Raw genomic sequence first — 114,337 nt, 5'->3', positions numbered from 1 at the left:
TAAAAGAGATGGTGATAAAATGGGATTCCCTGTATTTCCGCTTGAATGGACTAATGCAGACGGAAGTAAATCGTCAGGTTACAGAGAAGAAGGATTTTTACCGGAAGCTGTTGTTAACTTCTTATCACTGTTAGGGTGGAACCCTGGTAACGATCAGGAATTGTTTACACTTGAAGAACTGGTACAATCATTCGATTTAGAAAGAGTACACAAGGCAGGTGCAAAATTTGACCCTGAGAAAAACAAATGGTTTAATCACCAGTATTTCATAAGGCAGGATAACAATATACTTGCTTCACAGTTTAACCATACCTTACTTGAAAAAGGTATAAACAAACCTGCTGAGTTTGTAGAACAGGTTGTTGGACTGGTTAAGGAACGTGCTACTTTTGCTAGTGAGTTATGGGATTTAAGTGATTTTTTCTTTACGGCACCAACAGAATATGATGAGAAAGCTAAGAAGAACTGGAAAGAAGATACAGGGGCGCTTTTAAGCGAATTAAGCGAGGTTATTAACAATACTATGGATTTCTCTTCACAAAACTTAGAAACGGTTGTAAAAGCCTGGATAAGCGAAAAAGAAGTGGGAATGGGTAAAGTTATGCAACCGCTGCGTTTAAGCCTTGTAGGCTCATTAAAAGGTCCTCATTTATTTGATATAATGGCATTAATAGGTAAAGAAGATACCATAAACAGGATTAAAAAAGCTGTTGAAACATTATAAAATTTGAAAGCCTCTGTAACAAGAGGCTTTTTTATTATACTAATAGTCGTATCTTAACAAAAATAAATCAACTAATCATGGGAAACGTTTTTTTATATGTATTACTGTTTATAGTATTCATATTATTTCTATCATCATTTTTTACCGTTAAACAGCAAACAGCTGCTATTATAGAGCGATTTGGTAAATTCGGGAGTATTCGTCATGCCGGACTTCACTGGAAAGTGCCTCTAATAGACAAGATTTCAGGAAGAATAAATCTTAAAATTCAACAGCTTGACGTAATTATTGAAACCAAAACCAAAGAGAATGTATTCGTAAAAATGAAAGTTTCGGTACAGTTCAAAGTTATTCAGGAAAAAGTATATGAAGCTTTTTATAAGCTGGAATATCCACACGATCAAATCACATCATACGTATTTGATGTTGTTCGTGCAGAGGTACCTAAACTAAAACTTGACGATGTTTTTGAACGTAAGGATGATATTGCAATTGCAGTTAAAAGAGAACTTAACGATGCAATGACCACTTATGGTTACGACATTATCAATACACTTATTACAGATATTGACCCGGATATCCAAGTTAAAAATGCGATGAACCGTATTAATGCTGCCGACAGGGAAAAATCGGCTGCTGAATATGAAGCTGAAGCACAAAGAATTCGTATAGTAGCTAAAGCTAAAGCAGAGGCTGAAAGTAAAAGATTACAGGGTCAGGGTATTGCCGACCAAAGACGTGAAATTGCCAGAGGTCTTGTAGAAAGTGTTGACGTACTTAATAAAGTAGGTATCAATTCTCAGGAAGCATCGGCGCTTATTGTAGTAACTCAACACTATGACACACTACAGTCTATAGGTAGCGATACTAACTCTAACCTTATTCTTTTACCTAACTCACCACAGGCTGGTAGCGATATGCTAAACAATATGGTAGCATCATTTACTGCATCTAATCAGGTGGGTGAAGCTATGAAAAATGCTTCAAAAAAGAAGAAAGATGATGATTCTAACAGATATATAGAACCGGAAACTGACTTTGATAACGACGAAGATATTTAAATAAAAAGAGCGGCTAATTAAGCCGCTCTTTTTATTTAAATATCTTTTTAAACAACATGGTAAGTGCCAAACTTTTTAATGGTCCGGCAAACAAACCAAGAATGCTTAATATCCGTTTTGGTGTATCCCCTATTATATTTTTAAGCTGAAGACTTTCTTTAGTTTCTTCAACTTCCTTAACTAACTTATGATACGCAAGATCTTTTTCGACCTTTAATATTCTAAGGTCTTTATTAATCTCTTCGTAACTATTGTATATTTTTGATTTCATGGCTAATCGTAATCTTTAAAAAATATTCGTGAAAAATTAGCCAGTAAAGGTCCCTCGGTAATCTTATCCTGATAATAGTATACTATAATGGCCAGTATTAAATAAATACCGCCTACTATAAGGAATCCGTAGGCCATATTATCAAGGGCATAACCAATACCGATTGCCGCGCCTATAGAGAAAAATAAAACAACAAGTAACAACATTATTCCTAAAAGTATCACCTTTAGCATCATAGATGTTGATTTCATAAAGATTTTAAAACCCCATAGCTTGTAGTACTGTACATTAGCATCAAGTAACTCCTTAGCTTGGTTTTTTAAATCTTCAGCATTTTCTTTTATTTCCTCAAACGCCATATAACTAATTATTTGTTTACAGCTGCTTTTGCCGTTCCTTTAAGTTCTTCTAATTTTTTCTCAAGTGTAGCAATGATATCTTCTTTCTTTTGCTCAACGGTTTCAACCAAATGGTCAAGCCCTGATTGAATGTCTGCCTGAGAATGTCCGAACTTACTTTTTACCTGCTCAGAAATTTCATGAAGCTTATCTTTAATTTCATCTCTTTTATGATCATAACCATCTTTTATTTTTTTTCTGGTTTTTGATCCTTCATCCGGAGCAAATAAAATTCCTACACAGGCACCTATTGCAGCTCCTACTAGTACAGCTACAGCTGTTTCTGTTTTACCAGCCATAATTTATTGAATTTTTAGGTTAATAATTATAAAGGTAAAGACTTTAACATTTGTAGGATGTTAATGTGTAGTTAATTGAAGGCTAAATAAAACAAAAAAATAAATTAACGAGATATAAAGCAGTTTTACAGCCGTTACCTTACAATCACCTTTCCTACAAAAAATAATGTGTTACAATTAATTTATGTAGGTCAGTTTTAATAGTAGTCATTTATAATAATTACCATAATAATAGTAATTATATATAATAAAAAACTCCGAATGTTATTCGGAGTTTTAATAGATAATATTTATATCCTTTATTCTTTACTTTCTAATTTTGCCCAGGTGTCTCTTAAGCCAACTGTTTTGTTGAAAACAATTTTTTCGGCTGTAGAATCTCTGTCAACACAAAAATATCCTAAACGTTGAAACTGAAATCGGTCACCATCTTTAGCTTCACTTAAACTTGGTTCCAAATATCCTTTTATAACCTCAAGCGAATTAGGGTTAAGATAACTCTTAAAGTCAATTTCTTTATCACCGTCAGGATTTTCGTGGGTAAATAACCTGTCATAAATCCTTATTTCAGCTTCAAGAGCATGCTGTATAGATACCCAGTGAATAGTTCCTTTTATCTTTCTAAGGCTGGCTTCAGTTCCACTTCCGCTCCTACTGTCTGTATCATAAGTACAGTGAATTTCGGTAATATTACCATCAGCATCTTTTACAACACTTTCACCCTTAATGATATAAGCATTTTTAAGACGTACTTCTTTACCAAGAGTTAAACGGAAATACTTTCTGTTTGCCTCTTCCATAAAGTCTTCTCTTTCAATATATAATTCTCTTGAAAAAGGAACTTTTCTGAAACCTGCACTCTCATCCTCAGGATTGTTTTCGGCATCAAGCCATTCTTCCTGTCCTTCAGGATAATTAGTAATAACAAGCTTAACCGGATCTAAAACACCCATAACTCTTGGTGCAGTTTTGTTAAGGTCTTCCCTTACACAAAACTCCAATACAGAAACATCTACAAGATTAGTACGCTTAGCAATACCAATAGTATCGGCAAAGTTCCTGATAGCCATAGGAGTATAACCTCTTCTTCTCATACCTGATATGGTAGACATCCTTGGATCATCCCATCCTGTAACATGACCTTCCTGTACAAGTTGTAATAACTTACGCTTACTAACTACAGTATGGCTAAGGTTTCTACGGGCAAATTCACGCTGTTTAGGACGTATGGAATTGTTATCATGAATCTGATCCAGGAACCAATCGTATAACTCCCTGTGCATTAAGAATTCAAGCGTACAAAGCGAATGAGAAATAGATTCTACATAATCACTTTCCCCGTGAGCCCAGTCGTACATTGGGTATATTTTCCAGTCATTTCCTGTACGGTGGTGCTGCTTGTGCAGTATCCTGTACATAATAGGGTCACGCATAAGCATGTTAGAAGAAGCCATGTTTATTTTAGCTCTCAAAACATGGGTACCTTCCGGGAATTCACCATTCTTCATTTGTTCAAAAAGCTCCAGGTTTTCCTCTACAGAACGGTTTCTGTATGGACTTTCACTACCCGGTTGAGATGGTGTTCCCTTTTGTTTTGCCATCTCTTCAGACGACTGACTGTCAACATAAGCCAAACCTTTTTTAATAAGTTCAACGGCCCAATCATATAGTTGCTGGAAATAATCAGATGCATAACGCTCTTCGGCCCACTGGTACCCAAGCCATTCTACATCTTTCTTAATTGCATCTACATACTCCTGCTCTTCCTTGGCAGGGTTAGTATCGTCAAAACGAAGGTTAACCGGCGCATTATAGCGTAATCCCAATCCGAAATTTAAGCATATAGAGCTGGCATGCCCTACGTGCAAATATCCGTTTGGTTCCGGCGGAAAACGAAAACGCAGGGATTCCCTGTTCATTCCGTTTGCCAAATCTTCCTCAATTATCTCCTCAATAAAATTTAATGATCTTTCTCTGGTCGACATATCCTGTTAATAATAAGATTGCAAAGGTATTAAAAAAGACGGTTTTTTTAGAATATTTAAAACACTATAAAAGTCTAAGAAATTGTATTTTTACAGCAATATTTTATACTAGCAATGGGAATTATCAAACTTACCAATATACGTACCTTTTCTTACCACGGTTGCCTTGTGGAAGAAAGCAAAATAGGTTCTGACTACAGTGTTGATCTTGAAATTAAAGCCGACCTTAGGAAATCAATGGAAACTGATGAATTAGCTGATACGGTTGATTATGTTCATCTTAACAAAATAGTTATTGAAGAAATGGCTATTCGATCTAAACTTTTAGAACATGTAGCCAAAAGAATTGTGAAACGTGTTTTTGATGAAATACCTTCGGTTTCAAGAATTGTTGTAGGAGTTTCCAAAATCAATCCTCCTATTGGCGGGGATGTACAGGCAGTAACTGTACAAATTGAAGAGTACCGTACCTAAACTTTTCAGTAATAATTACTTAAAGTAAAACAAAACATTATATATTGCGATAACTTTGTATAAAGTTTAATTTTACTGATAAATTTTCTTGCGTTACTGCAAAATATATGTAAATTTGCCAACCATAACCAAAAGGGCATCGTGGCCGAGGGGCTTAGGCACAGGTCTGCAAAACCTGCTACAGCGGTTCGAATCCGCTCGATGCCTCCACAAAAAAAAGCTATCATTTTCATGATAGCTTTTTTTATTTTATATCGTTTTTAATTAGTTATTTTTTATTCTCCAGCTTATCAAAAGCCTCATCCATTAGTTTCTTTTCAGCAGGAAACCAGCCCTGTATTAATAAAGCAAGTCCGAATATCATAAGGATAATACTAATAGCTTTTTTTATTTTAGAAATGTTACTTATGGTAAGTTTACTTCTTAGCTGTTTGGCCAGCATAATTTTACCAATATCAATTATTAGGTAGGTACATATAATTGCAGTAAAGAATATAAATATTCTTGTTGGATCTAAATCCAATTGCGGTCCCCAGGTAATGATAATTGCAAGCCAGAAGCCTAATACCCCTATATTGATAAAATTAAGCAGGAAACCCTTAGCAAACAGGCTGAAATAGTTTTTCTTAATAATATCTCGGGAGGCATCATCTATAATCTCATTTTTAGCTGATTTATTGATCTTAATAAATGAAATGATACCGTATGTCATCATAATAAGCCCGCCAAAAGTGAATAAGGCAGGTTCATCTTTAATATTTTGAAGTAATTTATAACTACTGAAATAAGCTATAAGGATAAAAATAATGTCGGAAAATATAGCACCAAGATCAAATGCCAAAGCAGCCCTAAACCCTTTAATGACACTTGTTTCAAGCAGTACAAAAAAAACTGCTCCCGGCATAATACTTAAAATGAAACCTATAGATACGGCGCTTAAAATATCCTGTAACATCAACTAAAATTATAGTGATGCAAGTTAGTATTTTAAATTTTTAAATAAAAAGATAAATGTAAATCAACAGGATACTAGCTACCTTACAATAGTAATCTCGGCATTACTCGCTTTAGTTTCATTTATCTTTTCAGGGTTACCGTGAATAGCAAGTTCGGCACCCGATGCTACAACAGCATTTACCGCACCGGTAGCATAAACAGAAACTTCTGCACCAGATGCAAGATAAACTGTACTATTTTCTGTTTTCAATTTACTGGCATTAAGTTCACAGCCACTTGCTGCATGAATATCCAGTTGTTTGGCATCACCTCTTAATATGATTTCAGATCCTGAAGAAGCTGCCACACTAATATTTTCGGCATAAACAGAACAATTAAGTTCGGTACCACCATCAACACTTAACTGTAAGTTTTTTGATGTAATAGTACCTTTTACCAACATTTCTATAGGTCCCGAAAGAGCAATCTGATCTATAGGGCCATTAAAATAAATAATAACCTCGGCTGTAGAAGACGAATTACTTAAAGCAAGATTACCTTCTTCAGAACTTACCTGTAATGTGTTTTCTCCCTCTTCAATAACTAATTTATATTCTGAAGATTCTATCATTCTCACCTCTACATTTCCATTTATGGCAAGCTCCCTGAAACTTTTAATCTCTACAGTTTTTTGTGCAGCTGCAAATTGAAATACTGCAACAGCTGCAATTACGAATAACTTTTTCATGTCCTTTAAAATTAGTTGATTATTAATATAAAGACAGTATAGTAGATGAAACTGTTACAGTTAAGTAAAAAAAATCCCGATAAACTAATGTGGTTTATCGGGATATATTATTTTTAATCAGGTAATTAGTTACATAACATTGATGTTGCCACCTACATTATTGGTTTTGTTTACCTGTTTAGGTTCACCATAAATATCAATATCACCTCCTGCAGTAGTTTTAGCATCTACAAAATCAGTAGCAAAAATATCGGCCTCACCTCCTGCTGTTATACTTACAGAAGTTTGTGCAGTAGTAAGATCTCTGGAATTTAGAATCCCTCCCGAATTAATAGTAACATCATGGTTAGATGCCTTACCGTTAATGGTTAATATACCACCTGATTTGATTTTACTTTTAAGCTTATCAACATCCAGATTCAGTTTAATTTCAGCTCCCTCTTTTGCATTAAGCTCAAAGGCAACAGCCTTAAAAGTATCTTCAGATGAAACATAAGAACCTTCACTGGCTTCCACTTGGTCTACATATTTGTAATATAATGTAACCGATATATCATCACCCTGAAGGAGTTTGGAAAACTTCATCCTTATTTTTACTTGGTCATTCTTATTGACAACTTCCACATCCTGAGAATCATGACCTGAAATAACAATCTTGTTCTCGTTTGATTTTACCATTAAAACTTGAATCTGATCAAATACCTTTACGGTAGAAAAATCACCCAGATTTCTGGTTTCCTGAGCTAACAGGCTACCCGAAAAAAGCAATAAAGCCGCAATTAGTTTTTTCATGATATATTAATTTTTGATTGATTACTCTTTCTTACCGAGGTACTGAAAATCAAGTTGCTTTTTAACCAGGTCAGCATTTTTTACCTTAACGTAAACCTCGTCACCCAGCTGTAATAAATTCTGGGTAACCTGCCCTACTAAAGCATATTGTTTTTCATCAAAAGTGTAATAATCATCGTTTATTTCCCTTATGCGGCACATGCCTTCACATTTGTTTGAAACGATTTCAACATAAATACCCCATTCGGTAACACCCGATATCACACCTAAGAACTCCTCGTCCTTATGATCCAGCATGTACTTAACCTGCATATACTTAATACTGTCACGTTCGGCATTAGCTGCAAGATTTTCCATATCTGACGAATGTTTACATTTCTCCTCATACTCCTGCTCATCTACAGATTTGCCCCCATCCAGATAATGTTGTAACAATCTGTGTGCCATAACATCAGGATAACGACGAATTGGTGAGGTAAAATGCGAATAATAATCAAACGCCAGTCCGTAATGTCCTATGTTATCAGTAGAATATCTTGCCTTACTCATACTACGAATAGCCAGTGTATCTACAAGGTTCTGTTCTTTTTTACCCTGAACTTCAGCTAAAAGATTATTAAGCGATTTAGATATTAAATCTTTTGACTTGAAGTTGATACTATAACCAAACTTAGATATAACCGACTGTAAGTTAAACAGCTTATCTTCATCCGGTTCATCGTGAATACGGTATACAAAAGTCTTTTTAGGCTGTTGCTTACCAATAAATTCTGCCACTTTCCTATTGGCCAATAGCATGAATTCCTCAATAAGATGATTAGCATCTTTAGCCACTTTAAAGTACACACCTGTAGGTTCGGAAGCTTCATTAAGATGGAACTTCACCTCTACCTTATCAAACGAAATCGCACCATGCTGCATACGCTTTCTGCGTAATATTTTAGCCAGCTCATCAAGCTTAATAACAGCCTGTTGTATATCATTTCCTACCTGGTACTCCTCCCCTGTTAACGATATTTCCTGAGGGATGGTATTTCCTTTGGTTTCAATAATATGCTGAGCTTCCTCATAAGCAAAACGCTGATCGGAATAAATAGCTGTACGTCCAAACGATTGGTTAACAATCTCTGCTTTCTCATTAATTTCAAACACTGCAGAAAAAGTATATTTCTCCTCATGCGGTCGTAATGAACACGCAAAGTTAGACAGTACCTCGGGTAACATAGGTACTACCCTATCTACCAGATATACCGATGTTGCCCTATTAAAGGCTTCTTCGTCCAGTAATGTACCTTCTTCAAGATAGTACGATACATCGGCAATATGGATACCTACTTCATAGTTACCGTTTTCAAGTACCTGGAATGATAATGCATCATCAAAATCCTTAGCATCCTTAGGATCAATGGTAAAAGTTAATACTTTTCTCATATCCCTCCTGTTGGCAATTTCCTCTTCCTTGATGGAAGTATCAATCTTTTGGGCATACGCCTCAACATCTACAGGAAAATCATAAGGAAGCCCGTATTCGGCCAAAATAGCGTGTATCTCGGTATTGTGTTCACCCGGACGTCCAAGTACTCTTAAAACCTCTCCAAACGGGCTGTCTGCCTTCGCAGGCCAGTCATCTATCTTTACCAATACCACATCACCGTCCTGAGCATTACCCAGTTTGTTTTTAGGGATAAAAATATCAGTATACATTTTTGGGTTCGCCGTACTCACAAAAGCAAAGTTCTTCTGGATGTCAATAACTCCCACAAATTCAACTCTTGCTCTTTCAATAATCTCAACTACCTCACCTTCAGGTCTTCGTCCTCTCCTACGGTTATAAATATATACCTTAACCTTATCGCCGTCAAGGGCTTTATTAAGGTTTCCGGTAGGTATAAATACGTCATCTTCAAGTTCGTCGCTCACAAAGTAGGCAGTTTTTCTGCTGGTCATATCTATCACGCCTTCAATATAATCGGCTTTAGATACAACCCTGTATTTGCCTCTCTCTACTTCTTCAATCGTTTCTTTAGAGGCAAGAAATTTCAACTCTTTAATAATCTCGTTTCTGCTTTTGGTATCGTTTAGTTCCAGTGCAGCAGCTATCTGCTTGTAGTTAAATAGTTTATTTGGATCTTTAGAGAGTATTTTAAAAATTTTCCTGGAAAAGTCTTTTTCCCTTTTCACAGACGGTTTTCCGTTTCTTTTTTTACTCATATATAGTTTAAATATTGCTGAAAATTACGAATTACTTATAGAATAGTTAGTACAATTAATGAAATAATAACTATTTACTTACTAAATTTATACGGAGAATACTGAATCTCATTTACGTATGAAGGACTTTATCACAGCCGCCGTGTTTAGCTATCCGCACGAAATAGCCATCCTGAAGCACTTATTAACAGAAGCCGGAATAAACTTCTATTTCGAGAACGAAACCATTACAGCCATAGCTCCGCTTTACTCCCATGCCCTGGGCGGAATCAAACTCAAAGTTCATACTAACGACTTAGATACCGTAAAAGAGATACTCAAAAACTTAGAAGACTCAAATAATCTCAAAATTGTATAGCGTAAAAGTTATTAAGGTTTTCAACATACATTAAAAACAATAAAGCCTTTTTTAAAATTTTAAAAATTAAATGATGGTTATTATTGCTTGTTAATAGTAGGGATAACTTTTGGCTAATTTGTTTTTTCAGCGAGTTATACAATTTTATACAAAGGTATCAACAAAGTTAAGAAATCGTAAATAATTCAAAATAAAGGTTTTCATAAAAATAGGGTATAGGTTATTAACAATGGTTAATTACTGTTTTTTAATTGTTTTGTTTGAAAACTTACCCTGTTAATTGCTGTTAATAACCCTTCTTAACCTTTTCATAACTTTCAAAGAAATTCTAAGAAATAAATTTGGTTTTAAAAGTTAGGTTTTTGATTACAAAATTTATCGTTACGGTTTTAAAAAACTTTCTTTTTTATGTTGTGAACTTATTAACAATAACTGTTAAAATTTAACTACTTAGTTTTCAGTACAATTACATATTCTATTAACAATTCAATATTTTAACATATTTATAAAACGTAAGGGTACTGAAAATCAGGCATAAAACATAAAAACCCTTTTAATAATATTACAGATGCCTAAATCTTGGTAACTTTGCAGCAATAAAGTTTATTTATAAATACATTTTAAAGTATGAAAATTTCAATAGGTAACGACCACGCGGGTCCTGATTACAAAAAAGCTATTGTAAAGTACCTGGAAGAGAAGGGTATAGAAGTTATTAACCATGGTACAGACACTTTTGACAGTGTAGACTATCCTGATTTTGTACACCCGGTTGCCAATGATGTTGAAAACGGTACTGCCGATTTTGGTATTATTATATGTGGTAGCGGTAACGGTGTTGCTATGAGTGTTAACAAACACCAGAAAATTAGAGCTGCACTTTGCTGGATTAAAGAAATTGCGGCGCTGGCGCGCCAACATAACGATGCTAACATTATTAGTATACCGGCACGTTATACTTCTATACAGCAGGCTGTTGAAATGGTAGATACTTTTTTAAATACCGAATTTGAAGGCGGCAGACACCAAAACAGAGTAAACAAAATACCTTGTTAATAACATAAAATTGTAGTGAGCGGACACCATCATAATCATAGAATACACAAGCATGAAATTGAAGGGAAAAATCTGCTTTTTTCCATACTGCTCAATACACTAATAACAATAGCCCAGGTTGTGGGAGGGATTATTTCCGGCAGCCTGGCTTTACTTTCAGATGCGCTGCATAACTTTAGTGATGTCCTTTCGCTGGTTATTAGTTATGTGGCACACAAACTTTCCCGTAAAAAAGCCACCATATCCCAAACCTTTGGGCTAAAACGATCAGAACTGGTTGCGGCTTTTGTCAATTCGCTTACTCTTGTTATTGTTGCCTTTTATCTTATTTATGAGGCTATTACACGTTTTTTTGATCCGGTAATTATTAAGCCGGGACTTGTAATTTGGTTCTCCATACTGGGTATTGTGGCAAACGGACTTTCGGTACTGCTGTTAAAAAAGGATGCCAACCATAACCTGAACATGAAATCGGCTTACCTGCACTTATTAACAGATATGATGGCATCTATAGCTGTGCTCGCGGGCGGACTCATGATGCATTATTTCGAAATGTATTGGGTAGATGCCGTGCTTACACTTATTATTGCCATTTACCTGGTGGTGGTAGGGGTTGACCTGTTAATAAAGGCTACCAAAATGCTGATGCTGTTCACGCCAGAGTTTATAGATATTAAAGCAATAGTTAGGGAAGTCCACAAAATTGATGGTGTTAATAAACTGCACCATATCCATGTATGGCACTTAAACGAAGAGGAGTTGCACCTGGAGGCACATTTAGACTGTACGCACGATATTACATTATCGCAGTTTAACCTGCTGTTACAGGACATTGAAGATATGTTGTATGATAAATTTGGCATTAACCACGTTAACATACAACCCGAATTTAAAAAGGAAGATCCAAAGGATTTTATTGTGCAGGATTAGATTAAAATTAAATAGAATTTCTGGTCATAAAATCTAAAACCCCGGACATCATAATTTCAACTTGTTCTTTTGAATATTCGCTATATAATCCATGTGCAGCCTTATTTCTTAAATCTAACCAAGATGTTACATTTTTAAGATCAAGTTTATTATATACTTCTGCTTTTGACAATTCTGAATTCAATAAATCAGCATTTTTAGGATAGTATTTTCCCTCTTCATTTTTATTAATATGGATATTATTATTTCTGCAGAGTTGACGTAAATGTTCTTCAAGTGTACTACCTATTATTACTGCTGCTGCATCTTTATAGTTTTGTTTTAATAAATATTCTGCGGTTTCAATATAATCGGTAAATATTTCCGCACTGATTAAACCTTTTAAAGATACTAACCAATCATTTTCGATTTCAATTTTTATAGAATTTAATATTCCTCTTCCGTTTTGAACAGATGAAGGGTGAGGTCCATTTACTTTTGATTTGAAATTTACGTAATAGGGATGATTTTCTTTATAGAGATATACAATAAATGATAAAGAAGAAGCTTCAAATTCATTAAATAATTCAGAATCTACCCAACTTGTTCTAATATTTCCCCCACTTACGTATTTAGTTTCTAAAGTTTTATTGGCTATGTTAATTAAATACTTTATACGTTCTAAAAGTTTTTTATTAGAATTCATTATTTGTGATATAAGTTTTTTTATTTATAAAGTAAGGAACGATATCTTTTTTAACAGAATGATACATGTCATTTCCATATTGACTTAATAAAGATAAAGATGTTTTATCTGAGAAATCAATTTGAATTGATTTTGAATGAATAGGATTTTTAATATCTCCTTTTATTCTGTAATAATCTAAATTAGAAGTAGTTTGAGATAAAGACTCTAAAAAAATATTACAAAATTCACTTTGTCCGGTTAAACATGAATCAAAAAGTTGTTGTCTCCAGCCTATAAAAGATCTTTTTCTACGAGAAAAAGGTAAGAAAGTTTGTTTACTATTTAAGCTGGATATTGAAAGAAGTTGAATATTATCATATGCTTTATTTTCTCCTACAAAATAGCGTAAAGCTTCAGTATAACCAATTAATGAAGGATTGTTTGCCCAAAGGCCTCCATCTGCATATAGTTTGTTATCATGCTGTTTCATTTCAGCAATAGGAAAATAAGTTGGAGCAGCTGAAGTAGCTAAAGCTACATCGACCATTAATAGTTCATTATCTCTACTTAAATTACCCTCAGGATGATCATATTTAAATATTTCATATGTTCCATGAGTAATATCAAATGTAGGAATACATAACAAACACTTACTATTTTTAATTTTATTATTTTTTAAGACCTCATATAATGCTTTTTTTAATTTTTTATCTGAGTATTTGCCATAAAGTAGTGCTTGTCTGATAAGAGGAATTTTTCCTTTTGACCAACGAAATATTTTAGGTCCATGCTGCGTATAAAATTTACATATTTCTTCAGTAGAGATCCCTAAAGAAAGAGCCAATGCTATAAGACCACCAGTTGATGTGCCGCAAATAAGGTCAAAATAATCCACAATTCTTAAAGAGTTATCTCCTGAATCTTTGATTAATTGTTTTTCTATTTTATTAAGTATTGTTGCTGAATAAAGCCCTTTAATTCCACCCCCATCAATAGATAAAACTTTAAATGTTTTCATATTGTTACTTTTTGTCGCGTTCATTTATTACTTGTCTAATATTTTCAGGAATGTTGGTGTCATAATATTCTTGTATTTTTTTTGGTTGACTAATCAATACTTCACATATAACATTTATGAATCCAAATAATGCATATGCTATTTCTACTTTATCATTCAAATCAATAACTCCAGGGTGAACTGCATTATTTCCAATAACTCTTACACTATCAAGAGCTTGTTGCATACTTTTTGGAAGTCCTTTTTTTACTAAATTTTCTATATCATCATTAATATTTTTACCTTTTTCTCCTAAATGAATACAAAGTTTTTGAAGTGCTAATCTCAATAGAGCGGCAGAACCTCTAGGAGAGATGTTAAATATATTTTTAGCTTCATTGTAATCATATTTAATATTCTCCGGTAAATCAGGGTTAGCAGCCTCAATATTACCGGTTAAAGGGTATGTCATTTTTTGATTTATCCAAATAGAAACTTCTTGACAATGAGCACATTTTGCAATAAAAGTATTTTTTAATTGATAAGCTGTTGTAACTAGTCTGCCATCTGCTTGATTAAATTGATATCTACAACTAATATCATAAGACCATGTTTGAACTGCCATGACTTCGCAATGTGGACAGTGAAATGAAGATAATTTTAAAGTAGGAGTAATATGTTTCATATAAATGAATTTATTATAAACTTACAAAAAATATCCTACCAAATTATTGTTAATATATAAACAACCCCTTATTTTTCAACCCTTTGACACAAATGCCGTAAAAATGCCGTAGTAAAACCGCTATCAAATGCCTACCTTGGTCAATAAATTTGTCCCATAACTTTAAATCAAAAAATTATGGAAACTATTGGAAAAAGAATTGCCGAAATAAGAAAGCAAAAAGGCTTAACTCAGGAGGAGGTAGCCGAGAGCGCTAAGATAAATTTACGCACACTACAGCGTATTGAAAAAGACGAAACCGAACCCCGTGGTAACAGCCTTAAAGGGATATGCGAAGCACTGGAAATTAATATTGAGGACCTCGTAGATTATGGTAAAACCGAAGACAGAACCTATTTGGTATACATGCATCTTTCGGTAATGAGTTCGGTATTCATACCGCTGGGTAATATTATCTTGCCGCTTATTTTATGGCTCAATAAAAAGGACAGGATTGTTTCGGTATCGGCTCAGGGTAAAAACATAATTAACTTCCAGATTGTATGGACGGTTTGTTTCTATATACTGTTATTCACATTTGTATTTTTCAAAATAATGCACCTGCCGTTTAATTCATTTCTTTTTGTAGGGCTTATGGTAGTTGTTGGTATTTTTAATTTCCTGTATCCGGTATATGCTGCCATTAGGGTAAGTAAGGGAGAGGTTAAAAACTTCTGGCCGGCACCAATTAAATTTATGAAATAAGAATACTATGTTTGTAGTTCATATTTTTGAATAATGACAAACATCCAATTCATTTCGGGGCAGGTTACTGCTCCAGTAAAAAGCATAGAAAATACATTACAACTGCTAAATGAAGACTGTACTATTCCCTTTATTGCGCGTTACCGAAAGGACAGGACGGGCAACCTTGATGAGGTGGTAATAGAACAGATAGCCAAGCTAAACCAAGCCTTTCAGGCTATTGTAAAGCGAAAAGAAGCGATTTTAAAGAGTATTGAGGAGCAAAACGGGCTAACGCCCGATTTAAAACAAAAAATCGATGCCAGCTTTGATATGACCGAACTGGAGGATTTTTACCTTCCGTTCAAAAAACGCAAAAAGACCAAAGCCGACACCGCCCGTGAAAACGGACTGGAACCGCTGGCTAAAATCATCATGGCGCAAAACAGCGATGATATTGATTATATAGCATCAAAATACCTTAACGATAAAGTGGCAAATGAAGATGATGCACTACAGGGTGCCCGCGACATTATTGCCGAATGGGTAAACGAAAACCTGTATATCCGTAAAAATCTAAGGAGGATGTACAACCGCAAGGCAGAGATAACCACCAAAAAGGTTAAGGGCGCCGATGAGGAAAAGGCTAAAAAATTTGAGCAGTACCTGGACTGGAGTGAAAACCTGGCTAAAGCGCCGTCACACAGGATACTAGCCATATTACGTGCCGAAAACGAGGGTATCATTAAGTTTAAAGTAGATATAGACAGTGATGAGGCTATCGATTTTATGGAGCAGTCGGTTATCAAAAACAACCGCGAAACCGCCGGCCAGCTAAAGCTGGCAATTAAGGATAGTTACAAGCGCCTGCTGGCACCAGCCATTTCAAACGAGGTATTGCAGGAATCCAAAGCAAAGGCCGATGCTACCGCTATTGGCGTTTTTGCCGGAAATTTGGGTCAGCTGCTGTTAGCCCCGCCACTTGGGGAAAAGCGTATACTGGCAATAGACCCCGGGTTTCGCACAGGCTGTAAGGTAGTTTGCCTTGACGAGAAGGGCGACCTGTTGTATAACGAAACGATATTTCCGCATGCGCCGCAAAAGGAGACTGCCATTGCCATGAAAAAAATACGTTCTATGGTAAATGCTTATAAGGTAGATGCTATTTCTATAGGTAACGGAACGGCATCGCGTGAAACCGAACATTTCATTAAAAAAATAGCTTTTGATAAGCCGGTACAGGTATTTGTAGTGAGCGAAGCAGGGGCATCGGTATATTCGGCATCAAAAATAGCAAGGGACGAGTTCCCTAATTATGACGTAACCGTGAGAGGAGCCGTATCAATAGGGCGCAGGCTGAGTGACCCGCTTGCCGAACTGGTTAAAATAGAGCCTAAAGCCATTGGTGTGGGTCAGTACCAGCACGATGTAGATCAGGGTAAACTTAAAGACGAACTGGACACGGTGGTTATGCGCTGTGTGAACTCGGTAGGTGTAAATATCAATACGGCGAGTAAATCACTGTTAGGATATGTATCGGGTATAGGAGAGAAGCTTGCCGAAAATATAGTAAATTACCGTAGTGAGAACGGTCCGTTTGAAGATAGGAAGCAACTTAAAAAAGTACCAAGGCTGGGGGATAAGGCCTATCAGCAGGCGGCGGCTTTCGTAAGGATTCCAAACGCTAAAAACCCGTTGGATAATTCGGCTGTACACCCTGAGGCTTACAGTATAGTGGAAAAAATGGCAAAGGACATGAAGTTAAAAACTGCCGATTTGGTTTCCAATAAGGAGGCGATAGCTAAAATTCCGGTAAACAATTATGTAACCGGAGATGTTGGTGTATTGGGACTTAAAGATATTTTAAAGGAGCTTGAAAAACCGGGACTGGATCCAAGGAAGTCGGCCAAGGTGTTTGAATTTGATCCTAACGTAAGGTCTATTAACGACCTGCGCACTGGGATGATATTACCGGGTATTGTGAATAACATTACCAATTTTGGCTGCTTTGTAGATATAGGTATTAAGGAAAGCGGACTGGTACATATTTCCCAGTTAAAGGATGGTTTTGTGAGCGATGTAAATGAGGTTGTAAAACTACATCAGCATGTTGAGGTTAAGGTGCTTGAGGTGGATGAGACCAGAAAAAGAATACAGCTTACTATGGTATTGTAAAAAAATAAAAAACCCTCTAAGTACTACTTAGAGGGTTTTTTATTTATAGAAATAAATATTATAATTTATTTTCTTCTTTTTGAGATTGTTCATTTTTTGAGTTTGCCGGCTGGTCATCCTTCGCTGCATCTTTAAATTCCTTAATACCAGATCCAAGGCCTCTCATTAATTCAGGAATTTTCTTTCCGCCAAACAATAGCACGATTAATACCACAACAATTGCTATTTGCCACGGACCAACTGCTCCTAAAAAAATTGCTAACATGTTCATAATTACAATAAATAAAATGATTATTTCGACAAAGTTAAATATAAAATAATTTACAATAACTATTTACGGCAAATATTTAGTATTGGTTTGCGTTAAAGTATAGAATTTTAAAGATTTTTAGCTAATATACCGTATTGCAGGAGGCTATGGTATTAGTATATTTGTGAATTAAACAGTAAATATGTCGGGCAAAAAGCGTAAAAGGCAGGTAATCAGGAAGAAATTGTTTACAAAAAACCGCCTTGTAATATTAAATGAAGATTCCTTTGAGGAAATATTTTCCTTAAAGCTTAACTTAATGAATGTTTTTGTGGGGTTAACGCTAATTAGTATCGTGATGATAGCCCTTACAACTTATATAATTGCATTTACTCCTTTAAGGGAATATATACCGGGTTACTCCTCTTCAAAACTGAAGAAAGATGCTATTGATAATGCCATAAAGTCGGATTCGCTTCAAAAGGCTTTAGATGAGAATAACATTTACCTGGCTTCCATAAGGAAAGTACTAACCGGAGATATTGAACATGCTTCCCTTAACAGGGACTCCATAATAGCTGCCGAGCATAATGACGTAAATGTAGACCTGACTCCAAAAGAGGCCGAGCTTAAATTAAGGGAACAGGTAGCACTTGAAGATAAGTACAACCTGTTTGAAAAGGCACAGCCAAAAGTAAACCTGGTATTATTTGCTCCGGCAAAAGGTCATATTACCGAAAATTATAATGCTAAAGACAAGCATTTCTCTGTAGATATTATGCTTGCTGCCAATACCCCGGTAAAATCGGTAGCGGCAGGAACAGTATTATTTTCAGACTGGACCCCTACGCAGGGTAATGTGATTATAATTCGCCATAACGACGGTATTATCTCTGCATATAAAAAAGCCTCATCCCTAACAAAAGTACAGGGCGACGTGGTAAAATCGGGTGAGGTAATAGCCATGGCAGGAACATCGGAAGATGCTGATAAGGGAGCGCACCTGCAGTTTGAATTATGGAAGGACGGTTATCCTATTAACCCAACCCAATTTATTGATTTTGAATAACAACTTATGTCTATAAAATCGTTTGCAGCAAAACTGTTTGCCAAAAAAATATACAGCGATACCCAAAAATGGGTTCAAAACCCTGTGGAAACCCAACAAAAGGTTCTGGAAATGCTTATTGCAAAAGCGGCACAAACTAATTTTGGGAAAGATCATCATTTTGAGGGGATACGCTCGCATGTTGATTTTGCAAAACATGTACCTGTAAGGGATTATGAAGACTTAAAACCTTATGTGGAAAAGGTGGTTAAAGGAGAGGAAAATGTACTTTGGCCCGGTAAACCACTTTATTTTGCCAAAACATCGGGTACCACATCGGGGGCAAAATATATTCCGTTAACAAAAGAATCCATGCCTTATCATATTGAGGCAGCCCGAAATGCGATACTACATTATATTCATGAAACAGGTAAATCTGAATTTGTAGACGGTAAAATGATATTCCTGCAGGGAAGTCCTGAACTGGAGGAGAAAAACGGGATTAAGTTTGGCCGACTTTCCGGTATAGTAGCACACTTTGTACCGGCTTACCTGCAGCGCAACCGTATGCCGAGCTGGGAAACCAATTGTATTGAAGACTGGGAACAAAAGGTAGATGCCATAGTGGAGGAAACCTATAACGAGAATATGTCGGTTATTTCGGGAATACCTTCATGGGTACAAATGTATTTTGAAAGGCTGGAGAAAAAAGGACACAAAAAGGTAGGCGAGATATTTAAAAATTTCAGCCTGTTCATATATGGCGGGGTAAATTATGAGCCTTACAGGGCCAAGTTTGAAAACCTTATTGGAAGAAAGGTAGACAGTATTGAACTGTTCCCGGCTTCGGAAGGATTTTTTGCCTATCAGGATAAGCAAAATGAAAAAGGGATGCTCCTGTTGCTTAACTCGGGTATATTTTATGAGTTTATAAAAGCAGATGATTTTTTTAGCGAACATCCTAAACGTTATACCATCGGTGAGGTAGAACTGGGTATTAATTATGTGTTGATTATTTCTACCAATGCCGGTTTATGGGGTTATAATATTGGAGATACAATACAGTTTACATCAACAAAACCATATAGGGTTATTGTAAGCGGAAGGATAAAGCATTATATATCGGCTTTTGGGGAACATGTTATTGGTAACGAAGTAGAGAGCGCCCTTAAAGAAGCGATGGAAGGGACAAATATACGTGTAAATGAATTTACCGTAGCCCCACAAATTAATCCGGAAAAAGGCTTGCCTTACCATGAATGGTTTATTGAATTTGAAAAAGAGCCTGCTAATATGGATGCCTTTTCTCTGGCTATTGATAAGGCTATGAGAAAGCAAAATGTGTATTATGACGATTTGATATCGGGTAATATACTGCGTACTGTGGTGATTACCAAAGTGGGCAAAAACGGTTTCCGTGAGTATATGAAATCAATAGGTAAGCTGGGAGGACAGAATAAATTGCCAAGACTGTCTAACGACAGAAAAATAGCAGATGCGCTTTAAACCCGTTTGTTAATTAACAGGATATACAGGCTTTAACATAAGTAAAAAATAAAATCCTACATTTGCCTTAAAACACTAAAAGAATATGCAGGGCATTAAGAATACATCCCGATCCAAGGCGCAGGAATCTTCTGCGGCAATAGAGCGTTTGTATATTACAATGCGCCATCTTTTAAACCGTGGTTTTTATAAACCTATGGGAGTATCGGGCGATACGCTCAGGGAAGCACTTTTGCTTTTAAGACCGGAAATTTACGGGTCGATAGCAGAGGAGAAGGCTGAGCTTAACGGGCTGTTATATGTTATAGAGCGATTGCCTATAGGTATAGAACAATGCCGTTTTATAAGCCTTACATCAGACGAAGGATATTCCAAATCACATTTTAAGGCCATAGTGCCTCCTAAAAGGAGAAGAAACTGCTACCGTATTGATGACGAGCAGATGAACGTGGAAATTACCCGTGGCAGGTCGGATATATATGATATACTTACCCATCTTACTTTTATTTTTATCGAATCGCATAAAATAAAAGACAGGGTACTTATAGACGATAACGGCGAAATTACCCACGACTGGTTTAGGCTGGAACAAATAGTACTTCAGAAAAAAAAGAAGCTTGCACTTGAAGAAAGGGAAAAAGCAATTTCACATGTAGCTTCAGTATTGGGAAGAACATTTTCGGAAGTATTGGATATTTATGATGCTTTCGGTTCGGCAGAAATGCCCGACAGATTTTTGCATATAATATACTGGCTGGGTAAACTGGCTATAGATGAGGCTATGGGTGGTGCAAAAAGAACGATAACCTTTAGTCCTATTTTAAGGGAGCGGTTAGGGCATCATATTCATGGTGAGATTTGGGCAAACAATATCAAAACCATCCTTAAACAAAACGGGCTTTTGGAAAGGCCTATTCACATTATAAGTGCTAATATGCACAGTGTGATGAATTCTATTTTTGCCAAAAAGGTATTAAGTAAAGAATTTAAGGGTAAACCTGATTACTTTATTTATGAAGAGTTAAGCAAATCCGGAAACGGGGAACAGAGAGCAAGGATTGAAGAAGAGGCTCTTAAAAACGGAATGATATTTATACCCGATACATCGGGTACTAATATAGATGTACAAATATTTGATACATCAGCCATTGATTTTAATGGGACACCATTTAAAAATGGTATAATGGGAGAAGTAAAACCGGTATTAATAGTTATGGATTATGCTTTTGGAGAGCAGGCCTATGAAACTATTGACGAGTTGCTAAAACCGTTTAAGGAACATAAATTGAAAACATTCCTTGATGTAGAATCGGTTTCTATAATGGGTAAAGCCGGCATACTTGAAGGTAATAAGGGAGATATTATGATACCTTCGGCTCATATAAACGAAGGTACGGGAGATAATTATCCGTTTGAAAACGAATTAAAGACAGAGCTTTTGGAAGGACAGGGTATTCCTGTTTATACCGGGGCTATGGTAACCGTTTTAGGCACATCACTTCAAAACAGGGATTTACTCAAGTTCTTTAACGAATCTACCTGGGGGGTTATAGGCCTGGAAATGGAAGGAGCCTATTATCAAAAAGCAATACAGTCGGCCTCAAAAATACGCAGGAGTATTAATCCGGATGTAAAGGTAAGGTATGCCTATTATGCATCAGATAATCCGTTGGAAACAGGTAGTACACTTGCTTCGGGAGGCTTAGGAACATCGGGAGTGAAACCCACTTATTTAATTACAATTAAAATTTTAGAACAAATATTTAATGTCACATAAAAAACTATGGCAAACCAGTTAGACAAAAGTCCTAATAACAGGGATATTGATTTTGATTATGTTTCGGGTAAGGTAAAGGGTTACTTTACAGCTGCAGGCGACCGCTTTTTTGACGCGATACAGTTTGCTAAAAAATATTTTATAATTCTGCTGGTAATTATAATAGGTAGTGGTGTTTGGGGATATTTTAAAGATGAAAACAGTAAACCATATTATGAAAATAATCTGTTTGTAATACCTAACTTTAAGAGTATGGATTACCTGTATTCTAAAATAGATTATTTAAGTTCTAAAGTGGGGGATGACGGATTTTTCCAAAGTATAGGTTTGGAACCTAAATCGATAACTAAAATAGAGGTAAAGCCTGTCGTTGATGTTTTTTCTTTTGTAAAGAGAGACGACCGTATTAAGTATGAGGTTTTAAAATTAATGTCTGATAGCGGAGAAATTTCTAAAATACTGGAAGAAACGGTTGTTGGTAAGAATTATAAATACCATGTAATTACATTTAATTCGGGCATTCCGGTAGATGATAAGACTATTGAGGCTCTTATGAACTTTTTGAATGATGATGAATTTTATCAAACCGTACAGGCTGAATGGATTAAAAATCTTGAAATAAAAATTGAGGCAACCGATACGCTTTTGAAGCAAATAGACGGTATGTTAAACAGCTATACCCGTAAGGGAGGAGAAACAGCCGTTTTCTTTAATCAGGATATGGCATTAGATGAGGTAATCCTTCAAAAACAGGAAATAGTAGATGAGCAGGCCATGAACCGCCTTGACAGGATAAACTACACTAAAATAATTAAAGACAGCAGTAAGGTACTTAATATAGAAAAGTCTTCTTTTACAAGAGGCAGAATGACTATTTTAATGCCCTTGTTTTTTGTAGCGATATTTGCTGTTTTAATGTGGTTTATAGGATTTTACAAAAGACAGGTTAAAAAAAGACAGAGTACAGTAACAGGAGAAAATGAATAAAGCGATACTAGTAACAGGAGGTGCCGGATTTATAGGTGCTAATTTTGTTGAATATTTTTTACAGACCAATAATGATGTTTTATTGGTTAATTTAGATAAACTTACCTATGCCGGAGATTTAGCTAATCTTACTGAGGCAGAAAACAATCCAAATTACAAATTTGTACAGGGAGATATTTGTGACAGGGAGCTTATAGAGCAATTGTTCAAGGAGTATGATTTTAGGGGAGTAATACATTTTGCTGCCGAATCGCACGTAGATAATTCCATATCGGGTCCAGAGGCATTTATACAAACCAATGTTATGGGAACCTTTGTTTTGATTGATGTTGCCAGGAAACACTGGATGGAAGCCCCAAATCAGTACAAGGAAGCCTATAAAGGCTGCCGTTTCCATCATATCTCTACTGATGAGGTGTATGGTACACTGGGCAAGGAAGGTTTGTTTACCGAAGAAACTCCGTATGCACCAAATAGTCCGTATAGTGCCTCAAAGGCATCAAGTGATATGGTGGTGAGAAGTTATTTCCACACCTATGGGATGAATGTTGTTACTACTAACTGTTCTAATAATTACGGACCAAAACAACATCAGGAAAAGCTTATACCAACTATAATCAGAAAAGCAATTTCTGGCGAAAATATTCCTATTTACGGAACCGGAGAAAATGTAAGGGACTGGCTTTATGTACTGGATCACTGTAAAGGGATAGAACTGGTTTACAAAAAAGGCGCAGCAGGGGAAACTTACAATATTGGCGGAAGAAATGAAAGGAATAACCTGTATATAGCCAATAAGATATGTGATTTACTGGATGAAATGTATCCGCGTGAATCGGGTAAATATAACGAGCTTATAACTTTTGTAAAAGACAGGCCGGGGCATGATATGCGCTATGCTATTGATGCAACAAAAATTGAGAACGAACTGGGCTGGAAAGCCGATGAGAATTTTGAAACAGGTATTGTAAAGACAATAGAATGGTATTTGCATAAACTCACAAAATCAAAGTAATAACAATTAATTAAATTTGGGCAATCCCTTTTAAAAAGGGATTACGATATACATATATTAAACAAAATATATTAAATAAATGACTGCAATACCTACAAAACTTGAAGGATGTTTTATAATAGAACCTAATGTTTTTTATGACGACAGGGGCTATTTTATGGAAAGTTATAATGAAGCGCGTTTTGAGGAACAAACCGGGCAAAAGGTACACTTTGTACAAGATAATCAGTCGCACTCTACAAAAGGAGTGCTAAGGGGACTGCATTACCAAACAGGCGAGCATGCTCAGGCTAAACTGGTAAGGGTACTTGAAGGTGAGGTGCTGGATGTTGCCGTAGACGTGAGACCGGGATCGGCTACCTATGGAGAGCATGTTGCGGTATTACTAACAGCAGAAAATAAAAAACAGCTTTTTGTTCCCAGAGGTTTTGCTCACGGTTTTATAGTATTGAGTGAAACGGCATCGTTTTTTTACAAATGCGATAATTTTTACAATAAGGAATCTGAAGGGGGAATATTGTTCAATGACCCTGAACTGAATATTGACTGGCAATTGCCAACAGAAAAACTGATTATATCAGACAAGGATAAGATTCTTCCTAACCTTAAAAATGCAAGGTCAATATGGTAGTATTAGTTACAGGAGCATCGGGCCAGTTAGGGCAAAGTATTAAGCATATAGCGGCTAGTCACAGTTCGCTTTCTTTTTATTATGCCGATAGTAAAGAGGGTGATATTACGAATAAGGCTGCGCTTGAAAAGCTGTTTAAAGAAGTAAAGCCTGATTATTGTATTAATGCTGCGGCTTATACTGCTGTCGATAAGGCTGAAACCGATAAGGAACAGGCTTATGCAGTTAATGTTAACGGAGCTAAAAATCTTGCTGAGGTTTGCAGTTCAGAAGGCGCTAAGTTGATACATATCTCTACCGATTTTGTTTTTGACGGAACAAAATCAACACCCTATACTGAAGAGGATAATACAAATCCGCAGGGAGTGTACGGGCTTACCAAAAGGCAGGGTGAACAGGAAATTGAAAAGGCACTCAAGGAATATTATATTGTAAGAACTTCATGGTTGTACTCCCAGTTTGCCAATAACTTTATGAAAACCATGTTGAGACTGGCTGCCGAAAGGGATTCGCTAGGGGTTATTGATGATCAGAAAGGAACTCCTACTAATGCAGTTGATTTGGCAGAAGCGGTGCTAAAAATTATAGAAAGCGGTAAAGCAGCTTATGGTATTTACCATTACAGTAATGAAGGAGAAACTACTTGGTATGGTTTTGCCAAACAGATTTTTGAAACCAATAATGTGGCTATAGATTTAAAACCTATACCAACATCGGCATATCCTACTCCGGCAAAACGCCCGCAGTATAGTGTTTTGGATAAAAGTAAAATAAAATATACATTTGATATACAAATAAATAGCTGGGAAAAATCTTTACAACCATATAAGTAACAGGCATGCAAAAAATTTACTGTGTTACGCCTCTATATAACGACTGGCAAAGTTGTTCTGTTTTAGTTAATAAAATAAAACAACTTGAAAACACGCACAGTGAATTTATATTTAATATTGTTATTGTAAATGATGGATCGGTAACCTTTCCCGAAGATGCTGTCTTTTTTTCAGAAAAGGTAAAAATCATTAACCTTAAGGTGAACGTTGGTCATCAAAGGGCTATTGCTGTAGGGCTACAATATGTTTATAATGAGGTTAACGATTATGACATGGTTATTGTACTGGATAGTGACGGAGAAGATCGCCCCGAAGACATCCCTTTACTTTTAAAAAAATGCACTGAAAGTAATACAATAGTTTTTGCAGAAAGGAAAAAAAGGGAAGAATCACAATTGTTTAAAGCCGGATATTTTCTTTACAAGAAACTATTTAAATTATTAACAGGGCAACGAATAAGTTTTGGTAATTACAGTGCAATTCCTTCTGCATACCTAAAAAAAACAGTTGCATTAAATAATATATGGAACCACTATTCGGGCGCTATAATGCACTCAAAGCTACCGTATGATAAGATTCTTATTGACAGGGGGAAAAGGTATTCGGGTACATCAAAAATGAATTTTAATAGCCTTGTTTTGCACGGTTTAAGCTCTATAGCGGTTTATTTTGATTCTATTTCAGTAAGAATACTCAAGTTTTCCATATATGGTATGCTGATATGTTTTGTAGGGGTTATTTATATACTTTTCCAAAAACTATTTACAGATAATGCTATTCCGGGGTGGGCATCAAGTTTGATATTAATAATATCGGGAATTATAGTTCAGCTGTTTTCGGTAACATTAATCGTGTTGCTTTTGCAGTTAAGCTCCAGGAAAAACACCGACAGCCCAAACATTAAAAAGTACCTCGATTATATAGATGATATCCAATAAATCAATGAAACATCTTCGGTTTATAAAACAGTCTCCTTTGTTACTATTAGCTTTAGTTACAGCGATAGTTCTGGGCTTTTATAAACTTGATTTACAAAGTGTATGGCTGGATGAAATTCATTCTATGAATGAGGCTTCTCCAATGCAAAGTTTCAGAAACGTTTACCTTTCTGTAACCACAAGCGAGCAAATACCCCCTTTATACTATTACCTTCTTTATTTTGTTTTTAAAGTATTTGGATACACAACTTTAGTAGCAAGAGCTTTTTCGGCAATGGGAGGGGCACTGTGTATTTATGCCATTTATCTTTTAGGGCAAAAGCTTTTTAATAAACGTACGGGTGAAATAGCTGCTCTTTTATTAAGTGTAACTTATTTTCATTTGTATTACTCTCAGGAAGTAAGGCCTTATATTTTTTTTGAACTGTTTACCATACTCTCCTTTTACAGGCTTATGTTTCTTACAGAGACCCCAAATCTTAAAAATGCCTTTTATTATGCCCTGTTTACGGCATTAATGATACACTTTCATTTTTTTGGACTATTTGCAGTCATGGCTCAGTGTTTCATTTTTTTATTGCTCTTATTTTTGGCAGGCAGGGAGCAAAGAGGCAGGTTGTTTAGAAACCAACTTATAGCAGGCTTTTTAATATTGTTGTTTTTATTACCATTACTACCTATATTCCTTAAGGTTATAAGTATTAAAGAATTTTGGATACCAGATCCTCAAAATGATACGGTATATCTCATTTTTTTTGAAATTTTCGGATATTCAAAACGTATATTATTTACCGTAATTTTACTGGTAATAATTAGTATAGCTTTTTTATTTAAAAAAAGAAAGTCTCTAAAGGGTAGTATGGGGTTAAGTACGTCTTTTAGTATAATAGTACTTATATCCTGGCTGTTAATAACAGTTTTACTGCCTTTAATAAAATCATATCTCTCACCATCGGTAATGATAAGCAGGTATTTTATACTTAGCTTGCCGGCAATTATACTTTTAGCGGCTTTACCACTTTCAAAAGTAAAGAACACTTATTTTTGCTATGGTATTGTACTGGCTATTTCTGCTTTTTCAGTTATAAATACGGTTACATTCAACAACTATTATACAAGAATAAATAAAACCCAGTTTAGGGAAATAACCAGTTACATTGCAAACAACAGTAACCAAAACCAAAAGGTTATAACCAGCCTTAAATGGTATTATAATTATTTTTTAAACAACAATAAATTACATTACCCTATTGCGGGAGCTTCATTGGAAGAGTATGTAGGTAAACTGCAAAAGGATTCATTACATCTTGAATCTTTTTGGTATACCGATGCCCATGGCAGGCAGTATAATCTTTCGCCGGACAAAGAGGCATTTTTAAAGAGGCATTTTATATTGCAGGATGATGTGAAGCTTTTTGATTGCTGGGCAAATAATTATCAGTTAAAACATAAAGAGGACAATCAGGAAACTACTGTAACCAATTTAAAAGCGAAAGAAAATGGAAAACTGAAGTGTAATGTTGAGAATATTGACATATTCGGTAATAATATCAGGATATCCGGTTGGGCATTTTTAGAAAATACCGCTTCTTTGAATACAAAAGTCAGGGTTGTTTTAATAAAAAAAGATACGGCTATATTTACGGCAGGAAAACGTTTAAGACCTGATGTGGGTCAGTTTTTCGATAAAAGGGATCTTAATTATTCAGGGTTTGAGTTTTCTACAGATAAAAATAACCTTGAACAGGGAGAGTATGCCATAGGTTTATATCTAACAGATAAGATACAGAATACAGAAAGCTATATGCTTACCGATAAGAAAATAAATATAAGTTATTAATAGGCGTTGTATAAATGGAGTCTGTAAATTTTAAAAAAATGATCTCTACTTCCGGCATCGGGTTTATTTTCCGATTGTTCGGGTTGGGAACTTCATTTTTGGCAACAATGCTTATCTCAAGGCTTTTCAGCGTTGGTGTTTTTGGTAATTATTCCTTAGCGTTTACTATAGCGCAGGCAACAGCACTCGTGTTTGCATTAGGCATACCATCGGCATTGGTAAAAATTGTAGGGAATAACAGTTATACGTACTTACAGGCAAAAAAACTGCTTATAAAAGGACTTAAAATTACTTTAGTATTCTCGATAGTACCGGTAATGTTCTTTTTCTTCGGAGCTGGGTTTTTATCTGAGACCATATTTAAAAGCGATGTGCTTTCCAATTACTTTGTAGTGATTTGCCTTGTACTGCCATTGTTTATTTTCCACGAACTGTTTTTGTTTTTCTTTATATCGGTCAAAAAATTTAAACTATATAATGTTTTCATGTTTGGGTTGCCTAATTTACTGTTGCTGGCATTCCTCTACCTGTTTTATATCTTAAAAATGCCCGAACACTATACCTTTATTGCTTTTGCGATAAGTATGTTAATTGTAGTTATTACAGAGGCTTTTATGGTTTTTGAAATAAAACCGAAAACAGTAGATACACCATTGTCATCGGGGGCGCTTGTTAAAACGGCATGGCCGTTACTCTTTAGCGGACTTATGCTGTACCTGTTAAACTGGACCGATTTGATAATGCTTGGTATGATGGTAGATGAGGATGAGGTAGGTATTTATAATATTGCTTATAAAATAGGTACATTGGGCTTCCTTGTCATTGTTACGGTTAATATTATTATGATGCCTAAAATGGCCGAACTTTATGGAAAGGGAGACCTATCGGGATTAAAAAAATTTATCCATAAATCTACAAGGCTTATTATTTTCACGACTGTACCTATTGTTGCCGGTATTGTAGGGTTAAGCAGTTATATTTTGTCTTTTTTTGGAGAAGAGGCAATTGCTGGAAAAAGCACCCTTATTATAATTTCTGCCGGTATTTTATTTAGTGCCATGTGTGGTAATACCGATCAGATTTTAAACATGACGGGTAATGAAAAAGTGTTTAGAAACATAACTGTAGTTTGTTTTTTGGCAAATATTTCCCTTAATTACCTGCTTATACCTGTTTACGGAATAAACGGTGCAGCAATAGCAAGTGTGGCTACTAATGCGCTGTTAAATGTGATAAGCCTTTTTTATATGAAAAAGATGCTTGGCTTTTATACATTTGCTTAAATATTAAAATAACCCGATGAACCCTGAACTTTCTGTCATAATTGTAAATTACAACGGACTAAAATATATTAAAGACTGTTTTGATTCTTTATACGACAGAATTAAAGGAATCTCTTTTGAGATTGTTGTACTGGATAATAATTCTGCCGATGAAAGTTGTGCATACATAGAGCAGCATTATCCGGAAGTTGTGCTTATAAAAAGTAAGGTAAATCACGGTTTTGGAAAAGGAAATAATGAGGCAGTTAAGCATGCAAAAGGAGAATACCTTTTATTGTTTAATAACGATACCATTTTACAGGATGATATCACTCCTGTAATTACCTATTTAAAAAATAACAAGGATGTTGGTGCAGCAGGGATTAAAATGCTGAATGGGAATAAGGATTACCTGCCATCTGTAGGTAAATTTCCTGATATTGAGAGTACTTTTCTCTTTAAGAGAATGTTTAATATGGGGGAAGAGTTCAGGACAGGAAACTTTACAAGGCAGGTTTATGAAATAGACTGGTTAAGCGGGTCGTTTATAATTATGCCTAAAGAGTTATATATAGCCATAAACGGTTTTGATGAAGATTACTTTATGTATGTGGAGGATGTTGATTTCTGCAAAAAAATAGAACAAAAAGGTTATAAAAGGGTTTTTATGCCTCAGTGTGGATTTGTTCATTTTGTAGGGTTTGACAAATCCCGAAATCCGTTGCTGGTAAAAGGGCACAGGCTATTTATAAAAAAGCATTTTACCGGGCTTAAAAAAGCAGGTTTACTGGCTGTGCTACAATTAAACGCTATAGTAAAACAACTTAAACTAAAGCTAAATATAGGTTAGGCAAATGAAAATAAACGCGGCAAAATTTTATAGCTCATTGTTTACGGTATTGCTGTTACTACAGTTATACCTGCCTTCATTTAAGCTTAATCTGGTAATACAAATTGTTGTTATTGCTATTTTCATGTTTATGGAAAAAACGGCATTTTCTGTTTTCTTTCTTAAACAGATAAAGCCTCTTTTTCTTCTTTTTGTTTTAGGCTTTGTGGGAGCTATTATTTACAGGCCGCAGTTCTTTGATGTAATAAGGGATATATCACACTACATTAAACCTATAACAGGTTTGCTGATAGGGTATTTGTTTTACCGCCGGATTGACAATGCGCACCTGTTTTTTAAAACAATAGTTATCGCAGGAGTAATTTCGGCAATAATACATTTGGGGATTATTAAAGTACTTGCCGGTACAGGATCAATTAGTGAGATTAGGGAATTTACCAAGGACAACTTCCTTGAGCTATTCTCCATTTTTGTTTTGCTGTTTTACCGCAGGTATACAAACGAAAAGTTATTCAATAATATCATTTATGTGGCAGGGGCATTATTGGTTTTAGCAATTTCCAGTATGCTGTATTTTTCAAGAACCATGATAGTACTCGCTATAGTTATGGCGCTCTCTGTTTTTGGATATACTATTATAACTAAAAAAACTTTACGTATTATAGTTGGACTTTTTGTTTTTATAGGGCTCTTTTATGCTTATCTGCATACAGCAAACATAAGAAGGAACGGAAAAGGTTTTGAGCAGTTTTTATATAAGGTTAAAATAGCGCCCGAAGAGATTTATAAAACCAATATAAACCTGGATGATCACAGGAAATTATGGGATCACTGGAGGGCTTATGAGGCAGGAAGAGCAGTGCATTTAATGACAGAACATCCGGGGAGTTTTGTTTATGGTACAGGATTCGGGTCATTAGTGAATCTTAGATTTTTTGCACCGCTTACAGGAGAAAGAAAAGGAATAAGGTATATATCAGAACTGCATAACGGATATATTTACATATTTTATAAAGTAGGGACTGTAGGACTGTTAATCTATCTTTTTATGCTTGGCAGATGGTATAGGTTTCTTTACAGGGATAAAACATTTGTTTCGGTAATGGTATCGGCTACAGGTTTAATATTTTTTGTAACCACTATTACCATTACAGGTATTTATAACAATAGGGACATTATTGTATTTCTTTTGGGGGGACTACTGTATTTTTCTGAAAGGGAAAGAAAGGAAATTACTTCATGAAAAATATTTTGGTAATACATCAGTCGGCCGAATTATATGGCTCAGATAAAATGCTTTTCCTGCTACTTAAAAGTATGGATAAGGTAAAGTTTTATCCGGTTGTTGTACTTCCCGGCGAAGGCCCTTTAAAACAGGAACTTGAAAAGGAAAACATTAAGGTCGTAACAGCTCCGGTATTAAAAGTATACCGTAAAATGTTCACCCCAAAAAACCTGTACCGTTTTTTTAAGGACATAAAAAAAGGGGTTAGCCTTTTAGATAAATTAAATACCGAGTATCGGTTTGATTTGGTTTATTCTAATACATTGGCCGTTTTATTAGGGATGTTCTATGCCCGTAAAAGAAAAATAAAACATGTATGGCATGTACATGAGATTATAGCCCATCCTAAAATTTTTGCAGAAGCCTATCCAAGGCTTTTAAACAAAACTGCACATAAGGTAATATGCAATTCTTTAGCCACCAAAGATAATTTACTGCAAAGGGTACCAACACTTCAATCTAAAATGGTTGTTGTATACAACGGTCTGGATGAGTCACAAAGGGTTGGTGCCGTGGCTACAAAAGCCGATTTCGGTTTCACTCAGGAAGATATGGTGATTACCCTTGTAGGCAGGATAAGCCGTTTAAAGGGTCATAAATGGACGGTATCGGCATTTGCCAAATATTTAAAAACAAGTAATGCTAAGTTGTTTTTTGTGGGGTCTCCTGTACCGGGGCAGGAATATTATGAAACGGAGCTAAGGGAAATTATCAAAGAGGAAAGACTGGAAAACAAAGTAACAATACTACCGTTTACAAAGAACCTGAAACAAATTTGGGATGTTACAGATATTGCAATGATGCCTTCTACAGAAGCAGAGTCTTTTGGTTTGGTAGGGCTCGAGGCCATGCTGGCAAAAAAACCGCTTGTAGCCTCAAACCTTGGAGGGTTAAAGGAAATAATATTGAATAACCAAACGGGTTATCTGGTAGATTCGTTGGACGACAAAGCCCTTGCAGATGCGCTTATTAAACTTATGGATAATCCGCAACTGCGAAATGAGTTTGGAGAAAACGGTTATAACAGGGCTAAAGAGCTGTTCTCGCTTCAAAATTATCTTAACGGTATCAATAGCGTATTGGAAGCTGAAAGCTAAACAATTAGAAAAGCGTAACGGAAAGGCTTATATTTGCCAACCTTAAAAAGTGATAATGAAAGTAGCTATACTAGGTACAAGAGGTGTTCCCAATTATTATGGGGGATTTGAACAGTTTGCAGAATACTTTTCGGTTTATCTGGCCGATAAAGGGCATGAAGTATATGTATATAACTCTCACAATCACCCGTATCAGGAAAAAATGTTTAAGGGGGCACACATTATCCATAAACATGACCCGGAGTATAAAATGGGTACTTTTGGGCAGTTTATATATGATTATAACTGTATAATGGACTCCCGAAAAAGAGATTTTGACATTATCCTTCAACTGGGGTATACCAGTAGTTCCATATGGTTTTTCCTGTTACCTAAAAAATCGGTTATAATTAGCAATATGGATGGTTTGGAATGGAAACGTTCTAAATATTCGGCACCGGTAAGGCAGTTCCTTAAGTTTGCCGAAAGACTGGCAGCTATAAGCAGCGATTATTTGGTAGCCGACTCACTGGGTATACAGAAGTCTTTAAAAAACCGTTACAACAAAGAATCAGAATATATTGCCTATGGGGCATACCCTTTTGAAAAACCCGACGAAACGGTAATTAAGGAATATAATGTAGAGAAAGGCAATTATAACATGGTAATGGCCCGTTTTGAACCCGAAAACAACATAGACATGGTGCTTGAAGGGGTTGTACAAAGCGGAAACAAAACTCCAATACTAGTTATTGGTAAGCATGAAACAAAATACGGAGCCTATTTAAAAAACAAGTTTGGAGCTCACAGCCATATCCGTTTTATGGGAGGTATATACAATATAAACCACTTGGATAATTTAAGGTATTACTCTAACCTTTACTTTCACGGGCACTCTGTAGGCGGTACTAATCCGTCGCTTTTAGAGGCCATGGCATCTAAGGCTTTTATAATAGCAAACAATAACGATTTTAATAAAGGAGTTCTTAAAAACAATGCTTTTTATTTTTCAAATCCACAAGAAGTCGCAAATATTGTTAATACGTTAAAAAAAAGTGATAATTTGCAGGCCATCGAAAACAACTATAAAGCAATAATAGACGACTTTAATTGGGAAAAAATTAATGGGGACTATCTTCACTTCTTCAAAAAATGCCTTACCAAAAAATAAGAGGCCTTCAGCAAGCCCTAAAATGCTGGTTTTTCTGGTAGTTACTATACTACTTACTATTCCCTTAAATTATGCGTTTAGTAGTATAACAACAATATTACTGGTGGTTTACACCCTGCTTACGGCAAAAAAAAGGCATTTTAATTTTAGTCTTAGTTTGGCATTGCCTGTACTGTTGTTTCTCATAATGAGTATTTCCCTTATATGGTCGGTTGAATTTAAATGCACACTAAAGGCACTTTCCAAAGAAATTCCGTTACTGGTACTACCGGTAGTATTTGCTTTTACAAGGCTTTGGCCCAAACAGCAAAAAGACATTTTAAAGTTTTACAGCTGGGGTATGATAGTATATGCATTGTTTTATGTAATAAGAGCTTTTGGTAAATACTTTAGTACGGGAGATGTTTCGGTGTTTTTTTACCACGAACTGGTTACTAAAGATGTAAATGCCATTTATGTTTCGGTATTCCTGTCGGTAGCACTGTTCTATTTCCTGGTAAAAAAATATAAGAAGAGAATTGACTATATGGCTTTTGGACTACTGTTTATTATGGTTTTCCTACTGTCTTCAAAAAATATACTTCTGGCCGATATTTTCCTTATCCTGATTTATGTACTGTTTTGGTCGGGAATTACTAAAAAGGCCAAATGGACAATAGGGATAGCCTTTACGGCATTAGTTGTCATAGCGGGATATTACACTAAAATAGGAGAAAGAATAAAATCAGAACTGGAACCCGGAACCGAAATGACCGTAAGGGAATCAGGCACCAATGCTATTTCCATACAGGAAGCGTGGAATAAAGATACTTTTACCCAAAATGATTATTTTAACGGAACCTCCTTCAGGGTTTATCAAATAAGGATTTTTACCGAAATGATGAACGAAGATCCTGTTTTTCTTACCGGTTATGGACTTAATGCCTCTCTTAACAGGATTAAGGAAAAGGGAGATGAGCATAATGTGTATAAGGGCGACGAAACCCACAAAGGCTATAACAGCCTTAACTTTCATAACCAGTATATTGAGGTTTTTGCCGATTTGGGTCTTGTAGGCTTTTTAGTTTTGATAGCAATGTTAGGGATTAACCTTAAAAACGGATTCAGCAATAAAGATTTTGTTCATATTGCTTTCGCATTTATAATGATAGCCTTATTTTTGACCGAATCTTTTTTATGGAGGCAAAGAGGCGTTATTTTCTTTACCGTTTTGTATTGCCTGTTTAATAAAGAGTTGTATTCCAGTGTTATAGAAAAAGAAAGAAGTTAAAGATGAAAAGAATACTTATTACAGGAGCAGCCGGTTTTTTAGGATCTCATCTATGTGACAGGTTTATTAAGGAAGGCTATTATGTAATTGGTATGGATAATCTTATTACCGGCCATCTTAAAAACATAGAGCATCTTTTCAAACTTCCCAACTTTGAGTTCTATCATCACGACGTTACCAAGTTTGTAAACGTACCCGATAAGCTGGATTATATCCTGCACTTTGCATCACCGGCAAGCCCCATAGATTATTTAAAAATCCCTATTCAAACACTTAAAGTCGGATCGTTGGGAACACACAATCTTTTAGGGCTGGCAAGGGTTAAAAAGGCAAGGATACTTATCGCTTCTACGTCTGAAGTTTATGGTGATCCATTAGTACATCCGCAAAATGAGGACTACTACGGTAATGTAAACACTATAGGGCCAAGAGGTGTATATGATGAGGCAAAACGTTTTCAGGAATCCATAACTATGGCTTACCATACTTTTCACGGAGTTGAAACCAGGATTGTAAGGATATTTAATACCTATGGTCCAAGGATGAGGTTAAACGACGGAAGGGTAATTCCGGCATTTATCGGTCAGGCACTAAGAGGAGAAGACTTAACTGTTTTTGGCGATGGTATGCAAACCAGGTCGTTTTGTTATGTAGACGATCAGGTAGAAGGTATTTTCAGGCTATTACATTCTGATTATGTATATCCAGTTAATATTGGTAATCCGGATGAGATTACCATAAGGGATTTTGCCGAAGAGATAATTAAACTTACCGGTACAACACAAAAAGTTATTTATAAACCGTTACCAATTAACGACCCGTTGCAAAGACAGCCCGATATAACCCGTGCAAGAGAAATTTTGGGTTGGGAGCCTAAAGTGGATCGTGCTGAAGGTATGAAAATAACCTACGAGTACTTTAAGTCGTTAACACACGACGAACTGCTTAAGGAAGAACACAAAGATTTTTCAGGATATATATACTAATTAATGACTTCATCCGGAAAAAGGAGATATTCAAAATATATAAGGCCAATAAATATAGCATTTGATGTATTGGTCCTAACCCTGTTGTTCCCTTATTTCTTTTGGGAACTGGGTATTAACCAGTTTTATTTTGGAGTCTATCAGCTGGCTACATGGTTTATAATAGCTTACATATTTGGCTTTTATGAAGTTTACCGATTTACCAGCCTAACCGAAATAATTGTAAAAATTGTAAGGCAGGGTATAGTGTTCCTGCTGGTGGTTATTGCCTTTTTTCCGTTTTCAAAACAGGCTATATTTAGTGGTCAGGCTATAGCAAAATATCTCGTTACTGCATTTATAATCATAATACTGTTTAAATTTGTATTGTTTTATTACTTAAAGAGATACAGGGTGGTTACGGGTAGTAATTACCGTAAGGCAGTTATTATTGGTTACACGCCCGACGCTTTAAGATTAAAAGAGCTTTTTGAACAAAAAGGTGAGTACGGATATAGGTTTCTTGGATTCTTTTCAGACAGGAAGCATAACGATGAGGTAAAAGGAAAAATAGCAGAGGTGGAAGCTTTTGCAATAGATAATAACGTAGACGAGATTTATTGCTCACTTAACGAGATTACCAATTACCAGATTAAAAGACTGGTAGAGTTTGCCGATATTAATGACAAGGTTGTAAAGTTTATCCCGGATACAAAGGAGATATTTACCAAAAACCTAAGGGTAGACTACTATGAGTTTTTCCCGGTACTGTCGTTAAGAAAAACACCGCTACATGAACCGGTGGCAAAAGTAGCCAAAAGGTTATTTGATATTGCCTTCTCGCTATTTGTTATAATTTTTGTGCTAACATGGCTAACACCTATACTGGCATTAATAATAAAACTTGAATCACCGGGACCTGTGTTTTTTAAACAGGGGAGGCCGGGTATAAATGAAAAAGAGTTCTTTTGTTATAAGTTCAGGTCAATGAAACTGAATAAAACGACAGAGGAGTCGGTTATAAAAAATGACCCAAGGGTTACCCGCATAGGACGTTTTATGAGGAAAACGAGTATTGACGAAATGCCACAGTTCCTAAACGTACTTATTGGGGAAATGAGCGTAGTGGGGCCAAGGCCGCACCTATGGTCACAAAATAACCTGTACAGCAAGCGTATAAAAAAATATCTTATAAGACTTTATGTAAAGCCGGGTATTACAGGCCTTGCACAGGTAAAGGGTTACAGAGGAGAAATAAGCACTGATGAAGATATGATAAACAGAATTAAGTATGATGTTTTTTATATTGAGAACTGGTCGCTTTTACTGGATTTAAAAATTATAGTACAAACGGTGGTAAACATTTTTCAGGGTGAAGAAAAAGCCTATTAGTATTTACCACAATAATTAAGCAATAACATATGAATATTTTATTACTGGGATCTGGAGGTAGAGAGCACGCGCTGGCCTGGAAAATGCTGCAAAGCCCGCAGTGTTCTAAATTATTTGTTGCACCTGGTAACGCAGGTACATCGGCCATTGCAAATAATGTAAATATAAACCCTACTGATTTTGAAGCTGTAAAAAAACTGGTACAGCAGGAAAACATCGGTATGGTGGTAGTAGGTCCGGAAGACCCACTGGTAAAAGGTGTATATGATTATTTTAAAAACGACAGTGAGCTTAGCAACGTTCCGGTTATCGGTCCGTCAAAATATGCTGCACAGCTTGAGGGGAGTAAGGAATTTGCTAAAAAGTTCCTTGTTAAAAATAACATCCCTACAGCAGCTTACGAAAGCTTTACAAAAGAAACTGTAGAGAAGGGCTGTGATTTCCTTACTACATTAAAAGCTCCATATGTACTTAAAGCAGACGGACTTGCGGCAGGTAAGGGTGTACTTATTATAAACGACCTTGCAGAAGCACAACAGGAGCTTAGAAACATGCTTGTAGATGCAAAATTCGGTCAGGCGAGTACAAAGGTAGTTATAGAGGAGTTCCTTGATGGTATTGAGCTTAGCTGCTTCGTTTTAACAGACGGAGAGAGTTACAAGCTGTTACCAATGGCTAAAGACTACAAACGTATTGGAGAAGGCGATACAGGGCTTAATACAGGAGGTATGGGAGCTGTTTCACCGGTTCCGTTTGCAGATGCCGAATTCCTTGAGAAAATAGAAACCCGTATTGTTAAGCCAACTATACAAGGATTTAAAAATGAAAACATTGATTATAAAGGTTTTGTTTTCATAGGCCTTATAAAAGTAGGTAACGATCCTTATGTTATTGAGTACAACGTAAGAATGGGTGACCCGGAAACTGAGGTAGTAATGCCAAGGGTAAAATCAGATCTTGTTGAAGCTTTCAAAGCACTGCATAATGGTACGCTTGCACAAACTGCTTTTGAAATTGATGAAAGAAGTGCTGCTACAATTATGCTGGTTTCGGGCGGATACCCTGAAGACTATGAAAAGGGTAAAGTTATAACAGGCCTTGATAAGGTAGAAGATTCTATTGTTTTCCACGCAGGAACAAAAGATGATAACGGAAATGTGGTGACCAATGGTGGCCGTGTAATTGCCGTTACTTCATATGGTACTGACTTTAAGGAAGCCATAAAAAAATCTTATCAAAATATAGACAAGCTAAATTTTGATAAGATATATTTTAGAAAAGATATAGGTTTCGATCTATGATAAGAAAGAGTGTGCTGTGGTATCCTGGTCATCTTCGTGATTCGCTTTGAAAATTTTCAGTTGCTGAATCCAGTACCAGGTTGCCCCGCAGCAGATAAGGATAAAAATCCAGGTTATTGTGTTTGCTAACCACCAGTTTTTAAGCTCTAGGTCTTTAATAAAGTCAAGCGGTGCAAATAGTATGTGTACAAACAGATAATCTATTCCTTCAAAAAATGCTCTCATTTTTAAACAAGTATTATATTTACAATCACAAAAGTATAAAATATTCACATGCTGGCAAGTGTTTTTAATAAATCAAAGCCGATAAATTATGCTTTAATAGGTATACTGATAACTTTATTCTATTTTTTATACCTGTTTAAAGACACTTACTGGGTAGAATATTTCTCACTCATACTGCAAAAAGTGGGGTTATATCTGCTTTTGGCTTTTTCGGTTTTCCTTGTAAATTTTATTACCAGAAAGAACTCATTAAGCCGGGACAACACCTATGCTATGTTTCTGTTTACCATATTTTTAGTGCTGTTTCCTACTATACTTGTAAACACTAAAATTATACTGGCAAACTTCTTTTTACTGTTAGCTTTAAGGAGGCTTATATCGCTACAGTCACTCATTACCCCAAAGGAAAAAATATTTGATGCATCCTTCTGGATATTTGTGGCAAGTTTTTTTCATTTTTGGTGTATTATTTTCATTTTGCTGGTATTTATTTCGATAGTCTTTCACGTTTCCAGAGATTACCGTAACTGGATAATACCCTTTATAGCCTTTTTTTCGGCGGCTACACTTTATGTTTTAACGGTATTACTATTTGGTAATGAATTGTTCTACGACCTGTATGCCGATATGAACACAAGCTTTGACTTTACTTATTTTGAAAATATTTATCAGAATATTGCACTTGCCCTGTTTTCATCAATAGCTGTGCTTTTCGTTGTGGCGCAGGTTGCCATGCTCTCTGCGAAGCCTATTAACCTTCATTCCTCTTACAAAAAAGTGATTTTCTCTTTCCTTATAGGGGTGGCTATATACGTGCTTTCTGCTAATAAGAACAATAGTTTTCTGGCATTTACATTTGCACCACTGGCTATAATGGGAGCTAACTTTATTGAAAGCCAAAAGGTGAAGTGGATAAAGGAGAGTATATTAATATTTATTGTATTAATATCAATAGGATTATTTTTTGCCCAGCTATAAACGCTCTCCGTAAGCAAGATCTCCTGCATCTCCCAATCCCGGAACAATATACTTGTGACTGTTAAGGTATTCATCTTTATCGGCAACCCATAAATGTACATTATCCGGTAAAGTTTCCTGTAAATGGGCTATACCTTCGGGTGCAGCAATTACTACCGCAATATGAATTTCTTCAGGCTTATTTGTTGCCATAAGGTTTTTAAACACAGCTTCTAAAGAGAGACCTGTTGCCAGCATTGGGTCGGCTAGCAGGAGTGTTTTCCCTGTAAGATTGGGCACAGCCTGATACTGGGTTTGTATAATAAACTCATCGTCATTATTAGGGTGATAACGGTAGGCTGACACAAATCCGCTATCGGCAGCATCAAAAAAATTAAGTAGTCCGTTATGAAGGGTAAGCCCCGCCCTTAATATGGAACAAATTACCACAGGTTTTTTTACAAACTGGGTATCCTTAGTCCCGAGCGGTGTAGTAATACTAACAGGTGCATAATCCAGTATTTTACTTATTTCATAAGCCATAATTTCCCCTATACGCTCTATGTTCTTCCTGAAACGCATAGTATCCTTTTGTACATTAACGTCACGTATTTGTGCCAAAAAATGGTTTAGTACACTGTTATTTTGGGAAAGGTAGTGTATATGCATAGTGCTGTAAATTAGTATTAGCAGGATAAAAGTATTAAAACTATATTTGTAAAATAAAATTTTAACCCTATGTTTTCTAAAATAGCATTTCCCATTTTTGAGCAAAGTATAAACGATTATCACAAATTTGATAATGTAGACCAGCCTGTTAATAATCCTTACAGCAAGGATCAGATAGAGCATTTACTATATGCCAAAAACTGGATTGACACTGTACAATGGCATCTTGAAGATATTATCCGTGATCCGCAAATTGACCCGGTAGCGGCACTTGCACTAAAGAGAAGGATTGATGCATCTAACCAGGAAAGAACTGATATGGTAGAATATATTGACAGCTACTTTTTAAATAAATATCAGGATGTTACAGTAAAAGACAACGCTAAAATAAACTCTGAGAGTCCGGCATGGGCTATAGACAGGCTTTCTATCCTTGCTCTTAAAATATACCATATGCAGGAAGAGGTGAACCGTACAGATGCTTCGCCTCAGCACATTGCAAAATGCCAGGAAAAACTAAATGTTCTTTTAGAGCAGAGAACAGATCTTTCCACTGCTATTGATGAGCTTTTGGCAGATATTGAAAGCGGAGACAAATTCATGAAAGTGTACAAGCAAATGAAAATGTACAACGACGAAGAATTAAATCCTGTTTTATACCAAAACAAAAAGTAAAACCTGCACAATATGGCGGGTATAAAACATATACTTGTAATAAGGCTCTCTGCAATGGGTGATGTCGCTATGACGGTACCGGTGCTGAGAGCCTTAGCTTTACAATACCCTGAGGTTAAATTCACGGTATTGTCCAGAGGTTTTTTCAAACCCTTTTTTGACGGTATACCTAATATAGGTTTTTATGAAGCCGATGTAAAAGGCAGGCATAAAGGCTTTGGTGGGCTTTTAAAATTGTACCGTGAGCTCAAAAAACTAGATATTGATGCTGTTGCCGATTTACACAACGTACTGCGCTCTAAAACAGTAACCAGACTATTTGCCTTTAGCGGAATAAAAACAGCTACAAGTGATAAGGCAAGGCAAGAGAAAAAAGCATTAACCCGCGCCGAAAATAAAATATTTAAGCAGCTTACCCCAATTGTGGAAAGGCATGCACAAACGTTTGCCCAACTGGGTTTCCCTATAGATATTAGTGTACCTGTTTTTCCTGAGAAACACGAACTGACACCCGATGTACTAACAGTAACAGGAGAAAAGTCAGGACAATGGATAGGTATAGCTCCTTTTGCTCAACATGAAGGTAAGGTATATCCGGAGGACCTGATGCAGGAAGTGATAAATGGTTTAGCCGAAAACAAATCGTATAAACTGTTCCTTTTTGGCGGAGGGACAAAAGAGATAGAGGTATTAAACTCTTTTGCTGATAATATTAGCAACATAGTGGTGATTGCAGGAAAATTGAAGTTACAACAGGAACTGCAACTTATTAGTAACCTCAATGTTATGCTGAGTATGGATAGCGGTAATGCGCATATGGCAGCTATGCAGGGAGTGGCAACGGTAACACTATGGGGAGCCACGCATCCTTATGCCGGTTTTGCCCCTTACCATCAGCCACAGGAAAACCTGTTGGTATCTGACAGGGAGAAATATCCGTTACTGCCAACATCCATTTACGGTAATAAAAAAGTGGAAGGCTATGAGGATGCCATGCGTACTATAAAGCCGCAAACAGTGATAAACCGAATTAATGATATACTAAAAAAGGATGCTTAAGCATCCTTTTTTTATGGTTTGGGACATTTAATTAAATGTCGTCATAATCTATATGAATTTCCGGTGAGGTAGGGTGTGCCTGGCAGGTAAGAATAAGTCCTTCTGCTATTTCGCCATCTGTAAGTATGGCATTCTTTCTCATCTCTGCAGTACCGCTTGTAATTCTAGCCATACAGCTGCTGCAAATACCCCCCTGGCAGGAATAAGGAGCATCTAACCCCTCTTTTAATGCCGCATCAAGAATAGTCATTTTTTGAGACATTACAAAAGTAGTTTCCTCATCATCTACCAATACGGTGATTTTGGTTTGTCCTTCAAGATTTTCGTCAATTTTGTTCTCTTCAACCGGAGTGGTAAACAGTTCAAATTTGATGCTCTTTTCAGGAACATTATTTTCTTTCAGTACCTCGCTTACCGTTTTAATCATTTCTTCCGGTCCGCACAGGTAAAACTTAGAGAATTCTTTTTCCTTGTGTTTATTTTTAAGCACAAAGTTTACGGTAGAGCGTTCTATTCGCCCAAAAAGAGAATCTTCTGCTCTTGCCTGGCTATATACCATTTGGATAAACAAACGGCCTACATATTTTTGTTGCAGGTCGTGCAGGTATTGGTGGAAAATAGTGTCTTCGGGTGTTTTGTTTCCGTATACTAATACAAAAGTACTTTCAGGTTCGTTTTCCAATACCGAATGTATGATAGAAAGTACCGGTGTAATACCGCTACCGGCAGCAAAGGCTGCATAGTTTCTCTGGCGGTCGGTTTTAGGCTCAAAAGTAAATTTACCTTCAGGGATACCTACTTCAAGAGTGTCGCCAACAGCAAGCTGCTCATTAGCAAATACAGAAAAGCCTCCGTTTTTAACCGCTTTTATGGCGACCCTTAGCTCATTGCTGTTAGGGCTGGAGCATATTGAGTAAGCCTTACGGTATTCTTCGCCGTTGTATACACTTTTAATGTTAATATACTGACCGGCAATAAATTTATATTCGTTTTTCAGATTTTCAGGAATCTCAAAGGCAATAGAAACTGCACCAGGTGTTTCTCTCCTTATATCTTTTATTGTAAGTGAGTGAAATGTTGACATATTTTGTGTTTTTCAATGCAAAAATAAGCAATCCTGTAACGGTATAAAACAACATTAATCAAATAAAATATACATAAAACTATTATGCATAAGAATTTTATGTATGTTTGTAATACAAAATTTTTCAAATGAAAAACTCTCAGTTATATAAAGGCAGCCTTACTACTATTATCATGAAGCTGCTGGAAGAAAACGGACGCATGTATGGCTATGAGATTACTCAAAAGGTAAAGAGTATTACCAAGGGTGAACTTAATATTACCGAAGGTGCCCTATACCCTGCCCTGCATAAACTGGAAGGAGAAGGCTTGTTGGATGTGGAGGTAGAGAAGGTAGGTAACAGACTGCGCAAATATTATAAACTAACAGAAGACGGACAGAAAGAAACGGTAAACCGACTGGAAGAACTGGAAGAATTTATCAAGAACATGCAAACACTGGTTAATCCAAAAATTAATCTAGATTTACAATTTTAAACATGCAGGTAACAGAAAATCAAATTAAATTTATAGACCAATATCTTGAGAATTCAGGGGTAAAATATTTGGATATACGCTATGAAATGACTGACCATGTAGCAACAGTTCTTGAAGAAAAGGAAGGTGATTTTTATGATGAGTTTAAGACCTATATGATTTTATATAAAAAAGAGCTTTTAGATTCTAACAATAAATTTTCGAAAATTGCCAAAAACAAAGCCATTAAACTACTGTTTGGTAATTTGTTAAGTGTTAAAGGTTTGCTTATTGCAGGGAGTTTGTTCGGATTATCATTATTAGGGCTTAGTCATATGAATTTTGAAAAAATAGTTTACGTTTTTTATCTAACATATTTTGTTTTAATACTGGTAATATCAGGGTTTAATATTTATCATAAACGGATAAAAAAGGAGAAACTTTGGTCTGGTACACATAAGTTGATGGAGGTGGTGAGTTTTATAATAAACGGGATAATGATTTTGGGGATAAATACTTTTAAAGCTCCTAAAGAGACAGGGGGTAATTTTTATTTTATTTTATATCAATGTGTTATAGTCTCTATTATTGTTATGACAATAATTACGTCAAGGCAACTGATGAAAAAATACAAACTGAGATATGAGGGATGATAAGATAAAAAGAATATCTGATGAAGAGATTGACAAGCTCTATGCTTTTACCCGTAAGCATTTTGTAGAATACTATGACCTGCAAACTGAACTGGTAGACCACCTGGCTAATGCCATTGAGGAGAAATGGCAGCAGCAACCTGAGGTTTCGTTTGATGATGCCCTGCAACAGGAGTTTAAGAAGTTTGGTGTTTTTGGTTTTATGGATGTTTTGGAAAGAAGGCAGTTGGCATTAACCAAAAAATACCGAAAACTACTTTGGGCCTATTTTAGGGAATATTTTAAATTACCTAAAATACTGCTTACTATAATATTAACCGTGCTAGTGGCAAAGTCAATACAGCATATTCATGCGGTTATAGCTCCGGTACTATTATTTTCGATATTAATTTTCAGTCTGTTTCGTTTTTTTGTACTTAACTATAGGTACAGGAAAAAAGTAAAACAAACAGGCTATCGCTGGATGCTTGAAGAAATAATATTCCGTTGTGGGAGTATACCTGTATTTATATTCATTCCTTATCAGATAATAGAGTATGTGTATGATAAAGAATATTCTGCAATAGGGCAATGGATACTGGCAGCAGGTGTGGTGCTATTTGCTATTTACCAGTACATTATTTTATATGTAATAATAAACAGGGCAGAGGCGCACTTAGAGCAAACCTACCCCGAGTACAGATTACTAAAGCAATAGTATAATTGTAACGTTTTTATGTTTTACACTACTAATCAGGTAAACCAAACCTAAAATACAATGTTTAAAAAGTTTATAAAGCTCGAATGGAAAGCATTTACCAGATCGGCAGCTTTTAGTACCAATCTTGTTATTAAGATAATCGTTTTACTATATGCCATAATGATGGCCTTCTTCCTTCTTTTAATGGGAGCAGGGACTTTTTCCATACTAAAAAAAGCAGGAGTTAGCGACCCTATGCTTTGGATAAACAAATACCTTATTTATTATATAGTGTTAGATTTAGGGATAAGGATTGTTTTTCAAAAAATTCCGGTTAGTAATATAAAACCATTATTAACCCTCAACATTAAAAAGAAAACCATAGTAAACTTTACCATAGGTAAAAGCATGGCTACTTTTTTTAATACAATACATGCTTTCTTTTTTATTCCTTTTTCCATTGTACTGTTAGTAAAAGGATATAACCCTGTAAGTGTTGTACTTTGGCATGTAAGCATCATGGCATTGGTATACAGTAATAACTTTTTAAACATATTGCTGGAAGGTAAGGATTGGCTTTTTGCAGTTTTCATTGTTTTGCTTGTGACGTTTGGAGGTTTACAGTATTATGATTTATTTGATGTTACAACCTATACAGAAGTTTTCTTTACTTCATTATACAGTACTTATTTTATGGCACTATTGCCTATTGCCTTGCTTGTATTTGTATGGCGAGCAACATTTAAGTTTTTTTATGAGTACATGTTTTTGGATGCGGGTTTGAAAACCAAAGAAGAGGAAGCACGTACCGAGAGTTATGCATGGCTGGATCAGTTTGGTTCCATGAGTACTTACCTTAAAAATGATTTAAAACTGATACGCAGGAACAAAAGGGCAAAAATGACAGTGATATCAAGTATATTATTTTTGTTTTACGGACTATTGTTCTTTAGTAATAGTATTGAAATATATAGTACACCAACATGGAAAATGTTTGCTGCTATAATGCTTACAAGTGGTTTTATGTTCACCTTTGGTCAGTTTGTACCTAGCTGGGACAGTTCTTACTATCCGCTTATGATGAGCCAAAACATACCATACAGGGAATATATCGCTTCAAAATGGTGGCTTATGGTAATTGCTACAGTTATAACTACATTATTAGCTTCTTTTTACCTTTATTTTGGTGTCGATGTATATCTTATGATTCTTGCCTGTGCGGTATACAATATAGGTATCAATGCTTACATGGTGCTTTTAAGCGGAGCTTTTGTAAAAACCCCTGTCGATTTAACCAAAGCTAAACAGGCTATGGGGGGGCAAAAATCCTTTAACCCTAAAATGATGCTTTTAGGATTTTCTAAATTAATTATCCCGATAGCATTGTATGCTGTGGGTCATTACATTTTTAATGATACCATAGCGTATCTTCTAATTGCAGGTACAGGGGTAATAGGGCTTTTATTCAGGAACTTTGTTTTCAACCAAATAGCCAGGCTGTATAAATCGGAAAAATACGATACGCTGGCAGCATATAAACAAGTAAACTAATCATCCATCAAAAATCACATATATCATGATCAAAGTAAGTAATCTTCAAAAAACATATAATAATACAACAGTACTTAATATACCGGATCTTGAAATCCCAAAAGGAGAGAGTTTTGGACTGGTAGGGAATAACGGAGCCGGTAAAACCACATTTTTCAGCTTATTACTGGATTTAATAAGGCCTACACAGGGCAATATCACATCAAATAACATAAGGGTTGACGAGAGTGAAGGTTGGAAGCCTTTTACATCTGCCTTTATAGATGATAGCTTTTTAATAGGTTATCTTACCCCCGAAGAATATTTTTATTTTATAGGGGAACTAAGAGGCTGGAATAAAGCCGATGTTGATACTCTTTTGACAAAGCATGAAGATTTTTTTAACGGAGAGATACTTAACAGAAAAAAGTACTTAAGGGATTTATCCAAAGGTAACCAAAAGAAAGTAGGTATTATTGCAGCTCTTATAGGCAATCCGGAGGTTGTTATATTAGATGAACCTTTTGCGAACCTTGACCCTACAACACAAATAAGGCTAAAGCGTATTATTAAGGAACTGGCCGAAGACGGTAATACTACGGTACTTGTTTCCAGTCACGATTTAGCACATACTACCGAAGTTAGCAACCGGATAGTGGCGCTACACAAAGGCGAAATTGTAAAAGATATTAAAACATCACAGGAAACACTCCAGGAGCTCGAAGCTTTTTTTGCTGTTTAACTTTATTATAAATCCCCCGAAGCTTCGGGGGATTTTTTTGCATAAAATAAAAAAAGAAACGTATTTTTACGACTCCTTAATACTAAAACATCAATTTAAAAGTTAAGGATAAAAACATGTTTTGCCTTGAAAACCAGTACTTATAAATATATACTCCTAACCGGAACTTTTGCTTTTTTGATAGCCTGCTCTACCAAAAAGGACAGCTTTGTTAACCGTAATTTTCACGCGGTCACTACAGAATATAATGTGCTGTATAACGGTAACATTGCTCTTGTTAATGGTGTGGAGGAGTTAAAAACTACCTATAGCGATAATTTTTGGGAGCTTTTACCTGTAGAAAGAATGCAGCCTGTTGTACAACAGGAAGAGCAAAAGCCCGCAGCAGGTAAAGAAGCCGAGAAGGAAGAAAAACAAAAGAATCCTAATTTTGACAGGGCTGAGGAGAAAGCTACAAAAGCTATCCAAAAACACTCCATGTATATAGGTGGTACCGAAAGGAATCCGCAAATGGATGAAGCACACCTTTTATTAGGTAAGGCAAGGTATTATGAAAACAGGTTTATACCGGCTCTTGAGGCTTTTAACTATATATTGTATAAGTATCCGTCAAGCGATAAAATATTTGAAGCCAAGGTGTGGAGGGAAAAAACCAACCTAAGGTTAGAGAATGAAGCCATCGCCATAAAAAACCTTAAAAAGCTTTTAGACGAAAAAGAAAAGATTGAGCCACAAATTTTTGCCGATGCAAATGCCATGTTAGCTCAGGCATATATAACTACAGGTTCTAAAGACAGCGCTGTTTTTGTACTTAAAAATGCAGCCGAATTCACAAAACAAAGAGAAGAAGAGGCCCGATACCATTTTATATTAGGTCAGTTATACGAAAGCCTGGAATATCCTGATAGTGCCTATGCAGAATTCCAAAAGGTGATTGATATGAAAAGAAAATCACCCAGAATGTACACCATACAGGCACATGCAAGGCAGGCAGCTCAGTTTGATTATAAAAATGGAGACACTCTTGTCTTTATGGAAAAGTACAGAAAACTTTTAAAAGACAGAGAGAACAGACCTTATTTGGATGTGCTTAATCACCAGGTAGGATTATTTTACGACAAGCAGGATATTGATGATAAAGCGGTTGAGTATTACAATAAATCATTACGACAAAACCCTAAAGACAAATATCTGGCGGCATCTAACCACAGGAATATTGCCGAAATTTATTTTGAGAATGCAAAATATCCTACAGCAGGTAAATATTATGACAGTACTTTAGTTTTCCTTAATCAAAGAACAAGAGAATACAGGGCTATAAAAAAGAAAAGGGATAACCTTGACGATGTTATTAAGTATGAGGGTATAGCACAAACAAATGACAGTATTCTTAATTTGGCTGCTATGACAGATGATCAAAGGGTTACCTATTTTGAAGAATATATCGTAAAACTTAAGGAGGCCGACGAAAAAGAGAAAGAAAGACTTGAAAGAGAAGCACAGATAGCCGAGAACATGAGCCGCGGTCAAAATACCCAGTCTATGGCAATGCCTATGAACAACGGTTTGACCACTATGGGAGGTACTACTAACACGGCAGCAGACAAAAATAAATTTAGCGGACAACAAAACAGTAGTATGTCTCAAAAAGTTGCGGCAAAAACAACTGGGAATGGCAGTGCTTCCGGTCAAACGCAGCAGCCAGGAGGCGGAACATTTTACTTTTATAACAATTCAACTGTTTCTTATGGTAAGCTTGAGTTCCAGAGAAAATGGGGAGGTAGGAAATTGGCCGATAACTGGAGGTGGTCTGCCGAACAGCGTAACACACGAAATGATGAACAAGAAACGGTTAATGACAGTACAGCTGTAGCTTCAAATGAAGATGAATTTAATCCAAGATACAGTCCTGAGTTTTACATAGGTCAATTACCAACTTCTCAGGTGGTATTGGACAGCCTGGCGAAAGAGAGAAATTTTGCATACTACCAGTTAGGTTCTATATATAAGGAGAAGTTTAAGGAATATCAAAGGGCAGCTGATAAGCTGGAGAAACTGTTAACCAACAATCCGGAAGAAAGACTGATACTGCCATCTAAATATAACCTGTATAAAATATACCAGATTATTAACCCAGAAAGGGCAGAGTTATACAAAAACCAAATTCTTAATGAGTATCCTGACAGCCGTTATGCCGAGATTATCAGGAACCCGGGTGCTGAACAAAATAATAATCAGAGTCCGGAAGCGGTTTATGCTAATCTGTTCAAGCAATATGAAGACGGTAAACTGCGTGAAGTATATCCGTTAGTTGAAGAAGCTATAGATACCTATACAGGGGAAGAGATTGCGTCTAAATTTGAACTTCTTAAGGCAAATATTGTAGCAAGGCTTAGAGGTCTTGGAGAATATAAGAATTCACTAAACTACGTGGCGTTAAACTACCCGAACAGTGAAGAGGGTAAATCGGCAGAGGCAATACTTAAAACAAATATTCCTACACTGGAGAAAGTAGATTTTGGACGCCCTGCAGTAAGCTGGAAAATAATCTTCAAATTTGATAATAACCCGGATGATGCTAAGGCAAAAGAATTAAACGATAAACTGAAAAAGTTTATTGAGGAAAGCTACAACAGGAGCTTAACCGTGTCGAGAGACGTATATACCATGAACGAAGATTTCATTGTTATGCACGGGCTTAATAGTAAAGAAGCTGCGGTAGACGCCGTGAGTATACTAAAGGATTATAAGGAATATAAAATTACCGAAACACCATATATAATATCGAGCGAAGATTATAAGGTAATACAAATCAAAAAGAATTTCACACAATTTTTAGCAATTGAATAAGCATGTTTGACAAATCTCAAAAACCAACCACAGATTTAGGTAAAACGAATAGAATTGTAGAGGGCACATTAATTAAGGGGGATATCATTTCGAAAACCGACTTTCGCCTGGACGGCGAACTAATAGGAAACTTTACAAGCCAGGGCAAAATTGTAATTGGCCCTTCCGGAAGTGTAACAGGAGACATTAAATGTACGAATGCCGACATTGAAGGCCGTTTTGAAGGTAAAATTGAAGTTGCCGAACTACTTAATGTAAAATCTAAGGCGCAAATTACCGGAGAGGTAAACGTAAATAAACTTTCGGTAGAACCGGGAGCTGAATTTACAGCAACCTGTACCATGAAAAATTCGGTAAAGCCATTGTCTAAAAAAAATGAGCAGCAACAGGCCGGATAGAAATAACCGCAAGTGGATAATACTTATTAATATCCCCATACAAATGGGGATAATTATTTTTTTGTTTGCCTGGTTTGGAGGATGGTTGGATAATAAATATGGCAACACTTCAAACCCAAATACAGTATTGTTTACACTTATAGGTGTAGCAATTGCAATGTATAATGTAATAAGGCAGGTTAATCAGTTAAATAAATAATGAAAAAAGACTACGTTTCAGCTTTTTTGCTTTTGGCGGTATTTGCCGTTATTACTTTTGGATTAAATTTTCTTCTCTATTTTATTCCGGATACAGGTTTCTCTTCAACAGATTTTATATACCCGTTACCTGTTACCTACATTTTCTTTTTTATCTGCTCTTTAATAATAGTAGAAATTTTGGCTTTTATTTCAGGCAAAAACAAAGAGCAATTGGGATATGCCTTCCTTCTTTTAACAGGTGGGAAAATGGCATTATGTTATGCTTTTGCCAGACCTATAATAAATAAGGCTGCAGAAAATTCCACCGAAAAAATTAATTTTTTTGTGATTTTCATTTTGTTTTTGATAATAGAGGCCTATTATACAGCACGTTTATTAAACAAAAAATAATAATAGACCCTATAATCTGAAATTACGGTAAATTTTTTTACCCAATAATATTGGAATATTAATTAAAAATGTACCTTTGCACAAAATTTAAGGACCGTAAAATTAAGACATTTAATAAGATGGTGTTTCCCGTAAAATCACTTAAAATCGCATTAGCAACCCTATTTGCTGTAGTTCCGTTCATGGCTATGGCTAATTCTGTAGAGGATTCCTTACAGGTTCATAATCAGGAGGCTGCCCATGATGTAGAACATCATGTCGAAGCAGGACATGAATCAACAGATGAAAAAGGAAAAATAAAAGCATTTATTGATCATCACTTAAAAGATGCTCACGATTTTACTTTCTTTTCAGATGAGGCTGAAGGTAAGCATTACGGATTTCCGCTTCCGGTTATTCTTATTGATAATGGACTGAAAGTTTTCTCGTCTTCAAAATTCCACCACGGTAAAGAGATTGCAGAAGTAGATGGTAGCTACTATGCGTTACACCACGGTAAAATATACAAAACAGATGCTCAGGGTACTTTAAGTTTTGATGAGCATCATCATCCTACAAATGAAAAACCACTTGATTTTTCTATCACGAAAAATGTTGTGGCAATGCTGATAACGGCTGCGTTATTATTCATATTCTTTATCGGATTAGCTAAGTCATACAAAAAAGGACCTATACCTACAGGTTTAGGTAGAGTGCTTGAGCCGCTAATTATCTTTATAAGAGATGAGGTTGCATTACCAAATATTGGTGAAAAGAAATACAGGAAATTTATGGGTTACCTTTTAACTGTATTCTTCTTTATACTTATTCTTAACCTTTTAGGTTTAACTCCGCTTGGGATTAACGTTACAGGTAATATTGCTATAACAGCATGTTTAGCATTGTTTACTTATTTCATAACTCAGTTTAGTGCAAATAAAGATTACTGGAAACATATATTCTGGATGCCGGATGTGCCAGTACTTATGAAAATTGCTTTAATTCCTATTGAAATATTAGGTACACTTACAAAACCATTTGCTCTTATGATTCGTCTTTATGCGAACATATCTGCAGGTCACATTGTAGTGATGAGTTTATTAGGTCTTATTTTCGTATTCAAAAACTGGATCGCTGGGCCTTCATTCTTCGGGTTAACATTATTTATTTCGATAATAGAGATATTGGTTGCATTCCTTCAGGCGTTTGTATTCACAATGCTTTCGGCTCTGTTCATAGGAATGGCAGTACAGGAGCATCATCATGCTGAGGATCACGATCCTCATACCGAAGAAGAGCCTATAATAATATAATTAATTGTAGAGTAAGAATTTTTTAATTAATATAAATCAAATAGTTATGACAATTCCAGGAATTATTGGAGCAGGTTTAGTAGTAATAGGTGCTGGCCTTGGTTTAGGTAAAATCGGTGGTTCTGCAATGGACGCTATTGCTCGTCAGCCTGAGGCTGCTGGTAAAATCCAGACTGCGATGATCATTATCGCTGCACTTCTTGAAGGTGTTGCTTTCGCAGCTCTTTTCGCAGCTTAATTAAAACAACACATTTACCTGCAGCGGTTGGCTGCAGGTAATGTTTGCATTATTGATTTAAATTTTAAAAGAACTTAATTAAACATATATAATGGAAAAATTAATCAACGATTTTTCATTCGGGTTGTTTTTTTATCAGGCGGTTATCCTGATAATCCTTTTAGTATTATTAGCTAAATTTGCGTGGAGGCCAATTATGGATGCTATCACTGCAAGAGAAGAAGGTATTGCAAATGCTATTGCTGCTGCAGAGGCTGCACGTAAAGAAATGCAAAACCTACAGGCAGATAACGAAAGGATTCTTCAGGAAGCAAGAGCTGAAAGAGATGCTATGATGAAAGAGGCAAGAGAGATCAGAGAAAAAATGATCGCTGATGCTAAAACTGAAGCTCAGGTTCAGGGAGAGAAAATGATTGAGCAGGCTAAGGCTACTATTAACAGCGAGAAAAACGCTGCTATGGCAGAACTTAAAGCTCAGGTTTCGGGCCTATCACTTGAGATTGCAGAGAAGATACTTAAACAGGAATTATCTAACGATGCTGCTCAGACTACTTTAGTTGAGAAAATGTTAGATGACGTAAAATTAAACTAATCTTATGAGAGGTTCAAGAGCTGCAGTAAGATATGCAAAGGCAATCCTTGAAATGGCTCAGGCTTCTAATGTAGCCGAGCAGGTAAACGGGGATATGGCTCTTATAGCATCTACAATTAAAGAAAATAGCGAGCTTAACAGCTTTATTAATAGCCCTACCATTAAGGCAGAGGTTAAGGAAGGTGCTTTAAACGAAGTGTTTGCGTCTACACAAAATATCACAAAAGGTTTATTCCGTCTTTTATTAGAAAATAAGAGATTTGGGATCCTTAGTCTTATTGCTGTAGAATATGCAAGACAGTTTGACGTAGCAAATGATATAGAACATGCTACTGTGACGACTGCTTTTCCTATAACTGCCGAGCTTGAAGCTAAGGTAATGGCGAAAATAAAAGAGTTTTCAGATAAAAAAATCACCATTAAAAATGTGGTTGACCAATCTATAATAGGAGGGTTTATCCTAAGGGTAGGTGATAAGCAGTTCAATGCATCTGTAGCAAACAGGCTGCTAACCTTAAAAAGAGAATTAAGTAATTAAGTATTTATCACACAAAAGTGTCTAAATTATAAATTAAGATGGCAGAAATTAACCCTGCTGAAATTTCAGCAATATTAAAGAAACAATTGTCCGGTTTTGAATCGGGTGCTACATTAGAAGAAGTAGGAACTGTTCTTCAGGTAGGTGATGGTATTGCCCGTGTATACGGATTGTCTAACGCTCAATATGGTGAGTTAGTACAGTTTGACAACGGGTTAGAAGGTATTGTATTAAACCTTGAAGAAGACAATGTGGGCGTAGTATTGCTTGGCCCTTCTACCGGAATTAAAGAGGGATCAACTGTAAAAAGACTACAGCGTATCGCTTCACTTAAAGTAGGTGAGCAAATGGTAGGTCGTGTAGTTGATACACTAGGAAACCCAATTGATGGTAAAGGTCCTATTGGTGGTGATCTTTATGAGATGCCTCTTGAGCGTAAAGCTCCCGGAGTTATCTTCCGTCAGCCGGTAACAGAACCACTACAAACAGGTATTAAAGCTGTTGATGCCATGATCCCTGTAGGTCGTGGACAGCGTGAGCTTGTAATTGGTGACCGTCAAACTGGTAAAACTACAGTTTGTATTGACACCATTCTTAACCAAAAAGAATTTTATGATGCAGGTAAACCTGTATTCTGTATATATGTTGCTGTAGGACAAAAAGCTTCTACTGTAGCAGGTATTGCAAAAACATTAGAAGAAAAAGGAGCAATGGCTTATACAGTTATCGTTGCTGCTAACGCTTCTGACCCTGCTCCGATGCAGGTATATGCACCATTTGCAGGTGCTGCGATAGGTGAGTACTTCCGTGATACGGGTCGTCCTGCACTTATCATTTATGATGATTTATCTAAACAGGCGGTAGCTTACCGTGAGGTGTCTCTTCTACTTAGAAGACCACCGGGACGTGAGGCTTACCCTGGTGACGTTTTCTACCTACACTCAAGACTACTTGAGCGTGCTGCAAAAGTAATTGCAGATGATGATATTGCTAAAAACATGAACGACTTACCTGAGTCATTAAAACCAATCGTTAAAGGTGGAGGTTCGTTAACAGCTCTTCCTATTATCGAAACTCAGGCGGGTGACGTTTCTGCTTATATCCCAACAAACGTAATTTCGATTACAGACGGTCAGATATTCCTTGAGTCAGATTTATTTAACTCTGGTGTACGTCCTGCAATTAACGTAGGTATCTCTGTATCACGTGTTGGTGGTAACGCTCAGATCAAATCAATGAAAAAAGTATCGGGTACTCTTAAGTTAGACCAGGCACAGTTCCGTGAGCTTGAAGCTTTCGCTAAGTTTGGTTCTGACCTTGATGCTGCTACTTTAAATGTAATTGAAAAAGGTAGAAGAAACGTTGAGATTCTTAAACAGGCAGTAAACGATCCTTTCACTGTAGAGAATCAGGTAGCGATTATTTATGCAGGTACTAAAAACCTACTTAAAAACGTACCGGTAGCTAAAGTTAAAGAATTCGAGAAAGATTATATCGAGTACTTAAACGCTAAGCACAGAGATACTCTTGACGCTCTTAAAGCCGGTAAATTTACCGATGAGCTTACAGACGTTTTAGAGAAAGCTGCTGCTGAAATTGCTGCAAAATACTAATTAGATTTTAGACTTAAGTATTGAGAGCTGAGCTATTAAAGCCTCAACTCTCAATACTCAAACTATATAAATAACAATGGCTAACTTAAAGGAAATACGTAACAGGATTGCTTCGGTTTCATCCACTATGCAAATTACTAGTGCGATGAAAATGGTTTCTGCTGCTAAGCTTAAAAAAGCTCAGGATGCTATCACGGCTATGAGACCTTATTCTGAGAAGCTTACAGAGCTATTACAAAACCTTAGCGCTACTCTGGAAGGAGATACTGGAGGTGCGTTTGCAGAACAGCGTGAAGTAAACAAAGTACTTCTTGTTGTAGTTACTTCTAACAGGGGTTTGTGTGGTGCCTTTAATGCTAATGTGCTTAAACAAACAAAAAACCTTATAAACCAGTACGCTGGTAAAACGGTTGATGTTTTAACCATTGGTAAAAAAGGTAATGATGCCTTACAAAAAAGCTGTAACATTATAGCTAACCAAAGTTCGTTGTTTGACGATCTTACGTTTGAAAACGTAGCAGAGGTTGCACAAACACTTATGGATAAGTTTGCAGCTGGTGAGTATGATAAAATCGAGTTAGTTTACAACCACTTTAAAAATGCAGCTACTCAGATTGTAATGGCAGAACAGTTTTTGCCTTTAGTTCCTGCTCAGGCTACAGAGGAAGTAAACAGTAATAGTACTGATTATATTTTTGAGCCTTCTAAAGAAGAAATCGTATTAAGCCTTATACCGCTTTCGTTAAAAACACAGCTTTATAAAGCAGTTCGCGATTCTTTTGCTTCAGAGCACGGTGCACGTATGACAGCAATGCATAAAGCGACCGATAACGCTACTGAGCTTAGAAACCAGTTAAAATTAACTTACAACAAAGCACGTCAGGCTGCAATTACAGGAGAGATCTTAGAGATTGTAGGTGGTGCAGAAGCTTTGAACAATTAATAATACTGAACACAGCACACAACTATATAAAGAGCCACGCATTGCGTGGCTCTTTTTTATTAAATTCGTAAAAAGTAAAGCGATTATTATTCAGTCGCTTTTTTTATTTCTATATTTTATATAGTTATTTTTGTTTTACTAAACCGACTAACTTTTGAGTCTCTTTAAAAATCTTTTCAAGCAAACCGCTATTTACGGGCTGGCAACTGTAGTACCAAGAATGCTCAGCTTCCTGTTAGTAGGCCTATATACAAAGTACCTTCCGGACAATGAGTATGGAGATGTAAACGTAATTTTTTCATGGATTGTGCTGTTTAATGTAATATTGGCCTATGGTATGGAGACCTCTTTTTTCAGGTTTTACAGTACAGATAATTCTAAGGAAGTAGAGAGTACTTCTACCATATCACTTTTCTGGTCGTCTATTGGCTTTTTGTTTTTGGCGCTTTTAGGCAGAACTTATCTTGCCAACTGGTCGGGTATAGAGGAGCAGTATATAACCTATACCATATGGATATTGGTGCTGGATGCGCTGGTAATAATACCTTTTTCAAAATTAAGAGCGCAGGGCAGGCCCCTGTATTATACTGCAATTAAGGTAGGGAATGTATTTGTGAATCTTGGGCTTAATGTGGTGTTTATAGCCTGGCTACCGGCTTGGGCAGCAGCAAAACCAAGTAGTTTTTGGGGAATGATATACATTGAAAATTTCCAGATAGGCTACATTTTTGTATCTAACCTTATAGCAAGTTTTCTTACTCTTTTAGTTTTGGCTCCGCACTATTTTAAAATAAACTGGAGTTTCGATAAGCTGCTCTGGAAAAAAATGATGCGTTACAGCCTTCCGGTTTTAGTAGCCGGTATCGCATTTGCCATTAACGAATCGTTTGACAGGATATTACTTCAAAATCTATTACCCTCAGATATTGCTGATGCTAAAGTAGGTCAATACTCTGCCTGTTATAAAATAGCTCTGTTCATGACGCTTTATGCTACAGCTTTCAGGTTGGGTATAGAGCCATTCTTTTTCAGTTATGCTAAAAACGAATCGGCACCCAAAACGTATGCCATGATAACCAAATATTTTATAATTTTTGGTAGTCTTATACTGGTAGGCGTAATTGTTTTTGCCGATATTATAAAAGTACTTCTTATAAAAAGTCCGGAATATTGGGAAGCGATGAAAGTAGTTCCGCTTATTATTCTGGCTAATTTCTTTTTGGGTATTTACCATAACCTTTCGGTGTGGTACAAACTTACCGATAAAACCAAAATGGGAGCTTATATTTCCATTGTTGGAGCGCTGGTAACCTTAGGGCTAAACTTTCTGTTAATTCAAAAGTATGATTATATGGGTTCGGCCATAGCAACCATTTCGGCCTACGGTACCATGATGATTATTTCATACTTTTTAGGCAATAAGTACTACCCTATTCCTTACGATCTAAAAAAAATAGGAGGTTACCTGGGGTTATCCATATCCCTGTCCCTTGTTTATTTTTATTATTTCCGGGAAAACTACTACGTTGGTGCAGCCGTAATAATTGTTTACAGCCTGTTTATTTACCAAAACGAAAAGGAAACCCTCAACAGAGTGCTAAAAAGGAAATAATACACTATAAAAACAGCACTTTTACATGCTATTTTTGATATATTTGAAATATAAATATTTACCATAATGACAATAAAGATTATCAATAAATCCAATCACGCTTTACCTAATTATGAAACAGAAGCCTCTGCAGGTATGGACCTTAGGGCTAATATAGACGAACCGGTGGTACTGAGTCCGCTTGGAAGGGCTATAATAAAAACAGGGCTGTTTATGGAACTGCCTATAGGTTATGAGGCACAGGTAAGGCCAAGAAGCGGTCTGGCAGCTAAAAAAGGTATTACGGTACTTAACAGCCCGGGCACTATTGATGCCGATTATCGCGGAGAAATTGGAGTTATATTGGTAAACCTGTCTAACGAGCCGGTAACTATTGAGAATGGTGAAAGGGTTGCTCAGTTGGTGATAGCCAAACATGAGCGTGCCGAATGGCTGGAGGCAGAAGCACTAACCGAAACTACCCGAGGAGCCGGAGGTTTTGGTAGTACAGGTGTAAAATAATAAGAAGTAAAAATCAAATCCATAAAAACCAACTTTGCCCTGAAGCTTTGAGAATACCACGAAGTATACTATTCTCTTTAAAACAGGACAACATAGAAATAACAGAATAAGAATGAAAATAATTGTTCCTATGGCGGGAAGGGGTTCACGCCTTCGCCCACATACACTTACAGTTCCAAAACCATTAATACCTATTGCAGGAAAACCTATTGTACACAGGCTGGTAGAAGACATTGCGGGTGTGATAAATCAGGAAATAGAAGAGATTGCTTTTATAATACATAAGGATTTTGGTGTTCAGGTAGAGAAAGACCTGGTTGCCATTGCCGAAAAACTGGGTGCTAAAGGTACCATTTACTATCAGGAGCAGCCTCTTGGTACTGCTCATGCTATTATGAGTGCTAAGGAATCTATGAGCGGACCTATAGTTGTGGCTTATGCCGATACACTTTTTAGGGCCGATTTTACGTTAGATACTACAGCAGACAGCGTTATTTGGGTAAAACAGGTTGATGACCCCAGTGCCTTTGGTGTTGTTCAGTTAAATGATAAAAACGAGATTGTAGATTTTGTAGAGAAACCAAAAGAGTTTGTTTCAGACCTGGCAATTATAGGTATATACTACTTTAAAAGCGGAGAAACCCTTCGTGAGGAGTTACAGTATTTACTGGATAACAATATTGTAAAAGGTGGCGAATATCAGCTTACCGACGGGCTTGAAAACATGAAGCAAAAAGGGATGAAGTTTGTGCCTGGCAAGGTAGAAGAATGGATGGATTGCGGTAACAAAAATGTTACTGTAGATACCAATTCAAGAATGCTTAACTTTTTACATAAAGACGGAGAGCATTTGGTATCATCATCGGTAGTGACCGAGAACAGCACGATTATTCCTCCTTGTTTTATTGGCGAAAATGTTGTGCTTAAAAATGCTACTGTTGGACCTAATGTATCGTTAGGCAATAATACAAAAGTAGAGAGCAGCGTTATTAAAAACAGTTTGGTACAAACCAATGCGGTAATAACAAATGCCCATTTGGATAATGCCATGATAGGTAACCACGCTACATTTAATGGTAAGTTTACCAGTATAAGTATTGGAGACTATTCGGTTATAGAATAAAATATATGAACAGAAAAATTCTTTTTTGCGGATTATTGCTTTCAGGGATGTTATTAGCCCCTGCAGTTTCCCGTGCCCAGGAGGAGCCCGATAAAATTGCATTGGCCAATGATAAGTTTGAGAATAACTTTTATGAAGCATTAAAGCAAAAAGGAATAGAAAATTATGATAAGGCACTATTGGCTCTGGAAGTATGCAGGGCCGAAGAACCAAACAATCCGGTAGTATATCATGAAATGGGCAAAAATTACCTTGCCCTTAAAAATTACCCGGAGGCGGAAAAGGCTTTCTTAAAAGCTACTCAGCTCGATCCGGCAAACCGTTGGTACTGGGTGGGGCTTTATGATGTATATTATCAAACTCAAAATTATAACAGTGCTATACCTATAGTACTTAAGCTTACCGAATGGCGTAAAGAGTATTACCAGGAAGATTTGGTATCATTATACATGTATACAGATCAGTATGATAAGGCACTTACACTTATAAACGAACTGGAAGAAACGGTAGGGCATACTGAACGCAGGGAAATGTATAAACTGCAAATCCTTAGTGATAACAGGTACAATAAACCTGAAAAGGAAGCTCTGGAAGAAGCTATAAGAAAAAACCCAAAGCTGGAATCCAATTATTTGGAACTGATTTATTTGTACTCTGAAAGTAATGAAGAGGAAAAGGCTGCAAAAGTAGCTGAAAAGCTACAAAAGGAAATTCCGGAGTCAGACTGGGCTCAGGTAAGTCTCTTTAAGTTTAACCTTAACGATAATAAGGGAGACGAGGCTGCAAAGTCCATGTTCAGGGTCTTGGCAAGTGAAAAAATTGACCGTAAAATAAAACACAGGGTACTTAACGAATTTCTTATTTATACAAACAATAATCCGGAATATGAAGCCGACCTGGACAGGGCGGTAGGTTATTTTGAAGATGATAAAGAGATTAATGTACCTAAAGAGGTAGGGAAATTCTTTTTCACTAAAAGAAATTTTAAACAGGCCACTCACTATTTCCAAAAGAGCCTGGAAACTAATGCCGATGATATAGAGACAATAGAATTACTGCTGTATAGCTATGCCGAAGATAATAATTTTGCTGAGCTGTTTAATATGTCAACACAATATACAGAGTTGTACCCTACGCACGCAAGGCTATATTATTTTGCAGGATTAGCAGCAAATAAACAGCAGCAGTTTAAAAAAGCAAAAGAATGGCTTGAAAACGGAATAGACTTTGTTGTAGAGGATAAAGAGCTTGAGGCAGGTTTTAACAGGCAACTGGGAGAGGCTTATGCCGGGCTTGGAGATGAAAAGAAAAAGGAGGCTTATTTTTCTAAAGCCAATAAATTGCTAAAACCCGGAGAATAATCCATGAAAAAAATAACAGCAGCCTTACTGCTTATTACGGTGCTTGTTTCCTGTAAGTCAAAACAGGGATTGGTATCTGAAAAAAATGCTGAAAAGGAAAAATCGGTTAAAGAGATAGTAAAAGGGCATTATGAAAATCCGTTGGAATTTGATAACCTGCAAATAAGGGCAGGCGCTCATTATGAAGGAGGAAGTGACTCGTATAACTTTACTCTTGATATAAGAGTGAAAAAGGATGAAATGATATGGGTTAATGCTACTGTAATGGGTTTTCCAGTTGCTAAGGCATTAATTACGAGAGATAAGGTAAGCTATTATGTAAATACCCAAAAGGAATATTTTGAAGGCGATTTCCAGATATTAAGTGACTGGCTGGGAACCGATCTTGATTATGATAAGGTGCAAAATATAATTACGGGTCGTGCCATGGATAATCTGGCCGATGGTAAATATAAAGCATCACTTGAGGAAGGACTGTATAAACTGCAGGGTAAAGAGAACAATAGCGTGTTTAAGGAGTTTTTCTTTGAAGCAGCTAACCTGTTGTTAAAGAAACAGGTAATAGAATACAAAGGATATGAGCCGCAAAAACTTACGGTAAACTATCCGGGATTCAGGAAATATGAAAAATCGGTAATGCCTACAGGCGTAATGGTAGAGGCCGAAAAAGCCGATAAGGTATACATTGAGATTGAATACAAGAATGTTACCTTTGACAACGAAGACCTGAGGTTTACTTATAAGGTGCCACAAGGCATGAATCGTATATTTATAGAATAGAGACTAACCGAAACGGAGAAAATGACAAGAGCGCTTCTTACTTTACTTCTTATATGTACCACTGCTTTAAGCTGGGGGCAAAACACTGCCGAGCAAAAAAAGCTTGAACGACAAAGAGCACAGCTTCAAAAGGAGATAAAGGAATTCCAGAGTTTATTAAGTACTCAAAATAAAAAAGAAAAATCGGTTTTAGTACAAATAAAGGAGAGCGAAGCTAAAATTAGACTTACGCAAAACCTTATTAATACTATACAAAAGCAAAGCCGACTACTTTCAGATAATATTTACTTAAACCAGAAAAAAGCAAATAAGCTTGAAAAAGAACTGGAAGTACTTAAAGAAGATTATGCCAATACGATAGTTAAATCATACAAAAGCAGGTCTGACCAAAGCAGGATAATGTTTATTTTGTCTTCAGAGAATTTTCTGCAGGCCTATAAGCGTATTCAATACATGAAGCAGTATGCCAATTTCAGGAAGATGCAGGCTGAAGAGCTGAAAGAGAAAATGGCGGAGCTTAGAGCATTATTGGAAAAACTTAAAGAGCAGAAAAAGGAAAAAGAGAATCTGCTGGCTGAAACCGAGAAACAGAAAAAAGAACTTGAGGCCGATAAAAAAGAACAAAATGAACTTGTAAAAGCTATTCAGAAGGATAAAAAGAAATATGCAGCCGATCTTAAAAAGAGGCAGCAGGAAGAAAGAAAACTGCAACAGCAAATAGACAGGCTTATTCGCGAAGCTATAGAGGAGGCTAAACGTAAAGCGGCAAAAGAGAGTAATAAAACGGTAGTAAGCGGGTCTGGTAAAAATGAATTACCTCTAACAAAAGAAGGAAAGATTTTAGCAGATAGCTTTAAAGCTAATAAGGGCCAGTTACCTTGGCCGGTGGAAAGAGGGTATATTTCGCAGGGGTATGGCTCTTATAGAGGTCAGGCTGTAGGTGTGAAGGTTCTTAGTGAACTTGAGAATAACGGCGTAGATATCAGTACTTCAAAAGGAGCAGATGTACGTGCTGTTTTTGCGGGAGAAGTGACAATGATAACTCATACTTCTTCTTATGAGGGCGCTTATACTATAATGGTACGTCACGGTAACTACTGGACAATATATACTAATCTAAGCAGTGTAAGTGTAAATAAAGGTGATAAGGTAGATATTAAGCAAACATTAGGTAAGGTATGGACAAACGGGGCAACAGGAGAAACTGTACTTAAGTTTTACGTAGTTCAGAATGTAAGTTATCTTAATCCGCAACAATGGCTTAACCCATTGAAATAGTAAGAGTGAATTGTAAAAAATATAATCAATAAAAAAAGGAAGCCATTGGCTTCCTTTTTTTATTCTATAAATAATGCTTTCAGTTCGGTTGCATCATTCGGACTCATTTTTCCGGCAAGAACAAGGCTTAATTGTTTTCTTCTTAATGCTGCTTCAAAACGTTGTTTCTCCAGTTCTGTTTGAGGTTCAATTGTTGGGATCTCTACAGGTCGGCCTGTTTCATCAACAGCAACAAAAGTATAAATGGCTTCGTTTGCTTTTGCCCTAACTCCCGATTCACGGTCTTCTGTCCATACATCAATAAAAATCTCCATAGATGTTTTAAAGGTGCGTGAAACCTTAGCTTCAACAGTTACCACGCTACCTAAAGGGATAGATCTGTTAAACGCAACATGGTTAACCGATGCGGTAACTACAATTCTCCTTGAATGTCTTCTTGCAGCAATACTTGCAGCGCGGTCCATACGCGCCAGTAGCTCGCCACCAAAAAGGTTGTTAAGCGGGTTCGTTTCTCCGGGTAAGACCAAATCGGTCATAATGCACATAGAATCAGAAGGATATTTTGCCTGCATGTAATTGTTTTTTGGCAAAGATAGTGCAGAAAAGGCAAAAAAATCCCACGCTTTAGCGTGGGACGGTATTTTTATAAATCTTTAACAAGAAGCCATGCTTCTTTGTTATATTCCTTTCTTATTCTGTTAAGATTTTTATGAGCTGCTTCATAAGTGGTGTAACTTTCATAAAGCACCGGGTACAAACCATACTTGTTTTTATCCAGTTTCCTTGCTTTAAAGCCCTGCGCTTTTAGTTGGTTTACTGCTTTATTGGCATTAGCCTCATTACGGAAAGCATTGGCAACAATATGATAGTAAAGTTCCTCTTCTGCAGTTTCTTCCTTAACAGTAAGTTTTACTGCCGGCATAGGGTCAAGGAAAAACGTTGCAGTTTGTATTTCCTGGTTTACCTGTTCCTGTACATGCTGTTCGGCAATGCGGGTTTCTGTTATTATCTTATTGTCGTAGTATACTTTAAAACCTGCACTTCCTATAGATAATGCTGCAACAAATACTGCGGCATATTTAAGGAAAGAGTAGTTTTTCTTTCTCTTTTCAGGAGTAAACAGTACCGGAACTTCTTCTTCCAGTTCTTCAATTTCGGCCTTATAAACTTCACGCTTAATTGCAGGAGATGTAAAGCTGCCTAAACCGAAAGAATCGGTAAGATAGTTAACCGGAGTGTTAGGATAGAACACAAGACTGCCCTCATTGTTATAAGCAAGGTCACCAATGTTTTTAAGTATAAGCTTATCGTTGTTTTCGAGTTGGTCTGCCCAAACGGCAACCATCTTTTTAATGTCTTCTACAGCCTGTTCGTAAGAAATTTTTTCCTGTAAAGCGATATGGTTGGCTAAAAGCCCGTCATTATTCTTTAAATTCGCATTAAAAGAAATCAGCTTTTTAGGAGGATAGAACGTATTAGTATCTATATCTATACTGGCCGACTTGGTTTCGGTTAAAAATGCACCGAAGCCCGGAACGATAACGCACTGGTAACGATATAGTAGCGCCGATATGTGTTTCTCTATCATCATAACAACAAATTTAACGAATCAACTGCAGTTGCAAAATTTTATTCACAAATTTTATTAACAATTGCAGCAAACCAATTTTATTCGCAACCTTTAAAATTACTAATGACTGACAACGAATTGTTTAACACGCTAGCCTTGCTGAGGATAGATGGTGTGGGGGATATAGTGGCAAAAAAACTTATTAATCATTTGGGGAGTGCCCAGGCGGTTTTTGAGGCAAAAAAGCAACAGCTTACTGCTATAGAGGGGGTTGGGGAGGTGCTTTATAAAAGCCTTCAGGATAAGGAGGTTTTTAAGTTGGCCGAAGCCGAACTGAAATTTATACAGGAAGAAAAAATAACCCCTTTATTATATACTGATAAAGAATACCCTGAAAGGTTGAAACATTGCATAGACGGACCTGTATTGCTTTTCAGTTCGGGGAATATAAACCTTGAGGGCAGGAAAACCATAAGTATTGTAGGTACAAGGCAAATGACATCTTATGGTGCTGATTTTTGCCGTAAGCTTATTGAGGATATTGCGCCGTTAAATCCTGTAATTATAAGTGGGTTTGCCTATGGAGTAGATATTTTTGCCCATCAGTTGGCTATGGAACACAATCTGCAAACGGTGGGGGTACTGGCTCACGGACTGAATCAGATATACCCTAAAGTGCATAAAAAGTACATGGCTAAAATGGAAGAAAACGGAGGTTTTTTTACCGAGTTTTGGAGTAGCTCCAATCCTGACAGAGAGAATTTTGTAAAGCGCAACCGTATTGTAGCGGGATTATCGGAAGCTACTATTATTATAGAAAGTGCCGATAAGGGTGGTTCGCTTATTACGGCAAATATTGCTAACGATTATAACAGGGATGTGTTTGCCGTACCGGGACGTATAACCGATAAATATAGTGCAGGTTGTAACGACCTGATTAAAAGCCAAAGGGCACATTTATTAACCAGTGCTGCCGATTTGCTTTATATGCTTAACTGGGATATTGAGCAACAAAAGCCTGCCGCTGTACAAAAGCAACTTTTCATTACACTGGAAGATGAGGAACAGAAGGTATATGACTTCCTGCAAAAAAACGGTAAGGAGTTAATGGACATTATAGCACTGGAATGTGGCATGCCGGTATTTAAACTCTCGTCACTATTACTTACTATGGAACTTAAAGGAGTAATAAGGCCGTTGCCGGGAAAACTTTTTGAAGCAATATAAATCAATATTCAAATTACCTGTCATTTCGACCGAAGGGAGAAATCTCAAATAAAAACAAAAGCCCGATTAATATCGGGCTTTTGTTTTATGTTGAAGTATGTTAGTTGAAACCTAATTTCTCACGTACTCTTCCAAGTACACCGTTTGCAATAACAGCCGCTTTTTCAGCACCTGTTTTTAGAAGGTCTTCTACTTCATTAAGGTTTTCCATATAGTATTTATACTTCTCTCTCGGCTCTCTGTATTTCTCAACGATAAGTTCAAACAACGCCTGCTTGGCATGGCCGTAACCATAGTTGCCTCCCAGATAATTGCCTCTCATTTGTTCCGTTTGTTCTGGTGTTGCCAGTAACTTGTAAATAGCAAACACATTACAGGTATCAGGATTTTTAGGTTCCTCTAGTGGTGTGCTGTCGGTTTCTATAGACATCACCTGCTTTCTAAGCGGTTTGTCTTCCTGGAAAATATTAATAATGTTATTACGTGACTTACTCATTTTCTCACCATCAGTACCCGGTATGATTTTGGTTTCCTCACTGGAAATAGCTTCCGGTAAAACAAACGTATCACCCATTTGGTGGTTAAAACGTGAAGCTACATCACGGGTAATTTCAAGGTGTTGTAGCTGATCTTTACCTACAGGTACAAACTCGGCATCATATAATAATATGTCGGCAGCCATAAGCATAGGGTAGGTAAACAGTCCGGCATTCACATCGGCAAGCCTGTCGGCCTTATCTTTAAAAGAGTGTGCCAGTGTTAATCGCTGGAAAGGGAAAAAGCAGCTAAGGTACCATGACAGTTCGGCTGTTTGAGGCACGTCGCTCTGGCGGTAAAAAATTACCTTATTTATATCAAGCCCAAACGAAAGCCATGTGGCAGCAACACTATAGGTGTTTTCGCGAAGGGTTTTTCCGTCCTTAATCTGGGTGGTAGAGTGAAGGTCGGCAATAAATAAAAACGATTCGTTCTCTGGTTTGTTAGCCATTTCTATGGCTGGTATAATAGCACCTAAAAGGTTGCCTAGATGAGGGGTTCCCGTACTTTGGATACCAGTTAATATTTTTGCCATGATATGCTTTTAAAATTTACACAAAGGTAAAAGGTTTTACCAAAAAATAGGGATTGAATTCTTACATTTGGCAGCATGAAAATACTAAAGGTGATTTTTTGGATACTTTGGCGCATCTGGTTTTATATCCTGATGGGTGTTCCTATAATCATAATGTCGCCTTTACTTATACTTACCATCATTTCAGAGAAAACTTATCCACAGTTTTTCAGGCTGGCAAGAGTATGGGCAAAAATCATACTTTTCGGGATGGGCTTTTACTACACCGTTAAGCGTGAGCAAAAGTTTGTAAAGGGGGAAAGTTACATGCTTGTAGCTAACCATACCTCCATGACCGATATTATGCTGATGCTGGTAATCTCTAAAAATCCGTTTGTTTTTGTAGGAAAAAAAGAACTGGTAAAAATTCCGGTTTTCGGGTTCTTTTATAAACGTACCTGTATACTGGTAGACAGGGAGAGTTCCAAAAGCCGATTTGAAGTGTTTCAACGAGCACAGGCAAGGCTGCACCAGGGATTGAGTATTTGTATTTTTCCCGAAGGAGGTGTACCCGATGATGAGAATGTATTGCTGGATGAGTTTAAGGATGGGGCTTTCCGCCTGGCAATAGAGCACCAAATTCCTATTGTACCCATGACCTTCCCCGACAATAAAAAACGATTCTCCTTTACTTTCTTTAGCGGGACTCCGGGACTTATGAGGGCTAGGGTTCACCGTTTTATAGAAACAAAAGGACTTACCCTGGAAGATAAAAAACAACTGAAAGACAGGACCAGGCAGGTAATCTACAATCAGTTACTTGAGTTTCAAAAACGAAAAGCTTAACACTTCGCGTAAAAAGTATTTGGCTAAAAAATATGTATCTTTGTAGTCAGTTTAAATAACTTTTTTAAAGAATAAATATTATGTACCCAGAAGAACTAGTAAAACCAATGCGTGCCGAACTATCGGAAGCAGGTTTTGAAGAACTATATACACCAGACGCGGTAAAAGAAGCGATTTCTAAAGAAGGTACTACATTAGTAGTAGTAAACTCTGTTTGCGGATGTGCTGCAAGAAATGCAAGACCTGGTGTGAAAATGAGCCTTGATAATGGTAAAAAGCCAAGTTCGCTTGTTACTGTTTTTGCAGGTGTGGACAGAGAAGCTGTTGATGCAGCCAGAGAACTAATGTTCCCTTTCCCTCCGTCATCACCAAGTATGGCATTATTTAAAAACGGTGAGCTTGTGCATATGCTTGAGCGTCATCATATTGAAGGGCGTCCTGCTGAAATGATTGCAGAAAACCTTAAAGATGCTTACGACGAACATTGCTAATAAAAGCTCTTTTAAAGTTTAAAGCCGCGCCTTTGGTGCGGCTTTCTTTTTTGCAATAGTATGCAGGCATACTAAATGTTTTTATTATTAACTAAAAAGACTGTACTTTTACGCGAATTTTTTAAAAACATATATGGGCAAAATATTGTCATATCCTATATCGATACTATATTACCTGGTTTTTCTGCTGTTTCTCCTGATATTTCATCCGGTACAGTGGATTTGTCTTAACGTATTTGGTTATCAGGCGCATAAAAAGAGTGTTGATATACTTAACTTCTTTCTGGTAAGAACAACACATATATTAGGGACTACCTATAAGTTTGAAGGGATAGAGAAAGTGCCTGACGGTGTACCGCTTATTATAGTGGCCAATCACCAAAGTATGTATGATATTCCTCCCATTATTTGGTTTATGAGGAAATTTCACCCTAAATTTATAAGTAAGAAAGAATTAGGGAAAGGAATACCAAGCGTGTCTTACAATTTAAGGCATGGCGGTTCCGTTTTAATAGATAGAAAAGACCCAAAGCAAGCCTTACCTGCCATAAAACAGATTGCTACCTACATTGAAAAGAATACACGATCGGCAGTAATTTTTCCTGAGGGGACCCGCAGTAAAAACGGGAAACCGAAAAAGTTTTCGGAAAACGGGCTTAAAATACTTTGTAAGTTCGCACCAAGTGCTTACATTGTGCCTGTTAGTATTAATAATTCCTGGAAACTGAACCGTTACGGTCAGTATCCGTTAGGATTAGGTGCCCGAGTTACTTTTACAGTACAGGAACCTTTTGCCATAAAAAATATTCCTTTTGAAGAGGTAATGGAGAGAACAGAGAACGCAGTTGTACAAGGAATAAAAAATTAGAAATTATGTCTATAAAAAACGTCCGCTTAGAAGTGATGCACTTTTTGGAAAAGAACATTGATTCTTTTGTGGAAAACTATCTTATACCGGTAGAGAAGATATGGCAGCCATCAGATATGCTGCCTGATACGCAGAGCGAGAGTTTTGAGGAAGATCTTAGGGAACTTAGAGAGATTGCTAAAGACCTTCCGTATGATTTTTGGGTGGTATTAGTGGGTGATACCATTACAGAAGAAGCACTACCTACCTATGAGTCATGGCTAATGGATGTGGAAGGTATTGAACAGGTAGAGAAAGGCCCGGGCAACGGATGGGGTAAATGGGTAAGACACTGGACTGGTGAAGAGAACCGCCACGGCGATTTGCTTAACAAATACCTATACCTTAGCGGTAGGGTAAATATACGTGAAGTGGAAATGACCACTCACCACCTTATTAATGACGGTTTTGATATTGGTACCGACAGGGATCCGTACAAAAACTTTGTTTATACAAGCTTCCAGGAGCTGGCTACTTATATTTCGCACAACCGTGTGTCGCAGCTGGCTAAAAAATACGGAGACAATAAACTGTCTAAAATGTGTAAGCTTATTGCTGGAGATGAAATGCGTCACCACATGGCATACAGTGAGTTTGTAGATAGGATTTTTAAAGTAGACCCAAGCGAAATGATGTTGGCTTTCCAACACATGATGAAGCTTAAAATTACTATGCCTGCCCATTTTTTAAGGGAGTCGGGTAATGCTATAGGAAGTGCTTTTGAGCAGTTCTCTGATTCGGCACAGCGTATAGGGGTATATACCGCTATGGACTATGTGGACATACTTAGAAAACTGATTGCCAAATGGCAAATTGATAAAATTGACGGCCTTACCGCCGAAGCTGAGAAAGCAAGGGATTACCTTATGAAGCTTCCGGACAGGATGGCAAGAATATCTGAAAGGATTGTAATACCTGAGGAGTCACACATTTTTAAATGGGTGCAACCTGCATTAATAAAATAATATATAAAGCTGCTTTCGGGCAGCTTTTTTAATCTTATGTAGTTTCCTGTATATGAGTAACCTTATAGAAAAAACAAAAGCATTTGTAAAACAGCAATTACAGGGTGCTGAGGGTGGGCACGACTGGTTTCATATAGAAAGGGTGTATAATAATGCCCTGCTTATTGCAAAAGGAGAAGAGTGTAATCTTACTGTAGTACAGCTAGGAGCCTTGTTGCATGATATAGCCGACAGTAAATTTCATGATGGCGATGAGACTGTGGGACCGGAAACGGCAAGGAGGTTTTTACAACAGGAAAATATAAGTGAAACTATAATCGATCAGGTAGTGGAGATTATAGAGAACATATCGTTTAAGGGCGGAAACTTCGATAAGAAATTCTCATCGGTTGAGCTGGATATCGTTCAGGATGCCGACAGGCTGGATGCACTTGGTGCCATAGGTATTGCCCGAACCTTTAATTACGGAGGGTTTAAAAACAGGGCTTTGTATGACCCTGCTATACAGCCTAACCTAAATATGACCAAAGAGGAATATAAGGCCAGTACTGCGCCAACGGTTAATCATTTTTATGAAAAACTACTGCTACTTAAAGACAGGATGAATACTCTAACAGGTAAACAACTTGCCGTAGAACGCCACAGCTATATGGAAGATTTCCTTTCGCAGTTCTATGCCGAATGGAACGGGGAAAAGTGATTGTTTATTAAACTAAGAATGGTAGGGTAAACCTGTTTTTTGTGTACGGTTGCCAGCAACCATCCTATAAAGCTAAGCACGAATACATCACCACTTTCGGTAATGGCGTGTTTTGTTAACAAATCCAACTGTTTTTTAAATGTATCGTTTTGTGCTACGGATTTATCCAATATGTATTTTTCCACCAAAGCGGCATATACCAGTACCCTTTCTTCGTTTACCTCCCTTAGGTATTTTTTGTAACGTCTTTTAAAACCTTTTAGTCGGGAGAGGGCAAGTTCGGTATCTTCCAGTTCGGTATGCATTACAATTTCTACCAAGCTGCGTTTTATGGCCCAGTCCATTCCCATTCTTTTTTCATACCAACTGTCAGAATGGATAAACTCGCGCATGTACCTTCGGGCTTCGCGGGCATTATTATGCTGTAGCCAATATATCACTGCAAAAAATATAAGGTCGTTTCTGTCGGTAGGATCGGCTTTTTTTGTTTCTGTCAATGCTTTTGTCATTATTGCCAGTGTGGTTTCGCCATTGCCGCAGTAATTTTCGTTAAGCAGATGCAGCAAATAGTATCGGGCAATAAAACGGCTGTAGTACTTTTTGTTTTGCTTTTGCATTTCGGAAGCCATCATCTGCAGGTATTCCGAACACAACGTGAACCTCCTGTTCCTAAAATGAATATTGCCCATAAAATACAATATGTAAATATGGTAGTACAGGTGTTTTTGTGCCAGTTCCTGGCGGGTAATTATAAATCGGTAGCTTCTTTCCAAAAAAGGCTCTATAAGGCTGTAGTTGCTGTTTATAGAAGCATACTCGTTTGCAATAAAAAGCATTTGGTACAGTGATTTGAAAGTAAGTACTTCCCTTAACGATATTCCAAACGATTTCATGGTGCCGGTTATTAACTGCTGTATATCGGTAATTTTCCCTTTATGGTAAATCTCACCCAATTCACGGCGCATAACCGCATAGGCAAGATTAAGCTGTTCCTCATTTCGAAGTTTTTTATTGTTTGCCGTAAAACCGGCGATTGCCTTATCCAAATTAAACGAGGGGTCAAAATGAGCAAACTGTATTTGGGTTTGGTAGATTTCGTTAAGCAGTGAAAAATGCTCGGTAGCGAAGGCTTTACTTTCGGCTTTAGTAAGGCACTTAAAGGCTTCTTTGTAAAGTTTATGCTCAAAAAACACACGGCTAACCATAAGCAGCCGCGTTATTTCGTGTTCGTCATCAGTATTACTTTCAAAGCTTCGGTTAGCCATAAAACTGATAAGGCTATCGTATACCCTTTTACGTAATGCATGGTAGGCATCGGTATTTTTTGAAGTGCCATAAAGCTTTTTTTTAATATTTATATCATCAGTTTCAAGTAATTTAAATAAATCAGTATTAAGAGTGTCTTTCCTTTTGTTTTTGTTATTAAGATGTTTTATAAATGCTGATTTATCATCTTTTGACATTATAGATATTATTTCTCCTAATGCATTCATATTGAAATTACTTAAACAGTTAGCAATGTAAATATAAATAATATATCATCAGTTTTTATTGTTTTTTGATTTTTGTACCCTGTTGTTTTATGTGAGATTTGCCTCATAATCAAAAACCAAAAATTATGGATCCGCTAAAAACAAACGAAGGGAATGATACCTTCACACAGGAAAACAAATTCAGGAAAACAACAACTGCCCAAGGGGCAACAAAACCGAGTAATGCCTTTGTAGGTGCCTCATGGTGTGCTCTTATTATAGGAATGGCCTCTTACTGTATAGGACTTTTTAATGCCGGGGCAATGCTGCTTAACGAAAAGGGATATTATTTTACCATATTGCTTTTCGGACTCTTCTCGGTAGTATCGGTACAAAAAAGTGTAAGGGACAGGCTGGAAGGCATCCCGGTAACCGATATGTATTATGGCATAAGCTGGTTTACCACATTTGCATCGGTAATACTATTGATAATAGGACTTTGGAATGCCGACCTTGAACTTAGTGAAAAAGGCTTTTACGGAATGTCGTTTGCCCTTAGCCTCTTTGCTGCAATAGCCGTACAAAAAAATACCCGTGACTTAAAGACATTTGAAAAGGAGAATCCAAACGCTTAGCGGATGGCCCTGCGGCGGCTTTACCACACCGAAGCCGCTGCGGGGCTTAATTTTTTAAAACTATATTATGAAAAAACAAATTCTTATTTTATTATTCGGACTGGGTACGTTACTGCTGGCATCAGCATCGTTCTTAATGTATTTATGGTTTAGGGCCTGTGCGCAATATGACAGTTTTGAAGAGACCAAACAGGCTTATCTTGACAATTTCCCTGCATCATTGCAGGATGCGACCATAACAACCGGAATCACGATTTTATTACTATCGGGTTCTCTGGTATGTTTTATAAAAGTCATAAGCGCCAATTTCCTAAAACCTGTAGCTGTTGTGCTTGTGGTGATTTCGGTGTTATTGTTGTCGTGGAATATCTTTTCGCTTATGTAAACTCATATAAAAACATTATGCTAACCGTTATATTTATTTCGTTTGGAGTGTGCTTCCTGATTGAAAGGCTTAACCTTGGCTGGAAACTACCGCAGGTGCCTACGTGGAGCATCAGGGTTCTTGGAGTTAATTTTATTCAACTTGGAGTTGTATTGCTAGCCGGTATAAGCTGGGAAAAATGGCTTTCATCCTCTTCCCTATTTTGCCTGTCGGACTATGTTTCTCCGGTTTGGGGAGGTATTATCGCTTACTTTATTGCCACATTTATATTTTACTGGTGGCACAGGTGGAGACACCATATTGATTTTTTATGGACTCATTTTCACCAGATACACCATAGTCCGTAACGAATAGAGGTTATTACCTCTTTTTATAAGCATCCGCTTGAAATGGTAGTCAATTCTATAATAGGGAGTTTGTTGGTTTACACATTACTTGGATTAAGTTTAGAGGCCGCCGGGATATATACGGTTTGTACAGCCCTTGGAGAATTTTTTTATCATACTAACATTAAAACACCTCAATGGATAGGCTATATTTTTCAGCGGCCTGAAATGCATCGTATTCATCATGAATATAATAAACATACTAACAATTATGGCGATATAGTTTGGTGGGATATGTTGTTTGGCACTTATGCAAACCCTAAAGAGTTTAAAACTTCATGCGGTTTTGATAATGAGAAAGAACAGCGTTTATTTGATATGCTGAAGTTTAAAGATGTTCATAAAGAATAAAAATCTTACTTTTAATTTAAAACCAATCACCTATGAGTTCTATAATTAAAGACTTGCCGGAACTGATAAGTCATAAAATTATCAGTGAACAAACGGCAAAAGATATAGAGCGGTATTATGCCGCAAAAAAAGAAGATCAGGGGAGTAATACCCTAATGATTTTTGGTAGCATAGGCGCCATACTTGTGGGGCTGGGTATTATTTTGATATTTGCCCATAACTGGGATAATTTTTCAAAATCGGTTAAAACCCTACTGGCAATAGCACCTTTACTGTTATGTCAGGTTGCCGCCGGATATGCCATACTTAAAAATAAAAGCCAACTATTTAAGGACATAGCAGGGATACTATTGTTTTTTACGGTAGGTTCGTCAATAGCACTGGTAGCTCAAATTTACAATATACCCGGAGATCTTGAAGGTTATCTTTTAAGCTGGACTTTACTGTGTATGCCTTTAATGTATTTATTGAGGTCCAATATGGTAGCATTTCTGCATTTGGGCTTTATTACCTATTATGCGGTTGTAGCGGGTTATTTTGAAACCGAAAGGCCGTGGCCTTACCTGTTACTTTTAGGTGCTTTTATTCCTTTTTATTTAAGGAGGCTTAAACAACACCCTTTTGGAAGGATAACATCGTTATTTAACCTGCTTTTTCCGTTAAGTCTTATAATAACCCTTGGAGCTTTTCTTGCCGGGGTAGGTGAGTTTGGTTTCCTTGTTTACATGGCACTACTGGGCTTTATATACAATACCGGAGTTTTACCAAAACTGGAAAGCCGCAATGATTATTTAGGACTGGGGTCGGTTGGTATTGCCTTTATATTGCTGTTCTCTTCCTTTAAATGGGTATGGGAAGAAATGGAAACCCAACAGGTTGTAGAAAGTTACTATATTATACTTTGGGCAATATTGTTTGGGGGTATGGTATATATGGCGATAATAAACGGGGGGGAAGCACTTTTACAAAAATGTCTTTCAGGCAGTAACGGTACTGTTTCCGGCTGTGTATCTTATAGGTATGGCAGATAGCGTGCTTGCAGCATACTGGATAATATAATGGTTTTGGTACTAGGGATAATAACTGTAAAACACGGTATTGATAAGGTTGATTTCAGGAAGCTTAATTTCGGGTTAACAATTATTGCGGCCCTTATTATCTGTCGTTTTTTTGATACCAATATGACTTTTGCTGTGAGAGGTGTGTTGTTTGTTTGTGTGGGTATAGGCTTTTTTATAGCCAATTCCATGCTTGTTAAAAAGAGAAGAGCTAATGTTTTAAATATGACAGACGATGAAAACTAAAAACATGTTTATACTATTTGTGGTTGTGGCAATAGCTCAGGCATTTGTTCCCCTAAAAATGATATATGATACAGAGAAAATAAATGACGAGGGCACGGTATATAAATTTAAAACTCAGCCCATAGATCCTAATGACCCTTTTAGGGGTAAGTATGTAACCCTACGTTTTGAAGCTGAAAATTTTAAAACTACCGATACTACATGGAACAGAAATGAAGATGTATATGTTTGTATTGAAAATGACAATGAAGGATATGCTAGTATAAAGGAAATTTTAAAGGAGAAGCCTCAAGAAGGGGACTACTTTAAAGCTAAAACAGTTTATTTTGTATCAGGCGGACTACGCCTTAATTTTCCTTTTGACCGTTATTATATGGAAGAAAGTAAAGCGCCTCAGGCAGAAGTTGCTTACAGGAAATACAGTACTGCCGAAAACCCTAAGCCTGCATATGCATTAGTAGCCATAAAAGATGGTGAAACCTATTTAAAGGATGTTATTGTTGATGACAAACCTATAAGGGAATATGTTATAGAGCAACAGGAATAAAAAAAGCCTCCGTTTCGGAGGCTTTTTTTATAAGAGTAAATTTATATATGGAACGTATGTTGTTTCTTATTAGGATATTAAATGGTTTTTTCTACTTTTGCTCAAAAATATAAACTGATGAGACACCTTTACCTTTTAATGCTACTATTTCCTTTAGCATTGTTTTCCCAATCTATTAAAATAAAAAAAGATATACTTCTGTTTGATAAAACCGATGTAGCCATCCTTAAAGAACTTGGAGGTGATGAATATGAGTTTTCGACATTAAACGGTACGAAACAGTTTACTGTTAAGTACCTGGGGTTGTCTGAAGGGACAACGGTTTTATACCAATGGCTTACTGTAAAATCGGCAGATGGGTCTAAGACCTCTGAAATCCCTTATGAAGTGCTTCAAACATCATTTAATTCGACCAAAATAATCGTTAGGCTGCTTTCTGAAAAGTACGGATTAATAGATATGAAGGGTATTAATCAGCAAAAGCTTCAGGAGTTTTTTGATACTCCAAGGGAAAACCTGAGCGAGAGGTATACTAAAGCCGTTGTTATTGCTAAAGAGGAAGCAAAAGTTGCCCAAGAGCAGTATGCTGCTAAAGTGGGAGCTGTAAGACCTTTTGTTAAAAATGATGGGACAGTTGTTTCGGGAGGGTCTAACGGAACTAAAATAATAGGTAAGGTTGCTCCTATTAGTAATTATACTTTTATGGGTAATAACGGTCCTATAGAGGTATATGATCTTGACGGTATTCTTGTGGCAAGTGCTGAACTGGTTGATAATGTGGATAATGATTTGAATGTTACTTTGTTTAATGATAATAAATTTAGCTATAGAGCAAAGAGAAGGTATACCGCGACCGATAATAACCTGTTTCTTACACAGCTTGTTGAAGAGCTTGTTGCCAGGGATATTACCTTAGGACACCAGGCGAAAAGTTATAGAAACAGACTGCATAATGAAAAGGTAGCGCTTGCAAAAGAGAGAAGTGGTAATTTATACAATATAAAGGGGTATGCTATTGATGATAAGGGTAAAAAATATATAGGAACCCTTACTGCGCTTTTTGAAAAACTTGATGTTAATCAAACAGGAGATAATCAGGTTGTAGATGCTATTGATAATTATGGGAAAAAAGTTACTGTGAGCTATAAAAATGAAAAGGGGAGAGACAGATCTACAACTCTTACAGCATCTGACGGTACAAGGTTTTGTGTAATCAATTCAGACGGTTCAGAAACCTGTTTTATAGGAATGAAAGTAAAGGGCGATGCTATGAAAAAGCTATCAAATGCTATGTCATTAGGGTTTAATAATGCTTATTTCTATCAACTGGTTTATGAAGCAAATGGTAATCAGGTTTTAAAAGATCCTATTGAGGAGGATGTTTATGTAATTAAACTTAAAGATGCCAAACAGGGACAAATGATTGATGCCCGAAACAATGATAAGCTTTCTGCAGAGCTAGCAGAATACCTTTCCGGCTGCAAAGAGCTTAGCAGAGAAATAGATACAGGAGTTTTTGACCTGAAAACCCAACAAAACCTTATTCAGATAGTAGATGAATATAATGAATGTAAATAGAAATAGATAAAGTACATAATAAAAAGCCGCTCATTGAGGGGCTTTTTATTTGTTTGTAAGAAATATATTATTTCCCCGGGAAATCTGCTTTTCTCTTTTCAAGGAAAGCGGTTGTTCCTTCTTTAAAGTCGGCAGTGCCAAAAGCTTCTCCAAAGGCTTTGATCTCTGCTTCATATCCGTTAACGCCATCTTTAAAGTTAGCATTGATAGCCTTGATAGCTGCTGATATTGCAACAGGTGAGTTTTTCATGATTTTTGAGGCAATACCTTTACAAAAATCTAAAAGCTCTGCCTGTGGTACAACGTGGTTTACCAGTCCGTAAGCCTTAGCGTCTTCGGCACCTATCATTCCTGCTGTCATAATCAGTTCCATAGCACGGCCTTTACCTACAAGCTGAGGTAAACGTTGTGTACCGCCGTAACCCGGTATAACACCTAGAGATACTTCAGGTAGTCCCATTTTAGCATTGTCTGATGCTACCCTGAAATGTGCTGCCATGGCAAGCTCCAGTCCGCCACCTAGGGCAAAACCGTTTACTGCGGCAATAACCGGAGTAGAAAGGTTTTCTACAAAATCGAATAATAGTTCCTGACCTTTAGCTGCCAGTTCACCACCCTGAGCCACGTTAAAATCGGCAAATTCCGATATATCTGCTCCGGCAACAAAAGCCTTCTCTCCGCTTCCGGTTACAATAATGGCTTTTACTTCCTTATCGGCATCAAGAGCTTTAAAAGCCTCGTGAAGTTCCTGTATAGTAGCTTTGTTTAGTGCGTTTAGTTTTGTAGGCCTGTTAATGGTAACTATTGCAAGCCCGTTTTCTTTTTCTGCTAAAATATTTTCGTAGTTCATTTGAGTTTATTTTAGTTATTGTCTGTTTCTTTAATAGGTAAATCACTATCGGTAATTGGTAGGGAAACCATGAATTTGGTGCCTTTACCCAGTTCACTTTCAAAGGAAATGGTTCCGTGGTAATTCTCCACGATGTTCTTAATAATCCCAAGCCCAAGTCCCATACCGCTTGATTTGGTCGTGAATTTAGGTTCAAAAATACGATTTTTATTCTCTACGCTTATTCCCTTACCGTTGTCTTTAACTGTTATTTTTACAAAATTGCCTTCACGGTAAACACGTACCTGTACAATAGGGTTGTGCTGATCTTCCGGTATGGCCTGTATCGCATTTTTAACCAGATTGGTAATAATACGTATTAACTGGGTACGGTCCATACGGGTAGTGATGTCTGGTTCCTCGGCAATAAAGGAGATAAAGCCTTCATTAAATATTTCAAGCGCCAGCTGGACAATCTTAACGATATTAACCGTTTCGTTTTGCTGTGCCGGCATTGAGGCAAAGCTGGAGAAAGCCGATGCCACCGAGCTCATAGTGTCTATCTGTTGGATTAGTGTTTTGGAAAACTCGTCCAGTTTTTTCTTAATATCGGGGTCATTTGGGTCAAACCTGCGCTGAAAGCTCTGTACCGTAAGACGCATAGGGGTAAGCGGATTCTTAATTTCGTGTGCTACCTGTTTTGCCATTTCTCTCCATGCCTGTTCCCTTTCGCTTTGTGCCAGTTTTGTGGCACTGTCTTCCAGGTCGTCTACCAGTGCATTGTATGACTTTACAAGCTGGTTGATTTCCTGTGGGGAATCGTCCATGTGTATTCTTTCGTTTGTCTGGCTCAGTCGGGTTTCCGCTATCCTTTCACTAATAGCTTTAAGCGATTTGGTAATAAAGCTGGAAAGGAAATAGGCTACAATTATCGAAATAAGGAGCATAAAGGAATATACCTGCCCAAAACGCATAAAGAAATTGCGCTGTTCCTTTTCATAATACCCTTCGTCCTTTATATAGGGAAGGTTAAGTATTCCCAAGGGTTTGAATTTGGTATCGTTAAGATAACTGTAGGAGGACCGGAATTTTTGTCCGTCAATATTTTTAAGGTCTACATAGCGTTTTTCGGCAGTACTTCGCAGTACCCTCAAAATATTTGGAGGTATAGTAGTATTGTCTACAGTATCTACCGAGAACCCTGCTTTAGATGATTTTAATAAATGTCCGTTAAGGTCATAAATGTTTACTTCCAGTCCGTGGATATTAGCCAGTTCATGAATCCTTTCCCTGAAAATAAGCGGAAGGTTTTCGGTAGAAAGCGGGTAGGTTGTGGTAGAAAGGATATAATTAATATGCTCCTTTATGGCATTTTCCTTTCGTTCCAGCCTGTCTTCATGGTATTCTTTTGCCTCTTTGCCAAACTGGTAAATGGAAACCGCAGCAATAAGTAGCGAGGCTATAAGGGTCACCAATATCATGGAGAGGAATATCCTTACCCTTAGCGACCATTTTCTTATCTTAAACTGCTGCTTCATTTAACGCATTACGAGTTGTTTTTCTCCCTAATCCTTTTATAAAACTTAAAACCAAGCATTATTAGTATGGAGAACAGTAAAATACCTACCACGCCATAAATCCAGTTTACGGCATTTTTTAAAATTACTAAAAAAACAACGGCAAATAAAATTATGGTAGCCCCTTCGTTCCAAATACGCATAAAGTTTGAGGTATGTTTTATCTCGTCACGCTGTAGTTGTTTGAAAATGGAGTGGCATTTTAAATGATATAGGTATAACAGGAATACAAACCCCAGTTTTACATGCATCCAAGGCTGTGACAGCCATGCGTTACCGGTAGGGGTAAAAAACAGCATCCAGTAGGCAAAAATACTTGCCAGTACTGCCGATGGCCAAGTAATAATATACCACAGCCTGTAAGCCATAAGTTTGTATTGTTTGATAAGTATTTCTTTTTCGGGCGAAGGTTTATCGTTAGCCTCCAGGTGGTATACAAATAGCCTTACAATGTAAAAAAGCCCGGCAAACCAGGTAATCACAAAAATGAGGTGTAATGATTTTATATAGTTATATTCCATTATTCTTTTTTAAGATGGTGTGTCATTTCCTGCCTTAAAAACAGCCCTGTTACTATGGTAGAGAGCACATCTGCAATGGGGAATGAAACCCACACACCAAAAATACCAAAAAACTGTGGTAAAATAAGCACCAGCGGGATTAAGAAAAAGCCTTGCTTGGAAAGTGTGAGTAACAGGGCTTTTGTGGCCTTACCGGCAGCCTGAAAATAAGCCGCTCCTATTAGTTGTACCGCAATAATGGGCGATGCTGCAAATACCCATCGCAAAGCACCCGGGGTGTCGGCTATTACAATAGCATCGGTTGTGAATACCGATACTATAGGTTTGGCAAAGGTTAGCACTACTATAAAAACAATTACTGCAAAAAGCGCGGCATATTTTATAGAGGTAAAAATGGTTTCTCTAACCCTGCTGTAGTTTTCGGCGCCATAGTTATAGCCGGCAATAGGCATAAAGCCCTGTGTAATTCCCAGTACCGGAAAAAGAGCAAACATAAGCATACGGCTTATTATACCATATACGGCAACGGCGTGTTCGCCACCTTCGGCATATAAGGTATGGTTAAGAATAATTGCCAGTATGCTTATTACACCCTGCCTTGCAAAGGTTACAAAGCTTAGCGAAAGTATTTCGCGAGCCAGTTCCTTATGGAAAACAAAATGCTTCAGTTCCAGTTTCAGTTCGCTTTTATAAATAAAGAACCAAAGGATGTACAAAAAGCAAAGAAAAAAGGAGAGTGAGGTTGCCAGAGCAGCACCAAATACACCAAGGTTTAATACCTTTATGAATATAATATCCAGTATGATATTTGAAACTGCCGAAATGATCATGGCCACCATAGCATGGCGGGATTTGTCTTCGGCACGTATAACGTTGTTCCCGGTCATACAGAATGCCTGAAAAGGTACGGCAAAAAGTATGGGTAAAAAGAATTCTTTAGCCGGTGCCATAATATCACCGTTGGCTCCAAAGGCAAAAAGTACCTCTTCACTAAAAAAAAGTCCTATGATTACAAATAACGATGCAATCCCAAAGGTCATCATGATTTGATGAGCAAAGGTATTAAGAGCTTTTTCGCGGTTGCCCTTACCCAATGCCCGGGATAGTACTGAACTACCCCCTATACCGATAGCCATACCCATGGAGGATATGAAAAAGGTAATGGGCATAACAACCGAGAGGGCTGCTATGGCCAGAGCACCTATCCAACGGCCTACGAATATGGTGTCAATAAGGACATTAACTGTCATGAACAGGATGCCTATGGAAGCAGGAACCGACTGTTTGAAAAGCAGTTGCTTAATGCCCTTATTGGCTAAATCCGTAGAGGTTATAGACATTATACCACAGGTTTTTCTGCGTTAGCCCACTCGTTTATCCAGTTTGCCACCACATCAACCCATTCATTATTATCATTAAGGCAAGGAATAGCATGGAAGTTTTCACCTCCGTGCTCTTTAAAGTCTTCGTTGGCACGCATGGCAATTTCTTCCAGTGTTTCAAGGCAGTCTGCCACAAAAGCAGGGGTAACCACGGCAAGGTTTTTAATCCCTTTTGCCGGCATGTTGTTTATTTCGACATCGGTATAAGGTTCAAGCCATTTGTCGCCCGCCAGCCTTGACTGGAAAGTAAGCGAATATTTATCTTCAGGGATACCCAGTTGTTCCACTACCAGTCTGGTGGTTTCATAACACTGGTGGCGGTAGCAGGATTTATGTGCTGCCGACGGTGTTGTGCAACAGGTATCGTTTATTTTACAATGTGATTTGGTCACATCGGTTTTTCTTATGTGGCGTTCCGGTATACCGTGGTAAGAGAACAGCAGGTGGTCATAATCAAAACCTTCCAGAGAGCTTTTAATGGAGTTTGCCAATACTTTAATATAGTCGGGCTTATTGTAAAACGCAGGGACATCGGTAAATGTCATTTGCGGGAATTTCTTTTTGCGAATTTCTTCTGCTAAGACTAAAATAGTAAGGGTAGAAGCCATGGCATATTGCGGGTAAAGCGGGAAAAGAAGTACTTCGGTCACACCCTGATCTGCCAGTTGCTGTAATCCGGTTTCTATAGATGGTTTACCATAACGCATAGCCAGTGCTACAGGGAGTTCGGTTTTTTGTACCACTTTTTTGTGCATCCTTTCAGAAAGCACGATAAGCGGAGACCCTTCGTCCCACCATATTTTTTTGTAGGCTTCTGCCGAATCTTCCGGCCTTTTTCTTAAAATGATACCTCTAACTAAAAGAGCTCTTAGTAAAAAAGGAACATCTATAACATACTTGTCCATAAGGAACTGATCCAGATAGGGCTTCACGTCTTTTGGTTCCGGACTGTCCGGAGATCCAAGGTTAACTAACAATACACCTTTCATGTTTATCTTACTGTTGTTGTTTTTAGTGTTTGTCCGGCAAAGGTCATCAAAAACCATGCTCGGAATATCAAAAATCTTATTTTTAACGAATGTTGAATGTTTATGATTTAACGGATTTACTGCAATTTTATCAAAAACATTAAAATCAGATGCTTTCTTCTAATAATTAGTTTCTATCCGTTTATAAAAAGAAATTAGGCATTAGGGTTTATAGACATCAGGTATTTTTTAGGAGTAGTACCAAATTTCTTTTTAAAGGCAGCAATAAAATGGCTGGCGGTACTATAGCCTATTCTTAACCCTACCTCGTTTACATTATAGGTGCCGCTGTCCAGCAGTTTTCGGGCATACTCCATTTTATAGTCAAACAAAAAGCTGTATACACTGTCGCCATAAATTTGCTTAAAGCCCATTTTAAGCTTTTTCAGGTTAATACCTACCTGATCTGCCAGCTCCTGTAGCCCAGGTGGCTCGGCCATATTAGCGATAACAATATCTTTGGCTTTCCGTATTTTTATTACGTTGTCCTCGTCTACCAAAAACGGACACTGTTCTGTATTGGCGTCTTCATTACGGTTAAAATACAGGCTAAGCAGCTCGTATACCTTTCCTTTAAAGTACAGTTTCCTTATGGACTGATGCAGGTTAAAGTTAAACAGCTGATTTAGCGCAATGGCCATAGACGGGTTAATTTTATCGTCCTTATAGTATTTTTTGTCAATGTTCTCAGAACTAAGGAACGGAATATAGTCGGCCTCTTCCGAGAAAAAACTGTGAAATTTTTTGATAGAGATAAGTACCGATATTACCCACGAATGCGGAGCAATTTCAAGGTGTACCGGGAGTTCCTTTTGCGGATTGTATAGAAAAAGAGATACCTCTTCCCTTAGGTCTAAGGCATAACGCCCCTGGTTGAATATAAACTTGGCCCTGCCTTTTAGTCCAAAGTGAAACTGTATAAGATCGGTATTTACATCTCTTTCAAAATGAGAGGTTTCGTTACTGTCGTTCTGGAAACGCAGTACAAAAAAATCATCCTCAATTTTAATTTCCTCGTGAGAACCCATAGCGATATTTTTTTAGCGGGATTTTTTAAAATATAAAATCCTTTTATTTAGAATTGTTCTAAACTGTATTTTCGCAAAACATTGATTTCATTGCAAATTTAGGGTATTTAAGCATTAAAAATGCATTTTGAGTTAAAATATCCCACAGCGATACAAAAAGAACTTTGAGCGTTATTTTTTAATAAGCCTTAATGATAATTTTGTGATACTTTTAGGAAAGTGAGTACTATGGAGAATAATAACTTATCGAGGCACCTATACTTTTATGCGATAGGATTGAGCTACAAAAAGGCGGATGCCGAGATTAGGGGTAAGTTTAGCCTGAGCAATGAAGCAAAGACTGACGTACTTGAGCAGGCTAAAAATGAAGGGATAAGCAGCCTTGTTGTAATATCTACCTGTAACAGGACAGAGATATACGGGTTTGCGCAGCACCCGTTCCAGTTAATCAAATTACTTTGCGATAACAGTCAGGGTTCTGTAGAGGAATTCCAGCAGGTAGCTTTTGTTTTTAAAGGCAAGGAAGCCATCAATCATATTTTTAGGGTAGGTACCGGGCTTGACAGCCAGATACTGGGTGACTTTGAAATTATAAGCCAGCTTAAAAGCGGTTTTGTGGAATCTAAATCAAAAGGACTTGCCAATGCCTTTATGGAAAGGCTGGTAAACAGTGTTATACAGGCAAGTAAGAAAATAAAGAATGAAACTGAGCTTAGCTCTGGAGCCACTTCGGTTTCTTTTGCATCGGTTCAGTACATTATGAATAATGTGCAGGATGTTTCCAATAAGAACATACTGCTTTTCGGTACCGGAAAAATAGGCCGAAATACCTGCGAGAATCTTGTTAAGCATACCAAAAATGAACATATCGTTTTAATTAACAGGACTAAGGAAAAGGCAGAAAAGATTGCCGGTAAATTTAATCTTGTGGTGAAGGACTATGATGTGCTTCCGCTGGAAGTGCCAAAGGCCGATGTACTTGTTGTGGCTACAGGAGCACCTGTGCCAACCATAGATAAAGATATACTGGTATTAAATAAACCGCTTTTAATACTTGATTTATCCATCCCTAAAAATGTTCATGATAATGTAAGGGAACTGGATAATGTCACTGTTGTGCATCTTGATGACCTTTCTAAAATTACCGATGATACGCTGGAGAAAAGGAAAAGACACATTCCTGCTGCCGAATTAATCATTGAGGAAATTAAGGATGAATTCATCAGTTGGATGAATGCCAGGAAGTTTGCTCCTACCATTCATGCCCTTAAAGAAAAGCTTAACTCAATAAAAGAGACCGAACTTAGCTTTCAACGCAAAAAAATAAGTAATTTTGATGAGGAACAGGCTGAGATAATCAGCAAACGATTAATTCATAAAATTACAACACATTTTGCCAATCACTTAAAAGACAATGATACCATGGTAGATGAGAGCATCGAGTGGATAGAGAAAGTCTTTAAGATTGAAAATACTTCGAAATGAACAAAGCCATCAGAATAGGCACAAGAGATAGTGAGCTTGCCCTTTGGCAGGCTCATACTGTAGAAAAGAAGCTGAATGATTTAGGATATGCTACCGAGATTGTAGCAGTAAAATCAGAAGGCGACGTTGTTTTAGATATTCCCCTTTACGAGTTTGGAATAACAGGTATATTTACCAAAACCCTTGATATCGCTATGATAAAAGGACAGGTGGATATTGCCGTGCACTCCATGAAAGATGTGCCTACAGCCTTGCCAAAAGGTATAGTACAGGCTGCTGTTTTAGAGCGTGCCAATGTGCGTGATATACTGGTACATAAAGGGAACCTTGATTTTTTATACGATGCGGGTACTATTGCTACGGGCAGCCTTCGCAGGCAGGCACAATGGCTTAACAGGCACCCTAACCACAAGGTGAATGATTTGCGTGGTAACGTGAATACAAGACTTAGAAAACTTAGTGAGAACGACTGGAACGGTGCTGTATTTGCAAGTGCCGGACTGGAGCGTATAAATCTGCTTCCTGAAAACCACTTGGTGCTGGACTGGATGATACCTGCCCCGGCGCAGGGAGCCATGCTTGTTGTGGCTATGGAGGAAGATACCTATACAAGGGAAGCGTTGGCAAAACTAAACGATAATAAAACCGAAGTGGCTACCCACATAGAACGTCAGTTTTTAAAGAAACTGGAAGGGGGCTGTACGGCACCTATTGGTGCACTGGCTACTATTGAAGATAATGAGATTCGCTTTGAAGGCGTGTTGCTCTCTATAGACGGGAAGCAGAAAATACACGTTGAGAAAGCTATGGCGGTCTCGGGAGACTTTAGTAACTTTGGTAATGACTGTGCTGAAGAAGTGCTTGCGAATGGAGGAAAGGAATTAATGGCGGAGATACGCGAAAAACTTAAAAAATAGGCAATGGCTAGAAACCTGTCATATACATTATCAAAAATATACGGTTTTATTGACATCCTTTTAATAGTCTTCCTGATTTTTGATTTTGGCTATGAGAATATCATAACAGACTGGCTTAATCATAAAACACTTTATTTAACCTTTTTGGTATTGCTCCTTATAGGGTTTAATATGCTCAGGATTAAGCATGCCTACAAACCGGGCAGGCGTAAAATGTTTAAGGCCAATATGCTGGTGCTTGTAGTTACTTTTATACTGGCCTCGATAGCTTTTATAACCGGTGACGAGTACGGGCGGCTTAATGATGTAAACTTTATACTCGATACGGGCCTTATACTTTACTTCTTTTTAAGGCTTACTAATCTTATACGTAAGTTATACGACATTTACTATAACCCTACTATTTTGTTTGTGGGGAGTTTTGCCATTGTAGGGCTTATAGGAGCTTTTTTATTAATGCTGCCTAATGCCACAACAAACGGCATAACCTTTACCGATGCCTTTTTTACCTCAATTAGTGCGGTGTGTGTTACCGGTTTGGTAGTGCTTGACACGGCTAAAGATTTTACCTTTATGGGTAAAACGGTAATACTGGTTCTTATCCAGGTGGGCGGTATAGGGATGCTTACCTTTACCTCTTTCTTTGCTTACTTTTTTAAGCAGAGTTCCTCATTTAGGGAAGGGATGAACGTAAGTAGTTTTGTGGAAAGCGAAGGGCTTCATGATGTAATGCGCCTGGCTATGCGTGTGGTAGTATTTACCCTTAGTATAGAGATAGTGGGCGCCTTTTTTATTTACTACAGTATTAATGATGTTGCCGAGATAAAGAACAAGTTTTTCTTCTCGCTGTTTCATTCTATTTCGGCTTTTTGTAATGCAGGATTCTCTACGCTTTCCAGCGGACTGAACGATACAGCACTACAGGAGGCATACCAGTTCCAGTGGATTATAATGCATCTTATTATACTTGGCGGACTGGGTTATAATATAGTATTCAACTTTTTGCGCTATATAAAGCGATTTGTAATGAGTATGGTGGCAAACAGGAGAATGTATACCACAGTGAGGGTTATTACATTAAACTCCAAAATAGTGGTGATTACCACAGCTATACTGTTAACGGGAGGTACGCTGTTTTTCTTTTTTGCGGAGAAAGGGCATTTGTTCCAAAACGAATCGTTTTACGGTAAGGTTACATCGGCGGCGTTTACCTCGGTTACTGCCAGGACTGCCGGATTCAATACTTTTGATTTTGCCGATCTTTCAATGCCGGCCATCCTTTTTGTTATCTTCCTAATGTGGATTGGTGCCTCACCTGGATCTACCGGAGGAGGTATAAAAACCAGTACCTTTGCACTGGCTACACTAAATATAGTGGCTATTGCAAAAGGTAAGGAACACATTGAATTAAGAGGCCGAAAAATAAACAATCAGTCGGTTAAACGTGCTTTTGCCATTATATGTATTTCGCTAATGGTAATAGGTTTGGGTATTTTAATGATACTGTTTTTTGAGAAAGATTTTACCCTTATACAAATAGCATTCGAAACGTTCTCGGCCTTTAGTACCGTTGGGCTTAGCCTGGGTATTACGGCAGGGCTTAGTGTAGGCAGTAAATATGTTTTAATATGTGTAATGTTCTTTGGTAGGATAGGTTTACTCAACCTTTTAATAGGTATGATGAAACGACTGCATACGCAAAACTATAACTACCCTGAAGAGAACATTTTAATTAACTAAAATAAAAGAATATGAAGATTATCATCTTTGGATTGGGAAATTTCGGGATGTCACTGGCGGTAAACCTGACAGAGACCGGAAATGAGGTTATTGGGATTGATAATAAGATGGATAAGGTAAATATCGTTAAGGATAAGATTTCGCATGCCATATGTATGGATGCTACTAACGAGCAGGCCTACAAGGCTCTTCCTATAAAGGATGCCGATATTGCCGTTATCGCCATTGGTGAGAACGAGGGAGCAGCCATTATTGCGACAGCGGTAGTTAAAAAGCTTACCAATGCAAAAATCATTGGGCGTTCGTTATCTCCTATTCACGATACGGTACTTAATGCAATGGGAATTGAGAATATTATTCACCCGGAGCAGGATTTTGCCGATAGGCTGGCCAAGAAAATAAACCTTAAGGGGATAGTGGATAACTTTAATATCGATAAAAACTATTCGATATCTGAACTTAAGGCAGGGCCTGAATTTGCCGGGAAAACACTGGAGGAATTAAACTTTCAGGAAAAGTTTACTCTTAGGGTTATTACTATATTAAGGAGAAAAGTAAGAAAAACCATTTTGGGCACTACAAACTTCGTACAGCAGTCGGAAGGATTTGTAGACAAGAATACGGTTATAGAAGAAGGTGATATACTTGTGGTATTTGGCCTTAATAAAGATGTGGGCAAATTTTGCAGCCGCAGGTAAAACAGTAAAGGTTTGGAAGGCGGTATTCGTATATTATCCACTAAAAAACTGCAGGGAAACCACAGGCAGTACCTGCTTAATGCAGGGCTTAGTGTTTTGGAAGCCGATTTTATCACTACGGTAAACAAACCGTTTGAACTGGGTGATATACCCCATAACCTGATTTTTACGAGTCAGAATGCATTTAAAAGTTTCCTGCTTAACGGTAGGAGTACACAATATAAGGGGAGCAGTATTTTTTGTGTGGGAACCAAAACGGCCGAGCTTGTAAAACAGCATGGATATACCGTTGAGGTTTGTGCCGATTATGCCAAAGACCTTTCTCAAATAATACTACAACAGTATAAGGAAAGGGATTTTGTATTCTTTTCGGGTAACCTAAGGCAGGATACCTTACCAATGGCCCTTAAAGGAGCGGGTATAAGGCTTACCGAAATACAGGCGTATGAAACGGCATTAACGCCACATAAAATAAATGCCGAACTGAACGGAGTACTGTTTTTCAGTCCGTCGGGGATTGAGAGCTTCCTTCAGGAAAACGAAATAAGCAATACCGTTTGCTTTTGCATAGGGACAACCACCGCAAAGGCTTTACAGGGAATAACAAAAAATATAGTGGTCGCAAACCACCCATCGGTGGAAAATGTGATTATACAATGTATTAATTATTATAAAGATAATCCTGCAAAGTTTTAAAAACCTTGTGAGAGGAGAAGTAATAAACAGAAGAAATGATCAAGAACGACTTATTTTTAAAAGCGCTACGCAACGAAACAGTAGAAAGGCCACCGGTATGGATGATGCGCCAGGCAGGAAGATATTTACCTGAGTTTCGTGCACTAAGGGACAAATATGACTTTTTTACCCGTTGCCAGACACCGGAACTTGCAGCCGAAATCACGGTTCAGCCAATACGTATCGTTAAGCCGGATGCAGCCATTTTATTTTCTGATATCCTTGTGGTACCACAGGCTATGGGTATTGAGGTGCTTATGAAAGAGAATGTAGGTCCGTTTTTACCAAACCCTATACGTACAGTACAGGATGTGGAGAAGGTGCGCATACCTGATATTCATGAGTCACTTGGTTATGTAATGGATGCTATTAAGCTTACCAAAGAGATGCTTAATGATGAGGTGCCGTTAATAGGTTTTGCGGGATCACCATGGACAATTTTCTGTTATGCAGTAGAGGGTAAAGGCTCTAAAAGCTTTGATACGGCAAAAGGATTTTGTTTCTCTCAGCCGGAAGCTGCCCATGCACTGCTTCAAAAAATAACCGATACTACCATAGCTTACCTTAAAGAAAAGGTAAAAGCAGGTGTAAATGCCGTACAGGTGTTTGACAGCTGGGGAGGTATGCTTTCTCCGGTAGATTATCAGGAATTCTCCTGGAAATACATTAACCAGATTGTTGAGGCCCTGGCTCCCGAAACCCACGTTATTGTGTTTGGTAAAGGCTGCTGGTTTGCCCTTAACGAAATGGGACAAAGTAAGGCTTCGGCACTTGGTGTAGACTGGACCTGTTCGGCACGTAATGCACGTTACCTTTCGGGCGGACAGATAACACTACAGGGTAACTTCGACCCTTCACGATTACTATCACCTATACCAACCATTAAGAAAATGGTACACCAAATGATTGATGAGTTTGGTAAGGACAATTATATCGTTAACCTTGGTCATGGTATATTACCAAATATTCCGGTAGATCATGCTAAGGCATTTATCGACGCAGTAAAAGAATATCGTTAATAGTAGTATTCAGGAACAGTAGCAGGCTTTATGGCAGGCTACTGTACACTGATTACGAAACACACAATGTTATGCCGCTTAGTTTAGGTTTAAGGGACGAAGACAACGAAAGGATAAACAATCAGCTTAAAAAACTGATTTCCCTTGTTTTTGTGCCCGACGGATGGAGTGATGATGATATAGATACCCAGCTTGAAGGGATAGGTTTATCATTGCAAAAACTTAAAGCCATTACTCCGGACGCGCTTAATAACCATTTGGCAAAGGCTGGTACAGACTGGCAGAATATGGAGCTTTTTGCCGACTTCCTGGCAAAACTTTCTGAAAAGGAAAACTACAGCGAACTAAAACAAAAGGCTGTATCTTTATATAGTTACATACAATCAGGGAGCAAAGTTTTTTCTTTTGATATAGCAAACAAAATATCCCGGTTAAAATAGCAGGCCATGGAAACCGTAAGCTGGAGAACAGACCGTATAGCACAAATACTTCCGCAGGAGTTTTTCAAACTTGTGGACAGGAACAGGGAGCACATACGCAAAACGTTTCCGGTTACGGCTTTTGCCAATTCTGACCTTGAGAAAACCGAACAGTTCCTTACACAGGCACTGGAAACCGAACAGAAAAAAGAAGGTTATTACTTTTATCTGCGCAGTCCGCTTACCACAAAACTTATAGGTTATGTGGTGATTAAAAACATTTCTGTAAGGACAAGTAAATGCGAACTGGCCTATTTTATAGATATGGATTATGAGGGCAAAGGGATAACAACAAAAGCGGTTGCTAATGCTGTTGATTTCTGTTTTACGGAAATAGGGATGAATAAGGTTTTTATATGTACCTCTCCGGTAAACAAAGGTAGCCAACGTGTTGCCGAAAAAAACGGGTTTGTGAAGGAAGGTGTACTTAGGCAGGAGTTTAGGAACGGATACGGCGAGTTTGAAGATATTATATATTACGGGCTGTTAAAATCAGAACATTACAATACAAATGAAAGATAAATTTTACCAATACATACAGGATTTACAGGATACCATAACATCAAAGCTGGAAGCGGTAGATGGCAAAGCAAAATTCAGGCAGGATCTTTGGGAACGTCCTGAAGGCGGTGGCGGTCGTACACGTGTTATAGAAAACGGTAATGTGTTTGAAAAGGGAGGGGTAAACATCTCTGCCGTACATGGTCCATTACCTAAGGCAATGCAGACTTATTTTAATGTAGGTGATGTTGATTTTTTTGCCTGCGGACTTAGTCTTGTAATACACCCTAAAAATCCGTTTGTACCTACAGTGCATGCCAACTGGAGGTATTTTGAAATGTATGATAAACAGGGTAACCTGGTAAACAGCTGGTTTGGCGGTGGTCAGGATTTAACGCCTTATTACCTTTTTGAGGAAGATGCAAAACACTTCCATCAAACCTGTAAAACAGCATGTGATAAGCATAATCCGGAATTTTATACTAAATTTAAGCAACAGTGTGACGATTATTTCTGGAATGCACACCGCAATGAGGCGCGTGGTATAGGCGGACTGTTTTTTGATCACTGTAAAGCTACCGATAGCTTTAGTATGGAAAACTGGTATGACTTTGTGACTGAAGTAGGTAACAGTTTTCTTGAGGCTTATGTGCCTATCGTTGAAAGAAGAAAAGACACTGAATATACAGAAGAGAACAGGACATGGCAGGAAATACGCCGTGGACGTTATGTGGAATTTAACCTGGTACATGACAAGGGTACACTTTTCGGGCTTAAAACCAATGGTAGGATAGAGAGTATCCTTATGAGTTTACCGCCACATGTACAATGGGTATACGACCACCATCCTGAAGAGGGGAGTGAGGAAGAGAAACTGATAAAAGTATTAATGAAACCGGTTAATTGGGTATAAAAGGATTCATAGGGGTGATATTGCTGACAGGCTCGGGTTGCTTTGCACAAACCGACAGTATTACCAATGCCTATATCCAAAAATTTCCTGATAAGTTATCGGTACAATTGTTTACGCTCAATACCTCAAATCAGTTTACTCTTGATTATGAGGAGATAGGTACAACCATAAATATGGTTCCTAATGAAAGAAGGACACTGGGCGTATCGGTACAGTACGATTTTATATCGTTTAATTTGGGGTTTGCCCCTAAGTTCTTTGCAGAGAATAAGGATAACAGGGATTCTAAGATGACTTCATTCGGGCTTAACCTGTTTCTAGGGAAGTGGATGCAGCATTTTGACCTGTATTATCAAAAAGGTATTTCGCTGGAGGTAGATAATTATGAAAGCGTATACCTATCGGGATTAAAAACCATAAAATTTGGCGGAAGTACAAGTTACGTGTTTAACGATAATTTTTCTTTCCGCGCACTGGCTTTTCAAAACGAAAGACAGCTTAAGAGTACAGGGAGTTTTGCGCCGTCACTAAGTTATTATTACACCGAGTTTAACGGAAAGAAAGAACCACAACTGGGAGGTAAAAGCTATTTTCTGGATGTGGCACTATCTCCGGCTTACAATTACAATTGGGTAGTGGCAAAAAACATACTTATCGCCGGAGGCCTGTCGGTAGGTGCCGGGGTTACGTACACTAGAGACGGTAGTATTAGCGATACCGATTTTTTGACACAGGCAGGTTTAACACTGTCACTGGGGTATAACTCAGATACCTTTTATGGAGGGGTTTATGCTAAAGTTTTAGCATCTAACCATAATGCCGATACGGCTGTAAATATGAATGATACTATTGCTTACGGTACGGTGTTTTTTGGTTACAGGTTTGATCCGCCAAGATTCCTGAAGGAAAAGACAGAAGAGATAAAAGAGAAAATAAAAATTTAAATATTATAAATACATGTTCCCTATACACAGAAACAGGAGATTAAGAACAACCGAAGCCATGCGTGCGCTGGTAAGGGAAACGGTTCTTACACCAAACGATTTTATGTTCCCTATGTTCATTGCCGAAGGGCAAAATGTGGAAATTCCTATACCGTCTATGCCGGGTATTTTCCGTCGTTCCATAGATCTAACGGTTATGGAAGTAAAAGAACTTTGGAGTCTTGGAGTAAAGGCAGTGAATATTTATGTAAAGGTTAGCGATAACCTTAAAGATAATACCGGTAAGGAAGCCTGGAACCCTGACGGATTGATGCAGCAGGCCATTAAAGCCATTAAAGATGCTGTGCCGGGTATGGTAGTAATGCCCGATGTGGCTCTTGACCCATATTCTATATACGGTCACGACGGTATTGTTGAAAACGGAGAAATACTTAATGATCCTACCGTTGATGCGCTTACCCGAATGAGTTTAAGCCATGCCGATGCAGGTGCTGATTTTGTGGCGCCAAGTGATATGATGGACGGTCGTGTGCTGGCTATCCGTAAGGCGTTAGAAGAAAATGGTCATCACAATGTGGGTATCATGAGTTACAGTGCTAAATATGCCTCATCATTCTACGGGCCGTTTAGGGATGCGCTTGACTCTGCTCCCGGGTTTGGGGATAAGAAAACCTACCAAATGGATTATGCCAACCGTATTGAGGCCATTAAGGAAGCATTACATGATGTGGAAGAAGGTGCTGATATTGTAATGGTAAAACCGGGTATCGCTTACCTTGATATTGTACGTGAGGTTAAAAATGCGGTACATGTTCCGGTGTCGGTATATCAGGTTTCAGGAGAGTATGCCATGATTAAGGCTGCTGCCGAAAAAGGCTGGCTGGATCACGATAGGATAATGCTGGAGCAGCTGCATTGTATTAAGCGTGCAGGTGCCGATATTATTTCGACTTATTTTGCCAAGGAAGCCGCTATACTTTTAAACAAATAATATTGTATTGCCTCATCGCCACCCGTTGAGGCATATTTTTATATCATGAAAAAATTACTACTACTGCTATTAACTGTTTCGCTCTTTTCATGCAAACAGGAAGAGAAAAAAGAAACTATTGTTACTACTAAATCATCTGATGAAGGTGCAGAGGCTGCGGGTATATCCCAAGATCCTTCTGTTGCTTTAGGGCGTGATATTTTTAACGGCAAGGGGAATTGTTTTTCCTGCCACAAACCCGATAAAAAGGTTATTGGACCAAGCATAGCTCAAATAGCGCAGATATATAAGGAGAAAAACGGAGATATTGTTCAGTTTCTAAAGGGAAAAGGTGAGCCATTGGTAGATCCGTCACAATATGAGGTAATGAAAACCAACTTTTTAATTACCAAAAACTTTTCAGACAAAGAGCTGAAAGCGCTGGAAGATTATATGTACAGCATTATAGAAAAATAATACAGGTATTGGTGTTCGGTAATTGCTGTGCCGGTTATCGGACACTTAATACTATTCGGGAGCTACCAGTTTAAAGCCTATTCTTGGTATGTTCTCTATACGGATGCTTTCGTCTTCACGGAAGATTTTTCTTAATCGGGAAATAAACACATCCATACTACGCCCCATAAAATAATCGTCGGTACCCCAAAGTGACTTGAGTATTACTTCGCGTTTCAGTATCGTGTTCTTATGTTCTATAAATAGTTTTAAGAGAGCCGATTCCCTTTCGGTTAGCATTATGGTTTCTTTCCCTTTGGTCAGGGCATAATTTTCAGGATCAAATAAAAAAGCACCTATGGTATGGGTAATATTTTTTGCAGCCACATGCTTTTGGCTACGTTGCAAAAACACTTCAATTTTTAAGATAAGCTCCTCAATACTGTAAGGCTTTACAAGATAATCGTCGGCTCCCAGTTTAAGCCCTTTAATGCGGTCTTCTTTAAGGGTTTTTGCCGAAAGGAAAATAATAGGTATTTCCACATCCAGTTCGCGTATTGCCGCAGCGAGATCAAACCCGTCCATTCCCGGTAACATAATATCCAGTACACACAGGTCGAAAGCATTTTTCTTAAAAGCTTCAAAAGCCTCATTTCCGTTAGAGAAGTGTACCACCTCATAGTGCTGTTCCAAATTATCTGATGTGAGGAAAGCCAGAGTGTTATCGTCTTCTACGTAGAGTATTTTTTTCCTGCTCATAGTATGCACTTTTTAGGTATGGCAATGGTTACGGTAATACCTTTATCGGGGTTATTTATTATGCTGATTTTCCATTTATGAAGATCGCATATTTTTTTTACATAAAATAATCCGAGACCGAAGCCTTCAACCTCCTCTTTGTTTTCACGCGGTACACGGTAAAATCGGTCAAAAACATAATCCAAATGGCTTTTAGGAATACCCGGGCCGTTATCGGTAAATCGTATTTCCAGTTTTTTAGGTGTTTCCACAAGGTTAATATTTACCTGCGTACTTCCGTTAGGGCCATATTTTACGGCATTCTCCACTATATTAAAAGCTATATTATAAAAGTGGAACTCATCGGCATATATGCTGTAATCGTCCTTGATACTGTTAAGGTTTATGGTAGCATGATTGTATTTAAGCAGGGCATTATCTTTAACCAGCTGTAGAGAGTCCATAATATTGAATTCCTTTTTATGGATACCGCGGTGCATCCCGTCAGACTTAGCTACGTTCAATACCTTCTCCACATGTTGGTTGAGCTTGTTGCTTTGTTCAATAACAATGTCTAAATATTTATTGAGCTTTGGGTTGGCTTCTATTTCCGGTTGTTTTACCGCATAGTTTGAAGCAATGAGTATGGACGACAAAGGTGTTTTGAACTCATGTGTCATATTATTGATAAAATCTTTTTGGAGTTCGCTGTATTTTTTCTGCTTCAGCATAAGGAATACTGAATATACATAAATAACCAGCACCAGGAACAGTACCCCGGTGTATATCCAGTACTGCTGTAATGACGAAATATAACTGTATTTAAGATCGGGGAAACGCACGGCAAAGTAATATACCAGTCCTTCTTTTTTGGTAAAGCAGTTTTCACACTTCTTTTCATTTTTGACCGAAGTTCCGTTGTCTGTAATATATTTTCCATACACCATCTCGTCTGACGCGCAGTCGTAAATGGCATATTCATAATCCATGTCCAACTTTACCTTCTGGAATTCCAGATTAAGATAGTATTCAAGGATAGGAGCCTCAAAGGCATCGTCTACGTTTACCACATAATAATCTTCCGATACTTTTTTAATAGGCGAAGCAGCAGGCAGGTCGCTGTTATTGTCGCGGTATATTTTATTTACCACATCCTGCAGGGCAAAGTGTATTTTTTCGCCAACTTCCTTTTTTTCAAAAGTATAGGCCTGGTTTAACATGAGCAGTTGCATGATTAGCACACCGCCTATGGCTATAAACCCTATAAATACGACTATATTTAGTTTACTGAATTTCAAAATACCCATTTTATCAGGTCGATATTACTGTAAAAAACGCTACTGTACAACACGTTAACATGTTATTAACAAGAGTTTGAAGCTGATTAACAAATTTGTGGATTTTAGTAAATATATTTGTGATGTTACAAAGCGAAAAACAGTATTAACCAAATTTAATAATTCAAATTATGAAAACATTAAAACTTTCATTATTTGCAGTGGTAGGAGCGTTATTTTTTGTTTCTAACTCAGCAAATGCTCAAACAGCGACTGCTAAAAAAGTGACGAACCTTACAGAAGCTAAAACTTCTGAGCCATCAAAAATAACATGGACTGAAGACGTATTCAACTTTGGTGAGGTAGAAAAAGGTCATCCTGCATCTCACGAGTTTACATTTAAAAACACTACAGATCAGACTATATTAATCACTCACGTAAAAGCATCTTGCGGATGTACTGCTACTAACTATACTAAAACTCCTATCAAACCGGGAGAAACAGGTAGCGTAACTGCAACTTACAATGCAGCTAATCCGGGTAACTTTACTAAAACTATTACAGTTACCACTAACGATAGCGATGTGAAAAAAGTACTTACGATTAAAGGTAAAGTTGTTGCTCAGCAATAACTAAGTTTTCATAGCAATTCGATAAGAAACCATCAGGCAACTGGTGGTTTTTTTTATTTCATAATGTAAAGTTTATTTTACATTATGAAAAATTTGTTTTACATTTGACTTCTAACTTTAAATCAATCAATATGAAAACGAACTATTTATTCCCGTACAGGTTAAAAAAGATTAGTGGTGTTATTTTTCTGATTTCCTTTATAGTATTAACACTGCTGTATTTTTTAGATGGTTTTGAAAAGTTTCCTATAAAGGCAAAGGTTTTTGCTATAGTTGCAGACTATGCTATGTTGGGTGAAACAAAAAGGTTTGGGTGGATAGAAGATTCTGTTACCGATGAAATACTTGTTATACTTACAATCGTATTTGGTATAATATTCGCCTTTTCTAAAGAGAAATATGAAGACGAAATGGTGGCATCAGTACGCTTGCATAGTTTGGTATGGGCTACAATAATCAACTATATTCTTATTGTATTGAGCTATATGTTTATTTACGGAATGCCATTTCTAACGGTAATGAGTGCTATTATGTTCTCACAGCTTCTTATCTTTATCATCCTGTTTCGCTACAATATTTACAAACTTAACAAGGCAGGGACAGATGAAGAATAACATAAAAGTACAACGCGCCATATATAATTTTACACAACAGGATCTTGCCGATAAAATAGGTGTAAGCAGGCAAACTATTAATGCTATGGAAAAGGGCAAATATGTGCCTTCAACCGCATTGGCATTAAAACTGTCGCAGTTGTTTAAAATAAGTGTAAACGAAATATTTGAACTGGAAGCCGAAGATTAAGTCGGTATCTTTAACCCTGTAAAACATTCTTGTCATGGCAGAAGCATATATACAGTCGCCTCTTGGTATTACCCTTATAGAAGGGGACGGAGAGGGTGTGTCTAAAATTTCTGTTCTGGATGATAAGGATATTAAACAATCTCAAACCATACCGAAGGAACTGGAAGATGCAGCCCTGCAATTACAGGAATATTTTAACGGTAAGCGTACTGATTTTAGCTTTAAGCTCAATCCTCAAGGTACCGATTTCCAGAAAAAAGTATGGAATGCCCTGCTGGAAATACCTTTTGGTAAAACCACTTCCTATCAGGACCTTTCCATAAAATTGGGAGATGTAAAAGCTATAAGGGCAGTAGCAAGTGCTAATGGTAAAAATCCGTTATGGATTGTAGTGCCCTGCCACCGAGTTATAGGCAGTGACGGTTCGCTTACGGGTTATGCGGGCGGACTATGGCGCAAAAAATGGCTGTTGGAGCATGAAAACCCTGTAAAGCAACAGTCCCTTTTCTAACTCGGTTTTTTCTTAACACATTCCGCACATCGGTGTGGTGCTATGGTAGCAAAAATTATGTAAATTCGTAACCATAGTCATTAAAACCAACCCAATGAGATTTCTTAAAAAATTTATTATATGGCTTGTTGTAATCATTGCAGCCATAGTAGCATTACTATATATATTTAATGTAGACTATTTAATAAAAGCGGTAAGGGTAGTATACCTTAACGGTAAAACTACAGCCTTTTTGGACGACTACGAATACTTTGATAACCGTGTGGTGGAAAATGGCACAGGGCAGCCCTGGGCAACCCACACCGATTATAATAAAGTTTCTGCAACCGAAAGACTGGAGGATACCCACCAAAAACTGGGAACGATAGCCTACCTTATTATTAAAAATGACAGTATTTGGCATGAGAGTTATTATGACGGTTATGGTAAGGATTCCAAAACCAATTCATTCTCAATGGCAAAAAGTATTGTTTCGGCTGCGCTTTTCAAAGCTATTATGGAAGGAAAGATAAAAGGGGCCGACCAAAAAGTATCTGATTTTTATCCTGAATATAAAGAAGGTTATGCTGCCGAACTTACTGTGGGCGACCTTTCGTCTATGGCTACCGCTTTAGACTGGGGCGAGCAGTACAGCAGTCCGTTTTCGGTAACCACCCGTGCTTACTTTGATGATAATCTTCCGCAAACGGTACTTGATGTAAAAGTAACTGAAGAACCGGGTAAAGAATTTGTATATGTAAGCGGTGCAACCGAACTGCTGGCTATGGTGCTTACCAAAGCTACAGGACAAACACTCTCTGAATATGTGTCGGATAAATTCTGGAAACCTATGGGGGCCGAAAATCCTGCATTATGGCAACTTGACGAACCAGACGGAATTGAAAAGGCTTACTGCTGTTTTGCCAGTAACGCCCGTGACTTTGCCCGTTTTGGTAAACTGTTTTTACATGAAGGAAACTGGAACGGTAACCAGATTATCGATTCTGCTTACGTGAACAAAATGGTAACACCGCGTTTCCCGGAGTCGCCACAATATGGTTATGGCTGGTGGATAAACCAGTACCTAAACAAAAAAATGTATTACATGCGTGGGCATTTGGGGCAGTTTGTAATTGTGGTGCCACAGGATAATGTGATTATCGTGCGCCTGGGGCATACCAAAGGATTACAAACAGCACAGGACCCACATAGTAACGATTTTTATGTATATGTAGATGAGGCTTATAAAATGATGGGAATGCTTAAGCCTGATGAGGGTAAAGGCAATAGCCTGCAAATGACTATGGAAGAAGCTCAAAAGGAGGAATAATTTATGATAGAGAGGATAAACCTTGAAAATATACTTTTTTTAGATATTGAAACTGTTCCAGAGGAAAGGCATTTTGGTTTGCTGGACGAGGAAACACAATCGCTGTTTGAACAAAAAACGGCTTACCAGCGCAAGGACGAATATACTCCCGAGGAGTTTTATGACCGTGCAGGTATTTGGGCCGAGTTTGGTAAGATAGTCTGCCTTTCGGCAGGGTTCTTTACCTTTCGTGGCGACATAAGGCACTTTAGGGTTACCTCCTTTTTTGGGGAGGAAGCAAAGATATTAAAAGACTTCAGTAACCTGCTTAACAACCATTTCAGTCAGCCACAGCATATTATGTGTGGGCATAATGCCAAGGAATTTGATTTTCCTTTTATAGCCCGAAGGATGATAATAAACGGAATCACCATACCTAACAAACTGAATCTTTTTGGTAAAAAACCGTGGGAAGTACCACACCTGGATACCATGGAGTTGTGGAAGTTTGGTGATTATAAAAGTTTTACTTCGTTAAAACTACTTACCAAAGTACTGGGTATACCTTCTCCAAAAGGAGATATAGACGGCAGCCAAGTAGGTGAAGTATATTATATAGAAAAAGATATAGACCGTATTGTAACCTATTGTGAAAAGGATGTTATTGCGGTAGCGCAAATATTGTTGCGTTTCCGTCGTGAGGACCTTTTGATAGAAGAAGAAATAATACACGTTTAAAAGGTTACTTTTGTTACAAACCCATTTTTAGGAAACCTTTAATTTTACCACATGAGCGATAGCCTGCTAAATATAAACCATATAACAATTTCGGCTAGGAAAGAAGGACAATGGACACCCATTGTGCATGATAGTACCTTTACACTTGAGCAAAACGAGATACTGGGTATAGTGGGCGAATCCGGTAGTGGTAAGTCGGTCACCTCACTGGCGGTGATGGGCCTGCTGCCCAAAGGCATACTACAGGTAACGCAGGGAAGTATTGCTTTTGAGGGCAGGGATATCTCTCAGTTAACCACAAAGGAGATGAGAAGTGTTAGAGGTAATGATATTGCCATGATATTCCAGGAACCTATGAGTTCGCTTAACCCGTCCCTTAAATGCGGTTATCAGGTAGAAGAGATATTAAAGGAGCATACTTCACTCTCACAAAAGGAAATTAAGGCTACTGTGCTTTCCCTTTTTGAAAAGGTAAAACTCCCTAATCCCGGAAAGATATACAACCGTTATCCGCACGAAATTTCGGGAGGGCAAAAACAAAGGGTAATGATAGCTATGGCTATTGCCTGTAAGCCAAAAATACTTATTGCCGATGAACCTACAACGGCACTCGATGTTACCGTACAAAAGGAAATAATACTGCTACTTAAAGAACTGCAACAGGAAACCAAAATGAGTATCATATTCATTTCGCACGACCTGTCGCTGGTATCTGAAATTGCCAACAGGGTATTGGTAATGTACAAAGGCAATATTGTAGAACAGGGAGGAGTAACAGAAATATTTGAAAACCCAAAACATACCTATACCAAAGCCCTTATAAACTCAAGACCATCGCTGGATGTACGCCTTAAAAGACTGCCTACCATTCAGGATTACCTTGAGGGTACGGTTGATAAAACCGAGGTGACTCCGCAACAACGTAAGGAAGGGCACGAAAAACTATACAGTCAGCCACCTTTGCTTGAGGTAATTAATGTGGAAAAGGAATACGTGTCGTCAGCAGGAGTGTTTGGGCGGGATGTAAAATTTAAGGCAGTGAATGATGTGAGCTTTAAAATTTATGAAGGTGAAACACTGGGACTGGTAGGGGAGTCGGGTTGTGGTAAATCTACACTGGGCAATGCCATACTGCAACTGGATAAAGCCACTGCCGGAAGTATTTTATACAAAGGTCAGGATCTTACCAAACTTAGCATATCTGCCATAAGGGAACTCCGCAAGGAAATCCAGATTATATTTCAGGATCCGTATTCTTCCCTAAACCCGAGGATAACTGTGGGTAAAGCCATAATGGAACCTATGAAGGTGCACGGGCTGTATAAAAATGACAAGGAACGTAGGGAAAAAACTATAGAAATACTTAACAGGGTAGGACTGGGAGAAGAACATTTTAACCGTTATCCGCACGAGTTTTCGGGAGGGCAGCGTCAGCGTATAGGAATTGCGCGTACCATTGCCCTGCAACCCAAATTGATTGTTTGTGATGAATCGGTTTCAGCACTCGATATTTCGGTGCAGGCGCAGGTGCTTAACCTGCTTAATGAACTCAAGGAGAATTTCGGGTTTACCTATATATTTATTTCACACGACCTTGCAGTGGTTAAGTATATGAGCGACCAGGTACTGGTTATGAATAAGGGGGAGATTGAGGAAATGAATGAGGCCGATGCACTGTATGAACATCCTCAAAAGGAATACACTAAAAAGCTTATTGAAGCGATACCAAAAGGAAACTAATGATGACTACCGAATTTGACAGGAAGAAACACTGGGAAAATATATATACTACAAAACAGCTTAACGAGGTGAGCTGGTACCAGCCCAATCCCGAAACGGCTTTGGGGTATGTACAAAAATTTAACCTGTCTAAAGATGCTAAGATTATTGACATAGGTGGAGGCGACAGTTTTTTTGCCGATGCACTGTTGGGCTTGGGCTATAGTAATATTACGGTTTTGGATATTTCTGAAGCCTCATTGGAAAGAGCCAAAAACAGACTGGGTAAGAATGCCGGGAAAGTGAATTGGATAGCGTGTGACATTACCGAATTTACCCCTGCCGAAAAATATGATTTTTGGTTTGATCGTGCCGCTTTTCATTTTTTAACCAATGATAATGATGTTGCTAATTATATTAGCAATACTGTGAAAGCCATTGCAGATAATGGTATCGCTGTCATCGGGACTTTTTCGGAAAACGGACCTTTAAAATGCAGTGGTATTGAAATCAAGCAGTACTCTAAGGAAGGTTTGGCTTCACGTTTTGAGTCGTATTTTGATACTATAGAATGTATTAATCTGGATCATAAAACCCCGTTTGATACTGTACAGAATTTTACCTTTTGCAGTTTCAGGAGGAAATAAAAAAGCTATTTGAATTTCCCATTTCGAGAGTAATGGAATGGAGTCGAGACATGAGGCTGTAAGCCGAACTGATGAAATAAATCTAAATTTATCTGAGATTTCTCCTTTCGTCGAAATGACAAAGAGCTGCCTGAAAACAATTCAGGCAGCTCTTTGTTTATTTAATCTATTACCATTTCAGGAATATCTCCTTCAACAATCAGGGTTCCTTCGGTAGCATTTTTAATATCTTCAACAGTTACGCCAGGGGCACGTTCCAATAGTTTAAATCCTTCCGGCACTATTTCAAGAACAGCCAGTTCGGTAACTATTTTTTTTACGCAACCCACACCGGTTAACGGTAGCGAACATCTTTTTAATAGTTTAGATTCTCCTGCTTTATTTACATGCATCATGGCTACGATGATGTTTTCGGCAGAAGCTACTAAGTCCATGGCACCACCCATACCTTTTACCATTTTACCCGGAATTTTCCAGTTGGCAATATCTCCGTTCTCAGCCACTTCCATAGCTCCTAAAATTGTAAGGTCTACGTGCTGCCCGCGGATCATACCAAAACTCATTGCCGAATCAAAAAACGAGGCGCCCGGTAATGTGGTTATGGTTTGTTTACCTGCATTGATTACGTCGGCATCTTCCTCACCCTCATAAGGGAAAGGCCCCATGCCCAGTACACCATTCTCACTCTGGAATTCTACCGATATATCTTCCCTAACATAATTGGCAACCAAGGTTGGGATACCAATACCAAGGTTAACAAAATATCCGTCTTTAACTTCTTTTGCTATTCTTTTTGCGATTTGCTCTTTACCTAATGCCATGATTAATTACGTTTTCTGGTTGTACGTTGCTCAATTCTCTTCTCGTATTTTTCTCCTTTAAAAATACGCTTCACAAATATCCCAGGAATATGTATTTGGTTAGGGTCAAGTTCTCCTGCAGGAACCAGTTCTTCCACTTCGGCAACAGTTATTTTTGCTGCCCCTGCCATGCATGAGTTAAAGTTTCTGGCAGTACCTTTAAAAATAAGGTTACCTGCTTCATCACCTTTCCAGGCTTTTACTATAGCAAAATCAGCTTTATAAGCCTCTTCAAGAATATGCATTTTACCGTTAAACTCTCTCGCTTCTTTACCCTCAGCTACTTCGGTACCATATCCGGCAGGAGTATAGAATGCAGGGATACCTGCCTGTGCAGCACGGCATTTTTCTGCCAGTGTTCCCTGTGGTGTAAGTTCAACTTCAAGCTCGCCACTTAACATCTGTCTTTCAAACTCGGCATTCTCACCTACATAAGAAGAAATCATTTTTTTGATTTGCTTTTTCTGTAGTAAGAGTCCAAGGCCAAAATCGTCTACTCCGGCATTGTTTGAAATACAGGTTAGGTTAGTAGTGCCTCTTTTTACCAGTTCGGCAATACTGTTTTCAGGAATACCGCAAAGGCCAAAACCGCCCAGCATTATAGTCATCCCGTCTTTTATATCGCGTAAAGCTTCCTCAACGTTTTGTACTTTTTTATTAATCATACAATGTATTTTAGTTTTGAGGGATAAATATATAAAAAAACGCCCTCTTGAGGGGCGTTTTTTTATGAGATTTAGAATTCACTTAAATCTATTTGTTTTACTGCGGTGGAATCGACTTCTGTTTCTTTTTTCTCTTTGCAGTCCACATCTATTGTTAGATTATCAGGGCGTTCAAAGTCTTTATTCGATAGGGTAACGGTTTTATCGTTATAACATTTTTTCATGTATAAAGCCCATATTGGCAGTGCCATGGTAGCTCCCTGACCGTAAGTAATACTTCTAAAGTGAGCTGCACGGTCATCGTTACCTACCCAAACTCCGGTTGCTAAATCAGGTACCATACCGATAAACCAACCGTCCGACTGGTTTTGTGTTGTACCTGTTTTACCTGCAATAGGGTTAGGGAATTGGTATGGGTGACCGGTAACACGTTTATAATAAGGAAGAGTTGTTTTTCCTGTTCTTAATCTTGTACCCGAACCTCCACGTGTAACACCTTCCAGAAGTTTTACAACCGTATAGGCAATATCCTTATTAAACACTTCTACCGGTTTTGCTACCGGCTGGTAAAGTACCACTCCGTTTTTATCTTCTATACGTGTAATTACTATCGGTTTGATATATAATCCCTGGTTAGCAAAAGTACTGTAGGCAGCAACCATTTCGCTTACTGTAACATCTACAGCACCCAGTGCGATAGCAGGTTGTTCAGGTATGTTTGATGTAATGCCCAGACGGTGTGTAAGATCTACCACTGTTTTTGGGCCTACACGTTCCATAAGTTTTGCCGAAGCCGTATTTACAGAGTTTGCAAGTGCTTCACTATACGGAATCATACCTTTGTATTTACCGTCAGAGTTTCTTGGGCTCCAAGGCTGTTCAATACCAAACTTACCTTTTGGCATGGTATAAGGTGAGTCGTTAATAGAGTCACAAGGTGATATGTGCAACTGCTCTATAGCTGTGGCATATACAAAAGGCTTAAAGGTAGAACCTACCTGTCTTGCTCCCTGTGCCACGTGGTCGTACTGGAAGTATTTATAATCTATACCGCCTACCCATGCCATAACATGCCCGGTTTGTGGCCTCATAGACATCATACCGGTTTGCAGGAAGTTTTTGTAATACCTTATAGAGTCCATAGGAGTCATAATAGTATCTTTCTCGCCTTTCCATGTAAAAATCCTCATTTTGGTTTTTACATCAAATGACTTACGGACTTCTTCCTCGCTTTTACCATCTTCAGTCATTAGTCTCCAACGATCAGAGTTTTTCATAGCCCTGTTAAGAATTCTTTGCGTTTCTTCCTGAGATATGTTTCTGAAAGGTGCGTTTTTATTGTTTTTATTGTCAATAAAAAACTGCTCCTGCAGGTTAGAAAGGTGTTCGTGTACCGCTTGCTCAGCATACTTTTGCATGCGGGAGTCAATGGTTACGTATATTTTTAAACCGTCTTTATAAATGTTATATTCGGTACCGTCTTCTTTAGGGTTATCCTTCACCCATTTACCCATAAATTCCCTTAGATATTCACGGAAGTAAGTAGCAATACCTTCATTATGCGTTTCCGGGCTATAGTGAAGCTCAATTGGTTTAGCCTGTAATGCTTTTTTCTCCTCTTCGGTAATAAAATCGTTTTTCGCTAACTGATGGAAAACAATGTCTCTTCTGTATTTAGATCGGTCAGGATGTGATTTAGGATTAAATCGGGAAGGGTTGGTAAGCATACCTACAATTACAGCCGACTCTTCCACTGTAAGGTTTTTAGGTTCTTTACCAAAGTATATTTTTGCAGCCGAACGTATACCTACTGCCTGATTAACAAAATCTACCGTATTTAGGTACATGGCAAGAATTTCGTCTTTGGTATACTGTTTTTCCAGTCGGGTAGCTATAACCCATTCTTTGGCTTTCTGGATTATCCTCATGATAAGGTTTTTGGATCCTTCACCATGAAAAAGGTTTTTGGCAAGCTGTTGGGTAATAGTACTGGCACCACCATCACGTCCTAAAAAAACAACGGCTCTTATAGTACCTCTGGCATCGATGCCCGAGTGATCGTAGTAACGCTCATCCTCTGTTGAGGTTAATGCATCAACCAAATTTTGCGGCAAATCGGCAAACTTTACCGGAGTACGGTTTTGGGTATAGAATTTACCCAGTGTTTCACCATCTGAAGAAATGATTTCGGTAGCAACATTAGATTCCGGATTTTCCAGTTCCTCGAAGGTAGGCATGTGACCAAACAGCCCCCACGAAGCAAAAAGGAAAAAGAATACAGCCATCAGTACCCCGATGATGTATATCTTCCAGAATGTTTTAATGTACTTGGAGAAATTTTCCGGTTGCTTATTGTTATTTGCAGCACCCTTTTTCTTTGTTGCCATAACTATATTTTTATTCTTCTTTAGATTCTATCCTGAAACCCACTTCGGTAACGCCTTCCAGCTCCTCTACACCGGGTATGCTGCCCGCTTTTCTAACCGCCTGCTCAATCTTCACGGTGTAGCTGCCGGCTTTAGGAAAATTATATTCGCCCTCAAAGCCTTTGTACCAAAGTTTACTTTCCTTAACATCAGAGAAACCTTTACCCATAAGCGAACCGTCGGGGTTTGCCATCATGTACTCCAGTGTATCGGTAACCGTTACACCGTCAGGCTGTTCCAGGTTTACAATAAGGAATATATTATTAAACGGATAATTATTGTTGTTTCTTATGTTAACAAACATATTGTAAGGAGAAACGGTATCGTTTTGCTCAAACTGAAACGAAACGATACTGTCTTTATTCCATGTGCCGTTAAAGGCCTTGTAGTCGTCAAATACGCGCTTTTTGTCGCAAGATGCGGTAAGGAAAAGCAGTCCTAAAGCTATAAGGCTATTTCTTATCAGCATTTTTATTGTCAGATGATGGTTTATTATTGTTGTTAGAAGGTTTTTTCCTTCTGTTATTATTACCTCCCTGTTTATTATTTGGCCTGTTACCTCCCTCTTTAGGAGCACCGCCTCCCTGCTGTTTGTTAGCAGGTTTATTGTTGTTGCCTCCGTTGTTACGGTTTTGGTTAGGCTTAGCCGTTTTTGCCGGTTTTTCTGTTGCCGGAGCGTCAGCTGTAACCTTTTTCTTTTTGGAAGAAGGTCTTTTCTTTTTGTTCTTTGGTTTATCAAAACGGGTAAGGCTGTCCTGTCCTACAACATTCTGGAAGCTTTTCTCTATGCTTTCCTCGCTTGTGGTATCTGGTTCAATAGCATAATCTTCTAACGCGGCAATACGCTTGTGTTCCTTATTAAGGTCTACAATTTCCTTAACCTGATCGGCGCTTATAACATGCCAGTGTGCCATATTGTTAGTATAGGCAAACCACATAAGTCCTTTAAAAATATCTACCTTTTGGCAAACGGCATCACCTTTTTCGGTATACAGTTTAGTATCAAGGTCCGGTAATTCCTTAAGTGCATCAAGATAAGTGTCCAGCTCGTAGTTAAGGCAGCATTTAAGCTTACCACACTGTCCGGCCAGTTTTTGCGGGTTTAGCGAAAGCTGCTGGTAACGCGCTGCAGAGGTGTTTACACTCCTGAAATCGGTTAACCATGTAGAGCAGCAAAGTTCCCTACCGCAGGAACCGATACCTCCAAGCCTTGCCGCTTCCTGACGGAAACCAACCTGCTTCATCTCGATCCTGATACCAAACTCCCTTGCATAATCCTTAATTAGCTGACGGAAGTCCACACGGTCGTTAGCCGTATAGTAGAACGTAGCTTTAGAACCGTCGCCCTGAAACTCAATGTCTGATATTTTCATTTCAAGGTTAAGCTTAATAGCCAGCTCTCGGGCAATAACCTTCATAGGTTCTTCCCTGTTGCGTACCTCGCTCCATATATCAATATCCTTTTGGGTTGCTTTACGGTATATTTTAAGTACCTCCCCGTTAGGATCTGCATTCTTTTTTTTCATTTGTACCTTAACCAGTTCCCCGGTTAGGGTTACAATACCTATATCGTGACCCGGCGAAGCTTCGGTAGCGACAATGTCGCCTATGCTTAGCGTTAGTTTTTCGTTATTTCTGTAAAAGTCTTTTCTTCCGTTTTTAAAGCGAACCTCCACACAATTAAATACCTCTTCACCACCCGGCAGGCTCATATTAGAAAGCCAGTCAAAAACAGTAAGTTTATTACAACTGTCCGTCCCGCAAGTGCCATTATTTTTACATCCTCTGGGCGTTCCGTCTTTGGAGCCCGTAGAACAGTTTGTACATGCCATAATTTCTTAAATATATATTGATCGCGGATGAAACCGCTACTGATTCTTAAATGATTTTGTGTGTAAAGATAGTATTTTTAACCTAATATTTCGTGAATGTAATCATAAAGCGCAAAGCCGGTTGTGAGGGCTGATTATCAGTGCCTGCAATAAAAAAAAGCCTGCACATTGTGCAGGCTTTTGTATGTATGTGGTATGTGATTTATTCTGTTACTTTAAACAGCTTGTCTGAAAGGCGTATCCTGAACGGAACCTCAAAGGTAATCCTGTCACCTTTTACCGCAGTATTGCCCTCTTTACCGTTAACGAACATTTTGTTTAAAACCAGTTCCTGCTCCCCTGTGCTTGGGCCAACAATCATGATTTTATCTCCGGTATTAAGTTCGTGATTTTCTATAGTGAACTGTGCGATAGACGCTTTTGTAAAGTAGTGGTCTCCTTTACCAACAAGCACTTTTCTCACTTTTTTAACCGTTTTTGCCTTAGCAAGTGGAGTGCTCGTTACGGCATCGCCGGTTTTTTTGTAGGTAAGCCTGTCTGATTTTCCTTTTTTGAAGATCATGTTACCGTTCATAATACCACGGCGAAGTGCTTTTTGCTCCTCTTCCGGCATGTGTATTATTTCCTGGCAGGCTTCGCTACAGCAGTTTTCGCTGGCAGCCTTACAGTCGTCACACTGAATAAACAGCAGGTGGCACGCCTCGTTAGCACAGTTGGTGTGGTTGTCACACGGTTTACCGCACTGGTGGCACTGCGACACAATATCGTCTGTAATACGCTCACCCAAACGGTGGTCGAATACAAAGTTTTTACCTATGAATTTGCTTTCTATACCTTCGGCTTTTACCTGACGGGTGTACTCAATAATACCACCCTCAAGCTGGTATACGTTTTTAAATCCTTTATGCTTAAAGAAAGCACTTGCCTTTTCACAACGGATACCCCCTGTACAGTACATTAACAGGTTTTTATCGTCTTTATGTTCAGCTAACTGGTTTTCTATAATAGGCAGGGACTCCCTAAACGTGTCAACATCCGGCTTAATAGCGCCAACAAAGTGGCCTATTTCGCTCTCGTAGTGGTTACGCATATCCACCACTATGGTGTTAGGGTCGTTAAGCATAGAGTTAAACTCGTTTGCTTTAAGGTGTACCCCTTTATTGGTTACGTCAAAAGTATCATCGTTAAGGCCATCGGCAACAATCTTGCTACGCACTTTGATGGTAAGTTTCAGGAACGAAAGGTCGTCCTGTTCTACCGCTACATTTAGCCTGATGCCTTTCATGAAAGGATAGGTTTCTATAAAGTCCTTAAACTCATAAAAATTATCGGCAGGAAGCGAAAGCTGGGCGTTAATACCCTCTTTAGCCACGTATATCCTACCTAAAACCTCCAGTTGGTTCCAGGCCTTGAACAGGTCATCTCTAAATTGTTGCGGATCTTGAATGTGCGCGTAAGCGTAGAAAGACAGCGTAAGGCGCTGCTTGCCCGATTGCTCTATAAGCTCGGCTCTTTCTTCGGCGCTTAAAGTGTTGAACAGTTGCATGCTATACAAAAATTTAAGTTTCAGAAAGTTATGTGATATCTATGTATCTATATTCCCGGCTCTAAATGGAAGAACCGGGCGGCAAAGATAGGGAAAAATTTTAGGTTTAAAGTAAGATTGATATATAATTATGTTCATCTATGCTTTGTGAGCTGGATATTGCTTTTTTGTTTTTTGAATTTATAATCTCAGCTTCTTTAATAGCTTGTTCTATTGAATTAATTGATTTTTCTTTTATTGATAAGTAGTTTATTGTGTTTACTAATATGTCTAAGTATGTATGAGAATTTTCAACAAGTATTTCTGTAAAATCAGGTACAATACCTACATGGACGATTAAATTCCTTGATCGATACATTCTTTTTATTTGCCATGTAACCTTCCTCTTATGGTTTTCAATATGAGATTTGACACTTTTTAAATCACTAAATTTAGTATGAAATTCACTCATTCTGAATTTAGCTAAAGGGCTTTTTTCCAGTTTTTCATAAAATTCAAACCTAGTGGCTTTATACTTCTCAAGTACGAGTAATGCAGTGAATTTTTCTATTATATTTTCTCCTTCAGTTATAGTTCTTATTTTTGAAAAAAAGAATTTAGAATCAAACCTATTGATACTTCTGATTAATTCATCAATTTGTTTTCTAATATATCTATTTAATAAAAAAGGGAGTAAATGTTGTATTACTTGATCGATTTTAGAAGTATTATTATATCCTACTAATAATGTTTCAAAAGCAATCCAGTTTTGAAGAAGTTGATTTTCAATAATTTTATTTTGAACTGATAAGCCATGTAAATCTATTACTCGGTCGTATTTTGAAAAAGACGATTTGTCTAGTTGTAAACCTTTAATTAAAGAATTTAATTTAATAGCTGCCTTTTTGGGTTTCCAATCATAATTTTTAGCCATAGCAGATACTCTTTCGTTTATTATGAAAGATTCATTGTCATTCTCAATTACTAAGGCTTTTTTAGACCAATCAGGATGATTTCTGTGATGAAAAAAAACAAAAAGCTTAGAGAGTTTATTCACTTTGTATTCAGCTATATTTTTAGCTGTTAATGGGTCGTAGCACTTGATTTTTGGTAAAACAAGAAACCTTTGATTTTTATTTTTACTGAATAAAAAATTCTTTTTATCAAACTTTTTTAACTCATTATCAACTGAATTTGTTATTTCGCATTTGAATATTGGAGAAGTATTTGATATTTCATCAAAAATATCAGAAGCTTTTAATATAACTGTATATATTTTGAGGTTGTATTCGAAATTTGAAAAAAACTTTTCTAAGCTATCAAAGTTTTCAATTTTGTCTTTTGAGAAAAAAATGCTGTTGACCTTTAAATTAATAAAAGCTTGACTATAGCCTAAGTTAATTAATGAACTAATATAGTTAGTGGAAAGTTCATAAATTAATTTTTTCTCTTTATTAGATTTAATGATTTCAGTTAGTCTTTTTTTAACAAATTCGATATACTTTCTCGGGCTAAGTTTATGATGTAAAATTTCAATTTTAAGCTTTATTTCTCTTAAGTTCGAATAATCTCCAAAATTTATATAATAGCTTATATCGTCAATTATTTCTTTAACTATACTATCGTTTTTTATTTTGTAAATTAATTCTTCCAAAACCGGTATTATAGATTTTTCAGAAACATTTTCATTTTCAATTTCAGAAATTAATTCAATTGCTTCAGTACAGATTGTCGATGTATTTAAGGCTGGGTACTTAAAGCTGTCTAAAGTGTAGTCAAAAACAAGTTCTTTTATTCGTAATGCAAAGAATAATAAGCAGTCTAAATTTTTATCGTCATTCCAATTAGTAAGTCTTTTTTCTTTCATATGTTAGTAAGGCGTTTAAGTTTTGCTAAATCTAAAAATTTATTTTAACATTTTTAAAAGAAAATTTTCATATAAGATTTTTTTCTATTAATATTGCTACGACAAAAAAAAGCACTAATTTTACTGGAAATTAATAAGCAAAACATGAGCGGAGATAAAGAAGCCAAATTAAAGGCACTGCAGCTAACGCTGGATAAACTGGACAAGGCATATGGTAAAGGTACGGTAATGAAACTGGGCGACCAGGCCGTAGAGGAAGTGGAGGTTATCCCTTCGGGATCGCTGGGGGTAGACCTTGCTCTTGGGGTAAACGGGTACCCGCGCGGAAGGATAATAGAGATATACGGTCCGGAATCATCGGGTAAAACAACCCTTACCCTGCACGCTATTGCCGAAGCGCAAAAAGCCGGCGGTATCGCTGCTTTTGTGGATGCCGAGCATGCTTTTGACCGTCATTATGCCGAAAAATTAGGAGTAGATATTGAAAACCTTATTATATCACAGCCTGACAATGGGGAGCAGGCACTGGAAATTGCCGAAAACCTTATCCGTTCGGGCGCTATTGATATTGTGGTAATTGACTCGGTTGCGGCACTTACGCCAAAAAGTGAGATTGAAGGTGAAATGGGAGATTCAAAAATGGGTCTGCACGCACGTCTTATGTCTCAGGCGTTACGTAAGCTAACCGCTACCATCAGTAAAACACACTGTACGGTATTCTTTATTAACCAGCTGCGTGAAAAAATCGGAGTTATGTTTGGTAACCCTGAAACCACTACGGGTGGTAACGCACTTAAGTTTTATGCTTCGGTAAGGCTTGATATTCGTCGTTCATCACAAATAAAGGACGGTGATAATGTAATAGGTAACCGTACCAAAGTGAAGGTTGTGAAAAACAAGGTAGCGCCACCATTTAAAACTGCCGAATTCGATATTATGTATGGCGAAGGAGTAAGCAAAACGGGTGAGATACTGGATCTTGCGGTTGAGTTTGACATTGTTAAGAAATCGGGTTCTTGGTTTAGCTACGGCGATACAAAACTGGGGCAGGGTAGAGATGCTGTGAAGTCCCTGATTAAGGACAACCCGGAACTCGCCGATGAGCTTGAAGAGAAAATAAAAGAGGCGATTAAAGCAAGTGTTGCCTAAATAAAGTTAAAAGCCCGAATTTTTTCGGGTTTTTTTTGTGTTTAAACGCAACCTTTTGTGCATTTTAGCATCATATTTGTATAATAGAATTGAAAAGGTTTTTATGAGAAAGCTGGTTTTGTTTTTTGTTACTTTATTTTTAATCACCTCATGCTCAATGGACGAGGATAATCCGCAGTTCCATGTGCAGTTTGTACCTGCCGTGGAAGTAACTATGCCGGAATACTTTGTGCACGGGGAAACCTATGAGATAAATGTAAAGTACAAAAGGCCTACAGACTGTTATTTTTATGATGGGTTCTATTATAGTCAGGACGGTAATGCGCTTGTAATAGCCGTGCAAACACTGGTTATTGAAGATGCTAATTGTGAAAGCCTTGAAAGTTTAGACCCTGAAGAGGCCTCATTTACGTTTTCATGCAATCCTGATTATACGGGAACCTCATACCTGTTTAAATTTTATACAGGTAAAGATGGCGACGGACATAATACCTACATGGAGATGGAGGTACCGATAGCACAGTAGTAATAATTGCTAAAATATAAAATCTATTGGGGCTTGAGCAGATAATACAGGATTGCCAAAACAACAGTATTAAGGCACAGGAGCAGCTTTACAGGCTTTTTGCCTCAAAGCTGTTTGCAGTATGCCTTAAATACTCGCGCAATTATGAAGATGCTCAGGACAATTTGCAGG

The 114,337-nt window shown here is 37.6% G+C and carries 121 protein-coding genes and 1 tRNA gene (2 of these 122 only partly in view); 88 read left to right on the top strand and 34 right to left on the bottom strand.

What is annotated here, in order from left to right; genetic code table 11:
- Positions 1-724, top strand: partial view of a glutamate--tRNA ligase gene (gene gltX, locus ABS768_RS09890; protein ID WP_408074803.1) — the 3' portion only. Its footprint begins 785 nt before the window's first position; the window shows 724 of its 1,509 coding nt (coding positions 786-1,509); its start codon lies beyond the left edge, outside the window; it ends in the stop codon at positions 722-724.
- Positions 725-801: 77 nt separating this feature from the next.
- Positions 802-1,785: an SPFH domain-containing protein gene (locus ABS768_RS09885; RefSeq protein WP_408074802.1), complete on the top strand. Its 984-nt coding sequence runs from the start codon at positions 802-804 to the stop codon at positions 1,783-1,785.
- 31 nt (positions 1,786-1,816) lie between these two features.
- Here the strand turns inward: ABS768_RS09885 and ABS768_RS09880 are convergent, their stop codons facing one another.
- The 4 genes from ABS768_RS09880 to ABS768_RS09865 all read right to left on the bottom strand — a co-directional run bounded on the left by ABS768_RS09880 (position 1,817) and on the right by ABS768_RS09865 (position 4,738).
- Positions 1,817-2,056: a DUF6327 family protein gene (locus ABS768_RS09880; protein ID WP_408074801.1), complete on the bottom strand. Its 240-nt coding sequence runs from the start codon at positions 2,054-2,056 to the stop codon at positions 1,817-1,819.
- A 2-nt stretch (positions 2,057-2,058) separates the two neighbouring features.
- Positions 2,059-2,415, bottom strand: a complete 357-nt coding sequence (locus ABS768_RS09875) for a competence protein (RefSeq protein ID WP_408074800.1) — start codon at positions 2,413-2,415, stop codon at positions 2,059-2,061.
- A gap of 8 nt (positions 2,416-2,423) precedes the next feature.
- A complete protein-coding gene (locus ABS768_RS09870; protein ID WP_408074799.1) occupies positions 2,424-2,753 on the bottom strand; it encodes a YtxH domain-containing protein in 330 nt (109 codons plus the stop codon).
- 299 nt (positions 2,754-3,052) lie between these two features.
- Entirely contained in the window at positions 3,053-4,738 is a 1,686-nt protein-coding gene (locus ABS768_RS09865; protein WP_408074798.1) for a glutamine--tRNA ligase/YqeY domain fusion protein, read from the bottom strand.
- Positions 4,739-4,852: 114 nt separating this feature from the next.
- On the opposite strand from ABS768_RS09865, the gene folB reads away from it, so the two are divergent.
- Together folB and ABS768_RS09855 are read left to right on the top strand one after the other, a co-directional pair.
- The gene (gene folB / locus ABS768_RS09860) at positions 4,853-5,212 is read left to right on the top strand and encodes a dihydroneopterin aldolase (protein ID WP_157484504.1); all 360 of its coding nucleotides are present in this window, start codon (positions 4,853-4,855) and stop codon (positions 5,210-5,212) included.
- A 135-nt stretch (positions 5,213-5,347) separates the two neighbouring features.
- Positions 5,348-5,422 (top strand) — tRNA-Cys (locus tag ABS768_RS09855).
- Positions 5,423-5,480: 58 nt separating this feature from the next.
- Here ABS768_RS09855 and ABS768_RS09850 read toward each other — a convergent pair.
- The 4 genes from ABS768_RS09850 to rnr form a co-directional block, all read right to left on the bottom strand.
- Complete coding sequence (locus tag ABS768_RS09850; RefSeq protein ID WP_408074797.1) at positions 5,481-6,167, bottom strand: LysE family translocator; 687 nt, start codon at positions 6,165-6,167, stop codon at positions 5,481-5,483.
- Positions 6,168-6,245: 78 nt separating this feature from the next.
- A complete protein-coding gene (locus ABS768_RS09845; RefSeq protein ID WP_408074796.1) occupies positions 6,246-6,896 on the bottom strand; it encodes a GIN domain-containing protein in 651 nt (216 codons plus the stop codon).
- A gap of 129 nt (positions 6,897-7,025) precedes the next feature.
- Positions 7,026-7,688 (bottom strand): head GIN domain-containing protein, encoded by a 663-nt coding sequence (locus ABS768_RS09840; RefSeq protein ID WP_408074795.1) that lies wholly within the window; start codon positions 7,686-7,688, stop codon positions 7,026-7,028.
- A gap of 21 nt (positions 7,689-7,709) precedes the next feature.
- On the bottom strand, positions 7,710-9,899 hold the full coding sequence (rnr, locus tag ABS768_RS09835; RefSeq protein ID WP_408074794.1) for a ribonuclease R: 2,190 nt from the start codon (positions 9,897-9,899) through the stop codon (positions 7,710-7,712).
- A gap of 118 nt (positions 9,900-10,017) precedes the next feature.
- On the opposite strand from rnr, the gene ABS768_RS09830 reads away from it, so the two are divergent.
- The 3 genes from ABS768_RS09830 to ABS768_RS09820 all read left to right on the top strand — a co-directional run bounded on the left by ABS768_RS09830 (position 10,018) and on the right by ABS768_RS09820 (position 12,243).
- Positions 10,018-10,257: a DUF2007 domain-containing protein gene (locus ABS768_RS09830; RefSeq protein ID WP_330443999.1), complete on the top strand. Its 240-nt coding sequence runs from the start codon at positions 10,018-10,020 to the stop codon at positions 10,255-10,257.
- A 627-nt stretch (positions 10,258-10,884) separates the two neighbouring features.
- Entirely contained in the window at positions 10,885-11,313 is a 429-nt protein-coding gene (gene rpiB / locus ABS768_RS09825; protein WP_330443998.1) for a ribose 5-phosphate isomerase B, read from the top strand.
- 15 nt (positions 11,314-11,328) lie between these two features.
- The gene (locus ABS768_RS09820; RefSeq protein WP_408074793.1) at positions 11,329-12,243 is read left to right on the top strand and encodes a cation diffusion facilitator family transporter; all 915 of its coding nucleotides are present in this window, start codon (positions 11,329-11,331) and stop codon (positions 12,241-12,243) included.
- A gap of 7 nt (positions 12,244-12,250) precedes the next feature.
- Here the strand turns inward: ABS768_RS09820 and ABS768_RS09815 are convergent, their stop codons facing one another.
- From ABS768_RS09815 to ABS768_RS09805, 3 genes are read right to left on the bottom strand one after another with little or no spacing between them, the layout of a single operon-like run.
- The gene (locus ABS768_RS09815; protein ID WP_408074792.1) at positions 12,251-12,928 is read right to left on the bottom strand and encodes a hypothetical protein; all 678 of its coding nucleotides are present in this window, start codon (positions 12,926-12,928) and stop codon (positions 12,251-12,253) included.
- Positions 12,918-13,928 (bottom strand): CBASS cGAMP-activated phospholipase, encoded by a 1,011-nt coding sequence (locus ABS768_RS09810; protein WP_408074791.1) that lies wholly within the window; start codon positions 13,926-13,928, stop codon positions 12,918-12,920. Before ABS768_RS09810 ends, ABS768_RS09815 begins: the two co-directional genes overlap by 11 nt.
- A 4-nt stretch (positions 13,929-13,932) precedes the next feature.
- Positions 13,933-14,592, bottom strand: coding sequence for a DUF4145 domain-containing protein (locus tag ABS768_RS09805; protein ID WP_408074790.1), 660 nt, complete (start codon positions 14,590-14,592; stop codon positions 13,933-13,935).
- Between the two features lie 177 nt (positions 14,593-14,769).
- Here ABS768_RS09805 and ABS768_RS09800 point away from each other — a divergent pair, with 177 nt between their 5' ends.
- Positions 14,770-15,336 (top strand): DUF4870 domain-containing protein, encoded by a 567-nt coding sequence (locus ABS768_RS09800; RefSeq protein ID WP_408074789.1) that lies wholly within the window; start codon positions 14,770-14,772, stop codon positions 15,334-15,336.
- Between the two features lie 33 nt (positions 15,337-15,369).
- Positions 15,370-17,490, top strand: coding sequence for a Tex family protein (locus tag ABS768_RS09795; RefSeq protein WP_408074788.1), 2,121 nt, complete (start codon positions 15,370-15,372; stop codon positions 17,488-17,490).
- Positions 17,491-17,548: 58 nt separating this feature from the next.
- Here the strand turns inward: ABS768_RS09795 and tatA are convergent, their stop codons facing one another.
- Complete coding sequence (tatA, locus tag ABS768_RS09790) at positions 17,549-17,755, bottom strand: twin-arginine translocase TatA/TatE family subunit (protein WP_408074852.1); 207 nt, start codon at positions 17,753-17,755, stop codon at positions 17,549-17,551.
- A 187-nt stretch (positions 17,756-17,942) separates the two neighbouring features.
- Here tatA and ABS768_RS09785 point away from each other — a divergent pair, with 187 nt between their 5' ends.
- The 18 genes from ABS768_RS09785 (at position 17,943) to purD (ending at position 38,887) form a co-directional block, all read left to right on the top strand.
- Positions 17,943-18,809, top strand: a complete 867-nt coding sequence (locus ABS768_RS09785) for a M23 family metallopeptidase (protein WP_408074787.1) — start codon at positions 17,943-17,945, stop codon at positions 18,807-18,809.
- A 6-nt stretch (positions 18,810-18,815) separates the two neighbouring features.
- On the top strand, positions 18,816-20,294 hold the full coding sequence (locus tag ABS768_RS09780) for a GH3 auxin-responsive promoter family protein (protein WP_408074786.1): 1,479 nt from the start codon (positions 18,816-18,818) through the stop codon (positions 20,292-20,294).
- Between the two features lie 85 nt (positions 20,295-20,379).
- Positions 20,380-22,071 carry a DUF6909 family protein gene (locus tag ABS768_RS09775; RefSeq protein ID WP_408074785.1) on the top strand — a complete coding sequence of 564 codons (1,692 nt, stop codon included), beginning with the start codon at positions 20,380-20,382 and terminating at the stop codon, positions 22,069-22,071.
- Positions 22,072-22,077: 6 nt separating this feature from the next.
- Complete coding sequence (locus ABS768_RS09770; RefSeq protein ID WP_408074784.1) at positions 22,078-23,058, top strand: hypothetical protein; 981 nt, start codon at positions 22,078-22,080, stop codon at positions 23,056-23,058.
- A complete protein-coding gene (rfbB, locus tag ABS768_RS09765) occupies positions 23,051-24,073 on the top strand; it encodes a dTDP-glucose 4,6-dehydratase (RefSeq protein ID WP_408074783.1) in 1,023 nt (340 codons plus the stop codon). The genes ABS768_RS09770 and rfbB overlap by 8 nt, the downstream gene beginning before the upstream one ends.
- 79 nt (positions 24,074-24,152) lie before the next feature.
- Positions 24,153-24,704 (top strand): dTDP-4-dehydrorhamnose 3,5-epimerase, encoded by a 552-nt coding sequence (gene rfbC / locus ABS768_RS09760; RefSeq protein WP_408074782.1) that lies wholly within the window; start codon positions 24,153-24,155, stop codon positions 24,702-24,704.
- Complete coding sequence (rfbD, locus tag ABS768_RS09755; protein ID WP_408074781.1) at positions 24,698-25,537, top strand: dTDP-4-dehydrorhamnose reductase; 840 nt, start codon at positions 24,698-24,700, stop codon at positions 25,535-25,537. Before rfbC ends, rfbD begins: the two co-directional genes overlap by 7 nt.
- A gap of 5 nt (positions 25,538-25,542) precedes the next feature.
- Positions 25,543-26,475: a glycosyltransferase gene (locus ABS768_RS09750; RefSeq protein ID WP_408074780.1), complete on the top strand. Its 933-nt coding sequence runs from the start codon at positions 25,543-25,545 to the stop codon at positions 26,473-26,475.
- Positions 26,476-26,479: 4 nt separating this feature from the next.
- Positions 26,480-28,315, top strand: coding sequence for a glycosyltransferase family 39 protein (locus tag ABS768_RS09745; RefSeq protein ID WP_408074779.1), 1,836 nt, complete (start codon positions 26,480-26,482; stop codon positions 28,313-28,315).
- Positions 28,316-28,353: 38 nt separating this feature from the next.
- Complete coding sequence (locus ABS768_RS09740; RefSeq protein ID WP_408074778.1) at positions 28,354-29,598, top strand: flippase; 1,245 nt, start codon at positions 28,354-28,356, stop codon at positions 29,596-29,598.
- A 16-nt stretch (positions 29,599-29,614) separates the two neighbouring features.
- The gene (locus ABS768_RS09735; protein ID WP_408074777.1) at positions 29,615-30,427 is read left to right on the top strand and encodes a glycosyltransferase family 2 protein; all 813 of its coding nucleotides are present in this window, start codon (positions 29,615-29,617) and stop codon (positions 30,425-30,427) included.
- A gap of 4 nt (positions 30,428-30,431) precedes the next feature.
- Positions 30,432-31,670, top strand: a complete 1,239-nt coding sequence (locus tag ABS768_RS09730) for an O-antigen ligase family protein (RefSeq protein WP_408074776.1) — start codon at positions 30,432-30,434, stop codon at positions 31,668-31,670.
- Complete coding sequence (locus tag ABS768_RS09725; RefSeq protein WP_408074775.1) at positions 31,667-32,809, top strand: glycosyltransferase family 4 protein; 1,143 nt, start codon at positions 31,667-31,669, stop codon at positions 32,807-32,809. The genes ABS768_RS09730 and ABS768_RS09725 overlap by 4 nt, the downstream gene beginning before the upstream one ends.
- Before the next feature lie 55 nt (positions 32,810-32,864).
- On the top strand, positions 32,865-33,959 hold the full coding sequence (locus ABS768_RS09720; RefSeq protein WP_408074774.1) for a DUF1972 domain-containing protein: 1,095 nt from the start codon (positions 32,865-32,867) through the stop codon (positions 33,957-33,959).
- Complete coding sequence (locus ABS768_RS09715) at positions 33,913-35,229, top strand: O-antigen ligase family protein (protein WP_408074773.1); 1,317 nt, start codon at positions 33,913-33,915, stop codon at positions 35,227-35,229. Before ABS768_RS09720 ends, ABS768_RS09715 begins: the two co-directional genes overlap by 47 nt.
- Before the next feature lie 2 nt (positions 35,230-35,231).
- Complete coding sequence (locus ABS768_RS09710; protein WP_408074772.1) at positions 35,232-36,215, top strand: UDP-glucuronic acid decarboxylase family protein; 984 nt, start codon at positions 35,232-35,234, stop codon at positions 36,213-36,215.
- 3 nt (positions 36,216-36,218) lie between these two features.
- Positions 36,219-37,586: an undecaprenyl-phosphate glucose phosphotransferase gene (locus tag ABS768_RS09705; protein WP_408074771.1), complete on the top strand. Its 1,368-nt coding sequence runs from the start codon at positions 36,219-36,221 to the stop codon at positions 37,584-37,586.
- Positions 37,587-37,615: 29 nt separating this feature from the next.
- Positions 37,616-38,887: a phosphoribosylamine--glycine ligase gene (purD, locus tag ABS768_RS09700; RefSeq protein ID WP_408074770.1), complete on the top strand. Its 1,272-nt coding sequence runs from the start codon at positions 37,616-37,618 to the stop codon at positions 38,885-38,887.
- Here purD and ABS768_RS09695 read toward each other — a convergent pair.
- On the bottom strand, positions 38,882-39,112 hold the full coding sequence (locus ABS768_RS09695) for a DUF6341 family protein (protein ID WP_408074769.1): 231 nt from the start codon (positions 39,110-39,112) through the stop codon (positions 38,882-38,884). The two genes, purD and ABS768_RS09695, sit on opposite strands and share 6 nt — an antisense overlap.
- 48 nt (positions 39,113-39,160) lie before the next feature.
- Between ABS768_RS09695 and ABS768_RS09690 the strand changes: the two genes are divergently transcribed.
- Complete coding sequence (locus tag ABS768_RS09690) at positions 39,161-40,090, top strand: DUF6427 family protein (RefSeq protein ID WP_408074768.1); 930 nt, start codon at positions 39,161-39,163, stop codon at positions 40,088-40,090.
- Here the strand turns inward: ABS768_RS09690 and upp are convergent.
- A complete protein-coding gene (gene upp, locus ABS768_RS09685; RefSeq protein ID WP_408074767.1) occupies positions 40,085-40,738 on the bottom strand; it encodes a uracil phosphoribosyltransferase in 654 nt (217 codons plus the stop codon). The genes ABS768_RS09690 and upp overlap by 6 nt on opposite strands.
- 69 nt (positions 40,739-40,807) lie before the next feature.
- Between upp and ABS768_RS09680 the strand changes: the two genes are divergently transcribed.
- Positions 40,808-41,413, top strand: a complete 606-nt coding sequence (locus tag ABS768_RS09680) for a DUF4254 domain-containing protein (protein ID WP_408074766.1) — start codon at positions 40,808-40,810, stop codon at positions 41,411-41,413.
- Between the two features lie 12 nt (positions 41,414-41,425).
- Positions 41,426-42,472: a glycosyltransferase family 9 protein gene (locus ABS768_RS09675; protein ID WP_408074765.1), complete on the top strand. Its 1,047-nt coding sequence runs from the start codon at positions 41,426-41,428 to the stop codon at positions 42,470-42,472.
- Between the two features lie 31 nt (positions 42,473-42,503).
- On the opposite strand, the gene ABS768_RS09670 is transcribed toward ABS768_RS09675, so the two are convergent.
- Entirely contained in the window at positions 42,504-43,556 is a 1,053-nt protein-coding gene (locus tag ABS768_RS09670) for a 2Fe-2S iron-sulfur cluster-binding protein (RefSeq protein ID WP_408074764.1), read from the bottom strand.
- A gap of 128 nt (positions 43,557-43,684) precedes the next feature.
- On the opposite strand from ABS768_RS09670, the gene ABS768_RS09665 reads away from it, so the two are divergent.
- The 21 genes from ABS768_RS09665 (at position 43,685) to ABS768_RS09565 (ending at position 63,325) form a co-directional block, all read left to right on the top strand.
- Positions 43,685-44,032, top strand: coding sequence for a PadR family transcriptional regulator (locus ABS768_RS09665; RefSeq protein WP_408074763.1), 348 nt, complete (start codon positions 43,685-43,687; stop codon positions 44,030-44,032).
- A 2-nt stretch (positions 44,033-44,034) separates the two neighbouring features.
- The gene (locus tag ABS768_RS09660) at positions 44,035-44,664 is read left to right on the top strand and encodes a hypothetical protein (RefSeq protein WP_408074762.1); all 630 of its coding nucleotides are present in this window, start codon (positions 44,035-44,037) and stop codon (positions 44,662-44,664) included.
- Positions 44,654-45,361 (top strand): hypothetical protein, encoded by a 708-nt coding sequence (locus ABS768_RS09655; protein ID WP_408074761.1) that lies wholly within the window; start codon positions 44,654-44,656, stop codon positions 45,359-45,361. Before ABS768_RS09660 ends, ABS768_RS09655 begins: the two co-directional genes overlap by 11 nt.
- Before the next feature lie 60 nt (positions 45,362-45,421).
- A complete protein-coding gene (locus ABS768_RS09650; protein WP_408074760.1) occupies positions 45,422-46,894 on the top strand; it encodes a DUF5687 family protein in 1,473 nt (490 codons plus the stop codon).
- A 25-nt stretch (positions 46,895-46,919) separates the two neighbouring features.
- Positions 46,920-47,615: an ABC transporter ATP-binding protein gene (locus ABS768_RS09645; RefSeq protein ID WP_408074759.1), complete on the top strand. Its 696-nt coding sequence runs from the start codon at positions 46,920-46,922 to the stop codon at positions 47,613-47,615.
- Positions 47,616-47,741: 126 nt separating this feature from the next.
- Entirely contained in the window at positions 47,742-50,465 is a 2,724-nt protein-coding gene (gene porW / locus ABS768_RS09640) for a type IX secretion system periplasmic lipoprotein PorW/SprE (protein WP_408074758.1), read from the top strand.
- Positions 50,466-50,467: 2 nt separating this feature from the next.
- The gene (locus tag ABS768_RS09635; RefSeq protein WP_408074757.1) at positions 50,468-50,863 is read left to right on the top strand and encodes a bactofilin family protein; all 396 of its coding nucleotides are present in this window, start codon (positions 50,468-50,470) and stop codon (positions 50,861-50,863) included.
- Positions 50,841-51,062 carry an AtpZ/AtpI family protein gene (locus tag ABS768_RS09630; RefSeq protein WP_408074756.1) on the top strand — a complete coding sequence of 74 codons (222 nt, stop codon included), beginning with the start codon at positions 50,841-50,843 and terminating at the stop codon, positions 51,060-51,062. The genes ABS768_RS09635 and ABS768_RS09630 overlap by 23 nt, the downstream gene beginning before the upstream one ends.
- Positions 51,062-51,454 carry a DUF6168 family protein gene (locus ABS768_RS09625; RefSeq protein ID WP_408074755.1) on the top strand — a complete coding sequence of 131 codons (393 nt, stop codon included), beginning with the start codon at positions 51,062-51,064 and terminating at the stop codon, positions 51,452-51,454. The genes ABS768_RS09630 and ABS768_RS09625 overlap by 1 nt, the downstream gene beginning before the upstream one ends.
- A 119-nt stretch (positions 51,455-51,573) precedes the next feature.
- Entirely contained in the window at positions 51,574-52,746 is a 1,173-nt protein-coding gene (gene atpB, locus ABS768_RS09620; RefSeq protein WP_408074754.1) for a F0F1 ATP synthase subunit A, read from the top strand.
- A 46-nt stretch (positions 52,747-52,792) separates the two neighbouring features.
- Positions 52,793-52,984 carry an ATP synthase F0 subunit C gene (gene atpE / locus ABS768_RS09615; RefSeq protein ID WP_147582315.1) on the top strand — a complete coding sequence of 64 codons (192 nt, stop codon included), beginning with the start codon at positions 52,793-52,795 and terminating at the stop codon, positions 52,982-52,984.
- 91 nt (positions 52,985-53,075) lie between these two features.
- Positions 53,076-53,576 (top strand): F0F1 ATP synthase subunit B, encoded by a 501-nt coding sequence (locus ABS768_RS09610; protein ID WP_408074753.1) that lies wholly within the window; start codon positions 53,076-53,078, stop codon positions 53,574-53,576.
- A 4-nt stretch (positions 53,577-53,580) separates the two neighbouring features.
- The gene (atpH, locus tag ABS768_RS09605; protein WP_408074752.1) at positions 53,581-54,114 is read left to right on the top strand and encodes an ATP synthase F1 subunit delta; all 534 of its coding nucleotides are present in this window, start codon (positions 53,581-53,583) and stop codon (positions 54,112-54,114) included.
- Positions 54,115-54,152: 38 nt separating this feature from the next.
- Positions 54,153-55,727, top strand: coding sequence for a F0F1 ATP synthase subunit alpha (atpA, locus tag ABS768_RS09600; protein ID WP_330443959.1), 1,575 nt, complete (start codon positions 54,153-54,155; stop codon positions 55,725-55,727).
- A gap of 76 nt (positions 55,728-55,803) precedes the next feature.
- Complete coding sequence (atpG, locus tag ABS768_RS09595; RefSeq protein ID WP_408074751.1) at positions 55,804-56,670, top strand: ATP synthase F1 subunit gamma; 867 nt, start codon at positions 55,804-55,806, stop codon at positions 56,668-56,670.
- A 154-nt stretch (positions 56,671-56,824) separates the two neighbouring features.
- Entirely contained in the window at positions 56,825-58,282 is a 1,458-nt protein-coding gene (locus ABS768_RS09590; protein WP_408074750.1) for a lipopolysaccharide biosynthesis protein, read from the top strand.
- 66 nt (positions 58,283-58,348) lie between these two features.
- Complete coding sequence (gene dut, locus ABS768_RS09585) at positions 58,349-58,783, top strand: dUTP diphosphatase (RefSeq protein ID WP_408074749.1); 435 nt, start codon at positions 58,349-58,351, stop codon at positions 58,781-58,783.
- A 112-nt stretch (positions 58,784-58,895) separates the two neighbouring features.
- Positions 58,896-59,906, top strand: a complete 1,011-nt coding sequence (locus tag ABS768_RS09580; RefSeq protein WP_408074748.1) for a sugar phosphate nucleotidyltransferase — start codon at positions 58,896-58,898, stop codon at positions 59,904-59,906.
- Between the two features lie 5 nt (positions 59,907-59,911).
- Positions 59,912-61,267 (top strand): tetratricopeptide repeat protein, encoded by a 1,356-nt coding sequence (locus tag ABS768_RS09575; RefSeq protein WP_408074747.1) that lies wholly within the window; start codon positions 59,912-59,914, stop codon positions 61,265-61,267.
- 3 nt (positions 61,268-61,270) lie between these two features.
- Positions 61,271-62,047, top strand: a complete 777-nt coding sequence (locus tag ABS768_RS09570) for a DUF4292 domain-containing protein (protein ID WP_408074746.1) — start codon at positions 61,271-61,273, stop codon at positions 62,045-62,047.
- 21 nt (positions 62,048-62,068) lie between these two features.
- Complete coding sequence (locus ABS768_RS09565) at positions 62,069-63,325, top strand: murein hydrolase activator EnvC family protein (RefSeq protein ID WP_408074745.1); 1,257 nt, start codon at positions 62,069-62,071, stop codon at positions 63,323-63,325.
- Positions 63,326-63,384: 59 nt separating this feature from the next.
- Here the strand turns inward: ABS768_RS09565 and ABS768_RS09560 are convergent, their stop codons facing one another.
- Both ABS768_RS09560 and ABS768_RS09555 read right to left on the bottom strand, forming a co-directional pair.
- Positions 63,385-63,897: an acyl-CoA thioesterase gene (locus ABS768_RS09560; protein WP_408074744.1), complete on the bottom strand. Its 513-nt coding sequence runs from the start codon at positions 63,895-63,897 to the stop codon at positions 63,385-63,387.
- A gap of 71 nt (positions 63,898-63,968) precedes the next feature.
- A complete protein-coding gene (locus tag ABS768_RS09555; RefSeq protein ID WP_408074743.1) occupies positions 63,969-64,916 on the bottom strand; it encodes an HU domain-containing protein in 948 nt (315 codons plus the stop codon).
- 102 nt (positions 64,917-65,018) lie between these two features.
- On the opposite strand from ABS768_RS09555, the gene dprA reads away from it, so the two are divergent.
- The gene (gene dprA, locus ABS768_RS09550) at positions 65,019-66,122 is read left to right on the top strand and encodes a DNA-processing protein DprA (RefSeq protein ID WP_408074742.1); all 1,104 of its coding nucleotides are present in this window, start codon (positions 65,019-65,021) and stop codon (positions 66,120-66,122) included.
- A gap of 100 nt (positions 66,123-66,222) precedes the next feature.
- Here dprA and trpS read toward each other — a convergent pair whose 3' ends face one another.
- Positions 66,223-67,194, bottom strand: a complete 972-nt coding sequence (trpS, locus tag ABS768_RS09545) for a tryptophan--tRNA ligase (RefSeq protein ID WP_408074741.1) — start codon at positions 67,192-67,194, stop codon at positions 66,223-66,225.
- Between the two features lie 75 nt (positions 67,195-67,269).
- On the opposite strand from trpS, the gene ABS768_RS09540 reads away from it, so the two are divergent.
- From ABS768_RS09540 to ABS768_RS09520, 5 genes are all read left to right on the top strand, one after another.
- Positions 67,270-68,019 (top strand): lysophospholipid acyltransferase family protein, encoded by a 750-nt coding sequence (locus ABS768_RS09540; RefSeq protein WP_408074740.1) that lies wholly within the window; start codon positions 67,270-67,272, stop codon positions 68,017-68,019.
- An 80-nt stretch (positions 68,020-68,099) separates the two neighbouring features.
- Positions 68,100-68,510 carry a BrxA/BrxB family bacilliredoxin gene (locus ABS768_RS09535; protein WP_035131614.1) on the top strand — a complete coding sequence of 137 codons (411 nt, stop codon included), beginning with the start codon at positions 68,100-68,102 and terminating at the stop codon, positions 68,508-68,510.
- Positions 68,511-68,643: 133 nt separating this feature from the next.
- Entirely contained in the window at positions 68,644-69,378 is a 735-nt protein-coding gene (locus ABS768_RS09530) for a lysophospholipid acyltransferase family protein (protein ID WP_408074739.1), read from the top strand.
- A gap of 5 nt (positions 69,379-69,383) precedes the next feature.
- Positions 69,384-70,382 (top strand): acyl-ACP desaturase, encoded by a 999-nt coding sequence (locus tag ABS768_RS09525; protein ID WP_408074738.1) that lies wholly within the window; start codon positions 69,384-69,386, stop codon positions 70,380-70,382.
- Positions 70,383-70,434: 52 nt separating this feature from the next.
- Positions 70,435-71,082 (top strand): HD domain-containing protein, encoded by a 648-nt coding sequence (locus ABS768_RS09520; protein ID WP_408074737.1) that lies wholly within the window; start codon positions 70,435-70,437, stop codon positions 71,080-71,082.
- Here the strand turns inward: ABS768_RS09520 and ABS768_RS09515 are convergent.
- Positions 71,055-72,575, bottom strand: a complete 1,521-nt coding sequence (locus ABS768_RS09515; protein WP_408074736.1) for a hypothetical protein — start codon at positions 72,573-72,575, stop codon at positions 71,055-71,057. The two genes, ABS768_RS09520 and ABS768_RS09515, sit on opposite strands and share 28 nt — an antisense overlap.
- Positions 72,576-72,700: 125 nt before the next feature.
- On the opposite strand from ABS768_RS09515, the gene yiaA reads away from it, so the two are divergent.
- The 8 genes from yiaA to ABS768_RS09475 all read left to right on the top strand — a co-directional run bounded on the left by yiaA (position 72,701) and on the right by ABS768_RS09475 (position 77,740).
- Positions 72,701-73,189 (top strand): inner membrane protein YiaA, encoded by a 489-nt coding sequence (gene yiaA / locus ABS768_RS09510; protein WP_157484562.1) that lies wholly within the window; start codon positions 72,701-72,703, stop codon positions 73,187-73,189.
- Between the two features lie 67 nt (positions 73,190-73,256).
- Positions 73,257-73,574, top strand: coding sequence for a hypothetical protein (locus tag ABS768_RS09505; protein WP_408074735.1), 318 nt, complete (start codon positions 73,257-73,259; stop codon positions 73,572-73,574).
- 17 nt (positions 73,575-73,591) lie between these two features.
- Positions 73,592-73,921: a sterol desaturase family protein gene (locus tag ABS768_RS09500; protein WP_408074734.1), complete on the top strand. Its 330-nt coding sequence runs from the start codon at positions 73,592-73,594 to the stop codon at positions 73,919-73,921.
- A gap of 3 nt (positions 73,922-73,924) precedes the next feature.
- Entirely contained in the window at positions 73,925-74,311 is a 387-nt protein-coding gene (locus tag ABS768_RS09495; protein ID WP_408074851.1) for a sterol desaturase family protein, read from the top strand.
- Between the two features lie 32 nt (positions 74,312-74,343).
- Entirely contained in the window at positions 74,344-75,342 is a 999-nt protein-coding gene (locus ABS768_RS09490) for a DUF2157 domain-containing protein (protein WP_408074733.1), read from the top strand.
- Positions 75,343-75,369: 27 nt separating this feature from the next.
- Positions 75,370-75,615: a hypothetical protein gene (locus tag ABS768_RS09485; protein WP_408074732.1), complete on the top strand. Its 246-nt coding sequence runs from the start codon at positions 75,370-75,372 to the stop codon at positions 75,613-75,615.
- Complete coding sequence (locus ABS768_RS09480) at positions 75,605-76,162, top strand: GDYXXLXY domain-containing protein (RefSeq protein ID WP_408074731.1); 558 nt, start codon at positions 75,605-75,607, stop codon at positions 76,160-76,162. The genes ABS768_RS09485 and ABS768_RS09480 overlap by 11 nt, the downstream gene beginning before the upstream one ends.
- A 117-nt stretch (positions 76,163-76,279) precedes the next feature.
- Entirely contained in the window at positions 76,280-77,740 is a 1,461-nt protein-coding gene (locus tag ABS768_RS09475; RefSeq protein ID WP_408074730.1) for a hypothetical protein, read from the top strand.
- A gap of 67 nt (positions 77,741-77,807) precedes the next feature.
- Here ABS768_RS09475 and ABS768_RS09470 read toward each other — a convergent pair whose 3' ends face one another.
- The 6 genes from ABS768_RS09470 to ABS768_RS09445 all read right to left on the bottom strand — a co-directional run bounded on the left by ABS768_RS09470 (position 77,808) and on the right by ABS768_RS09445 (position 84,105).
- Entirely contained in the window at positions 77,808-78,590 is a 783-nt protein-coding gene (locus ABS768_RS09470; RefSeq protein WP_408074729.1) for an enoyl-CoA hydratase/isomerase family protein, read from the bottom strand.
- An 11-nt stretch (positions 78,591-78,601) separates the two neighbouring features.
- A complete protein-coding gene (locus ABS768_RS09465) occupies positions 78,602-80,107 on the bottom strand; it encodes an ATP-binding protein (protein ID WP_408074728.1) in 1,506 nt (501 codons plus the stop codon).
- Between the two features lie 8 nt (positions 80,108-80,115).
- Complete coding sequence (locus tag ABS768_RS09460) at positions 80,116-80,667, bottom strand: CopD family protein (RefSeq protein WP_408074727.1); 552 nt, start codon at positions 80,665-80,667, stop codon at positions 80,116-80,118.
- On the bottom strand, positions 80,667-82,007 hold the full coding sequence (locus ABS768_RS09455) for an MATE family efflux transporter (protein ID WP_408074726.1): 1,341 nt from the start codon (positions 82,005-82,007) through the stop codon (positions 80,667-80,669). Before ABS768_RS09455 ends, ABS768_RS09460 begins: the two co-directional genes overlap by 1 nt.
- Positions 82,007-83,038: a ferrochelatase gene (gene hemH / locus ABS768_RS09450; RefSeq protein WP_408074725.1), complete on the bottom strand. Its 1,032-nt coding sequence runs from the start codon at positions 83,036-83,038 to the stop codon at positions 82,007-82,009. The genes ABS768_RS09455 and hemH overlap by 1 nt, the downstream gene beginning before the upstream one ends.
- Before the next feature lie 194 nt (positions 83,039-83,232).
- Entirely contained in the window at positions 83,233-84,105 is an 873-nt protein-coding gene (locus ABS768_RS09445) for a helix-turn-helix transcriptional regulator (RefSeq protein WP_408074724.1), read from the bottom strand.
- Positions 84,106-84,333: 228 nt separating this feature from the next.
- On the opposite strand from ABS768_RS09445, the gene hemA reads away from it, so the two are divergent.
- The 12 genes from hemA to ABS768_RS09385 all read left to right on the top strand — a co-directional run bounded on the left by hemA (position 84,334) and on the right by ABS768_RS09385 (position 94,983).
- On the top strand, positions 84,334-85,590 hold the full coding sequence (hemA, locus tag ABS768_RS09440) for a glutamyl-tRNA reductase (protein WP_408074723.1): 1,257 nt from the start codon (positions 84,334-84,336) through the stop codon (positions 85,588-85,590).
- Positions 85,587-86,507 carry a hydroxymethylbilane synthase gene (gene hemC / locus ABS768_RS09435; RefSeq protein ID WP_408074722.1) on the top strand — a complete coding sequence of 307 codons (921 nt, stop codon included), beginning with the start codon at positions 85,587-85,589 and terminating at the stop codon, positions 86,505-86,507. The genes hemA and hemC overlap by 4 nt, the downstream gene beginning before the upstream one ends.
- Positions 86,508-86,510: 3 nt before the next feature.
- Positions 86,511-88,247 carry a TrkH family potassium uptake protein gene (locus ABS768_RS09430; protein WP_408074721.1) on the top strand — a complete coding sequence of 579 codons (1,737 nt, stop codon included), beginning with the start codon at positions 86,511-86,513 and terminating at the stop codon, positions 88,245-88,247.
- An 11-nt stretch (positions 88,248-88,258) separates the two neighbouring features.
- Positions 88,259-88,945 carry a potassium channel family protein gene (locus tag ABS768_RS09425; RefSeq protein WP_157484574.1) on the top strand — a complete coding sequence of 229 codons (687 nt, stop codon included), beginning with the start codon at positions 88,259-88,261 and terminating at the stop codon, positions 88,943-88,945.
- Between the two features lie 12 nt (positions 88,946-88,957).
- Positions 88,958-89,641, top strand: coding sequence for a uroporphyrinogen-III synthase (locus tag ABS768_RS09420; protein WP_408074720.1), 684 nt, complete (start codon positions 88,958-88,960; stop codon positions 89,639-89,641).
- 35 nt (positions 89,642-89,676) lie between these two features.
- The gene (gene hemE, locus ABS768_RS09415) at positions 89,677-90,699 is read left to right on the top strand and encodes a uroporphyrinogen decarboxylase (RefSeq protein WP_408074719.1); all 1,023 of its coding nucleotides are present in this window, start codon (positions 89,677-89,679) and stop codon (positions 90,697-90,699) included.
- A gap of 71 nt (positions 90,700-90,770) precedes the next feature.
- Entirely contained in the window at positions 90,771-91,139 is a 369-nt protein-coding gene (locus ABS768_RS09410; protein WP_408074718.1) for a hypothetical protein, read from the top strand.
- Positions 91,140-91,145: 6 nt separating this feature from the next.
- Positions 91,146-91,700 (top strand): GNAT family N-acetyltransferase, encoded by a 555-nt coding sequence (locus tag ABS768_RS09405; protein ID WP_408074717.1) that lies wholly within the window; start codon positions 91,146-91,148, stop codon positions 91,698-91,700.
- A complete protein-coding gene (hemF, locus tag ABS768_RS09400) occupies positions 91,690-92,592 on the top strand; it encodes an oxygen-dependent coproporphyrinogen oxidase (protein WP_408074716.1) in 903 nt (300 codons plus the stop codon). Before ABS768_RS09405 ends, hemF begins: the two co-directional genes overlap by 11 nt.
- Complete coding sequence (locus ABS768_RS09395; protein WP_408074715.1) at positions 92,583-93,536, top strand: DUF4421 family protein; 954 nt, start codon at positions 92,583-92,585, stop codon at positions 93,534-93,536. The genes hemF and ABS768_RS09395 overlap by 10 nt, the downstream gene beginning before the upstream one ends.
- A gap of 13 nt (positions 93,537-93,549) precedes the next feature.
- On the top strand, positions 93,550-94,527 hold the full coding sequence (gene hemB, locus ABS768_RS09390; protein WP_408074714.1) for a porphobilinogen synthase: 978 nt from the start codon (positions 93,550-93,552) through the stop codon (positions 94,525-94,527).
- A 45-nt stretch (positions 94,528-94,572) separates the two neighbouring features.
- Positions 94,573-94,983 (top strand): c-type cytochrome, encoded by a 411-nt coding sequence (locus ABS768_RS09385; protein ID WP_408074713.1) that lies wholly within the window; start codon positions 94,573-94,575, stop codon positions 94,981-94,983.
- Positions 94,984-95,034: 51 nt separating this feature from the next.
- Here the strand turns inward: ABS768_RS09385 and ABS768_RS09380 are convergent, their stop codons facing one another.
- Both ABS768_RS09380 and ABS768_RS09375 read right to left on the bottom strand, forming a co-directional pair.
- Complete coding sequence (locus ABS768_RS09380) at positions 95,035-95,721, bottom strand: response regulator transcription factor (RefSeq protein ID WP_408074712.1); 687 nt, start codon at positions 95,719-95,721, stop codon at positions 95,035-95,037.
- On the bottom strand, positions 95,718-96,998 hold the full coding sequence (locus tag ABS768_RS09375; protein WP_408074711.1) for a sensor histidine kinase: 1,281 nt from the start codon (positions 96,996-96,998) through the stop codon (positions 95,718-95,720). Before ABS768_RS09375 ends, ABS768_RS09380 begins: the two co-directional genes overlap by 4 nt.
- A gap of 170 nt (positions 96,999-97,168) precedes the next feature.
- Between ABS768_RS09375 and ABS768_RS09370 the strand changes: the two genes are divergently transcribed.
- The 8 genes from ABS768_RS09370 (at position 97,169) to ABS768_RS09335 (ending at position 103,316) form a co-directional block, all read left to right on the top strand.
- The gene (locus ABS768_RS09370) at positions 97,169-97,609 is read left to right on the top strand and encodes a DUF1573 domain-containing protein (RefSeq protein ID WP_035131552.1); all 441 of its coding nucleotides are present in this window, start codon (positions 97,169-97,171) and stop codon (positions 97,607-97,609) included.
- Between the two features lie 131 nt (positions 97,610-97,740).
- Positions 97,741-98,223, top strand: a complete 483-nt coding sequence (locus ABS768_RS09365; protein WP_408074710.1) for a hypothetical protein — start codon at positions 97,741-97,743, stop codon at positions 98,221-98,223.
- Positions 98,213-98,413, top strand: a complete 201-nt coding sequence (locus tag ABS768_RS09360; RefSeq protein WP_408074709.1) for a helix-turn-helix transcriptional regulator — start codon at positions 98,213-98,215, stop codon at positions 98,411-98,413. Before ABS768_RS09365 ends, ABS768_RS09360 begins: the two co-directional genes overlap by 11 nt.
- 34 nt (positions 98,414-98,447) lie before the next feature.
- On the top strand, positions 98,448-98,924 hold the full coding sequence (locus ABS768_RS09355) for a methylated-DNA--[protein]-cysteine S-methyltransferase (protein ID WP_408074708.1): 477 nt from the start codon (positions 98,448-98,450) through the stop codon (positions 98,922-98,924).
- A 94-nt stretch (positions 98,925-99,018) separates the two neighbouring features.
- Positions 99,019-100,233, top strand: coding sequence for a serine hydrolase domain-containing protein (locus ABS768_RS09350; RefSeq protein WP_408074707.1), 1,215 nt, complete (start codon positions 99,019-99,021; stop codon positions 100,231-100,233).
- A gap of 3 nt (positions 100,234-100,236) precedes the next feature.
- The gene (locus ABS768_RS09345; RefSeq protein ID WP_408074706.1) at positions 100,237-100,950 is read left to right on the top strand and encodes a 3'-5' exonuclease; all 714 of its coding nucleotides are present in this window, start codon (positions 100,237-100,239) and stop codon (positions 100,948-100,950) included.
- Positions 100,951-101,001: 51 nt separating this feature from the next.
- Complete coding sequence (locus ABS768_RS09340) at positions 101,002-102,690, top strand: ABC transporter ATP-binding protein (protein WP_408074705.1); 1,689 nt, start codon at positions 101,002-101,004, stop codon at positions 102,688-102,690.
- Entirely contained in the window at positions 102,690-103,316 is a 627-nt protein-coding gene (locus tag ABS768_RS09335) for a class I SAM-dependent methyltransferase (protein ID WP_408074704.1), read from the top strand. The genes ABS768_RS09340 and ABS768_RS09335 overlap by 1 nt, the downstream gene beginning before the upstream one ends.
- A gap of 161 nt (positions 103,317-103,477) precedes the next feature.
- Here ABS768_RS09335 and ABS768_RS09330 read toward each other — a convergent pair whose 3' ends face one another.
- From ABS768_RS09330 to ABS768_RS09300, 7 genes are all read right to left on the bottom strand, one after another.
- Positions 103,478-104,137, bottom strand: coding sequence for a CoA transferase subunit B (locus tag ABS768_RS09330; RefSeq protein ID WP_035131535.1), 660 nt, complete (start codon positions 104,135-104,137; stop codon positions 103,478-103,480).
- Positions 104,138-104,139: 2 nt separating this feature from the next.
- Entirely contained in the window at positions 104,140-104,841 is a 702-nt protein-coding gene (locus tag ABS768_RS09325; RefSeq protein WP_408074703.1) for a CoA transferase subunit A, read from the bottom strand.
- 71 nt (positions 104,842-104,912) lie between these two features.
- Complete coding sequence (locus ABS768_RS09320) at positions 104,913-107,228, bottom strand: penicillin-binding protein 1A (protein WP_408074702.1); 2,316 nt, start codon at positions 107,226-107,228, stop codon at positions 104,913-104,915.
- A gap of 10 nt (positions 107,229-107,238) precedes the next feature.
- Positions 107,239-107,736, bottom strand: coding sequence for a gliding motility lipoprotein GldH (locus ABS768_RS09315; protein ID WP_408074701.1), 498 nt, complete (start codon positions 107,734-107,736; stop codon positions 107,239-107,241).
- Positions 107,720-109,099: a PSP1 domain-containing protein gene (locus ABS768_RS09310; RefSeq protein WP_408074700.1), complete on the bottom strand. Its 1,380-nt coding sequence runs from the start codon at positions 109,097-109,099 to the stop codon at positions 107,720-107,722. The genes ABS768_RS09315 and ABS768_RS09310 overlap by 17 nt, the downstream gene beginning before the upstream one ends.
- Before the next feature lie 202 nt (positions 109,100-109,301).
- Positions 109,302-110,645: an oxygen-dependent tRNA uridine(34) hydroxylase TrhO gene (gene trhO / locus ABS768_RS09305; protein ID WP_408074699.1), complete on the bottom strand. Its 1,344-nt coding sequence runs from the start codon at positions 110,643-110,645 to the stop codon at positions 109,302-109,304.
- Between the two features lie 106 nt (positions 110,646-110,751).
- Positions 110,752-112,491, bottom strand: a complete 1,740-nt coding sequence (locus ABS768_RS09300; protein WP_408074698.1) for a hypothetical protein — start codon at positions 112,489-112,491, stop codon at positions 110,752-110,754.
- A 144-nt stretch (positions 112,492-112,635) separates the two neighbouring features.
- On the opposite strand from ABS768_RS09300, the gene recA reads away from it, so the two are divergent.
- The 3 genes from recA to ABS768_RS09285 form a co-directional block, all read left to right on the top strand.
- Entirely contained in the window at positions 112,636-113,640 is a 1,005-nt protein-coding gene (recA, locus tag ABS768_RS09295) for a recombinase RecA (protein ID WP_330442439.1), read from the top strand.
- Positions 113,641-113,743: 103 nt separating this feature from the next.
- Positions 113,744-114,166, top strand: coding sequence for a hypothetical protein (locus ABS768_RS09290; protein WP_408074697.1), 423 nt, complete (start codon positions 113,744-113,746; stop codon positions 114,164-114,166).
- 26 nt (positions 114,167-114,192) lie between these two features.
- On the top strand, positions 114,193-114,337 hold the beginning of the coding sequence (locus ABS768_RS09285; protein WP_408074696.1) for an RNA polymerase sigma factor. It continues 404 nt past the right edge of the window; only the first 145 of its 549 coding nucleotides appear in the window; its start codon is at positions 114,193-114,195; the stop codon falls past the right edge of the window.

The sequence above is a fragment of the Flavobacterium rhizophilum genome, from assembly GCF_046000485.1.
Lineage (GTDB): Bacteria > Bacteroidota > Bacteroidia > Flavobacteriales > Flavobacteriaceae > Flavobacterium > Flavobacterium rhizophilum.
This window is presented reverse-complemented; position numbering and strand designations above follow the sequence as displayed.

What these genes read in the sequence shown, in the direction of transcription:
- ABS768_RS09840 (WP_408074795.1), bottom strand. Translation starts at nt 7,688, where the DNA reads ATGAAAAAACTAATTGCGGCTTTATTGCTTTTTTCGGGTAGCCTGTTA.
- ABS768_RS09335 (WP_408074704.1), top strand. Translation starts at nt 102,690, where the DNA reads ATGATGACTACCGAATTTGACAGGAAGAAACACTGGGAAAATATATAT.
- rpiB (WP_330443998.1), top strand. Translation starts at nt 10,885, where the DNA reads ATGAAAATTTCAATAGGTAACGACCACGCGGGTCCTGATTACAAAAAA.
- recA (WP_330442439.1), top strand. Translation starts at nt 112,636, where the DNA reads ATGAGCGGAGATAAAGAAGCCAAATTAAAGGCACTGCAGCTAACGCTG.
- ABS768_RS09355 (WP_408074708.1), top strand. Translation starts at nt 98,448, where the DNA reads ATGGCAGAAGCATATATACAGTCGCCTCTTGGTATTACCCTTATAGAA.
- trpS (WP_408074741.1), bottom strand. Translation starts at nt 67,194, where the DNA reads ATGGCAAAAATATTAACTGGTATCCAAAGTACGGGAACCCCTCATCTA.
- ABS768_RS09430 (WP_408074721.1), top strand. Translation starts at nt 86,511, where the DNA reads ATGGCTAGAAACCTGTCATATACATTATCAAAAATATACGGTTTTATT.
- ABS768_RS09785 (WP_408074787.1), top strand. Translation starts at nt 17,943, where the DNA reads ATGTCGGGCAAAAAGCGTAAAAGGCAGGTAATCAGGAAGAAATTGTTT.
- ABS768_RS09850 (WP_408074797.1), bottom strand. Translation starts at nt 6,167, where the DNA reads ATGTTACAGGATATTTTAAGCGCCGTATCTATAGGTTTCATTTTAAGT.
- ABS768_RS09650 (WP_408074760.1), top strand. Translation starts at nt 45,422, where the DNA reads ATGTTTAAAAAGTTTATAAAGCTCGAATGGAAAGCATTTACCAGATCG.
- purD (WP_408074770.1), top strand. Translation starts at nt 37,616, where the DNA reads ATGAATATTTTATTACTGGGATCTGGAGGTAGAGAGCACGCGCTGGCC.
- ABS768_RS09695 (WP_408074769.1), bottom strand. Translation starts at nt 39,112, where the DNA reads ATGAGAGCATTTTTTGAAGGAATAGATTATCTGTTTGTACACATACTA.
- ABS768_RS09290 (WP_408074697.1), top strand. Translation starts at nt 113,744, where the DNA reads ATGAGAAAGCTGGTTTTGTTTTTTGTTACTTTATTTTTAATCACCTCA.
- ABS768_RS09535 (WP_035131614.1), top strand. Translation starts at nt 68,100, where the DNA reads ATGTACCCAGAAGAACTAGTAAAACCAATGCGTGCCGAACTATCGGAA.
- ABS768_RS09300 (WP_408074698.1), bottom strand. Translation starts at nt 112,491, where the DNA reads ATGAAAGAAAAAAGACTTACTAATTGGAATGACGATAAAAATTTAGAC.
- rnr (WP_408074794.1), bottom strand. Translation starts at nt 9,899, where the DNA reads ATGAGTAAAAAAAGAAACGGAAAACCGTCTGTGAAAAGGGAAAAAGAC.
- ABS768_RS09570 (WP_408074746.1), top strand. Translation starts at nt 61,271, where the DNA reads ATGAAAAAAATAACAGCAGCCTTACTGCTTATTACGGTGCTTGTTTCC.
- ABS768_RS09575 (WP_408074747.1), top strand. Translation starts at nt 59,912, where the DNA reads ATGAACAGAAAAATTCTTTTTTGCGGATTATTGCTTTCAGGGATGTTA.
- ABS768_RS09660 (WP_408074762.1), top strand. Translation starts at nt 44,035, where the DNA reads ATGCAGGTAACAGAAAATCAAATTAAATTTATAGACCAATATCTTGAG.
- ABS768_RS09715 (WP_408074773.1), top strand. Translation starts at nt 33,913, where the DNA reads ATGGGGACTATCTTCACTTCTTCAAAAAATGCCTTACCAAAAAATAAG.
- ABS768_RS09320 (WP_408074702.1), bottom strand. Translation starts at nt 107,228, where the DNA reads ATGGCAACAAAGAAAAAGGGTGCTGCAAATAACAATAAGCAACCGGAA.
- dprA (WP_408074742.1), top strand. Translation starts at nt 65,019, where the DNA reads ATGACTGACAACGAATTGTTTAACACGCTAGCCTTGCTGAGGATAGAT.
- hemC (WP_408074722.1), top strand. Translation starts at nt 85,587, where the DNA reads ATGAACAAAGCCATCAGAATAGGCACAAGAGATAGTGAGCTTGCCCTT.
- ABS768_RS09460 (WP_408074727.1), bottom strand. Translation starts at nt 80,667, where the DNA reads ATGGAATATAACTATATAAAATCATTACACCTCATTTTTGTGATTACC.
- atpH (WP_408074752.1), top strand. Translation starts at nt 53,581, where the DNA reads ATGAGAGGTTCAAGAGCTGCAGTAAGATATGCAAAGGCAATCCTTGAA.
- ABS768_RS09340 (WP_408074705.1), top strand. Translation starts at nt 101,002, where the DNA reads ATGAGCGATAGCCTGCTAAATATAAACCATATAACAATTTCGGCTAGG.
- ABS768_RS09365 (WP_408074710.1), top strand. Translation starts at nt 97,741, where the DNA reads ATGAAAACGAACTATTTATTCCCGTACAGGTTAAAAAAGATTAGTGGT.
- tatA (WP_408074852.1), bottom strand. Translation starts at nt 17,755, where the DNA reads ATGTTAGCAATTTTTTTAGGAGCAGTTGGTCCGTGGCAAATAGCAATT.
- ABS768_RS09735 (WP_408074777.1), top strand. Translation starts at nt 29,615, where the DNA reads ATGAACCCTGAACTTTCTGTCATAATTGTAAATTACAACGGACTAAAA.
- dut (WP_408074749.1), top strand. Translation starts at nt 58,349, where the DNA reads ATGACAATAAAGATTATCAATAAATCCAATCACGCTTTACCTAATTAT.
- ABS768_RS09410 (WP_408074718.1), top strand. Translation starts at nt 90,771, where the DNA reads ATGCCGCTTAGTTTAGGTTTAAGGGACGAAGACAACGAAAGGATAAAC.
- ABS768_RS09745 (WP_408074779.1), top strand. Translation starts at nt 26,480, where the DNA reads ATGAAACATCTTCGGTTTATAAAACAGTCTCCTTTGTTACTATTAGCT.
- ABS768_RS09710 (WP_408074772.1), top strand. Translation starts at nt 35,232, where the DNA reads ATGAAAAGAATACTTATTACAGGAGCAGCCGGTTTTTTAGGATCTCAT.
- hemE (WP_408074719.1), top strand. Translation starts at nt 89,677, where the DNA reads ATGATCAAGAACGACTTATTTTTAAAAGCGCTACGCAACGAAACAGTA.
- ABS768_RS09520 (WP_408074737.1), top strand. Translation starts at nt 70,435, where the DNA reads ATGAGTAACCTTATAGAAAAAACAAAAGCATTTGTAAAACAGCAATTA.
- ABS768_RS09885 (WP_408074802.1), top strand. Translation starts at nt 802, where the DNA reads ATGGGAAACGTTTTTTTATATGTATTACTGTTTATAGTATTCATATTA.
- upp (WP_408074767.1), bottom strand. Translation starts at nt 40,738, where the DNA reads ATGCATATACACTACCTTTCCCAAAATAACAGTGTACTAAACCATTTT.
- ABS768_RS09385 (WP_408074713.1), top strand. Translation starts at nt 94,573, where the DNA reads ATGAAAAAATTACTACTACTGCTATTAACTGTTTCGCTCTTTTCATGC.
- ABS768_RS09345 (WP_408074706.1), top strand. Translation starts at nt 100,237, where the DNA reads ATGATAGAGAGGATAAACCTTGAAAATATACTTTTTTTAGATATTGAA.
- hemH (WP_408074725.1), bottom strand. Translation starts at nt 83,038, where the DNA reads ATGAAAGGTGTATTGTTAGTTAACCTTGGATCTCCGGACAGTCCGGAA.
- ABS768_RS09455 (WP_408074726.1), bottom strand. Translation starts at nt 82,007, where the DNA reads ATGTCTATAACCTCTACGGATTTAGCCAATAAGGGCATTAAGCAACTG.
- ABS768_RS09360 (WP_408074709.1), top strand. Translation starts at nt 98,213, where the DNA reads ATGAAGAATAACATAAAAGTACAACGCGCCATATATAATTTTACACAA.
- ABS768_RS09465 (WP_408074728.1), bottom strand. Translation starts at nt 80,107, where the DNA reads ATGAAGCAGCAGTTTAAGATAAGAAAATGGTCGCTAAGGGTAAGGATA.
- ABS768_RS09480 (WP_408074731.1), top strand. Translation starts at nt 75,605, where the DNA reads ATGAAAACTAAAAACATGTTTATACTATTTGTGGTTGTGGCAATAGCT.
- ABS768_RS09875 (WP_408074800.1), bottom strand. Translation starts at nt 2,415, where the DNA reads ATGGCGTTTGAGGAAATAAAAGAAAATGCTGAAGATTTAAAAAACCAA.
- hemF (WP_408074716.1), top strand. Translation starts at nt 91,690, where the DNA reads ATGAAAGATAAATTTTACCAATACATACAGGATTTACAGGATACCATA.
- ABS768_RS09560 (WP_408074744.1), bottom strand. Translation starts at nt 63,897, where the DNA reads ATGCAGGCAAAATATCCTTCTGATTCTATGTGCATTATGACCGATTTG.
- ABS768_RS09475 (WP_408074730.1), top strand. Translation starts at nt 76,280, where the DNA reads ATGAGACACCTTTACCTTTTAATGCTACTATTTCCTTTAGCATTGTTT.
- ABS768_RS09680 (WP_408074766.1), top strand. Translation starts at nt 40,808, where the DNA reads ATGTTTTCTAAAATAGCATTTCCCATTTTTGAGCAAAGTATAAACGAT.
- ABS768_RS09770 (WP_408074784.1), top strand. Translation starts at nt 22,078, where the DNA reads ATGGCAAACCAGTTAGACAAAAGTCCTAATAACAGGGATATTGATTTT.
- atpB (WP_408074754.1), top strand. Translation starts at nt 51,574, where the DNA reads ATGGTGTTTCCCGTAAAATCACTTAAAATCGCATTAGCAACCCTATTT.
- ABS768_RS09515 (WP_408074736.1), bottom strand. Translation starts at nt 72,575, where the DNA reads ATGAATGCATTAGGAGAAATAATATCTATAATGTCAAAAGATGATAAA.
- folB (WP_157484504.1), top strand. Translation starts at nt 4,853, where the DNA reads ATGGGAATTATCAAACTTACCAATATACGTACCTTTTCTTACCACGGT.
- ABS768_RS09670 (WP_408074764.1), bottom strand. Translation starts at nt 43,556, where the DNA reads ATGTCAACATTTCACTCACTTACAATAAAAGATATAAGGAGAGAAACA.
- ABS768_RS09565 (WP_408074745.1), top strand. Translation starts at nt 62,069, where the DNA reads ATGACAAGAGCGCTTCTTACTTTACTTCTTATATGTACCACTGCTTTA.
- rfbC (WP_408074782.1), top strand. Translation starts at nt 24,153, where the DNA reads ATGACTGCAATACCTACAAAACTTGAAGGATGTTTTATAATAGAACCT.
- yiaA (WP_157484562.1), top strand. Translation starts at nt 72,701, where the DNA reads ATGGATCCGCTAAAAACAAACGAAGGGAATGATACCTTCACACAGGAA.
- ABS768_RS09880 (WP_408074801.1), bottom strand. Translation starts at nt 2,056, where the DNA reads ATGAAATCAAAAATATACAATAGTTACGAAGAGATTAATAAAGACCTT.
- ABS768_RS09740 (WP_408074778.1), top strand. Translation starts at nt 28,354, where the DNA reads ATGATCTCTACTTCCGGCATCGGGTTTATTTTCCGATTGTTCGGGTTG.
- ABS768_RS09310 (WP_408074700.1), bottom strand. Translation starts at nt 109,099, where the DNA reads ATGGCATGTACAAACTGTTCTACGGGCTCCAAAGACGGAACGCCCAGA.
- ABS768_RS09380 (WP_408074712.1), bottom strand. Translation starts at nt 95,721, where the DNA reads ATGAGCAGGAAAAAAATACTCTACGTAGAAGACGATAACACTCTGGCT.
- atpE (WP_147582315.1), top strand. Translation starts at nt 52,793, where the DNA reads ATGACAATTCCAGGAATTATTGGAGCAGGTTTAGTAGTAATAGGTGCT.
- ABS768_RS09800 (WP_408074789.1), top strand. Translation starts at nt 14,770, where the DNA reads ATGGAAACTATTGGAAAAAGAATTGCCGAAATAAGAAAGCAAAAAGGC.
- ABS768_RS09580 (WP_408074748.1), top strand. Translation starts at nt 58,896, where the DNA reads ATGAAAATAATTGTTCCTATGGCGGGAAGGGGTTCACGCCTTCGCCCA.
- ABS768_RS09780 (WP_408074786.1), top strand. Translation starts at nt 18,816, where the DNA reads ATGTCTATAAAATCGTTTGCAGCAAAACTGTTTGCCAAAAAAATATAC.
- ABS768_RS09530 (WP_408074739.1), top strand. Translation starts at nt 68,644, where the DNA reads ATGGGCAAAATATTGTCATATCCTATATCGATACTATATTACCTGGTT.
- ABS768_RS09775 (WP_408074785.1), top strand. Translation starts at nt 20,380, where the DNA reads ATGCAGGGCATTAAGAATACATCCCGATCCAAGGCGCAGGAATCTTCT.
- ABS768_RS09485 (WP_408074732.1), top strand. Translation starts at nt 75,370, where the DNA reads ATGGTTTTGGTACTAGGGATAATAACTGTAAAACACGGTATTGATAAG.
- ABS768_RS09655 (WP_408074761.1), top strand. Translation starts at nt 44,654, where the DNA reads ATGAGGGATGATAAGATAAAAAGAATATCTGATGAAGAGATTGACAAG.
- ABS768_RS09795 (WP_408074788.1), top strand. Translation starts at nt 15,370, where the DNA reads ATGACAAACATCCAATTCATTTCGGGGCAGGTTACTGCTCCAGTAAAA.
- rfbD (WP_408074781.1), top strand. Translation starts at nt 24,698, where the DNA reads ATGGTAGTATTAGTTACAGGAGCATCGGGCCAGTTAGGGCAAAGTATT.
- ABS768_RS09325 (WP_408074703.1), bottom strand. Translation starts at nt 104,841, where the DNA reads ATGATTAATAAAAAAGTACAAAACGTTGAGGAAGCTTTACGCGATATA.
- ABS768_RS09630 (WP_408074756.1), top strand. Translation starts at nt 50,841, where the DNA reads ATGAGCAGCAACAGGCCGGATAGAAATAACCGCAAGTGGATAATACTT.
- ABS768_RS09445 (WP_408074724.1), bottom strand. Translation starts at nt 84,105, where the DNA reads ATGGGTTCTCACGAGGAAATTAAAATTGAGGATGATTTTTTTGTACTG.
- ABS768_RS09505 (WP_408074735.1), top strand. Translation starts at nt 73,257, where the DNA reads ATGAAAAAACAAATTCTTATTTTATTATTCGGACTGGGTACGTTACTG.
- ABS768_RS09690 (WP_408074768.1), top strand. Translation starts at nt 39,161, where the DNA reads ATGCTGGCAAGTGTTTTTAATAAATCAAAGCCGATAAATTATGCTTTA.
- ABS768_RS09870 (WP_408074799.1), bottom strand. Translation starts at nt 2,753, where the DNA reads ATGGCTGGTAAAACAGAAACAGCTGTAGCTGTACTAGTAGGAGCTGCA.
- ABS768_RS09730 (WP_408074776.1), top strand. Translation starts at nt 30,432, where the DNA reads ATGAAAATAAACGCGGCAAAATTTTATAGCTCATTGTTTACGGTATTG.
- atpG (WP_408074751.1), top strand. Translation starts at nt 55,804, where the DNA reads ATGGCTAACTTAAAGGAAATACGTAACAGGATTGCTTCGGTTTCATCC.
- ABS768_RS09330 (WP_035131535.1), bottom strand. Translation starts at nt 104,137, where the DNA reads ATGGCATTAGGTAAAGAGCAAATCGCAAAAAGAATAGCAAAAGAAGTT.
- ABS768_RS09705 (WP_408074771.1), top strand. Translation starts at nt 36,219, where the DNA reads ATGACTTCATCCGGAAAAAGGAGATATTCAAAATATATAAGGCCAATA.
- ABS768_RS09815 (WP_408074792.1), bottom strand. Translation starts at nt 12,928, where the DNA reads ATGAATTCTAATAAAAAACTTTTAGAACGTATAAAGTATTTAATTAAC.
- ABS768_RS09625 (WP_408074755.1), top strand. Translation starts at nt 51,062, where the DNA reads ATGAAAAAAGACTACGTTTCAGCTTTTTTGCTTTTGGCGGTATTTGCC.
- ABS768_RS09830 (WP_330443999.1), top strand. Translation starts at nt 10,018, where the DNA reads ATGAAGGACTTTATCACAGCCGCCGTGTTTAGCTATCCGCACGAAATA.
- trhO (WP_408074699.1), bottom strand. Translation starts at nt 110,645, where the DNA reads ATGCAACTGTTCAACACTTTAAGCGCCGAAGAAAGAGCCGAGCTTATA.
- ABS768_RS09405 (WP_408074717.1), top strand. Translation starts at nt 91,146, where the DNA reads ATGGAAACCGTAAGCTGGAGAACAGACCGTATAGCACAAATACTTCCG.
- ABS768_RS09645 (WP_408074759.1), top strand. Translation starts at nt 46,920, where the DNA reads ATGATCAAAGTAAGTAATCTTCAAAAAACATATAATAATACAACAGTA.
- atpA (WP_330443959.1), top strand. Translation starts at nt 54,153, where the DNA reads ATGGCAGAAATTAACCCTGCTGAAATTTCAGCAATATTAAAGAAACAA.
- ABS768_RS09555 (WP_408074743.1), bottom strand. Translation starts at nt 64,916, where the DNA reads ATGATGATAGAGAAACACATATCGGCGCTACTATATCGTTACCAGTGC.
- ABS768_RS09540 (WP_408074740.1), top strand. Translation starts at nt 67,270, where the DNA reads ATGAAAATACTAAAGGTGATTTTTTGGATACTTTGGCGCATCTGGTTT.
- ABS768_RS09490 (WP_408074733.1), top strand. Translation starts at nt 74,344, where the DNA reads ATGAGTTCTATAATTAAAGACTTGCCGGAACTGATAAGTCATAAAATT.
- ABS768_RS09610 (WP_408074753.1), top strand. Translation starts at nt 53,076, where the DNA reads ATGGAAAAATTAATCAACGATTTTTCATTCGGGTTGTTTTTTTATCAG.
- ABS768_RS09720 (WP_408074774.1), top strand. Translation starts at nt 32,865, where the DNA reads ATGAAAGTAGCTATACTAGGTACAAGAGGTGTTCCCAATTATTATGGG.
- ABS768_RS09370 (WP_035131552.1), top strand. Translation starts at nt 97,169, where the DNA reads ATGAAAACATTAAAACTTTCATTATTTGCAGTGGTAGGAGCGTTATTT.
- ABS768_RS09665 (WP_408074763.1), top strand. Translation starts at nt 43,685, where the DNA reads ATGAAAAACTCTCAGTTATATAAAGGCAGCCTTACTACTATTATCATG.
- ABS768_RS09675 (WP_408074765.1), top strand. Translation starts at nt 41,426, where the DNA reads ATGGCGGGTATAAAACATATACTTGTAATAAGGCTCTCTGCAATGGGT.
- rfbB (WP_408074783.1), top strand. Translation starts at nt 23,051, where the DNA reads ATGAATAAAGCGATACTAGTAACAGGAGGTGCCGGATTTATAGGTGCT.
- ABS768_RS09810 (WP_408074791.1), bottom strand. Translation starts at nt 13,928, where the DNA reads ATGAAAACATTTAAAGTTTTATCTATTGATGGGGGTGGAATTAAAGGG.
- ABS768_RS09315 (WP_408074701.1), bottom strand. Translation starts at nt 107,736, where the DNA reads ATGCTGATAAGAAATAGCCTTATAGCTTTAGGACTGCTTTTCCTTACC.
- ABS768_RS09865 (WP_408074798.1), bottom strand. Translation starts at nt 4,738, where the DNA reads ATGTCGACCAGAGAAAGATCATTAAATTTTATTGAGGAGATAATTGAG.
- ABS768_RS09525 (WP_408074738.1), top strand. Translation starts at nt 69,384, where the DNA reads ATGTCTATAAAAAACGTCCGCTTAGAAGTGATGCACTTTTTGGAAAAG.
- ABS768_RS09350 (WP_408074707.1), top strand. Translation starts at nt 99,019, where the DNA reads ATGAGATTTCTTAAAAAATTTATTATATGGCTTGTTGTAATCATTGCA.
- ABS768_RS09725 (WP_408074775.1), top strand. Translation starts at nt 31,667, where the DNA reads ATGAAAAATATTTTGGTAATACATCAGTCGGCCGAATTATATGGCTCA.
- ABS768_RS09845 (WP_408074796.1), bottom strand. Translation starts at nt 6,896, where the DNA reads ATGAAAAAGTTATTCGTAATTGCAGCTGTTGCAGTATTTCAATTTGCA.
- ABS768_RS09500 (WP_408074734.1), top strand. Translation starts at nt 73,592, where the DNA reads ATGCTAACCGTTATATTTATTTCGTTTGGAGTGTGCTTCCTGATTGAA.
- ABS768_RS09425 (WP_157484574.1), top strand. Translation starts at nt 88,259, where the DNA reads ATGAAGATTATCATCTTTGGATTGGGAAATTTCGGGATGTCACTGGCG.
- ABS768_RS09750 (WP_408074780.1), top strand. Translation starts at nt 25,543, where the DNA reads ATGCAAAAAATTTACTGTGTTACGCCTCTATATAACGACTGGCAAAGT.
- ABS768_RS09805 (WP_408074790.1), bottom strand. Translation starts at nt 14,592, where the DNA reads ATGAAACATATTACTCCTACTTTAAAATTATCTTCATTTCACTGTCCA.
- hemA (WP_408074723.1), top strand. Translation starts at nt 84,334, where the DNA reads ATGGAGAATAATAACTTATCGAGGCACCTATACTTTTATGCGATAGGA.
- ABS768_RS09470 (WP_408074729.1), bottom strand. Translation starts at nt 78,590, where the DNA reads ATGAACTACGAAAATATTTTAGCAGAAAAAGAAAACGGGCTTGCAATA.
- ABS768_RS09635 (WP_408074757.1), top strand. Translation starts at nt 50,468, where the DNA reads ATGTTTGACAAATCTCAAAAACCAACCACAGATTTAGGTAAAACGAAT.
- hemB (WP_408074714.1), top strand. Translation starts at nt 93,550, where the DNA reads ATGTTCCCTATACACAGAAACAGGAGATTAAGAACAACCGAAGCCATG.